The sequence below is a fragment of the Chryseobacterium sp. 22458 genome (genome assembly GCF_052044975.1).
Classification (GTDB): Bacteria; Bacteroidota; Bacteroidia; order Flavobacteriales; family Weeksellaceae; genus Chryseobacterium.
The window spans coordinates 384,525-499,867 of record NZ_JBQEOA010000001.1 but is presented as its reverse complement, the minus strand read 5'-3'; the positions used below and the strand labels follow the sequence as shown (position 1 = coordinate 499,867).

Below are 115,343 nucleotides of genomic sequence, written 5' to 3'. Positions count from 1 at the left end.
CTGATATTCTGTCTTGAACCATAAGCACATGCACTATTGTTCAAAGCTTTTGGAACATATACTTTTTGGTTGAATGTTGTTACAGAATTTGGATCTCCCATTGCTATAAGATCTCCTTCCGGAGTTGTTTCGCCATTTCTAAGAATTGTAAGCTCTTTTCTGATATCCCCCGACTCAAATGCATTTTCCAATGCCTGAGAAGGAGTAAAGAATCCCCAACCAAACTGATTTCTTACTCCCTGTACTTCAGCATACTGACTTCCTCCGAATTGAGTAGAACACTCACAGTTCACTTCGAATACAGATTCCTTTCCAAATTCTCCTGCAATTCTGAATAAATGATTGAAATCGGGATCCAGATCATACCCCATACTCATTACCTGATTAGAGGTTTCATATGCTTTCTGCCAATCTTTTTTATATAAATACACTTTTGAAAGCAATCCTAAAGCGGCTCCTTTGGTAACTCGTCCAAGATCAGCCGCTGCATAGGTTTGAGGCAAGATTTGCGACGCATTGGTAAGATCCGAAATAATAAAGTTATACACTTCTTCGGCTGAGTTTCTAGGAACTGTATAAGTAGAAGGAATTCCATCAAAGATAGGAACCCCACCGTAGATTCTCAATAAGTTAAAATAAAAATAAGCCCTCAGCATTTTTGCTTCAGCAATCAATCTTTCTTTTAAAGTGGCATCCATATCAATTTTTGGAACATTTGTAATTACTTGGTTACATCTGTTTACCGCTTGCCATTGTCCAATCCAGTACCCTCTAACTCCATCATCACTTACGGTATAAGTAAATTTGTCGTAAGCATTAATAAAGGAAGCATCACCGGGGTTAGACCCTTTCACAACGTCATCTGCCGGCACTCCAAAAACAAACTGATAAGGGAATGCAGAATTTTCCCAACTTCTTAAAAACACATAAATAGCATTGGTTGCCTGCATAGCATCTTCCTGAGTTTTGAAAAAGGACTCTGCTTCTGTTACTCCTTCCTGTTTTATATCCAGATAATCGTCTTTACAACTTATCACAAGTGAAAATAAGGCGATGGATAAAAATATTTTTTTCATGTTTTTCTAATTAAAATGTTAAGTTCATACCGATTGTATAAATGGCTGAAATTGGATAAATATTATTATCAACCCCCATTTGCACTCTGTCTGTATTCATGATCTCTGGAGAGAATCCATTATATTTAAAACTTGTCCAAGGGTTCTGAGCACTTAGATACAGTCTGAATTTGGTAAGCAATAAAGATTTTGCGAAGTCTTTAGGTAAATTATATCCTACTGTAATATTTCTGATTCTGAAATAGCTTCCATCTTCTACAAAGAAACTACTTGGAAGAATAATAGACTGGTTGTTGGTGGTCATTGGATATGCGTTGGATGTTCCTGCACCTCTCCATCTATTATTGTAGAAATCAAGATCCCAGTTTTCATTTCCGTAACGTTGTTCACGATTGTAATTATAGATCTTATTTCCAAATACTCCCTGAAAGTCTACAGCAATGTCAAAATCATAAACATTTAAATTAACTCCGAAACCATACGTTCCTTTCGGAATTGGACTTCCTAAGAACGTTTTATCTCTGGTATCAATAATTCCGTTCCCATCCATATCAGCAAATTTAAGCCATCCTGCTTTAGCTCCAGTCTGACCTGATGCTGCAGCTTCTGCGTCAGTTTGAAATACTCCTGTTACCTCATATCCATAATAAGCTCCTACAGGCTGTCCGTTTTGTAATCTTACAATAGAGTTTCCAAATAAACTTGCTCCTGTTTCAAGATAGGAACCTTGATATACGGATGTAATTTTATTTTTAAGAGTGGTAAAGTTACCATATACCCCTAGTTTTACTTTATCAGAAATTTTCGTATCATAATTTACAGAAACTTCAAAACCTCTGTTATTGAATGAATAGGCATTTGTAATATAGTTTTTCCAGTTGCTTGCGCCTGAAACTGTTCCTTGTGTAACACCATATACTACATCCTTGGTATCTTTATCAAAATAGGTTGCATCAATTTTCAATTTATTATTGAATAAGCCCATTTCTAAGCCGATATCTCTACCCGTTGTAGTTTCCCAACCGATATTTGGATCAATTACTCTATCAATAGTCTGTGCAGGGGCTCCTGAATTACCATAATATGCTCCCTCTTTAAGGATTGTAGTTCTTAACGTATATGCCCTTGTCACATCAGGATTACCCAATTTCCCCCAACTGGCTCTTAACTTCAAAAGACTAAATACATTCTGATTGCTCATAAAGTTTTCTTTGGAAATTACCCATCCAGCGCTTACTGCTGGGAATATCCTGTGTCTGTCTCCTGATGAATATTTCGAAGTTCCATCTCTACGAACAGAACCATTTACTAAATATTTTCCTTTATAATCATAGTTCACTCTGGCGAACATAGATTCAATTCTGTCCTGATAAGGTACTACATCATAACCTTCTACATCCTTGTCGATCATAATAATATTAGTCCCATTGAAAATATTCATGGAAGCATTAGTTCCGTCATAATTAACGTTAAGTGCTTCTAAATAAGTTTGAGAATAAGAATTTCTTGTTCTTGAAAAACCGGCAAGAATTTCAAGGTTATGATCCCCTAATGATTTTTTCCAGCTTAATGTATTGTCCCAAATATAATTTCTATTTCTTGAATCTCTTGTAATCAACTTATTAGGTTTCTGATCAGAAACTGGAACATAATTAAATGTAGGAGTATATTCGTAAAGATTTGTATTATAATTATCTGTTGTATAGCTTACTCTTAAAGTAAAGTCCTTCAAGAATTTATATTCTGCCCAAACATTATTCAATAATCTTTCCTGTCTGTTCTGAGAACGATATAGATCTAATACCGCTCGTGAGTTAGGAATAGAATACCCATTAAAGAACTGATAATCTCCTGTACCTGGATTCATAACAGGAAAAATAGGAGGAGCATTATAAGCATTCAATAAAGGATTTTTTGCCTGATCGGTACGCATTTTAGAGAATGTAAAATTATTCCCAACAGTAAGGTTATCAGTAATCTTATAACTAAGATTTAATTTTGTATTAAGCCTGTTAAATCCTGATCCAGAATTAATACCTTGCCCTGCAGCAATATTACCTTCATCCTGTAAGTTTCCTATGCTTGCATAATAATTAAGCTTTCCTAAACTTCCGGAAGCTGAGAAGTCATTAGAATTAATAATACTTGTTCTGAAAATTTCCTTAAACCAATCTGTATCAGCAGGAAAATTAGCTCTGGAAATTGCTCCGTTAAGATTTCCGTTATCATTCATCAGCTTTTCATTATAAAGCTCAATATACTGATCAGAATTAGTCATTTTAGGAACATTGGTAACTTTCTTAATTCCTAAATAAGAATTGAAATTGAATATCGGCTTCCCTCTTCCTGTTTTTGTTTTAATAATAACGGCTCCGTTAGCCGCTCTTGCTCCGAAGATTGCTAAACTGGAAGGATCTTTCAATACACTCATAGATTCAATATCCTGAGGACCAAGGAAAGAAATATCATCCGTGATCATCCCATCAACAATAAATACTGTTTTACCCGTAAGGGAACCAATTCCTCTGATGTCTACTCTTGGAGAGCTTCCCGGAGTTCCGGAATTTAAAACCTGTACACCTGATAATCTACCTTGTATTGAACTTATCGGATTGGCATTTGGCTTATCAGCAAGGTCTTTTGCTGAAACCATACCGATACTTCCGGTCACGTTCTCTTTCTTCTGAGATCCATATCCTATCAGAACCACCTCCTCGATCTTCTGCTCTTTTGCAACAGTATCTTTGGGAGCTGTCTGCGCATTGACGTTCATCCCGAAGTACAGAACAGCAATGAGACATGAATACTTTAAATTACTTTGTTTCATATAGTTTCAATTTTATTCAATCAATCAAATTTCCGTATATCTTTATTGGAGTTATCTTAAAATCTCAAAAAAAGACATTAGTCAAAAATAGGAAAAATATTGAATCATGTTAAAATATCTTAAAAATTTAAAAACAAACAACATTTAATAAACATAAAACAAAAAATAATCGCCATTTATGAATTTATAAATAAAATAATTGCAAATAGACAATCACATTACTAATGAGAAAACAGCATTTTTTCTCTAAAAAATCACCCAATAATGGCTATGAATTTAATATTTTGTTAAATAGAGAATAGTATTTACCTTTGGTGCGGTTTTTGACAAAAAGCTTTAATAAAAAGTAATAAAAAATATCAATGAAAAAATATATCATTGCAACGGCTCTGATCATCGGAACCGGAGCAGCCATCACCACTACCGTACAGTCTTGCACAAGTATTGCCACAAGCGATATGGGGCTTTCTATTATCAAAAGAATGCTTCTCAATGGGATTGATAAAGGAGTGGGAATCTATGGAAACAAAGAAGCCTTCCTGCAGAATAATATGGTTGATAAAGCACTTCCGAAAGAGCTCAGAGACATCAACTCCATGCTGGAAAAAATTTCTCCGTCTTTGGTTGCCAAAGAAAGGGATTATATTGCACAGGCAGCTGTCTACACGGTCAATATTTCAAAACCTATCTTACAGGGCGCCGTCAACAGTCTTAATGCACAGGACGTAACAAGGATCATCCAGGGAACAACTGCTACACAAATTCTGAAAGAAAAAACATCACAACAGCTTATCGCAGCCATTTCTCCTAAAGTGGACGAGAAGCTTAATGAATACGGAATTGTGAAAACGATCAATACCGCATTAGCCGGAAATAATTTCCTTGGAAATCTTTTGGGAGGAAATAAAAGCACGGTTAATTCCGGCGGACTGAGCCAGCTTGCTTCCGAACAGCTCGTAAACGGACTATTTAATATTATTGAAGATTATGAACATCAGAACTCCAAATCCCTGCTGGGACCATTTGGAAAATAGGAAAATTTTCGCTATATTTATATTATATTAACAATTGCAGATGGATATATTACAAGGAAATCAACACGCAAGTCCTGAGGATTTTTACAAGTCTCTGAAGGAAAAACTGGAGGATCATCATGATTTTCCGGAAGATTATTTATTTAAATTTATCATTCCCACAGACCAGGCAAAACTTACTGAAATTTACAAAGTTTTTGACGGTATTAAATTTACTCTGGGAAACCGCGAAAGCAAAAATGGAAAATACACAGCCTGCAACATCAACGCATTTGTACTGGATGCCAATCAGGTGGTGAATATCTATAAAGAAGTAGCCAAGATAGAAGGCGTTATTCTATTGTAAAAACAGAAACCGGATCATAACTACCATGATCCGGTTTTTTATTTCTTACCGTTACAAATCTTCAGCCTTCTCTTTCTTCCAGCCTTAACTTATTTATTCCTCAATATTACATCTCTTTTACAAACAACAAACCACCCCTGTTAAGAGGTGGTTTTATCAATCTGATATTTGTTGTTGTATTATTTCTTAACGAACTTGATGCTTTCTGAAGCTTTAGCATTGTTAAGGGTAATTACATAAACACCTTTTGCAAGTTCAGATACATGAATCTGGTTATTGCTGGTTTTACCATTTTTAACAAGCTGTCCTACAGCATTATGAATTTCAAACTGAGTTTCTCCTGAAAGACCGGTAATATTAAGAATATCATTAACCGGGTTAGGATATACTCCGAAAGTATTTTTCTTATTCACTTCTGAAGTTGATAAAGATTCTCTTGTAGTAAATGCTTTCGTTTCATAAGAGAATTCACCATCTAAATGGAATATAGTCTGCCCTGAACTTGTAAGTAAATCTACATATCCTTGTGGAGCTCCAGTACTCACCCCTGTTAAACCATCTCCAAAATCATCAGAGATTGTGAATACATAACAGTCTTCAGGCAAGTTCCAAGTCTGAGTGATAAGAGCCGGATCAGCCTGTCCTTGCTGAGAATTATTATATCTTCCCTCTTTTACGATCTGACCGGCACTGTTCTTCAAATTCCATCTTGTTTCCTGTCCCCATCTGTCTCTCTTTAATTTAAAGGTAACCGTAGTTGTTCCAAAGTATGCAGGTGCTACAGGTTTTACATAGTTACCACTTGTTGTATTATTGGTACTTCTCTGGTCTGCTCCTCCATTTACGGATGTAATAGAGAAAGTAACAGGTGAAGATGCTACAGATCCATCTACAGGGATGTTGATAACGTCTGATTTATCCTGAGTCAGATTACCTGTCCAGCTATACGTTTGAGCAGCACCGCCGTTGATTGAATATGAAACAACAGCTGAAGTTAAATTACTGGTTCCTCTGTTTGTAATAAGAAGACGTAATACTCCTGCTCCACAGTTAAGAATACCTAATGAACATCCACCATCATACTTTATTTCAGCATCATTAGGGAATAAAGCAATAGGCTGATCAGCAGTAGATGCCTTAAGCTCCAATCTTCTCGGAGAGTTATCCATTACTGTTCTGATTCTTGTTTTCTGATCATTGGTATAAATGTTCATACAAGTATCATTGGTATAGTCCATATAGTTTTGAACCATTTCAAAAACATTCGGATCGTTACAGCTTACTATAGAAGCATTACATACATAATTTGCAGTATGTGCTGTCGGTGTATCTGCACAATAGTCATTTCCACATGATGCATCTCCCCAGATATGTCTTAACCCCAAAAAGTGACCTACCTCGTGAGTCATTGTTCTTCCTCTGTCATAACCAGGCTGCATCAGGAATGTACCATCATTATAATCCATACTTCCAAAAGTAGCATATCCTGCAACTACCCCATCTGTAGTGGCCAGACCTCCATTTGCACCAAGTCCCGGAAGACCTGAAGCAGAAGGAAACTGGGCATACCCTAATAAACCGTTATCTGCAAAGTCTACACTCCACATATTCATATATTTGGTAGGATCCCAGATCGTCTTAGGCTTCACAGTTCCATTAATATAATCTGTATATCCCTGGCTTTCATCTCCTCTTCCCCAATAATCTCTGCAAAGGTTTACTCTGTCAATTCCGTTGGTAGGATTTCCGTTAGGATCTACTTTTGCAAGTACAAATTCTATTTCAGTATCAGCACCTACGGCATTGGTATTATAGCCCGGAGTATTAATTTTTTTTCTGAAGTCATTGGTCATCACAGTAAGCTGAGACATTACCTGAGTATCTGAAATATTAGGAGCAACTCCTACATTCTGACCACTGTGAATAACGTGCACTACTACCGGAATTGTAATTACCGTTCCGTTCTGAGATTTGTTTGCCTGAGCTTTTTCAATCAAAGGTGCAAGCCATTTTTCAAACTGCTCATCAGACAATCTTTCAGGAAACTTCTTCTGTAAGTTTGCTTCATATTCAACAGTTGCACATTTTTCTACTCCGTTAGGATCCAGCTTTCTGTTTTCCCATACTTTCTTTGTAGGTTTTGCACCGTCTCTGACCTGTGCGTTTGAAAATCCTACGCCCATAAAAAACAATGCGGCTAAAGAGGATTTTAAAATAATAGATTTTGTCATTACCATATTTTTTATAATTTAGCAAATATAAAAAATTAACCCATCATACAAGAATACAATTCATCAAATTTTAAAATAAAGTAAAAATATTACAATGAGACTTCTTTTTATAATAACTAATACAATTCTGATATCATTAAATATCAGCTGTTTTCATCAAAACAAAACAGAAAATAATGAAAAAATATCAACCAAAGTGAACCAACAAAATAAAATTGAAAAAATACAGCTAACAGAAATAACAAGAGGTATTAACCGTAATTCTATTTTAACGCCAACATCAAAAATATCGATTTACAATGGGGATTCCACAAAAATAGCAATGATTCCTTCCGAATGGAGCAATATCGCAAGACAGGCAGAAGCTCTTGATCTCTCTAAGATATCAGATCTTCAGTCTCCAACTACCGGCAGATTTTCAGACCAGGCTTTGTCATCCACTTTTATGATTACTTCCGGCGGTACTACCTATACTTCTGCGACTTTTGATGCGGGCCGTCCTCCAAAGGAACTTGAAGCATTATACAATGCTATTGTTGGATCTAAAGGTAATCGAAAAAAGACACCTTAATATTATCTGAATTCATCCTATACGGATTGTTTTATAATAAAAGAGCCTGTTTTAATTGATAAAACAGGCTCTTTTATTTATATTTATTATATTATTTCTCAATAAAGAATTTTACGTTTTCAATAGGTCTTCCCAACATTGCCACCGATCCTTTTACCAGAATAGGCCTTTGAATCAGGGAAGGGTTTTCAGCCAGGATTTTAATCCATTCTTCTTCGGTGTAATTCTTATCTGCATAGTTTTCAATATACAGTTTATCCATTTTACGGATGATATGGAAGACACTCTGATTAAGTTTCTTCAAAACTGTTCTGATCTCAAGAATGCTCAACGGATCTTCTATGATATTGATGATCTCAAAAGGAACACCGTTTTCATCCAGATATTCAAGAACGGCGTTTGACTTTGAACAGTTTCCGTTATGTAAAACTTTTACTAACATCTTTAATCATTTTAAAAAATTAAACTTGCCTATCACAAATTTAACAAGAATTGGATGGAGGCAGTCTTAATATTATGATAAATATTTGTTAAAACAACCCATGCAGTTCTGCTTCGATCTTCTCAAGAATCAATCCGAAATCTTCCGGTTTTTCTACAAAGTCAAGATCATCAACTTCAATCACTAAAAGTTTTCCTTCTGTGTAATTGGAAATCCATTTTTCATATTTCTGATTCAGCTTTGAAAGGTATTCAATACTGATGGAAGCTTCATACTCACGCCCTCTTTTGTAGATTTTCTTTACCAGATTGGGAACGTCAGATTTTAAATAAATCAACAGATCCGGAGCAGAGACAAAAGACTTCATCAGGTCAAAAAGTGACGAATAATTATTGAAATCCCTGTCAGAAAGAAGATTCATATCATTTAAGTTTTCGGCAAAAATGTGTGCATCTTCGTAGATGGTACGGTCCTGAATAATATTTTTCCCGCTTTCTCTGATCTCTTTCACCTGTCGGAATCTGCTTCCCAGGAAATACACCTGCAGTGCAAAACTCCACTTGCTCATATCAGAATAAAAATCCTCGAGATAAGGATTATGATCTACATCCTCAAATTGTGCATCCCATCCGTAATGCTTGGAAAGCATGGTAGTCAAAGTTGTTTTTCCTGCTCCAATGTTTCCTGTAACTGCAATGTGCATATTCTTTTTCCTTGTATTTACTGATTAGTTGATAAGCTTTTCTACACCGGCAGCCTCCACTTCTGAAATATCTCCGATCAATTTTTCTAATGTATTGTCTGAAGATTTTTCTTCAACACTTTCTCCTCCTGCCCTTTCTTCAGGTTTTTCCGAAGATGGCTTTGCAGATTCAGGCTGAATTTCCAGCTGTTTTTGCTGTCTGGCTTTTTTCACTTTTTCAAGGCTGTAAAGATAGAGTTTGTTCCCCTTGATTTCAAAATAAGAGAGGATGTTTTTATCCACAATTTGTGCATCCTGATCATCAAAAATGATCACTAATCCTTTTTCTGGAATATATTGGGAAATGGTATTATTGCCAACTACAAGAATATTGTCGTTTTCTCTTCTGAATCTTTTCCCGTTATCGACAGGAGCTTCAAACAGTTTTTCAAACTTAAGGCTGTAGATTCTGATATGCTTTTTCGTTAGAATATAGACCTTACCTTCGTACACAAGCAAATCCATCAGGTCTTCAAAACTGATATCAAAAGGGTAAGAATTGATGGTTGTATCGTTTCTGAAGTTGTACTGTATCAGACGTTTTGTACTGTCATCCAACAGCCACAGCTGCTGAAGGTCTTCAGCATAAGCCATTCTGATAAACCCGAATTTCTGCTTAAAATCAATCCGTTGGATCTCATTCATATTCTGGTCTACGAATTTCATTTCCTGTGCATTTTCTGAAAACAAAGGAACATTCAAAGGATTTTGTACGGTCTGAACTTTAAAGGGAACCGTAAGCATCATTTTCCCGATCTGTTTTCCCAGAGAATCATATTTGGTCAGACTGAAATCTTTATTTTTATAGATATACAGATTCCCGTAATCATCAGCCAGCATATCTTTAGCTTCCTTGAGTTTCAAAGTATCCAAAGGGAGCATATTCTGTCCGAAAGCGGTACAGAAAAGGAAAATAAATATTATGTTTAAAAACTTCACTCTGCTTTTTTAATGTGGTCAATATACTGAAAAATAATTTCATCCAAAAGACTGTCAAAGTTAATGGAATTATCTATACTATCAATCAGTACAAAAATTACCGACGTTCTTCAGCCAACAGTACTTCTTAGAAATACAATCATTTTCCAAAAGACTTCATTTAATTTTATAAAAATAGCGCTCCTAAGGAACGCTATCATTTATCTGTAAGTCATTTTTTATTTTTATTTGATCTGAACTTCATAGATCTTAGGCCAGTTTTTACCGGTTACCAGCATATTTTCTCCTTTGAAGGCGATTCCGTTCAGTACATCATCACTTCCTTTGGTATTTTGCTTGGCAATTTCTGTGAAATCAAATGTTCCTACGACTTCTCCGTTAGCAGGATTGATCTTTAAAATGATTGGTTTCTGCCATACGTTGGCATAGATAAAACCGTTGTGATATTCCAGCTCGTTCAGCTGATCATAAGCCTGTGTACTTCCGGCAACGGCAATGTACTTGATTACTTTTGAAGGTTCGTTAGGATCTAGGAAATATAAAAGTTTACTTCCATCAGAAGCGATCAGGTTCTTTCCGTCATATGTAAGTCCCCATCCTTCACCTAATACATTAGGGTAAGCAAATTCCGAAAGGAGTTTTAAAGAATTTTTATCATAGATATATCCTTTTTTGCTCTGCCATGTCAGCTGATATACTTTATCTCCAATAATCGTACTTCCTTCAGAGAAATCTTCCGGAGCCTGTTTGGTAGAAGCTAACGGCGTTGTAGTCCCCAATGTATATTTAAGAATCTGGGAAGAACCGTTCTGGCCATCGCTTTCGTAAATGGTATTTCCTTCAATCTGGAATCCCTGTACAAAGTTTTTAGGATCATGAGGGTATTCTGCCACGATCTGATAAGCTATATTTTTTTCTGGATTTTTAGCAAATACGTTGATGGTTGCATCCTGATTCAGTACTTCTCCACCTTTTGTTTTGATATTAAAAGTAACGGCATTATCTCCTAATGTAAAAAACTTTGGATCAACCGTTAAATCTGTTGTTTCTTTATCTCCGAAGCTAATGGTTACGCTTTCTGCATTTTCGGTCACTTCTTTCGGAAGTTCCAGTTTATCACCGAAATGATATCCTTTTGCTTCCATTGTTGTATTATACGTATTTAATGTATCAAGAATCTCTTTATCCTTGTTACAAGATGCCAGTAATAAAATCGCTGCGAAACCCGCTATTATATTTTTTTTCATTGATTTTCTAAATATTTCCCCAAAAATAGCAAATTTTATTCCGTATTGCCAATATTATCGGTTGGTTCACCAAATTGAAGGATATAACCGTTGTTATCATAGATTGCAAACTCCCTCATTCCCCATTCAAAAGTTTCAATTTCATAGCATATTCCGGCCTTTGTTTTAAGGTCTTCCCAAAGTTCATCCACTTTATTGACATTAAAATAAAATGAGCCACTGAATCCAATACCTTCCGTTTTTTCGTGTTCGTTTGGCTGGGAAAGCATGATATAGATTTCATCTTTGCGAAGTGAAGCCCACTGCCAGTCATCGTTTCTGCCCATCAGGGTAAAACCGAGAACCCGCATGTAAAAGCCTATTGTATCATCAAGGTTTTCTGTCCAGAGAATCGGCCGGAGTCCTGTAAACTGTGTCATGATTCCTGTAATTCAAAAGTTTCTTTATTAATTTTCATATTAAGGGAAACCCATGTTTCCTGATCAATGACGGCTTCTTTCCTTATGTCCGGATCAATGGTAAAACCTACTTTTTTATAGCATTCAATAGCTCCGGTATTCCAGTCGTATACATTCAGCTCCGCTGTTTTCTTATCAAAATGGCTGAAGCCGTATTTCAGAAGTTCTTTCATTACTTTCTTTCCATATCCTTTTCCTCTGTTGTTTTCATCCCAGATCAGAATTCTTCCCAAAAGGAATGCCTCTTCTTTCAAAAAGATCTGAGCATGTCCTATTATAGTATGATCCGTCTGATCCACTATTTTGAACAATGTTCTTTTTGGATCATGCAAATCTTCTTTCAGCTGGTCAGCGGTAAGAGGAAAATGATACATGGGGCCGGCAAACTGAAGCAGCATTCTTTCATCTTTTATTTTTGAGATCAATACCTGAGCATCATCAAGGGTAAAAGGCTGTAATTCGATCATAAGCTATTTTTTTTCTGAGTATTCTTTTAAATTTTGCCCAATAATGGCATTCCATCCTTCTGTAAAGCTTTCCCTGGAGAAGCTGTCACCCAGATCACTGAAGTTTTCAATTCCTTCATGAGTCAGTTTTACCATTGTGCCGTCATCTTCCGGTAAGAGTTCCCAAGTTACGATTGTTTTCTGATCTGAAAATTCAGGATAAGCCCAGGTATGCTTCAATTTCTGAAAAGAAATAATTTCTATGATTTCACACTGATGATGGAATTTATTTTCTCCGCCCGGCTCATAGAAATTAAACTGTTTTCCTACTTCAGGCTCAAAATCCTGAATATCAAAATACCAGGATTTCATTTCATCTTTATCAGTCAATGCTTTCCATATTTTTTCAGGTGAAGCCTGTATTTTATACTGAACAGTGATTGGTGTATTCATATTGTTAAAATTTTACAGAATATCGGTTTATTTTAAATGAAAAAGCCATAAAAGTTTTTAAGCATTTTCATTATTCAAGTCTAAATCCTGCTGTATGCAAGTTAGCTTTAATCTTAATCTTAGCCTAAATTCTTTTATGACTTTTTGTCGATGACTTTTACTTTACGCCAAATTTCTCATTATGAATGGGAGAATCCTGTGATTTTTGCTTCATCAAAATCCAGCTGCATTTCAATGGTTCGCATCACATGATCATCAAATATTTTTTCCCGTTTCATTCTGTGCAATTCGTTTCTCTGGGCCTGGATGATCTGGCGCAACACATCTTTATTTTCATTGACCGCCGTCACATAATCTCCTGTGGAAGCCATACATTGGGCTTTATCTGCCATCAGCATCATTTCATTTTCCAGCTTATGTTTCTGATGACGTACCAGACTGTTGCTTACAGCCAGCTCAGAAAAATCATTTTCCAGCTTGTGTAAGGCTGTTTCTTTCAACTTACGCATCAGGATCACTTCCTGTTTCTCTTCCGGTAATTCACTTCCTGCATCCTGTATTTTTAACAGCTTAAGAATTGGACTTAGCAGTAATCCCTGCCCTACCAATGTGATCAAAATAATAACGAAAGTTACAAATAAGATGATATTCCTGTGCGGAAAGGCTTCGCCATTGGGAAGAAAGGCTGGTATAGACAAAGCTGCCGCCAGTGATACAACACCTCTCATCGCAGCAAAACTGATGATGAACGGTTCCCGCCAATCCGGTTTCGGAACTTTTAACCTCAGTTCTTTAGAGCAAATCCTTGGAAAATACATCAGGGCATAGCTGTACAAAATTCTTGTAGCAATGATAGCTCCTCCAATCACTACACTATAAAATATCCCGTCGGAAATGGTGTATTCCTGCATTCCCTCAACAACGATAGGAAGTTCCAAGCCGATAAGGATAAAGATAATGGTATTCATCAGGAATATTAATACGCTCCAGACATTCCCTGACTGAATTCTCGAAGTATGGCTCAGATAGCAGTGTGAATTATAAGACATCAGCAATCCGCCCGATACTACTGCCAGTACTCCTGAAAAATGGAAGTGCTCTGCTCCCACATACATGATGTAGGGAACAATAAGTGTAATAATGGTATCGATATTGGAGTTGGTAGGAATGATTTTCAGCAATGCTCCAAACAGGAAACCTACGGCTACACCTACAGCAATTCCACCAATCGCCATGGTGAAGAAGTCCTGAACAGCGTCTCGCCAGATAAACTGTCCGGAAATCACTGCTGCCAGAGCAAATTTAAAGACAATCAAACTGGATGCATCATTAATAAGACTCTCTCCTTCCAGAATATTGGTAATTTTTTTAGGAATTTTCATATGCTTCAATACCGAAGTGGCTGCTACTGCATCAGGCGGAGAATTGACACCTCCCAACAGGAATCCCATCGCCAGAGTAAGCCCCGGAATAATGGAAGATGAAAGATAGGCCACTACTATTGAGGTCAGAAATACCAGTCCGAAAGCCATAGAAAAAATCTGCTTTCTCCATTTATGAAAATCCTGCCAGGAAGTAAACCATGCCGCTTCAAACAAAATAGGCGGCAGAAAGATAAGAAACACCAGATCAGGCTCTATTTCTACCCGTGGCATTCCCGGAATAAAACTGATCAGCAATCCGGCAATCACAAGAAAGATCGGGTAAGCCACCTTCAGCTTCTGCCCGATCATTACTAATATCATTACAGACAGTAATACCACAATGGATATTATAACATAGCTGTGAATCATTTTGATTAAGTTTTTTTAAGTATTATTTTTTATATTATTGAGATTGAAGGATCGTTTAAAACTTTACCGATTTTGGGATTCATAAAGTTTGTTTTATCTCTCAATTCATTAAAGCACAATATTATTCTTCGGGCTTATGGCAGGCGGAAGATCAGATTCATTCAGCATATCCCGCATATCGATTTCAATGGTACGGCTGATCTGGGTGATAGGAACATCATTGGGACTTCCTTCAAACGGATTTACTGAAGCTTCTCCTACACTATCCAGCGTATGAAAGCACCATGTCACCAACAGGGAAAACGGAATATTGAACCATAATGTCCAGCCTTCTACCATGGTGCCGTCTCCCAACTTATCAAATTCTTTTAATAATCCAAAAGGAACAAAAACAATGAATAAAAGCAAAAGATAAGTAGTGATCGACGAAAAGTTTCTCGGATAGGGAAAATTTTTAATTCTTTCTGCTTTTCCCTGGTTATCGGTAAATTTTACCAGCTGCTGATTGATCTGCGTCCACTGGAAATCATTAATTTCTCCTTTTTCATAAGCTTCAGACAATTCTTTACTCTGACTTGCCATCAGCTGTGTTGCCCGGTTCTTTTTGCTTAAAATATACTGAAGTTCTCTGTCTGAAAGATATTTTTTCAGCTCATCATCCAGTTTGGAAAGTCTCTCCGGAATGTCATATTTCTTGGCATACTCATCAAACTGGGTAGTCCCCATATTTTCCCATACTCTCGGTTCTCTGAGTTGAAATCTAAGAGCGGTAAGCCATGCATAATGACGGAGAAACATTTCTTTTACTTTAGCTGGATCTTTTGAAACCAGGGCATCCCTCAGAATATATCCGAAACTCCGGCTGTCATTGATGATAGCCCCATAGATTTGTCTTGCTTCCCATAATCTGCTGTAGCTTGCATTGTTTTTAAATCCTACGATGAAGGCTACTGCGGTTCCCATAATAGCAATGGGCTGCCACGGCACGGATAGAAACGTCCATCCTAAGAAATACAAAACTGTAGGAATAGCAGACAAAACGATTAAGGCATAAATGCTTCGTCTTGTCCATGTAGCAAATTCAAGTGCTCCGAATCTTTTTCCTGAATGCATATGTGTTTGTTTTATTAGTTAATGATCATTTATTTTTCAGATATTTTTTCATCAGCATTCAGCATCATTTTCATTAGTTTTTGGTAAACGGGATATTGTTATAAAACCCGATCTGAATCTGCCCCCGGTTTCTGTTTTCCTGGAGCTGGTTCATATATCCTGCCTCTATCCTCATATTCTTATTGATGACATATCCTAAGGCTCCATACACCCTGTTTCTGTCGAAAACCGGACTGTTGAAGTGTAAAAAGATTTCGTTGTAAACGGATGCATAAAGTGTTTTAGGCAGCATTTCTTTCTGAGTGATGGGAATGTTTACCCCCAGCATATAACGGAATCTCATTCTGAAATCATCTTCCAGGAAACGTTCTTCCAGACGGTAACGGTGCTGAAGATTGAAACGTCCGAATTTCTGTTTGGTAATAAACTGCTGGAAAATTCTGTGCTCAATATTTTCTTTTTTCTCTCCGTTTACATAAGGCTGGCTCAGAATGAAACCATATCCAAGCAAAACATTATTATTGTTTTCGGTCAGGTCATATCCTATCCCGGTACGGATTAAAAGCTGCTCCAGATCTCCGACTGCATCAAAGTTCCGGTACTGGATTTCATTATGCCAGTTCAGCTTCTTACTGATCTTATTGTTTCCAAAGTACATATACCAGGCTCCCAGATCATTTTTTTGTGCAAACGTCAGTACGGACCCAAGCCCTAATACCGTAACAGCCATCTTCGTAAAAATCTTTCTCATGTTTGTAATTACTATTGTCTATCGTTTTAAACAAAATTAATACTTTAAATCAATAATAGCAAACAAATATTCAATATGGTCTGTATGTGGCATTGGAAGTGAATCCTGGAGTTTTCCACTGCCCTTTATGCATTATGCAGGCACCTGCTCAACGAGAACTTCTTTTCCGTTTTTGTCAAAATAAGAACAGGTCATGGCATTCAGATCCATCTTCCAGCCTTCAATTCCGTTTACGGCACAATCATTACAGAATGTCATATAATCTGTACCGCCCTGCTGATGCAGCTTTAGTCTTGTTTTAAAATTTTCCAGATTTAAATGCTGGGAAACGGTAAGGGGATCGTATTTACTTCCTGTTTGTGCAGAATTGTTATCTGTACTGAAGTATTCTGTATTTCCATCAGCAACATAGGCTGTGTAATGGTAAACTCCAAGATTTTTTATAGCCCGGATGTATTGTGGGAAATCTGCTCCGCTTTTTACTTTTTGATGTTCTGCTTTGATATTTTCAATTGTAAATTTCATTTTTTCAGTATTTTCAGTCAGTTGATTGTTTGGTCTTTGTCTTCAGATACAGCTTTTCACAGGCAGGCAGTATCTTCTCTGTTTATTTTAAAAACAAAGACTAATTTAATCAGAAAATATTAATAAAATTTAGTTGAAGCGATCTTTCAGATAATTTGTATCTACAATTTTACTTTCTATGGCGTATACCACTAAGCCGGCTGTATTTTTGGCTCCGGTTTTCAGAAGAAGGCTGTTACGGTGCCCTTCTACAGTTCTGGAACTTATAAAAAGGCGGTCTGCAATTTCAGGGGTACTGTATTGCTTACAGATGAGTTCCAGCACTTCTTTTTCTCTTTTTGAAATGTGATTGGCATCGAAAATACTGGAGACTTTCTTTTTAGGTTCCGTAAGATTCTCATGCAAAGCTTCCATTACTTCAGGATTATAAAAGAACCCTTTCTGATGCACTTCCCGGATGGCGTTGAGTAATTCTGAAGGGCTGGAATTCTTTTTGAGAAAAGAACACGCTCCCGACTGAATCATATTAACAATGAATGCTTTCGTATTGTAGCTGGTAAGGGCTATAATTTTGATCTGGGGGTATCTGATGTGAACCTGTTTGGTGGCTTCTACTCCATTTATTTCCGGCATATTGAGATCCATAAGGATGATATGCGGCAGCTCTTCGAGGGTGGTAAGGGTATCGAGCAGTTCTTTTCCGTTGCTGAAGTCTCGAACGAGCACGATATCTGTCTCTCTCTGGACCAATAATGAAATTCCCTGACGAAATAGTGCTTCATCATCTACGATCATCAGGCGAATGCTATCTTTTTCCATCTTTAATAAGATTTAAAATGTAAATTCTACAGTAATTCCTTTCCCGTTTTCGCTTTCTATCCTTAGTGTTCCGTTGATCAGCTCTACCCGGCTTCTTATATTCCGCAGCCCCAATCCTTCTTTAAGAGTATTTTTTTCAGGATCAAACCCTTTCCCGTTATCTTTATAAATACATGTATTTTTTCCTTCTTTTCCTTTAAATTCAATTTGAATACGGGTACTTTCCCCGTGTTTTACGGAATTATTGATCAGTTCCTGAAGTATCCTAAAGATATGCAAATTTTTCTCATCTTCCGCTTTGGCAAAATACAGGCTGTTGGAATAAGAAACCTGTACAGTCTTAGACATATTAATTTCTGAGCACAAGGCATCAATTGCTGCATGGAGACCAAATTTTTCCAGGACAGGCGGAAGCAGGTCGTGAGAAATTTGTCTGGCACTCTCAGCTGTTGTATTGACCAGATTGATAATTTTATTTTTCAGTTCAATATATTCTTCCTGTGTTAAATTTTCTGTATCCAGCAGATGAATATTCAGGGATACAACACTCAGCTTTGAGCTGATGTCATCGTGCAGATCCTGGGCAATCCGCAACCGTTCTTTCTCCTGGGAACTTATGATAGCATGGGTAAGGTCTTTCTCATATCTGATTTCCAGTTCTTTTTTCTGAAGAAGGTTCTTCGTTATTTTTTTATTTGAAAAATAATAAAAGATGACCAGGGTAACCGCCAGTAATGTAAATGCTAAAAAAGTATAGATTATGGTGGAGATAATTGTATTTTCATTCATTTTATAAGATCATAACAGTAATTACACATTTTTTCTTCGGGAAAAGAAATACTCAGCGAAAATAAAAACCTGATAAACAATAAACATGACGACATTCAATACCCAGATTTCTTTATGCAGTTGCCGGTTCATCACCGTATACAAGTTTCCGGAGAGGAATATCACCGTACTGCTTATGAGATACAGTAAGAGCCCCAGGCATATGTAGTTGTATTTCTTTCTGGCATCCAGCGTATTATACAAATGAAATAATGCCAGAATAATAATTGAATAGGAAGTGACAAATATTTCAAATAAGTTAAATACCTGATATTTCTCCGGATATATGATATACTGAACAATCAGTACCGAAGGAATACTTATTAAAAGGAATCGTGCCGTATTTTTTTGATACTTTTCCGTTAAAATCTCATGAAAAAAAAGTCCCAGCAACAAAAACTGACCAATCAGATAATAATGGGAAAAAAACAGATTATTGATCTTCTGATAATTCAATACATAAAAGACAATTTCACATATCAGTATCCAGGCCAGATAACCTATAAAAAATGTATAAGCTCTTCCAGATCCGGAAAAGCCTATACAATATACTGCCAGATTAATCAGCAGAATGCCTTTTCCTATTAATGACAATATTTCAATCCAATGATCCAATGATCTTCAGTTTAAATTACAAATCCAGCCACTGCACCCTTGAACATACGCTTGGGCAAGGTGTTGTCATATCATAGATATAATACCCTTTCTCATAATCTACCATATCATCGCCAAGAATATCAACGCCCACCATCAGAAATTTAAATTCTTTATCATCATTGATTGCATTGTAACCACGAAGATTCATAACGTTCGGATCGTTGGTGAATATATCAGATACATCTTTTGGCGGAATCATGTGTGCTTTGATCTCGGTACCTGTAATGTCTGTTCTTGTCTGCCAGTTTTGAATCCATCTTTGGGCATCTTTTAATGCTACTGCGTGTTTAGGTAATTCCATAGTTTACTTGTTTTTAAATGTTATATAATAGTAAGTCTAAATCCGGTAAGAGTATTTCTCCAAGTTATGAAAAAACCAATTATTTTGCTAAATAAGTTTATTTTATTTTCATTTACTTCCTTTTCTCTCTTTTCTTTTCAAAAATAAAGCAATATGAAAAGTTAGGAATACGTATTTCTACGTGTTTTCCAATTTGGAATTTTGTACGCTGTTTTCACCCGTTATTTCACTGTTACTTTGGAGTATAATACCGAACAGGCGAAATATAGTCCTGATATCCTGATGTATTCTTTAATTATTAAAAACACTAACTATAAAAAATCAATATCATGAAAGCAATTATCTTTTTTATATTCTTTATTTTCCTGAGCAATGGTACATCTGTGCATGCCCAGACGAGCACGGTCACTTTTGAAACTTCCCCCGGAGGCGGCACTTCCTTTACTAATAATGGATATGTTTTCAATATTATTTCATATGCCGGAACTTTCAGAATTCAGTCCAATTATCCCAATACCGGATGGAACGGGACAGCCAATGATAATGTTTATATCGACAATACAGGAACCACCAATATCAATTCACCTTCTTTCAGCATTAAAAGTAATTCTACCTTTACCGTATCAAAATTCTGGGTCTTTTTAAGCAATACAGCATTAAATCAATCTACCTCATCCGGAACGCTCATCATTACCGGAAAGCTGGGCGGAGTGACCAAATTTACCATCACCAAAACATCGGGGTTTAATACAACATTCAATGCTACAGCAGGAACAACGGGCATCAATAACGGGTTTACTCTGATCGATCTTGCCACCCTGAATAATCAGAATAACAGCAGTATTGCGATTGATGAGATCCAGCTGCAATCAACAGGAGGCTATGTGTATATGTGCCTGGATGCTTTTACTTGGTCAAAATTTTCAACACTGGGAACTACAGAATTCCTTCCGCAAAACAAGGCAAATGTATACCCCAATCCCACTTCAGGAGTTTTTCATCTGAATATGGATAAAAACAGTAAGGTTCGTTTATATGACCAATCCGGAAAACTTGTGAAATCAGCTGAAGCTGTAAAAGGCGAAAATAAGATGGATATTACAAGCCTTCCCGACGGAATCTACCTTATGAGCACAGAATCTCAAAGCTATAAAATCATTAAAAAGAATTAATTCTGTCTGCTGTTTCATCCCTTCAAACTTATATAAAAAACCCGACAGAAAGGTCTGTCGGGTTTTATAATACTTTTAAATCAGAATAATCTTACGGATGTTGCTGCATTTTCGCCGGATCATCATAGTTAACCATCCAGTTGATCCCGAATTGATCGGTAAACATTCCGAAATAGGCTCCCCAGAAAGTATCAGCCAGTGGCATTGTTACCTGTCCGCCTGCAGAAAGTCCGTCGAATAATTTCCCAGCTTCCTCTTTAGATTCTGCATTGATAGAGATGGAGAAATTATTTCCTGCTTTAAAGCCGGAAGACCATTCACCTCCTGTATCACTTCCCATCAATACGGTTTCTTTAGAGATCGGGAGGGTAACGTGCATGATTTTATTTTTGTCTTCTTCAGGCATTTCTTTTCCTTCCATTGGAGGCATTTCTCCAAAAGTTCCGATATAAGGATATTCTCCTCCGAAAACTGATTTATAGAAATCGAATGCCTCTCTGCAGTTTCCATTAAATGTTAAATAAACGTTTACTGTTGCCATGATTGTTTTTTATAAGTTAAGTTTTTTTTAAATTTATTACCTGTGCTGATCGATAAGGATCATATTTCCATCCGGGTCTTTCAGGTAGATATGTTCAGGTCCCGAAGTAGTTTCATCGGCTGCTCTGTCAATTTCCACTCCGTTTTCCTTAAGATGCTTCTGAATGGTCCGCACATCATCGAAAGATTCAAGATTCTGTGCATTCTCATCCCATCCGGGATTGAAAGTAAGCATATTTCCATCGAACATGGCCTGAAACAGACCTATGAGCGTAGATCCGTTTTTCATGATCAGGTAATTCTGTTCTGTAGCCCCTCCCATTGTTGTAAAGCCCAGTTTTTCGTAAAAATCTTTGGATTTCTGAAGATCTTTTACACTCAGGCTGATTGAAAATGCTCCTAATTTCATATTTTTTTAGTTTTTAAAGCGAGTTGATGACCTACAAAAACCAATCCCCACACCAGAATCCCCAAAACCCAGAACCAGATGGGCGTAGGCAAAGAAGCCATCATATAAATGGTGATCAGTAAAAAAAGAATACCACAGGCAAATGCTGCCGTAGGTTTCCCGTCATTGGAAATTTTTGAGGCGGTAAATCCGGAAACCAGTGCAGCCACAGCATAAGCCAGAATAATGAATAGCAGAGCCATAAAAGGTGCTTCTGCCACATAAACTTTCAAAGATTCCATATCTCCGTCTTTTGCCCCCACAGGAGGCGGATAGAGGAAATGTCCTATTTTTTCAACGCCTGTAATGCAGACAGAACCTATAATCAGCCCTATCAGTACAGCTGCTATTCGTCTCAACATCATTACTGGTTTTTCAGATGGGTTTTGAATTCCAGTGTTCCGTCATAGCTTTTCCAGTCACCCGTAAGTTCTATGTATTGCTCTTCCACCTTTTCGGTTTTTCTGTTCCATTTGAAGTTGTACACAAATTTTCCTTTGAAAAGCCCGGAATGTTTCCCTTTATTCTCTTCAGCCAGCTCATATTCCCCAAATATGGTTCCCTGTTTCTTGGCATCTTTATATTTTGAAATGGTAATCTTCCCTTCAAATTTAGCATAGTTGGTATCCACAAGAGAATATCCCGACACAAAATACTCCTGGTCGTTCTTTTTATTCTGCTCGGCAATATTGATCTTCAGCTTAAGCTCCTGACCTTTATTTCCGATTGTTCCGATATAAGGTTTGCTGTTATTAAGCCAGGCAACTGAAATATCCGGCATCTGTCCCCACACAAAATGGGCAGCAAAAAGAAAAAGTAATAAAATTTTTTTCATATGATCATTGTTCTAAACGCCAAATTGTGACAGGTGGTGATTGAGATGTTTCGCAAACATATTGTTCCATTCCTGAGCATTCAGTTTCCCGAAAGAAAATGATTCTTTACCATCAAAAGCTTCCGCTCCCAATTGCTGTGTTTTTTGAATAAAGCCGATCAGCCTTGTTTTTTCTTCATGGAAGTTTTTTCTGCCGGTTACCAAAAACTGAGGAGCCGTAGGCGAATCTCTCGGATAAGCTTTTTCACCCACTACTTTAGATTTTACGAAAGTTTTTAAAATAAATTTGGCAATAGATCCCGGTTTTTTATGTTTTTCCGGCTCATATACCATTTCATAAGTAATACAGCAATGTGCCAACATCTGATCCACTGTCATTTTCCCCCATAAACCGTGGGTATCTTCTACAAGCCTGTTGATTCTATCAATATAGTTTTGAGCATCTTTTGCGTCAAATACATTTTCCATATTTTTTCTAATTTACTACAGACAAATATATCAGTTTTTTTGTTTGATTGTAACACTGGAATAAAAATTACGGTGATTTGGGAAAGGATGTCGAGATGCAGATTATCAGTTACAAGCTGAAGCCCGAAGATTTCAGTATTCCAGTCGTTCAGAGGCCGTATTTATATTGCTAAAAATGTTCTGGAAGACAATATCCAGTTTCCAGCCATCATTGAATGCACGGGCATTCCCCGCCTCCGGAGGGGTGGCAAAAATTCAAAGAATTTTTGACGGGGTGGTTTAAATAATTATCCTTTTTCCTCTTCCGTAGTTCTTTCCACAGATATTTCCTGTGGTGCCGCTTTTTTGAAGATCAGCCAAAGTTTGATCTTTAAAGCAATCCAGCCCACAATGGCATACACCACAACAAGAATACTCAGGTGTTCCAGGTAAGGAAAAGTAAGTTCTACTGAACCTTTTTGGATCAATAAGATTTTAAAGGCCTGTAAAAACGGGGTTAACGGAATAATATTGGCAATGAACTGAACAAAAGCAGGCATTGCGTTCAAAGGCCATGTAAAGCCACTGATGATGAATGCAGGAGAAGCAATAACCATAAGAATCTGAGTCGCTTTTAAGGCATCCGGGATCAATATACTGATAAATACCCCAAGGAAAGATGCAGATCCTACAAAAACCGAAGTAAGGAGAATAAAATTAAATATTCCTTCCGGCATCGGAACCCTGAAGATCATGTGCATGAAGTAATACACACTTACTATAAGAATGGAAAATACCCAGATCGGAATGACCTTGATCAGCATTGTAGGAAAAGCCCATTTCTTCATTTTAGCATATTCTTTTACAAAAGTTCCTCTTTCAAATTCGGCGGCAAAACTTACAGCCATTGCCAACAGGATCACCTGCTGCAAAACAACCGCCAGCATCGCCGGCCACATAAAGATAAGGTAATTCCCGGTGGTATTGAAAAGGGTAATATAATTGGCTTTGAAAGGCTCATATTGGGTGGCAGCCTTGGCAGCAGGCATACCCGCTTTCTGGAGGGCTTTAATGGAAGCTCCGGCGGAGAAAGTACCTATCGTAAGCTGAAGTGCCTTGGAGGCAAAATTAGCCGTTAAAACATTTCCGGTATTGATATAAACATTCAGTTCGGGATATTTCTTCTGCAGCATATCGCCTTCAAATCTTGAAGGGATGATCACAACTGCCGCCGCTTCATGCCTGATCACCTCATCTTTGATGCTGAGAGGTTCCTGCAGGTATCTGATGATCCTGATGCTTTTATTATCATCCAGCATTTCCGTCAGCTGATTAGACAAAGGAGTATTGTCTCTGTCGATAACCAATACGGGAGTATTTTCAACTTTTCCGCTTTTGTAGACAAACCCCAGCAAGGTTGCATAAAAGACCGGTGCCAAAAAGAACACCGTCCTTAAGGTAGAATTGCCGATAAAAAGTTTGAACTCACGTTTTAAAAGACGGAAAAATTCTTTCATCTGTATATTTTTATATTTTTTTAAATGGCTATCAAAACTTCACTTCTGTTGTTTGAAGGTCCATTCGTTCCATTTATACTATTTCAGAATAACATTTGCATTGACCAGAATACTTTTGGCCTTATTCATATCTTTCGGTTTCACTTTGATCTCATAGATCGCATCCTGTAACTGATAATCAGGGTAAGCAGTGGTAATATCCGCATACTTGGTAAGCTGCTTGATGTACACAATATTTCCTGTAAGGCTTTCTTTATTGTAAACTACCTGCATATTGACTTCCTGCCCTTTTTTGTATTTGGAAATGGCACTTTCAGGAATGGTAAATCTGAAATAGGTGCTTTCCGGGATATAGCCGTTGAATAAAGCAAAGCCGGCTGTGGCCAATTCTCCCGTATTCAGGCTGATGGTTTCTATTTCCATGTCGTTGGTAGCGATGATATATCTTTCAGAATAGGCTACGTTGGCCTCCTGCAATGCACCCTTAGCCTGGGAAGCCTGTCCGGTTGCCATCTCTACTTTTTCGAAGCGGGTTCCTCTCTGCACATCGTCCAGTTCAGCCACCACAGCATCATATTGCGCTTTTGCTCCCTGAAGCTTTGCATAAACCTCATCGTGGGCCTGTGGAGACATTAGGCTGTCACGGAACATATTGTTAGCTCTCCTGTAAGATTTCTGAGCGAACTCATACTGTTCTTTCAATCCTTTATATTTTGCCTGCAGCTGTCTCATCTGATCTGCGGTTGCTCCGTTCTTTGCCATCTGCTCCTGAGCCGTAGCGGCATTTACAGCTCCCTGGGCCTGGGCAATTTTGGCAGAAACTTCCGGTACATCAAGCTGTGCCAGGGTATCTCCTTTTTTCACAGTTTGACCTTCGGAGACATATATTTTTAAGATTCTTCCGGTAACCTTCGGGGCAAAGGAAATCACATCTTTTTTAGTTTTTCCTTCCGGTTCCCTGATCTTTTCATCTTTTTTGTCACAGCTCCCCAGCATCAACAGAGCAGCAAAGAGTATAGATATATTTTTATGCATCATTTTAATTTTTAAGGGATTAAATAAAGTTTGGTGATATCCAGTTCCTGGGTAGATCTCATCAGTTCTATTCCCGCTCTTCTCTGGTTAAAAATTGCATTTTGATATTCCAGTTCGGCTGCTTCAAGATCATTTTCGGCATCAATAAGCTGTGAAGATTTGCTCATTCCGTATCTGAATTCTTTTTCTGCCTGTACCAATGCATTCTTTGCCAGTTCTTTTTCTTTAGCTTTCAGGGTGATCTGTGCAGAGGCAATATTATAGTTGGTCTGGTTGTTGGCCTGGTTCAGTGTCAGCTTTTTTAAAGCATCATCTTTCTGGTTCTGCAACATTTCTTTCCCAACTTTGGCAGTTTCCTCCGCATGTTTTCCTTCTTTACCATCAAAAATTTCCCATTTGAACCCTACTCCAGCTGTAATCAGAGGGAATACATTGATATTATTAGGTCTCCAGTCCAGTTTCTTACCTTCATAGCCCAGTATTGGTACAGCCGGAATTATATTTTCAGAACTTTTGATATGATTACCGTAAAGTCCGATATAGTATGCTGAAGCCATTAACTGTACTTTTGGAATCATCCATGTTTTTTCGGCTTTTATTTTGTAATCTGCTGCTGCAATGCCATGCTCAAGGGCACGGATTTCCGCTCTCTGTTCTATTCCTTTTTCAGGTGAAAGCAGTTCTACAGGTGAAAGAACAGGATCAATCATTCTGAGACGGTCTTTGTCAATTCCTGTTAAAACATAAAGCTGGGTAAGAAGCAGTTCTTTTTTCCCTTCATATTCTATGACCTTCGCATTTAAAGTGGCCTGGGCAAGTTCAATTTTCTTATGATCGTAAGGAGTGATCAATCCGTAACCTAATGCTTTATCTGCTGTTTTTTTGTTGATATCGAGCCTTTTTGTACTTTCATCCAGTACTTTTCGGGACTGGTGAATCAATGCCAGCTGATCATATGCTTTGGAAATAGTAGCTACCACCTCATCCTTTGTTTTCTCCAGCAGAATATCTTCGGACTTCCTTTTTTCTTCAACAGCTTTCTTCATGTATTTCACCTTCCCTCCTGAATACAGAAGCATTTTGGCATCAGCTTTAGCTACGCCTGAAAATCCTGATACATTGAAATTGTTGTTGAATGCGCCTTCAGAGATATTTATAAAAGGAGCGAGATTAATTTCCGGTGAGGTAAGTCTGGCGGTACCGTTAAGATATCCGGCTTTTCCGCTCAGTTCCAAAGTAGGAAGGAAAACATCTTTCAGCTTATGCTCGTCGAGATCGGTAAGTTTGTTTTGGGTAATCTGCATTTTGAGGTTCGAATCCCGAACCATGGCACTGTCTAAAAGTTCCTTAAAATCGGGAGCAGACTGTGCCCATCCCAAAGCAGGGAAAGCCAAAAAACTAAACGTAAAAATCAATAAATTGTTTTTCATGGTTTATGTTTATAACAAATATAATGCAAAAAATGGTTAAATCCTCAATCATAATCCCACAAAACAGTGAATTTAAATCAAGTTTAAAATATGTTTAAATATAACGCTCTTTAAAATAAAGTTTTGCCCGATCCGTTTAAATCTTAATTAAAAACTAAAAAATTTTGAAAAAATTAATAACTCTACTTTTACACTTACCTTTTTGTCTGCTTTTTTCTCAGCAAACAGACGGCTGTAAGTGTATTCAGTTCGAAAAGCTGAAGGACAGCCTTTTCAGTTCCCACTTACCTTTTCTGTCTGTCACGGAGCAAGAGGCACTCACTCCACCCTTTCAATATATATCGGTAAAGTATATCAAACAAAATGCTCATTCAGAAAACATCATTGATCCGGTGAAGCAAAGAACGAAAGATCTGCCTTATGATAATTTTGATGCAATATATGCCATCAGACAAGAGGAATTTGATAAAAAAGTAAGTGATATTCCTATTCCGCTTATTGTGAAAACCGGACAGCTTAACGGAACAGTCGCTATACTCTATACCACAGATTCATTTTTATCCAATGACTATTATCTGAGGATTTCGAAAGACAACGGAAAAACGTGGAAAAATTATTTTACCGGACTTGTTGCCAATCAGCACTATTTTTTAAAAAGCAATTCCGGATATCCGTTGTGGAAGGATGAAAATCTTCTTCAGATTGAAGCAGATATCACCCGAATGACCCAACATCATGTTTATGGAGCTTCCCCTGAATATGCCATTGTAAAAGACAATGCTTTACTGACTTTTGACCTTTCTGAAATTTTAAAAGATTCTGACGGAGACGGCATCAATGATATTGAAGAAACCAGAAAGCTTTTTACCAATCCTTATTCAAAAGATACAGACGGTGACGGCATCAGTGATGCAGAAGATAACAACCCCAAATATAAAACACCTGAAAATGATTTCACAAAACTCCTCCAGGGTATTATGTATGGTAACTATAACATTACCGTTCATCAGAATCCTTTCTATGAAGAATTCTTCATTCCACTAGCAACATTTAAAGAGGATCTGAAGAAGCAGAGGGATGAACTTCCGGAAAGAAAAAGGGATTTCGTATATTCATTGGATTACAAAATCATCGTTACTGATGATGAAAATCTTAAAGGTATAGATCCAGTTGATGAAAAAATTATTTTTTTGACCTCAAAAGAATATGCAGAATACAGTAAGTTTAGCTATATGAACCGCTTCAAACCGTATTACAGCAAAGTTTTCCATTGTGATGATATGAAAGACACCTATATTTTTATGATTGAAGGCACTACAACAGGCCTGACCTATCTTATCAAAAGAACTGCTGAGGGATGGAAAGTTGATATTATCAAGCATTGGATGTCTTAATTCTGTCTGAATGTTTCAAAAATAAATGTTCTTATTTTTATAATAAACGCAACGCTCGCAAAGTTTAAACTTTACTCCATCTTGATAGTTCGCAAAGGCACTTCGTTCAGCAACGGCAATGAAAACAATAAGGTAAACAAAGGCTCAATTAGAATGAGTTCGTTATCCTTTCAAATATGTTCTCATTTTATTATAAACGCAACGTTCGCAATGTTTAAACTTTACTCCATCTTGATAGTTCGCAAAGGCACTTCGTTCAGCAACGGCAATGAAAACAATAAGATTAACAAAGTCTCAATTAGAATAAGTTCATTATTTGTATTCAACAGGTACTATGAAAATCAAAAAAGACTCCCCACATCACTGTGAGGAGCCTTCGTTATGTAGTTATAATAAGCTGATCTTATCTTTGAACTGCTTTTTTCATCGTGTTGTCAGGGCGTAAAACTCTGTAACGGACTTCAATATCTTTCGGTACATAAAACACCAATGGAAGCTTACTGTTGTAGTTTACGATTTCCGGCTTAAGAGTTACAAACTTTTTCGTCAGTTTCTGTCCCGGACAAGCCATGAGTGTACCTCCTGTTTCTCCTTTAGATTCTACTTCATAATAGTTATATCCCCATCCCTGAAGATCCTGGCTTTTCATTTCTCCCATCAGGAAGTATCTGTTACAGTCTAACATTTTTTCAGCTCCAACGAAAACCTCTACTTTAAGGTCGCCTTCATTTTTTGCAACGGGAAGCTGAATATATACCTGCTTATATCCTTCTTTAGCTTTTGGGAACATTTCAATCTGCAGCTTTTCAAACTTTTCAGCTTTCTTTTGTGCGAAAGCGTTTACCCCTGCCATCAATACCAATCCTGTGATTAAAGTTTTAGAAAATTTCATCTTTTAATAATTTTTTTAATTTATACTACCCAAATTCCAAAAACTATTCCAAAATTAAACAATTGTTTGATTTATCGATTTAATTCTATTTTATTCGAAATCTTTAACAAAAAACTGCAGTAAAAATTACTGCAGTCATTTATAAATTATTCTGAAATGGTCACATTAGTTCCTTTTGTGTGGGCATTCATCTGTGGTGCGTAATAATTTTGCATCGTTGTAATTCCGTTGGAGAATTTTCCGGATGCATTAGATACCACATCATATTCAAAAACATATTTTCCTTTCGGCATATACTGAATATAGAAATTGGTAGAGGCATCTTTTGTTGACTGATAATAGCCTAAATTATTTTTCCACTGGTATCCTGAAAGGGCATCTAAAGGTTCAAATCCTGCAGCACGCATATCTTTAATATGAATAAACTCCATCGCTCTGTCTGTGTTCAGGATCATTCTTACAGTTACTTTATCTCCTACTTTCAACGGGGTTTCTGATGAAATTTTCTGAAGTTCTTCTCCGTTTACGGTTTTTACTTTTTTGTAAAGTTCTTTGGTTACGGAAATATAATTCTCGGAAGATTTTATCTTATCCAGATCCTCATAATACTGCCAGAATAAACCACCCTGAACAATTCCCGGACCTGGTTTGGTAACGGTAACCGTTGCCAGGTTTTTGTCTATAGTTTCTGTTTTCACTGAAGATTTCACGTAACCTGTAGCCTGAGTCTGGGGAGCCAGTTCTTTTCCGCCCCATACAATTGTTGCTTTATCGCTCTCAGCACCTGTCCATGACTTTCCTGAATTCAGAATGGTAAAGATCACTTCAGCTGTACCTCTTGAACTTCCCCACGAATTCACTTCTTTCTGTGTAACCAGCCAGATCTTCATGTCTTCTATAAAATTCTGATCGGCAGGTCTCAGTGTATTGAATGCTTCCAATGCTCCTGCGTGGTTCACTACTTTGGAGCCAAACCATCCCCAGTCATTTAAATTCTGCTTCCAGTAAACTCCCTGTGTTTGGGTATCTGTAGAAGTTTCCTTAAGGTAGGTCATCAGTTTACCGGAAACGTCTTTCAATCCGTAATCATTCATAAGAAGTGCCGCACGGTGCAGTCCGAAGAAAGTAAAGTCTGTGATTTTAGCTGTTTTTGCCTTCTGTTTTACCGAGGTTTTCAGCGCAGCACCTTTTCCTTTCAAAGGATATTGTTTTTCCCAGTAATTTCGGGTATACAGATAATCAAGCGTCCAGTTGGTCCAGATGTTTTTACTTTTTACATCAGCATATTTGTTGATTTCGTTATCTAGGTACTGAATCAGTTTTGTAACCAGTTGTTTCTGGTCTTCGCTCTGATAGTCTTTCACGTTATCTTTTAACCATGCATTGATCTTTCCTAAGTTTTTAAGAATATATAATGATGTGCCGTAAGAGCTTGGATAGCCTGCATACCATGAGAAGCCTCCGTCCGGATTCTGCAGTTTTTTGAAATCGTCCCAATCCTGGCTGATAGAATTTCTCATAGTGTTGACATCAAACAATAATGCCAGTTTCTGCATCTGTTCACCTTCATTTTTACTTTCAAGTACCCAAGGGGTTTCTTCCAACAACAGCTGTTTCAGCTCCTGATTTTTCTCAAGGTTGGAATTCAGTAATCCTTTGTTCTGATATTCTTCGAAAACGGTTTTCATCTTCGGATTGGCTTTAAAGATTTCGGAAGCCAGCACATCGGCAAACCATTTATTGAAAATGACATCGGCAGAATTATTCTGATCATTTTTCAGGGCTGGAAGGGCAAACATGATTTCCCAGATCGGATTGGTTGTCAGTTCCAGGGTATTTGAAACGTTGGAAGCCGTTGCAGAGGTGTTATTTTTAAGGTTATCCAGAACAAATGTTTTGGTTTCTCCTTCTTTTACAAAAACCGGAACGGCGTCTGTTACAAGCATTCTGTTGGGTAGTACCGCTACAGCCTGCTGTTCTCCGTCGGAATATGCTCCTGCTTTTGCCACTACTTTTAAAATTATAGAAGAAACATTGTCCGGAACTTTCAGCTTCCATGTAAGCTCCCCGTTTCCGTTTTCATTTAAACTGAAGTTTTGTACACCTGAATTCACACCAAATTTTGAAGAAATGTTTTCATTGGTAAAGGCATCCAGGATTTGTAATTCTGCTGAACCGCTTAACTTCTTATCGGTAAGGTTTGATAGTTTGGATTGCAGGTTCAGTTCGTCACCTTCTCTTAAAAATCTAGGATAGTTTGGCGTTACAGAGAATTCTTTCTGTGTTACCACTTCTTTTTCAAGGGTAGCTGCTCTGGCATCTTTGGTGTGAGCCAGGAACATCAGTTTCCATTTGGTCAGGGCTTCCGGAGAAGTAAATTCAAAGTTGACATTCCCTTCGGCATCGGTTTTCAGATCCGGATAGAAGAAGGCGGTCTCGTTCAGGTTCATACGAACGGCCACTTTTTCCAGACTTTCCTGGTTTTGCTGCTCTGGTGGTGCCGCATCTACTTTAGGAGCATTTACAGGGGCAGGAACAACATTTTGTATTACTTCCATTTTATCTGCTGATGCTCTTTTCATCATCACACTAGCTTTTGTACCTGTTGAAGGAGGTGGCGGTGGTGGTGAATACCCTGCATTTTTAACACTTTCCGCTACTGCTCCTGCTGCATATCCCTGTAAAGCTATAAAATTGTCTACACCATCAAACCAGTTAAAGTCAGGCGCCATGATATAATTCTCATTGAAATATCTCATTTTCTTCTGATAGGTCCTTTCCTCCAGGTAGTTTCTGACAGCATAGGATGCAACTCTTTTGTATGGAGCATAAAGTCTGTTCCATTTATAGTTGTTTACTGCAAACTGATCCAGAGACATATCATACATATTTGCCAGTACTTCGGCATTGATCTTCTCTTTGTCATTTCCGGTTACCTTTACCCTCCATTTTTCTTTTGAATTGGGTTCCAGCTTATCTCTGAAAGTAACGGTTTCTATTTTTAAAGGACTCTCCGTATCTTTTATTTTCAACGTGGCTGATTCTGTATTTACATCATTGAATGCCACCATCTGAAACTGAAGATTGAGGTCGGAAACACTTTTATCTTTAGGAATGTCAACCATATACTCCAGAATTCCTTTTTTCAGAGGAAGCGTTTCTGAAATGGTCTTTCCTGATCCGTCCTGCACAAAAACATTGATCAGAGCATCAGGAATGGCTGAAAATACATATACTTTGGCTTTTTCTCCTCTTGACACCTCATCTTTGGGAGCAATTACCGTCAGGAATGTTTTCTGAGCAGGCTTCAAAGCTCCTTTATCCCAAATACTGAAGTATTGCTCAGATTTTATGGTGTCTTTTCCTTCGATATTGAACAGTTCAAGCTGATAATCTCCTGCATCTAACTTCCCAAGATCAAGAGATTCTTCGTTTCGGGTTGTTCCATTCAGAATGACAGAAGATGTTTTCCAGTTTTTAATCTCATCATTCTTATCAAAAAGGTCATGCGGGAATTTACTGATAAATTCTTCTTTTGAATATTTCGGCAAATCCTGAACCTCAGCCTTAAAGTTTTCTCTGAAAATCCTGTCCGGAGCTGACAGTTTTGACAGTTTTACCTGATAGGATTTTTTAAGGTTCTGTTCATTATAATTTTTGGTTTCTACCTTTAATTTTACATTTTCATCGCTGAATGCATTTTTGATTTCGTCTGCTTTGATGTAATGGGAAACAGAAGACACCTTCAGCTGAGTATCAGCAGACTGCGTTTCACCGTTAATGTCTGTAACGGAAGCATTGATCTCATAATTGTCAATCTGTATTCCTTCCAGGTTTTCATCTTTTTTAAGATCGAGAGGAATCACAAATTCTCCTTTTTCATTGGTTTTTGCTTCGCCCAGAATTGAATTTTCATTGTCATTATCCTGTGGATACCACCAGAAATATTTCCATCTGATATTTCGTTTTTTGATCTCGTAGTTTACTGTAGTATTGCTTAAGGCCACTCCTGAGAACATTTTCGCTTTTCCTTTCAGCTCTATGGTCTGTCCGTATTTGTATTCCTCTTTTACAGGCTCAAAACTTACTTCAAACTTAGGTCTTTTGTATTCTTCAACTCTGATATCCTTATATCCCCTTGGCTCCCCAACTGTTCTCAGATAGAATACCCCGTTCAGTTTTCCTTTGGGAAGAATGAAGCTGCCATGGTAAGACCCAAACTCGTTGGTCGTGAAATCCTGTGAAGACACCTCCTGCCCGTTAGCATCCTGTAGGTCGATTTTCTGCTTCAACCCGGAAACTACAGCTTCCACTTCATTTTCTATTTTGGTATTTACGACTTTAAAATAAACGGTCTGCCCCGGACGGTAGATGGCTCTGTCTGTAAAAATCTGTGCAGTGGAACGGGTCTGCTTATTTGGGTTATAATTGGCATCATAAACTGTATTTCCGTAGACCTGCATGATCTGGAAATCATTGGTTTTAGGCTGTTGGACCAGATAGGTTCTGTAGTATTCTTTACTGGCAGTGGCAGGAAATTTAAAGGTTCCTTTTTCATTCGTTTTGCCTTCCAGTTTGTTTAAAGCTTTACCCGAAACAAATTCATAGAAAGTAATATTTTCATTGATGATGGTTTTTCCGTTTTCACTGCTCACCAATTTCATTTCATCCGAGAGCGGATTTCTATCTGTTTTAGACTGGTAAATAATTCTGTTTCCGGAAACCAGGAAGTAAAGATTCTGTCTGGAGTCCCTGTCTTTTGTATCTGCCCCTGCAACGGTATATTCTGCCAAATATACTCCTGACGGAAGCGGTTTGATCTCCAGTGATGTCTTATGAAGCTGATAATCTTTGGGGTCGGTCAGCTGATAGGTTTCTTTTCTTACCAGATTTTTTTTAACTTTTGCAAATGTATTGGAATAAGGATTCTGAACATACTGCATCAATGAGGTAAAGTCTTCTTTTACTTCATAAATGTTCAAAGAAAATTCCGTCACATTTTTGTGTTGTGCCACCAGATGAATGGGCAGGTTGCTCTGTGTCTGGGCTTCATATTTAATCGTCAGTAGAGGATTGATAGTCTGCTCTTCTCTTGTTTTAATGTTTTCAAGATAGGGAGATTTCGGATACATGCTTTTTGCCTGAGCAGCTATTTCGAGTGCTTCTTTGGCTTTCTTTTTAGCAAGAAGCTCATCCATAATATCTGCCATAATGATGACTTTATAGTCTCCGTCTTCATTTGATTTCAACAGATTCTGAAGTTGCTCCAGCTTTTCTTTACAGGAATTTTCTTCACAGTTCCTGATCAGCTTTTCCTTCATAAAATACAGTTTCGGATTTCCTGAATTCTGAGCGATCAGGTCATCATATATTGTATTGATCCTGATACGGTTTTCTGCAAGTTCATTTTTTGTCCAAAGAAAACCTGATGACAGGAAATCGATTCTTTTCAGCGAATACCAATCGGCCAATGTAGGGAAAAAAGCAATATCTTTATTTTCTGAGAACAGGCTGCTGTATTTTTTCAAAGCAATTTTTCTCATTTCCTGCTTTTGCGGATCAAGCTCCTGATAAGTTTTTTGCAGGTAGTTTTTAAAGTCAAGCTTACTCCATGTTTCAATTTGAGAGATATCCTGGGAATTGATGTTGGTTCTACCGTTGATTCTCCACATATTCTGCTCATAGTAATTCATGAAGAAAGTACTCAGGAGCACCTGGTATACCAGTTTATCCTCTCCTTTCAGTTTTCCTTCCGTTTCCTGAAGTTTTTTAAAAAATTTCGAAGCCGAATCATTCTGGTCATCATCCACAGTCTGATTGACCACATTGAATTCCGCTTTCAGGGAGCGGATCAGCTGAAGTGCATTATTTTCTTTCATAGCCTGCTTTTGTATGTCTAAAATAATGGGAAGATTAGATTTATAGGCTCCTTTGCTGCTATTTTCCATAATCTTTTTCCATTGCCCGTCGTAATACTGCTGTGCATGCATTTTAGAACATAAGCTAAAACACAGCAACATCATCAATAATCTGACATTTCTCATCTGGTATCTGTTTATTTTTTAATTTCTAATTGATCTCCTTTCGTTCTCGCATTCATCTGAGGTGCATAATAATTCTGCAGGGTGGCAAAACCACTGGAGAAGTTTCCTGAAGCGTTGCATACCAGGTCATATTCAAATACATATTTTCCTTTCGGCATGTAATAAATATAAAAGTTGGTAGATGCGTCTTTGGTGGCCTGATAATACCCCAGATTATTTTTATACTGATAACCTGAAAGCACATCTACAGGCTCCAGCCCGGCTGCTCTCATATCTTTCAGGTGAACATACTGCATCGGACGGTCCGTATTAAGGATCATCCTTACGGTAATCTGATCTCCTACGGTGAGCGGACTGTTTTCTGTAATTTTAACCAGCTCCTCACCATTGGTTGTTTTTATCTTTTTATAATATTCTCTTGTCATCGAAAGATAAGTTTCCGTAGATTTTACATTTTCAAGGCTCTCATAATATTGCCAGAACAATCCACCTTGTGCAATTCCCGGGCCGGATTTTGTTATGGTAACCTCACTCAGCTTTTTATTAACCTTATCCGAGTAGACAGTCTGTTTCAGATAACCTGTTGTTTTTGTTTGCGGAGCGACTTCCTGACCGCCCCAGATGACGTTAACTTTATCTGCTTCAGGTGTTGTCCATGATTTTCCTGAATTCATCAGAATATAAATAATTTCAGCCGTTGTTCTGGAATTCCCCCATGAATTGGTTTCTTTCTGGGTAGCCAGCCATACTTTTGATTCTTCAATAAAATTTGCATCTTCCGGTGTCACTTTATTAATTGCTTCTATAGCTCCGGCATGATTGACGGCCTTGGATTCATACCAGCCCCAATCATTAAGGTTCTGCTTCCAGTAAGCGCCCTGTGTTTCTGAAGATACGGAAGTTTCTTTAAGATATCTGATCAGTTTTTCAGATGGGGCTTTCAGTCCGTAACTGTTATAAATAAGTGCTGCCCTGTGAAGCCCGAAGAAGGTAAAATCTGTAATTTTAAATTTATCTGCACGGGTAATAATTGCTTTTTTAAGATTGGCCCCTGCTCCTTGCAGCGGATATTCTTTTTCCCAATAACGTCTTGCATCCAGGTAGTCCAGTGCAAAGTTGCTCCACGGAGTATCTTCATTTTCTTTCCAGTGGGTATTGAGTTCATTGTCTATATACTGGATCAGGGCAGATACCATATTGTTTTGCCCGGACTGGTATTCAGCTATTCCTCCTTTCAGCCAGTCATTCATTTTCCCAAGGTTTCTGAGGATGTATAATGAGGAAACATAGGAGCTTCTGAATCCCGGCAGCCATGGGAAACCTCCGTCCCCGTTCTGATACTGTAAAAGAACCTTCCAGTCACTGTTGATGGATGCCTTCATTGCATTGACTTCAAAAAGCCTTGAAATCCTGTTCATTGTTTCAGTCTCAGATTTTGCATTCAGTACCCAAGGGGTCTCTTCCAGCAATACCTGCTTCAGTTCCTGGTTTTTCTCAAGGTTGCTTTTCAGGAGGTCTGCACTTTTATATTCATCAAACACAGCTTTCATTCTTGGATTGGCTTTAAAGATCTCAGTTCCCACGACATCTGCAAACCATGTATTGAATATCGCATCAGAAGTTATATTGAGATGCCTGCTCAGATCCGGAAGAGCAAAAAGGATCTCCCAAACCGGATTGGTTTTTAATTCTAAGGTATTGCTGATATTTTCTACGGTTTCTGAAGTATTATTTTTAAGGTTCTGAAGGGTAAATGTTTTGGTCTGTCCTTCTTTCACAAAGACAGGAACAGCATCAGTCAGCATCATTCTGTTTGACAATACGGCAACAGGAATCTGTTCCCCGTCAGAATATCCCCCGGCCTTTGCCACTACTTTGATAATGATGGAGGAAGCTTTATTGAATGGTGTTTTGATCTTCCAGCTGACCACAGAGTTGCCTGTATCTTTGACGTCAAAATTCTGCACAGCCGGGCTAATTCCGAACAGCTGGGAAATATCTTCATTGGTTTCGGCATTGAGGATCTGAAGGGAAGCAGCTCCGGACATAGCTTTATCCGTAAGGTTGGATATTTTTGTCTGGAAGTTCAGTTCATCCCCTTCTCTCAGGAATCTCGGATAATTCGGATTTACAGAGAGTTTTTTCTGGGTAATGATATCTTTCTCCAATACGACTGTTCTCAAATCTGCGGTATGAGCCAGGAACATCAGTTTCCATTTTGTAAGAGCTTCCGGTGTTGTAAATCCGAAGCTTATGTTACCATGGGCATCTGTTTTCAGATCCGGGTAGAAAAATGCTGTTTCATTAAGATTCTGACGGGCTTTCACATCCTTCAGATCTTCTTTCTGTTTTTCAGGCACTGCGCCTTTTTTATCTTCTTTATCTTTTTTTCCAGCATTGTCAAAGCGTCCTCTTTCAATTCTTTCACTGCTTACTTCAGCCGCAACTGTGTTCAAAGGTCTCGGACAGCCACTATATGAATCGATGCCCGGAACGGTAGGACATGCGTCATTCATATCATCTACTCCATCACCGTCTGTATCCACAGTCAGTCCATATTTTAACATCAGCTGGTAAAATACATTTTTGTTAAACCAGTCAAACTTCGGAATATAAACTCCTTTAGTTTCTTCATATTTCACCTTCTGACCATATCGCAATGTCTGCGTCTGGTTTCTGATATTGTAATCCTCAAACACATTTTCCGGTATGTCGGATTTTTCAAAGCTATAGGTATTGGGTGCGAATTTATCTAACGATTTATCATACATATTGGCCAGCACCTCAGCTACCACTTTTTCTTTGTTTCTTCCTGAGATCCTGATGCTCCATTTTTCTTTTGAGCCCGGTTGCACTTTATCTCTGAAAGTCGTCAGTTCAATCTTCAAAGGATCTTTTTCATTTCTGACAATGATGCTGGCATACTGATTCTGAACATCATTATAAGAAGCCAGCACAAACTGAACATTATACGTTGTGATGTTCTTTTCTCCCGATACAGGAAAGCTGTATGCCAGGATCCCGTTTGTAAATTTCCTTCTTTCCATGGTCTTTTTCCCCTGCCCGTCCTGTAAATAGATATTCACAAAGGCATCAGGAATCGCAGAATATGCATACACAACAGCCTGGGAACCTCTCACTACTTCTCCTTTCGGGCCTACCACTTTTAGAAACGGATACTGATTTTTCCCAAGTCCTTTTTTGCTCCAGACATTAAATTCCTGCTCCACTTTTATGGTGTCTTTTCCTTCTACATTGTATACCAGAAGTCTGTAATTTCCGGGATCAAGTTTTCCCAGATTCAGTTCTTTACCTTCCTTTGTATCCTCTATTATGGTTTTAAGAATCTCCCTGTTTTTAAGGGTTTCAGACTGATCATAACGGTCATGTGGGAATTTTTTCAGGAAGTCATTTCTGGACATTACTGGAAGATTCTGTACCTTCTGTTCAAAATTATTTCTCAGAACCCGGTCTGTTTCCTTAAGCTGTACAAGTTTTACTTTGTAATTTTTGTTTACGGAAACATCATTGTAATTGAAAGCTGTGACTTTAATTTTCAACTCATCTTCTGCGGAAGCCTCTTTTATTTCATCTGATTTTAAATAATGGGAAACTGAAGCCACCTTCACATCGGTTTCGGCTGACTGGGTTTCCCCATTGATATCGGTAGCTGAAGTTTTTATTTTATAGTTGTGAACCTGTATTCCCTCTGTATTTTCATCTTTTTTAAGATCGATTTTAATAATAAATTCTCCTTTTTCATTGGTTTCAGCCTTTCCAAGGATTGAGTTTTCATTATTATTATCATAAGAATACCACCAGAAATATCTTTGGCGGATATTTTCCCTTTTAATCTCATAATTAACATTGGTATTACTCAGCGGAATTCCTGAGAAAGTTACCACCTTTCCTTTCAGTTCAATGGTCTCTCCATATTTATAGTCTTTTTTGATGGTATCAAAAGTGATCTCAAATTTAGGACGTTTATATTCTTCTACAGAGAAGTATTTACTGCCATAGATATTCTCTCCTTTATAGTACCCGGAGACTTCAATTCTGAACTGGCCGTTCAACTTGTCTTTTGGCAAAACAAAGCTTCCGTTATAAGCTCCGAATGCATTGGTAGTGAATTTCCGGGAACTGATCACCTGGCTGTTGGCGTCATACAGGGTTATCGTCTGCTCATTATTGACGATAATTATTTCCTTTTTTTTCTCTTTATCCGGATAGGTAGAAATGCCTTTAAAATAAACGGTTTGTCCGGGTCTGAAGATCTGCCTGTCCAGAAAGAACTGGGTATGTGGGTAATAATATTCATAAGACCTGGCAAAATAAGGACTTATTACGATATTATAATCATTGGCTGCCGGATCATAGAACAGGTGACGATATGTTTCATATTCTATTTTTTCTGAGGTAAATCTGGCCAGATTATCTGTGGCAATCATTAGTTTTGTTTCATCTATACCTGAATAATCTCTGAAGTCATATTTGAAAAGTTTCGTATTAGGCTTTAATTTCCCGGTGTCCCTATCCACCAGAATATAATCTTTCTTTTCATCATAAATCACTCTGGAAGAAGTGACGATGAACATGAATTTTGAAACGTCTTCTCCGTTGATATATTCCCCAAGATAAATTCCTTTCGGGAGTCCTTCTACCTCAAGTGCTGTGCTGTATTCAAAGTAATCTTTTTTGTTGGGAAGCCTGAAGGTATCTGTTCTCACCAGGGTTTTATCTATTTTGTCATATTCTTCATTGTTGAGGTATTGCCGGCCATAACCCAAATACCCAAGATATTTCAGTTGCTTTACAACATCATTGATCTGATATATCTTAAGAACAAAATCGTCTGCATTTTTATGATCAGCAACCATCTGAATGGGCTTCCCGGGCTCATTATGAGTTTCAAAGAAAAGGGAAACCGAAGTTGCTTTGATCTGTTTTTCCTGCTGGGTGATATTGGTAAGAAATTTGGAACCGGGATATTCTTTTTTCACCTTATCAATCAGCTCTACAGCCTGAATAAATTTTGATTGGCCAATGAGCTCCTGAACGATATCTCTTACAATGAGAATCTTGTAATCTCCTTTTATGGAAGCATTCACCAGTGCAGTCTGTTTCTCCCGAAATTTCCCATCTTTTTTGATCTTATTTTCATAAATCAGTTTCTGATGCTGGAAGTAGAGTTTTGAATTACCTGTATTGAAATCAATAAGATTTTGGTATAAAGCTAAAATAGCGGTCTGGTTTTCCTTTAATTCATCTTTGGTAAAAATATCGCTGTTATTCAGAAAGTCAATATTTTTTTTGACCTTCCAGTCGTAGAGTGTAGGAAAAAACTGAAAATCCCTTTCATTTTCAAAAGCATCTTTATATTTCTGCATGCTGATTTTTCTGAGCTTATCTTCAGATGTGGTGAGCTCTTCAAATCTCTTGAAGTAGAAATTTTTAAAATCGAGCTTTGTCCATGTCTCTATTTCTGAAAGATCGCCTTTAGCAACATTCGTGCGGCTTTGGATCTCCCATTTTTTAAGCTCATAATAGTTCTCAAAAAATTCAACCTCCAGAACTTTGAAAAAAAGCAGATCATCATTTTTCAGCCGTTTATTCATATTGCTGATCTTGGAAAAGAAAACGGAAGCGTAATCATTTTTCGGATCATCCTGAGTGGCTTTATAAATGGCAAACTCAGCTTTCAGCGATTTGATGATTTCCGTAGTATTGCTTTCCGCTACAGCTTTATTCTGAATTTCAAGAATAAGCGGCAGGTTAGATTTGAAAGTCCCGTTCTGATAACTCTCTGCAATTTTCTTCCACTGTTCTTCATAAAACGTCTGTGCATGGGAAAATATGCACAAAAACGCAAAAAAGAGAAGAACAGATTTGGAGATGATTTTCATAGGTATTAATTTTGATAAATGAATGTTTTAAAAATACTCAAAAAATACATTATAGACAGCCAGCTTTATGTCTCTTTAATGGGAACTCTTTTTGCAGTATTTTTTATGAAGGAGCAAAACACATTCCGTTTTCCCACTGTGCTTCTGATATTTATCACTTATTTCAGCGGTTATCTGTACACAAAATATCAGTATACGAAGCATTTTCTTAAAATTGTTGTTTTAAATGCCATAGCCGGAATCATCTGTGCTTTTCTGATTATTCATAATCATAATGAAATACGGCTTCTGAAATGGTTTATCATTGTAGTGCTCGGATTGCTGTACAATAGCTTTTTTCTTGAGGTTTACATCCGGAAAATCCCTTTACTGAAAGTTTTTTATGTAGGCCTGGTCTGGGCACTGGTCAATTGCTGGCTTACCCTTCCTGAGTTCAGCATTCCTATTTTTCTGATCAGCTTTTTCTTTATAACAGCGCTTGTTCTCCCGTTTGATATCCGGGATATGAATAGTGATACGGTAAAGACTTTTCCCATGCTGATCGGTGTGCAGAACACAAAGTATATTGCCTATGCACTGGTTTTTATAAGCAGTATCATCAGTATTTTTTATCTTCAGACACTGTATGCCATTGCTTTTTTTATGGCCAGTATCGCTACCTATATTCTTATTTATTTCGCTGAAAACAAAAGAGATGACGCTTACTTTTCATTCGGGGTAGAAACTTGTTCGGCACTTCCTTTTTTATTTTTACTAATAATGGAGTATTTTTGACGAATGATTATCAAGAAGCTTTCCGTTTACAATTTCAAGAACCATTCAGAAAAGAAATTTGAATTTTCCCCGCAGATCAACTGTTTTGTAGGGAATAATGGAGTGGGAAAAACCAATATTCTGGATGCGCTGCATTATTTATCCGTTGGCAAAAGCTTTTTGGGAAATACGGATCTCAACAATATCAAGAGTGAGGAAGATTTTTTCACCATTGATGCTGAGATCAGCAACGATGACAGTGATGACATCATCAGAATCACCCAACCCAGGGAAGCTAAAAAAGTGATCAAAAAGAATGATAAAAGCTATGACAGGCTTGCCGACCACATCGGATACCTGCCAAGTGTCATGATTTCGCCTTATGATTCCAATCTTATTTCAGATTCCGGAGAAAGCAGGCGTAAATTTTTGGATGCAATGATCTCTCAGACTGATTCTGAGTATCTTTTCGACCTCATCCAGTATCAGAAAACAATTCAGCAAAGAAATGCCTTACTGAAATATTTTGCCAAAAACAGAACATGGGACAAAGATTCGCTGGAGATCTATGATGATCCGATCATCCGTTTCGGAACTAAGATCTTTACTAAAAGAAAAGATTTTGTACAGCAGCTGAATCCTATCGTTCAGAATTTTTATCAGATCATTTCAGGAGGAAAAGAAGCCGTATCTGTAATCTATGAATCTCATCTGCTTGAAAATTCTTTTGAACAGCTTTTAAAAGAAAGCCTTGAGAGAGACCGTATGCTGACGTATACCTCCAAAGGGATTCATAAAGATGATCTTCTTTTTGAAATGGATCATGTCCTGATCAAGAAAATCGGCTCACAGGGGCAGCAGAAATCTTTTCTTATTTCCTTAAAACTGGCGCAGATGAGCCTTGTAAAGGAACTGACAAAAAAGACTCCTATTCTCCTTCTTGACGATATTTTTGATAAGCTTGACGATATCAGGGTTTCACAGCTGATCGAATTGGTCAACAAGGAAAGCTTCGGGCAGATTTTTATTACGGATACGCATAGAGAACGTACAGAAAGTGTAGTTAAAAAAATCAATGAAGAAAGTATAATCTTTGAGATATGAGACAAAAAATATTCCTTATTCTGCTTTCATTCTGCTTCGTTTTTTCTTTCAGCCAGAAGAAAAAGAAAAAACCTGTAGATCTGTTGGCAGAATATCATAATTATAAGGTAGGTTCTCTCAACAAGAATTTCAAGCCCATCCCTCTTCATAAAAGAATAGATAAATTTCCATTCAGTAAGGCGACCCGGGTAAAAATTGTTTCTTATAATCTGAATCTAAAGAAAAGTGCTGCAATGTCTTATACCCCTCCGCCACCACCTCCCAAAACAAAGGAAGATTCTATCAGGCTTACAAGATATTATGACAGCATTAAAAGAAATAAAGATTTTGAATTAAGAGAAGCTGTTGATCATTCAGATTTTACAGGAATTCAGGAATCCAGAACGCTAACTTTATCAGAAATTTCCGAGCTTACGGATGTTATCTACAATACCTGTAAAAAATATAATATAGGATTTGTATCTACCAGTGGATGTTTTTTTCCACGAAATGCCATCCTTCTCTATGATGAAACTGATCATATTTTCGCTTATTTTGAAATTTGTTTTGAATGTTCAGCTATAGAATCTTCTCCGAGAAAAATACTAGAGCCTTTAGAAATCTGTGAATACGTTTATCCGGAGTTGGAAAAGTTTTTTAAAAATAAAGGGGTAAGCACTCAATTTATTGAGAGAAAATAATATGAAGAAGAAAAAACGCGAATATCAATCGTCCGAACTGGTAAAGTCTTTTGCCAGAATTTATGGATTTGAAGGTAAACTTGTAGCATTTGAGATCAAAGATTTTCTTGAAGATTATCTTGATGAGAGCCTTTTTAAAGAGATCCGCAGTGTGAATCTTGAGAACGGATGTATCATCATTAAAATTGATTCTCCATTATTGAAGCATGATTTCAAAATGCGTAAAGGTTTCTATCTGAAGAAGTTTCAGGATAAATTTGGGACGGATCAGTTTCATGATCTTCAGATTTTGTAAAGTTCCCCCTATCCATCAGCATTACAGGAAATTTATTTTTAATAAAAACGATCTTATTTCGAAATAAAGTGATATATTTAAGGTACATAAATTAAATCATATTTACCATGAAAAAAGTACTTAAGTCGAAGAAATTATCAAGAGAATCATTAAAAAAAGTTAAAGGATCAGGACAGATGGTGTGTTGTGCAGTAAGCTGTATAGATATGACGGGATGTGGTTTTTGGGAGGAATTGCCAGCAGAATGTCCGGAACTTCCTTATTGTGTATAATCAATACTTATTTTATAGAAAAAAGCTACCGAAAATGGTAGCTTTCTTATTTTATTAATGCTCCTCTGATTTATTGGAAATTGTGCTGCTCATCAGGTCATCGGCTTTTTTATCCAGTCCTGATCGTAACGGAAAGAAAAATTTCAGCGGATGTTTCATAAAATACCTGAAGATTTCCTTATAGATCTCACTTACCTGTCCGAAGTTCATTTTTCTTGATCTGAATGCCAGGAACATAGACAAACTGAAACTTACCAGGAAGTTGAAGAACCCAATTAAGAAAACCGTTACAAAGGAAATCCAAAATGTATAGGAGTCTACAGAGAAATCCTTTCCATACAGCCCTAATGCAAAGTTTCCTGCGGCAAAGGTAATGTGTCTGATATCAAGGTCGAGTCCAAAAAATAGTCCCACAGGCGCAGTAGCACCAAGGAAAACCCCGAACCAGAAATTGGAAACGATTCCCGGCCAGTTTTTAGCATAATATTTTGAGAGGCCTTTGGCAAATTTCTTTCCGAAAAAGCTTCTGATTGAAAGATTTTTGGCAATCCTTTCTGGAATCTGATAAAATACGGAGTTATTTCCGATATTCCCTGAAATGATCCCTGAAATAAAGAGATAGAAACCGGCAATACAGGCATGCAGAATCGCCTTGGATTTAAAAGGATCAAGGTCTTTCAGTAATTTATCTGATCTGTCAACTGCCAGGTTTTGTGAGAAAAATACATCCAGCCCATAGATAATGGCCAATGCTACCGGAAATGCCAGCAGTACATTCCCTACAAAGGCAATAAACTGGCTTCGGAATAATTTTGATACAAGATGGGCAAATTCCGTATTGTTTCTCTGGACGTTTCCTTCTTCTGAAAGTACTTTGGTCATGGTAGCAGCAGTCATGGCCGGCTGTTTGGTAGCGAGAGTGAATCCCATCAGATAGATCATCACAAATCCCATCGCATAGTTCATTGAATACAAGAATGCATGGGAGAAATCACTTCCGGGAATATATCCGTACAGCATTTTCAGAACGCAGAGTGCTCCTACGATAATTCCCCCTCCGCTCGCTTTATAGAACATAGTCATATATTCTTTGCGGGTAGATGTGATATAATGGGCCCCTGCTTCTGCCGTATGATTGGTAATAAGGTGCGAGATGAGTCTTGTACTATCGTTGATCAGGTCTGCAATATTGTTTTTATGAGACTTGTAATTCAAGATATTAAAGATCAGCTGTTTTGATCTGATCAGTACATCTTCTTCGGAATCAATGATCAACAGCTGAACGATCTCATAGATTCTTTCCGTCTGCTGGCGGATCTTCAGCAATGATTGGTTGATCTTTCCTGAAATACCATATTTTGCCGAGTTCTTGAAAGCAATATTCACAAACTCAAGGCACTGCTCTGAATAGATTTTGATCTGCTTATAACGGCTGTCTTTAGAATGCAGCTGTAATCCCGGATCTTTAACAAGGTCATCTGCCAATGCTTCCAGTTCATTCTGAAGAGCAAGAAAGGGATTAGACAGGTTTCTGTATTGAGGTGCCATTCTCACTACTTCAACTTCCATTGCCATCCCCGTCACCCTCCATGACAAGATATTCATAGAGAAGATCAGCTCTTTTTTTACGTTAGGCTTAATAATGAAATCTGAAGCTCCCAGCAAGGTCAGGAATTCATCAACTTCATTTTCAGGAAGATTCTGTAAGTATTTCAAATCCGTTTTAGGTCTCAGACTGACGTTATCAATCATATACCACACGGTTTTTTCGTTCTCTACAGGAGGCAGCACCTTATTCAGGATTCTTTTTTTCAGTTCCGGAAAGAAGGCGTTTTCAGAGAGAATATTGGCTTCAGTAAGGGAGAGGTTGAAAGGTCTTCCCTTGAAAATATTGTGAATATAATGCTTAAAATTTTCAGCAAAAGCGGGATTGCTTCTGAGAAAATTGAGCACATCTGTGAAGTCCGCCCTTTTTACACTCTCCAAAAACTCGGCAAACGGTTCTAAAGAAAGGGTTTCGTTCTTAAAAGAAAAATACTTTTTAAGAACTGACTCAAAATTTGTGCTTGAATTAAAGAATTTCATTAGTACAAAGATACTATTTCAAACTTACATTCCTCATCTGTCTCATAATCCAATTATGTTTCTTTCTCAGATAGGGAGAAGGATTTTTCGGATCATACTTCTTCGGATTCGGCAGTACGGCTGCAATCCAGGCTGCATCTGAAGCACTTAGGTCTTTAGATGATTTCCCGAAATAATATTGTGCTGCGGCCTCTACTCCAAATACTCCCTGCCCCATTTCAATGGAATTCAGGTATCTTTCAAGGATAATATCCTTACTCCATACTTTTTCAATAATAAAAGTGTAGACTGCTTCCAGCCCTTTTCTCACCCAGCTTCTTCCCTGCCAGAGAAAGACATTTTTGGCAGTCTGCTGAGAGATGGTGCTTCCGCCTCTTATTTTCTTTCCTTTTTCGTTGTACTTCATCGCTTTTTCAATCGCTGTATAATCGAAACCATTGTGATCAAAGAATTTCTGATCTTCGGATGCTATTACTGCCTTTTTCACATTATTTCCCATTTCATCATAAGAAATATAGTCTCTATGCAGTTTTCCGTATTCAAAAAGACCTCCTATCTGGGTAATGGTGATCGGCGGATTAAAGAATCTGCCCCAGATAATAAAAACTACATTCAGCACAAGAACGATAAAGATAAACTGTTTAATTTTTTTCCACATAACGTTATTAAAAGGAAAGGCAAAAATAAACAAATAGTCCGATTTACTGCAATTCTTTCATGTAGGTAAGCTGATAATCCGGTAAAAGTTCAGGATGGAAGATTTTAATATAGTCTTTAAGGATAAGATCGGCTCTCACTACTCCACTTTCAAAGAAATCATTGGCTTTCATTTTCTCTTTTCCTGCAATGGTATAGATTTTTCCTTTATTGAATACGTCAAGTTTTCCGTAAAAAGGATTCATGCCCAGCATTTCTTTTTTAGAGGTATGGCTTCCTGCGTTTACCCAGTACTGAACGCCGCCGGCTTTTGCATATACTTCCTCAAAGCTCATCGTCATTGCTTTTTCTTCTCTGTTGTCCTTCATGATATAATGGGCATTGGCATCCGCTATATAATGTGCCACGGAAGTATTTCCTCCCGGCAGATACCATACATCTCCATACATTTCATTGGCCAGCACAACGGGACTTTCTTTTGCTTTTAAGGCAAGCTGCTTCAGCTCATTGTAGTTTTTCTCTACTTCCAGGTATTTGGCTTCCGCTTCTTTTTCTTTTCCGAAAAATTCTCCAAAAAGCTTGATATACGCTGTTTTCTGTAATGGCTGCTGTTCCATATATTCATCCAGAAACACCACCTGAATTCCATTGTTTTTCAATAGCTGATAGGCATTGTCGAAACTTGCAATATAATTGGTAAAAACAGCATCCGGCTTCATGGAAATAATTTTCTCCACATCATATTTCTGCTCGCTTCCTACATTTTGAATTTTCCCTTCCTTCAAAAGATTTTGAATCTTTTCTGAATAAATATACTCAGGACTTGACACTCCAATGATTAAATTTTCTGCTCCAAGCTCTGAAATATAACCGGCCATACTGGCATTAAGAAGGATAATTTTTTTGAAAGGAGTCTGATTTTTTTTGAAATTATAGGTGAAATTTCCCGATTTCAGCTCCAGATTTCCATCCTGTTCCTTGTATTGGGTGCGATTTGAGATATTTGTCCAATCTGAGGACGAAATTTTTTGTTCTCTTTTACAAGCAATTAGCGAAAATACCGTGAATAAAAGTAAAATTTTCTGTTTCATGTTTCAAAGAACGGAAAAAAGTGGTATATTTGCAACCGTTAAACAACAAGATAACAAACGGCCTCGTGGCGCAACTGAATAGCGCATCTGATTACGGCTCAGAAGGTTACAGGTTTGAATCCTGTCGAGGTCACAAACAGCTAAATGGCGCCAACTAAAGACAGTTAGCGCCATTTTTATTTTGCATAAGAATGAATAAATTTGTAAATGTTGGATATAAATTATTCAAAAAATTTAGAATCTAATAATTTTTAAGCATAAAATCAAATAAAGGGTTGACAAAGAATTTTACAGAGTTGGAAACTCGTAGAGATTTACATAAATAAAAGCGAAAAATTAAAAATCTATACTTTTAAACTGATGATAAATGGTAAGTTAAATTAATATTTGATTCAATGCACTTTTATAACACCCTAAAATAAATTCGGTATAATACAACTGTGCATCCAGTGCCTGGGTCTTATCATGAAGCTCTATGCGTTTTGAAAGTACAATCTCTCCTTTGTAACTGAATGAACAGAATGAATACACTTTAAATCCCGAATTTCTTACAGATGCAGCATATCCAGTAGAAGCAATTCCCCAATCTGTTCCAAATGATTCAGCGACCTTTACAGCCATTGTATCAGCCATTTTTTGGGTTTCAAAACTATTTTCCTTAACTTCGATTTGATTTATATCTAAAAATTGAACTTTTTCAGGTAATGTAAAAGTCGTTATTCCTCCTTTGTAAAACAGTTTTGCATTAGCCATTTGGGAAAAAGCCAGCTGTATTAATCCCGAGGTTACGCTTTCTGCTATAGAAACCGTTTCATTCATTGTAATGAGTGAAGTACTGATATAATCAAGTAAACTTTGCTGAAATTTCATGGGCTATTATTTATGTTGATCAAAAAAACTTTTATGCTGCTGAAATCGATATTCAGATAACGTCATAATCATTCATGGTTGTAACAAAATAATGCTCAATCATTTCTCTGGCATTTCTACACATTGACAAAAGATCTTCTCTGGTCATATCTTCAAAAATAAAATCATCATGAACTTCAATAATGAACTCAGTCACTTTTTCGGTGTTCATCAGATCATAGGCCATTAAATCATTTAAATTATCTAATCTACATTCTTCCTTAAAAAAAGGAAGTTTCCGGGTAATGGAATTCTTAAACTGAAAAAGGTGTATTGTTTTCATGACTTCTGATGTTAAAGTGATAATAAGAAAGTCTGTTTTGTATTTAAACATGTTGTTTACTCATAAATGTTCAAACAGTTTTATGGACTCAGTTGATGAAAATTTTTATATATCTATCAATTCCTATAATATGGACGAAAACGACAGAAACCATGGGTCTCCGTCCTTGATTAATTAAACCCTTTCGAAAACATATCTACTATTTTATCGGGATTTAATATGCTCATTGTCAAAATTGAGAATCCTTAAGCCTACTAATTTTATATGTCGTATATTCGCTTTTTCACATCTTTCTTGACTACTACAATGGTTTCAAATACGGGAGAACAGCCTGTTGTTTGATAAATATTTTCAACTGTTCACTCTATTTCCTATCTAAAATTGCACTATTTATAGTGATATAAGCTTTATGGATTTTGTGAATTTCTGATTATTATACTACAAAGATGGCCGTTTAAGTGTTATACTAAGCTATATATATCCGGTATAATTTTACATATATCACACATTATAAGTCTTCCAGATTTCCAAGACGTCTTTGTTTCAGCTGTTTATAAAATGAAGGGGAAAGTCCTGTGATTTTTTTAAACTGATTGGAGAGGTGGGCTACGCTGCTGTAATTGAGTTTATAAGAGATTTCTGTAAGATTAAGTTCATCATATAACAGTAGTTCTTTTACCTTTTCTACTTTATTAATAATGATAAAATGTTGAAGTGTCATTCCTTTTACCTCAGAAAAGGTATTGGCAAGATAAGTATAATCATATCCTAATTTTTCACTTACATAGTCTGAGAAATTTTCTTTTGGGAATTCATCTGAATAATGAATCATTTCTATCACTACATTCTTTATTTTCTCTATCAGGATACTTTTTTTATCATCTAATACTTCAAGTCCTGTTTTAAGCAAATTTTCTTTAAGTATCTGTCTTTGTTCTGAGCTAATATCATCCAATAATTCTACTGTCCCTAAATCAACGACAGCATTTTTAATGCCCAATCTTTCCAGTTCCTGATGGACAACCATTTTGCAGCGCAAACTTACCATATATTTTACATACAACTTCATCTCCCTTACTGTTTACATCCGTCAATTATTTCATTAACAGTCATTTATCCAAAGTTAGTCTATTAAATCGGAAATATCTATGATTTATACAACAAATTAAAAGACAATTGCAAAGCTTTCCTTTTTTAATGATTGAAATTTACAGGTAACAAAAAAATATTTTACAATGTCAAAAGAAAAAGACGGAAAAAAGAAATCAGATAAAACTCCACCCGCAAAATCTGCAAAAGAGAAACGGGAGGATAAAATGAGTAAACGAAGAGAAAGGGAACAAGAAGCCCGAAATACCGGCAACTAAATGGTATCCTTGAAAAAAGATGGAATTATACTCAGAAAAACAACATTAGACTTTGAGAGTGAAGGAGTTCTAAATCCTGCAGTCATTCAGGATAACGGAAAAATACATTTATTATACAGGGCTCTTGCCAGGAATAACTTCTCAAGTATCGGATACTGTATATTATCGGATTATAAGACTCCTGAAATACGGCTCAGCAATCCGGTTATTATCCCTGAATTTGAATACGAAAAACATGGTGTTGAAGATCCAAGAATTGTCAAAATCGATCACTTATTTTACCTTACTTATACCAGTTATGACGGGGTTAATGCATTGGGTGCACTTGCCGTATCTAAGGATCTAATATCATGGCAAAAGCTAGGAATCATTGTGCCAAAAATTCCATACAAAAAGTTTAAGCTTTTAGCAGAATCTCAAGGTGAAATAGGAGAAAAGTACAGACGTTTCAACAAACTCCCGCATACTCATATAAAGGATAAAGAGGTCTTCCTTTGGGATAAAAATGTGATATTTTTTCCAAGAAGAATTAATGGTAAGCTTTATTTTCTACATCGCATAAGGCCTGATATCCAAATTGTAAGGATAGAAAAGATTGAAGATCTGAATCCTGATTTCTGGAAAGACTACTTCCTTCATTTTAAAGAACATATTGTATTATCTCCCAAATATGAGCATGAAGTAAGCTATATTGGCGGTGGATGCCCCCCTATAGAAACTGAACATGGATGGCTTTTAATCTACCATGGTGTACATGATACCATTGAAGGATATGTTTACAGCGCATGTGCTGCTTTACTAGACCTTGATACTCCTGAAAAAGAAATTTCAAGACTTCCTTATCCTCTTTTCAAGCCCGATGAAGAATGGGAACAGAAGGGAGAAGTGAACAATGTCTGCTTCCCTACCGGAGCCATCGTAGAAGGACATACACTCCATATTTACTATGGCGCTGCAGACAAAAGAATAGCTATTGCTTCTTTAAGCATCCCTGAATTACTGAAGGAATTACTACAGTACACATCATAATTGACTATTCTATACAGAATGTCAGATTTAAAATAAATATCAATATGAATAAAAATATAAAATCAGAAGTGGAGGAAAAGACAAAAAGACAATCTTTACAAAGTAATAAAAACACAATTTATCATATACCTGAAATTATCTTTATAAGCACTTTTCCTCCCAAGGTATGCGGTATTGCAACATACTGTCAGGACTTGGTACAATCCCTTAAATTAAAATTCAGAGACTCATTTAGCATCAGCATCTGCCCAATGGAAACTGAGGATGAGCATTATCAATATGAAGATGATCCAGAATATCGCTTAAATACATCCGATGCCGTATCTTATCTGGAGCTGGCTGTTAAAATCAATAAGAATAACAATATTCAACTGGTTATGCTTCAGCATGAATTTGGATTTTTCAACGAAACCCCCAACGGATTACTGCTTTTTCTTCAAAATACAGAAAAAGATATCATCATTACTTTTCACACCGTTCTACCAAAACCGGATCGGGAATTAAAAGAAAAGGTAAAAGAAATCAGCAGTTTTGTAAAATCTATTATTGTAATGACCAGTATTTCTGCGGATATACTGAACAATGATTATGATATACCACCTGATAAAATTAAAATGATACCCCACGGCACCCATTTACTGCCATTTATCGATAAAATTTCACTGAAAGCGAAATACGGATTTAATGATAAAAAAATTCTTTCAACATTTGGTTTATTGGGTTCTGGGAAAAATATTGAAACCACTTTAGAAGCTTTGCCTGAAATTATTACAAAAAACCCCGATGTAATGTTTCTGATTATTGGAAAAACGCATCCCGGCATCATTAAGTACGAAGGTGAAAAATATCGTGATTTTTTGCAGCATACGATTAAGAGGCTCCATCTCGAAAAACATACTTACTTTATCAACCAGTACCTGCCTTTAGATGAGTTGTTGGATTATCTTCAGCTTACAAATATCTATCTTTTCACTTCAAAAGACAGAAATCAGGCAGTAAGTGGTACCTTTTCCTATGCCATCAGTTGTGGCTGCCCTGTGGTTTCCACTCCTATTCCCCATGCTTTGGAAGTACTGAATGAAGACCTTGGAATCATTATTGATTTCGAAGATCCGAAACAGCTTGCTGTTGCCGTGAATACATTACTAAAAAATGAAACTGCACAGGAAAAATTACGGTCAAATAGTTTGGAAAAAATGGCTCCCACAGCCTGGGAAAATTCTTCTATTTCGCACGCCCTATTATTTCAACAATACATCAAAAATAAAATGACATTACATTATACATTCCCCAACATTAATCTAAGCCATGTCAAAAATATGACAACGGATTTTGGGATGATCCAGTTTTCTAAAATCAACAAACCTGATATCAATTCCGGGTATACTTTGGACGATAATGCCCGGGCTATGATTGTAGCCTGCAGACATTATGAGCTGAGCAGAGATGAATCTGATCTTGATTTAATCTCAACTTATCTGAAACTTATTAAGTTTTGTCAACAACCGGATGGAAGTTTTCTCAATTATATAAATCAGAACAAGGAATTTGTGCAACAGAATTATGAAACCAATCTTGAAGATTCCAATGGAAGAGCTATCTGGGCACTGGGATATCTTCTTTCAATAAAAGCAATCTTACCGCAGCAGTTTTCTGATGAAGCAGAATCAGTAATTGAAAAAAGCCTTCCATTGATTGAGAATATCCATTCTACCCGGGCAATGGGCTTTATCATCAAAGGACTGCATTATCAAAATTCAGAAATCAATATTCCATTATTGAAAAAGCTGGCCAATCGTCTGGTGAAAATGTACCAGCACGAAAAACACAAAGACTGGCATTGGTTTGAAAGCTATCTCACTTACGGAAACGGTGTACTTCCTGAAGCTTTATTGTGTGCGTGGATTACCACCAAGGATGAAATGTATAAACAGGTTGCCGATGAATCATTCAAGTTTTTGCTTTCTAAAATATTTAGTAAGGGCAGCATCAAAGTAATCTCCAATAAAGGATGGCTACAGAAAGAAACGTTTAAAAGTCCTGAATCAATTGGCGGGGAACAGCCCATAGATGTTGCTTACACCATACTGACATTATCTACATTCTATCAAGTTTTTAAGGATGAAAAATACTTGCAGATGATGAGGAGTGCTTTTAATTGGTTTTTAGGAAAAAATCATTTGCATCAGATTATTTATAACCCTGCAACAGGAGGGTGTTATGATGGTCTTGAAGAGAAAAATGTGAATCTCAATCAGGGAGCGGAATCCACAGTAAGTTACCTCATGGCAAGGCTCTGTTTTACTAAATAATTAGTTTACTTGTTTTTCAACCAGCAGCCAACCCTATGATAAAAACGCTGATATCAGTCATTTATCTGCAACTCTGTAATAAGACCTTAGGTTTATGATCTTTAAGATTTCTTCTTTTTCCAGCTCCAAATTTATACAATTATGGGCATAATCACAGATTTTTCCCTTTTATAAAACATCACTCTCTCAGTAAGAAAAAGACTCCGGATACGAACAATGTGTGATAACTGCAATATAAAAAACAAGCTGTAATACATAGGTTCCTGAAAACTGGAATTTACAGTCAAAATAAATTTATAACTTTCTTGCAAAGAAAATTAAATATTACCACAGAATTGACGCATTAAAAAGTTATGCATAAAAAATACCCTAAGAGCGTTAAAAATAAATGTATTATTTCTACTCCATATACGACAATAATAAATAGAATCACATGACTTGTAGCATATTAATGTAATTTATTTAGATATACATTTACTGCTCATAATAGTTGTACATTCTCATTAGTACAATTGACTCTCCCCTAAAAAGGAGGGTTTTGTTATATAATGCATTAGAAAGGTTAAAGTGAAAATTCTAATTTTCATCATCATGCTACCGTTGACCACTCCTTTAAAGATGTTATCGTTTTAGTAAGAGTAACAAATACTATAGCTTTCAGAAACCATCAAAACGAAATAAGACAAAGCAGCGATATTCCAAACAAATTTGAATTCTAACATTATGCTATGATCGGAGGAATAAAGTATAGTAATGTTATGTTTTCTGAATAGCGTAATTATATATTGTATCTTCACTAAGATATAAATACAATCTTGTCTTAAAAATTCCTAAAAATGTTTTTTTCAAGATATAGACACGCTCTATTGTATGTAGCTTTTGTAACTGATAATCAGTCAGAAAACATTCTATATCAACTATATTTTCTCCAATTAATTGATCTTCTGATATAATATTCTGACTTTTATCGTGGAAGTAATATTTTTTACTAGTCATATCGATAAATAATTTTTATTTGCAAAATCTTTTTTCTGTTCAGAGTACTTCTTCAAACTTTTAAAGTATTGGCTTAACCCCCAAGTTGTGAACCAGTTTCTATGTTATCTAATTAGTTTTTATTTGATATTTCAATATTTGGGCAATACCTTTATAATCATGAGCCTTCAAACGTTTTTTGTGGCTTCATTTGATGAAATATATTCTATATCAACCATCATATCATATAAACTAAAGATGGCCGTTTCACTATATATCAAGCTATATAATGCATAACTTAAATAGGTTTATGGTACAATTGTAATAAAAAGATAAATTAAAAAAATAGCGATCAATACAATTCCCTGCATGATATTAGTTCTGCCTGTTGCCAGTGAAACAGTAATAATAAAAAGAGACAGCCCTAAAAGTATTGTTGATTTGATATCTATCCCCAATGTCATTCTTATACCAGTCATTACAGATATAATGGCGATCGCAGGAATACTTAGTCCGATACTCGCTAAAGCTGAACCAAAAGCCAGATTTAATGAAGTTTGAATCTGATCACTTTTTGCAGCTCTGAATGCAGCCAGACCTTCCGGAAGCAGAACAATACCAGCAATAATGATACCTACAAGAGATTTGGGGGCACCCACAGAAACAACTATATGTTCAACATCCTTTGAAAGAAGTTTTGCCAGCAAAACGACTATTCCCAGGGATAAAATTAACAATATACAATTGATATACAATTGTTTTGTGGAAATTATTTTATTATTGCTTTCTACAGGCAGATTCTCGGATAATTTGTTTTGTGGAGAAATGAAAAAGCTTCGATGTCTAAAAGTTTGGATCATGGTAAATCCAAGATAAAGCCCTAAAGAAATCAAGGCGATAAAAAGCAGTTGGAGGGATGTGTATTCGCCTCCGAGGTGACTTACCGTATAATTGGGCAGAATAAGCACAAAAATAATAACAGAGGTCAGTGTAATCAGTGCCGTACTTACTCCCTGTAAGGTAAAGCTCTGTTCTCTATATCGCAAGGATCCTATCACAATACAGCTTCCAATGATTCCCGTAAGGATTATCATCACTGCAGCAAAAACCGTATCTCTGGCAAGAGTAATGGTTTCCAACCCTTTTGCTCCCATCATAATGGAAATAATAAGCCCTACTTCTATGATCGTAATGGCAAATGCCAAAAGCAAAGTTCCAAATGGTTCCCCCAAACGATGCGCAATAACTTCGGAATGGTACACCGCAGCTAAAACACTTCCTATTAAAAATAAAGTAAGAATCACAGAGTAATACCCTGAAGAAAAAACAGAATTTCCAACATAAGAGAACCATGCCAGGATAGGAATCAAAAATGTCCACATCCTTAAATATTTTTTTATATACATAAAAACATTAATAATTTTTTACCATTGAATTCTCTTTTGGAAAGAATCAGCAGATTTATACTCTCCTTTTCAAAAACAGTTTTATAAATGATTTGAAGCGGAACAGGGAGGTATGCCGGAAGTATTATAATGAAAGAAAAGAAGTGAATACGCTGGTTCTTTAGAATCCAGATTTTCAGCTCAATGCAATTATTCAGCAAGATACAAATAATCAATCACTTATTAGGAATTATTGAGCAGTATTTTAAGTTTATAATCATTTCCTAGACTTAACCACCTCCTTTACTTTATAAGGAGCATCAAACACTGCTTTTATGATCAACCACATTTCAGATGTTCAAAATAAGCTGGAATTTTGTAAAAGTGTGATATGTGCAACATAAAAGAAACAATCTGTAATACAATAGATTAATAAACACCCAACTTTGTATTGTAGCAATGAAGTTACACTAAAACCTACTTTATGGACACAAACCACAACAAAGGCAACCAATCTTTCAAAATTCCAGGAGACTGGGATGTGCAATCAAAACAACTGAAAGAAAAATTTTCAACATTAACGGACCACGACCTGAAGCTTGAAGAAGGTAAAGAAAAGGAAATGCTGGAAAGAATCGGAAACAGATTAAGAAAAAACCGTGAAGAAGTTCTCAATATTATCAAAGAAATCAATCTTTCATAAATTGTTTTCAAGAACAGTTAAAGCCAATGAAAAGATATATTTATCAAACGCTTTCACTGGAAAAAGGGATAGAATATTAGACAGTTCTGTCCCTTTTATTTACAATACCATCTGCTATTTTTATGTTTAAACCCACAGTGATGAATCATAGAGAACTTGAAAAATCGAAAGTATATATTACAACCCAGATTGTAGATTACATTCCAAATTCTGTAGTCAGTAAAAATATACTTGAAAAACTGACCGGCAATATCAGTGTTTTATCTTTTGATGACAAAGAAGGATTATCTGAAAAGATATCTCCTTTCGATACTGTTGCACAGATCATTGAAGGTAAAGCTGAAATCATTATAGACGGAGCTTCTTACTTTATGGAAGAAGGTGAATGCATTATCATTCCTGCCCATAAATCTCATTCAATAAAAGGGAATAAGCGCTTTAAGATGATAGTAACAATAATAAAAAGCGGCTATGAATAATCTAAACACTATATCTATTTTAACGAAAAAGATATTAAAAAAAACAGTTGAAATCCAAAAAGAATTTCCTGAACTGTATGAACTTCTAGATGAAACTCCATTATTTTTTTCTGAGAAAGAAAAAAATATTACGATAAAAGATTTAAGACAATATCTTGTTTCCCTTATCATACAACAAAAATCCTTTGAAAAAGGAACTATGAAGAAAAATGATCTACAATAAAATTCTAATGAAAAAGTTAATCAAGCATCCAAAGAGCAAATCGGGACTCAGAAATAAAAAAAATATTTCAAGAAGAGCCTATTATTCCCAGTTTACCTCTCTGTTCTATCTGCGAAATACCAACATCACCTTAGAAAGAGACGCTAAAGAAATTCTTAGAATGTTAAAAGAATTACAGCAGCTTATTAACAAATCAAGATTGATATTTAGCACATATTGCAGTTTAAGCCAGCATAACCTGTGGCAGTCTGTTTTAGAAGACCTGAGTGAGAACATAAAGAATATTAGAATCCAGTTTGAATATATACTGGGAAATATTATTAAAAAAAATAAAATCAATTCACTCATATTCTGGCAGCAAAACAAACTCTACACAGATGAAATGGAAGTAATCCATAAAAAACTTATTCTGTTGACTATTCAGGTTTTACCGGAAGAAGAAAGATTATCTTGGAAGGTAAATATTTATAATTTTTATGATGAAATTTTTTCTTTACTTACTCCACTTATCGTGATGTGCAGGCTTGAATTAGACTTTATAGAAAAATATTCACCTAAAACCTTTAACCAAAATGTTATGGATATTATTAAAGATATTCCGAAAAACTATACATTACAGGAAGCAAAGGAATACAAACATGAGTACTTAAAAGTATTAACAAACTACAGTCATGAATTCTACAGAAAAAATAATTTTTGGAACAGCTTATTATACTTTCTTTCAGGCGGTATGTACCCATTACCATCAAAACGTACTTTATCCAAAAAATGGATCAATAGGAAAATGAGAGATAAGCTTCCAAAATAAACCTCAAACTTAATTTTCATCTTATTAAATATTTTTGCAGTGAAAACAATTCATCTTTTTCGGTTTAACGATACTATTTTCCGTAAAATTCCTTTTTTTAAAGAAGAACACAGGCTGAAAACCGAGGTAACAGAACTCGATGTAATGAATATTGAAATCGTAACCGAGTATATTGTGAAAACCCATGATGATTTCAATTTTGAGAACACATCCAGGAATGACCTTTTATCAATGTGCAAAGAAGCACAAAAAACAATTGAACATTATTTTGTGGTAAGCTTAAATCATTATGATTCTATATGAAATGATAAAGAAAAATAACATCTCCTACATAAGCAGGTCTGGCCTGATCTCTTATAAGAAGCTTCGCTTCTACCATTACCTTTACCGTTCCTCTGAGATCTGTTACCGATTTTACAGAGGCCTGTAGCATCACCTCACTATCCACCAGAACAGCCTGCCCAAATTTAAGATTCTCAATCCCGTAATTGATTTCCATTTTTACATTTCTCACCTCTGCAATTTGTTTCCAGAGATAAGGAATCAGTGATAATGTTAAGTAACCGTGAGCTATAGTGGACTTAAAAGGGCCTTCCTTTTCCGCTTTTTCTTTATCAGTATGAATCCACTGATAATCCAGAGTTGCTTCTGCAAATCTGTCAATCTGAGCCTGATGTATTGTATGCCAGGCAGAAGTTCCTATCATTTTACCTTCCAGAGCTTTATATTCAATAAAATTGTTGATGACAGTCATTCTCTTTTGTTTTTATATTAAAGTTGATTGTTTTCTTTCCTTAAAAACCTCTCACATAAAGCGAGAGGCTAATGAACATCGTGAAAATAAAAAGTAATGTATTTATAGTAATGTCCGTTCAAATACCACATCCAAACAAATAGCCTGGATTCTGAATTTGTAAAAAAAATATAAAATTATGAAACTGAAATTGCAAAAAATTATCTTTTGAAATATCTACAATCAAGTTTAAATTATGCCAATTTTACGTTGACAGCATTTAAGCCCTTGTCGCTTTTTTGTACATCAAAAACGACTTTATCATTTTCACGAATTGCACTTACGCTCAATCCTGAAGAATGTACAAATATGTCCTTACTTCCATCTGCTGGAGTAATAAATCCGAAGCCTTTTGCTTCATTGAAAAATTTTACGGTGCCTTGTTGCATTGTAATTATTATTAAAAATTGAATAGTATGTTCTGTAAACGCTACAGACTTTATTTATAAAATGATCTGACCGGTACTGTAAATCCGAGCAGTTTTTGAATATTTTTAAGATCTAACCGCTCATCGGTATCGCAAAATGAAATAGCAGTACCCTCCATTCCTGCTCTTCCGGTTCTACCGATCCGGTGGACATAAGTTTCCGGGATATTGGGAAGTTCGTAGTTCACTACATGAGGAAGATCATCAATATCAATTCCTCTAGCTGCTATATCTGTAGCTATCAACACTTTAATCTTACTGTTTTTGAAATCATCAAGAGCATTCTGTCTTGCCATCTGAGATTTGTTTCCATGAATTGCTGCAGCAAAAATCCCTACTCCTTCCAATTGCTGTACAAGCTTATTGGCAACATGTTTAGTACGGGTAAAAACCAGTGAACGCATTATATGTTCATTTTGCAATAAATCAATTAGTAAACCTGTTTTATCTTTTTTTTCCACAAAATAGACAGATTGTTTCACCGTTTGTGCCGTTGAAGATACTGGAGTTACAGTAACCTCTACAGGATTATTCAGAATTGTTTCCGCAAATTTCTTTATCCCTGCGGGCATTGTAGCTGAAAAAAACAAGGTCTGTCTCTTCTGAGGAATTAGTCTCAAAATTTTTTTGACATCATTGACAAATCCCATATCCAGCATTCTGTCTGCTTCATCCAAAACTAATATTTCTATTTTAGAAAGGTCAATATGTCTTTGATTGGCCAAATCCAGTAATCTGCCGGGTGTAGCCACCAGAATATCTACTCTTTTTCTAAGGGCGGCAAGCTGATTTCCTGATGCAACTCCTCCATAAATAGAAAGCTGTGATAAAGGTAAATATTTGCTGTAAACAGCAAAATTCTCTTCAATCTGTATTGCCAGCTCACGAGTCGGTGTAAGTATTAATGTCCTTATTTCTTTATGTTCAGGAGTATATTTTTTTAACAGCTGCAGGATAGGCATTGCAAAGGCTGCTGTTTTCCCCGTTCCTGTCTGGGCACATCCTATAATATCTTTCCCGGCAAGAATATGCGGTATAGCGGAATACTGTATTTCAGTTGGCCTGGAATATCCTGATTCTGTTACAGCACGGATTATTGGATTAATTAAATTTAAACTTTTAAAACTCATCATAATTTTCGGATTTCCCGATATTTTGTAAGCAAATTCACTTTCAGAATTTGAATTGGTGTACGATAGGATGAGTAAAGAACCTCTTTTCTCATTACTTTCACTTGCTTAGCTTAATATAATCAAATAATTATCATTGATAAGCCTGCAATAACGCATCATTCTAAGATGAAAAATTTATATAGCATTTCACATTAGAAACCCGATTGATAATTGGGTGGCTGAAAAAGCAAAGACTGAAAGAAAAAATTGTGAGTTTAAACTATTACAGAATAGCAAAGGCAGAAACCTGTTTTATAAATGCTTTGCAAATGTACAATAAAACAATTAAACTACAGTCAATTTAATTAACTGATTATCAAAAATATATTCGTAAATTACACGCATAAACTGAATTGTTTGCCTGTGCGGATGATTTTAAATTTCACTCCTATGCAAACGTCACTTCCCATAACTCTTCCCCATTCCCAAACTTCCGACCTACATTCTGCTTCGCAGGTGAGGATTGCTTATTTTATTATGATCCATCATAAACCTGATGTATTTAAAGAAATGTTTAAGAAGATTTATACAAGGGATCAGTTTTATCTTATTCATATTGATCGGAAGGCAAAAGCAGAATTTACAGAAGAAATACAATTATATTTAATACACTTTCCCAATGTATATATTTTGGAAAGCATGAATATTGTAGCTGGAGGGTTTAGCATGATTCAGGCTGAACTTAATGCAATGGAATACCTTTTGAATGTTAGTAATGACTGGGATTATTTTATCAATCTAAGCGGTGAAGATTCCCCCCTTAAGTCACAAAATATTATACGTAAATTTCTTACAGTCAATAATGGAAGAAATTATATTTTTTATTATGATCAGAAGTTTTACAGACCAGATACTCTTCAAAGAATACAAAATCACTTTACAGAGCTAACCCACAAAATCTCTTCATTAATATATAAAAGAGATTTTATGAAGGGTGTTATCCCTTATATTGGTGGAAAATGGTTTATTTTTACAAGAGAAACCTGTGTTTTCTTGACCAATAATAAGAGGGTAATGGATTTTGAAGACTACTATCTCCATACTCTTTTACCAGCCGAATCATTTTTTCAGACGGTTCTTCTCAATACCGTATTCAATGATATTATCGTAAATGATGATAAAAGAGTAGTTATTGAAAAAAGTTTTTTTAATAAAGACCAATATGCTGATAATTTCATCGAAACTCTAAAATCTTCCAATTATCTTTTTATCAGAAAAGTAAATAATAAAACAAATAAAAATATTCTAAAATATATAAGTGAAAGTTATCAGCTTCCTTTGTTGGAAATTGATGAGATAGAACGGGAACTTAGGAGAAATAGCAATCAGAATAATTAATTAAAATTATCAGAATTTGTAGACAAATGCATTGATATTCAACCCTGCACCTACAGAAGCAAATAAGACAATATCATTTTCTTTTATTGTATGTTCTTCTAATTCTCGCTTTACAATCATCTTAAGTAAGGATGGAATAGTTGCTACACTGCTGTTACCGAGTTTATGGATAACCATCGGCATGATATTCCGTGGAACAGTTTCATTATATAGCATATAAAATCTTTCAACGATTGCTTCATCCATTTTTTCATTAGCCTGGTGAATGATTATTTTATTTAGCTGACTAATGGAATATCCACTACTATCCAGGCACCTTTTCATAGCATTTGGTACATGGAGCAAAGCAAATTCATAAATTTTTCTGCCATCCATTTTAATATATTTGGTGTCCTGACAGCTTTCATTATTATAAGATTTTCCGAAGAACAGATAATCTTTTTCATTTAAAGTATAAGATGCAGATAAATGGGATTGTATTCCCGAATCATCATTATTATTGATTTCCAATATCACTGCGCCTGCGCCAACAGCATAAATCATACTGTCCCTGTCATGAATATCCACTACACGAGAAAGTGTGTCAGCTCCGATTACCAGACATCGTTTAGCAATACCGGATTTGATGAAAGCATTCGCATGTATTACCCCTTCTATCCATCCCGGACATCCAAATAATAAATCATAGGCCACACAGAAATTATTCCTGATCTTTAATGAATGTTTCACCCTTGCCGCAAGGCTTGGTACCATATCATACTGAACAGTGCCGAAGCGGAAATCTCCAAAATTATGGGCAAAAATGATATAATCCAATGTCTCAGGATCTATCCCCGAATTTTTTATTGCAACCTGAGCAGCAATTAATCCCAAATCTCATGTCACCTGATTATGATCCGCATATCTTCTTTCCTCAATGCCTGTAATCTTCTTTAGCTTTTCACTAATGGAAAAGTTGTCATCTTTTAACACAATGCCTTTTTTATCAAGGAAAATGTGCTTATTAAAAAATACATTAGTTATAGTTTCTGCCGCAATACAATTACCAATACCTATAATCTTACTTGTCATATGAAATGCTTTTATCACTGTCTCTTTATAAACAAAATTAACCATTAATAAAACCTCCTGTAATTATAACAAGAGGTTCATCAACATATAACTTGTTCTGATTTTAATGTTTGTTAAATAAATAATTAAGACATTGGAATGTTGTTTAGTGCCGCTTTTTATTCATGGGTAAAAGTTTAAACTTTGTACCATAAATTTAGGATAAATTTTAATATCTATTAAGTTATGGAACAAAGCAGATATGACCAATGGATACTCATCATTCTAATTTAAATATCATTAATTTTTAAATTAAATTGCATTGGAAGTTACTAAAAGATTTTTTTTGATAAACCCTAGCTTTGCAATTCTTGTTTAATCTGGCTCAAACGAACTAAATCATCGATAAAAGTGTTTGAAGATACGCTCGTCTTGGTCACACACAACAAAAAATCGTTACTTTTCAAGTAGCGATTTTTTATTATTACCCATGATAGGATTAATTCGGATCAGGTGCAAAATTTGGGAACTAGATAAAAAAATGAGCTAATCTGAAGAAAAAATGAATTATCTTTTTACTCCTCTAAGCTTTATACTGAAACTTCATTTAATGCAAAGATAAAATGCAATTCATTATCCGAAATTTTGTGATAGAAATGAGTTTATAACTTGGCTCAATCGGATAAAATTATCTATATAATTATTGAAAATACACTTCTTCCTAAGTTTTTTCACAATTAATCTTAAGATCAGAACTTTAAGATTTACCCATAATTTTTGCTTTTTCTTTCATAATCCCAAAATAGGAATTGGTAAAAGCTGATAAACTTTTATAACCAATCATCAAAGCGATCTGGCTTAAGGTATATTGTCCTGTATTAATGAGTTCAATACTTTTTAAAATACGGATCAGCTGCATATATTTTTGGACAGTAATACCTGTTTCCCGCTTGAATATGCGCTGAAGGCTTCTGACAGACATTAAGGATATATCAGCTAAGGCATCTATACTTAACTGTTCCATATAGTTCTTATTAATATAATTACATACGGGGAGAAGTCTTGGATCAACTGGGATCGGGATTTGTAAACCTTCTTTCTCTGTACAAAAATGAGGAAGACTATTCAATAAAGCTGTCAGGAAATATCCCTGCTCTTCATTTTCTTCCAATAGTTGATTCCACTTTGAAGCATATTGAAGCATTTCTTTCAAAACAGGCGGCGCAGAAAAAACATGTACTTCATTATAAAAATCTTTGTCAAAAACTTCTTTGAATAAGATAACCATAAGATTAACTGTTCTGGCTTCAGATTGAGTAAGATGTCTTTTGCCTGAAGGAATCCAAATTAAATGATTTTGCGGAACAAGATAGATTTTATTCTCAATATGAAAATACTGATACCCTTCTTCCACATACGTCAGCTGATATCTTTGATGAAAATGATCATAGTCATCATGAGCCCAGTCTTTCTCATACCATACATAAGCAGCGATTTTAATTTCATCATCGAACTCCCCTTTTCTTTTTTCTGATAACCCGCATTTCATCTTGGCGTTTTATATAATAATTTTGGCAAATTTAATAAAAACATCAATTGTAAATTTGTATTATCATAATTTAAGTATGATTGAAATGAAAACACGTTCTATTTTCCCATAACTATGATAGCTTCATTATCAAGCACTTACCAAATATATCCATTCTAAAAAGACAAAGAATTTCTCAAGGAGGAGATCATAGGAATGCAAGAAAATATTTCAAAAGATTAAGCTAAAGAAAAGTAGAATAAAACTTTGCTGATTAATAATTATCGGCTATAAATGATCAAATATGAAGACTATCAATACTATTATGTCATTTTTATTATTACTTCTAATTAATAATTTTACCATGGCACAGCAAAAACAGGCAAACATTTTAGTCCTTATCCATTCTGATGAAGGAGGAACCTATGAAATGGCTAAAGAGATAGCCCAAGGAATTGAAAGTGACGGCATCGCAAAAGCTACCATCAAAAAAGTCAAGGCAAATGACAATCCGAAATTAAAAAATATTCCTGTTGCCTCTGTAGAGGAGCTTACGTCTTATGACGGCATTGCATTTGGTTCTCCGGTATATTTTGGAAATATCAGTACGGCAATGAATGAGTTTATTGCTAAAACCACCGCTATTTGGTCACAACATGGCCTTGAAGGAATGCCTGCAACAGTATTTATGTCATCCGGCAGTGGTTCAGGAAGGGAACTGGCCATCCAGTCATTCTGGAATGTCCTGGCCGTTCATGGAATGGTTTTGGTTTCCAATGGAATAAGGGGAAATGAAAACATAGATAAAACAGTTCCTCAGGGAAATACGGTTTTGGGAACCACCAGTCTCGCTTCATTAAAAAATGTTGAAAGACCGACTAAAAGTGAAAGATACTTAGCAGAGTTACAAGGTAAAAATTTTGCAAAAATAGCGCACGCACTTCAGGGCACTTTTACCAAAAATAAAATACAGCAAACAGCTATTACGAAAAAAGAAACTGATATTAACCTACTCCTTAAAGAGAAAAATATAATATTGCCTCAAGTTCCCCAACCGGCAGGAAATTATAAGCCGTTTGTACGTTCAGGAAACCTAGTGTTTATCAATCAGTATGCCCTTAAAGACGGTAAGATTCTTAATCCTGGCAAAGTAGGAAAAGATATTACCGAAGAGCAGATAAAAGAGGCGACCAGAACCACGATGTTGAACGTTATTGCCGTACTTAATCAGGCAGTTGGAGGTGATTTGAACAGAGTAAAACAATGTGTGCAATTAACTGGTATATTTAATACCGTAGAAAATTATTCAAAACACGCAGAATTAATGAATACCGCTTCTGATCTTACTGGAGAAATCTTCGGTGAAAAAGGAAAACATGCCAGAGCAACCTTGGGTGCATATTCAATACCAGGAAACTCATCTGTTGAAATTCAAGCTATTTTTGAGATAGAATAACATTAAAAATAAGATTATGAAAAAAGTTTTTGTTGCAGGAGCCACCGGATGGGCGGGTTCTGAAATTAGCAGATCAATTTTAAATAATGACGAAATGATATTAACAGGCGGACTTTCTTTATCTCAAGACGGGAAAAATCTGTCAGAAATTCTGTCATTAAAATCGGACAATAATATTCCATTGTTTAAATCTATAGAAGATGCAATAGAAAATCTAGAATTTGATATTCTTGTAGATTTTACCAAACCGGAAATAGCGAAGCATAATATCCATACTGCTTTGAAAAAAGGCAAAAAAGTCATTGTCGGAACTTCAGGACTAAGTGATAAAGATTATGAGGAAATTGAGCGTATTGCCAATGAAAATAACACGTCTGTTCTTGCTGCAGGGAATTTTGCTTTAACTGTTGTTTTATTGCAAAAGTTTGCTGAAATGGCAGCAAAATATATTCCCCACTATGAGATCATTGACTATGCAGATGCTAAAAAAATTGATGCACCAAGCGGAACAGTGGCAGAATTGGCTTATCGTCTTTCAAAAGTTCAGAAGCCTAAACTATCCGTAGCAATAGATGATACCATAGGAAATAAAGAAACAAGAGGCGCAACGATAAACGGCATACAGGTTCATGCTGTTCGCCTGCCCGGTCATACACTCGCAGTAGAAACCGTCTTTGGACTCAAAGGAGAAAAATTAATATTAAGACATGATTCCGGAGAAAGCGCAGAGCCCTATGTAAAAGGAGTACTACTTGCCATCAAAAACATTGATACGTTCAAAGGTTTACGAAGAGGATTAGACTCAATAATGGAATTTTAACAATATGTCAACGTCTATTATTCAAGTGTTTAAAATTATATTGTAAAAAGCTTAAACAATAAGGTTTTTTTTGATAAAATGAGCTTGTAAGTCTTTTTTAATTTGACTCAAACGAACTAAATCATCGATGAAAGTGTTTGAAAATACGCTCGTCTTGGTCACAAGCAGCCAAATAGCGTCAACTAAAGACAGTTGGCGCTATTTTTATATCAATAGCATTTATTGATTTTTTAGATCCCAAACACCGAATAAAGGCTCTCAGACTCATATATAACAAATTTTATCGTTCAGGAAATTGTCAGAGTATTAGTTGAGCTTTTCAAACAATCTTTCTAATAAACAGGAAAATTTTAGAAAAAGTAGTGTGAAATCTTTATAATGGAATAGTTTAAACTAAAAAATCACAATTATAAATTTTCTATAAAAAATGGAATAACTCTTTTCAAAGCCTGTTGAACGGGTTCTGGTTTATCATAAAGATCATAGTGAGACCAACCTTCCACAACTAGTAATTCTTTCTTTTTAGAAGCTGCACGACCATAAATCTCCTGCCCATCACGATAAGCTCCGAAGCCGCCTGGTTTATCACCAATTACAACCAATAAAGGCTGTGTAAGCAGGGTTTCAGCATTGCTAAAGGCATCCCAGTCTACAGCAGCTGCACGATGTGAAAACATAGCACTCGTAGCACCATGAGGCTTTGAACCACGTGATGTTTTATAGTAGTCTGTTGCTTCCAGCACATCAATGTCTGTAATGCCTGCTTTTTTACCTTCTTCTACCGATGACGGCAACAATCCATCTACACGCAGCTCAACTCCACGAGCCTCGGCAGTTCGTTGTTTAGCAATTGCTTCCAGTGTACCAATCGGATCATATCCGGCAAATCCTTCACGACAAAGGCGACCAAAGTTCACTCCGGTAATACTTACTACTGCTTTTAAGCGGCGTTCCGATTTGGCAGCACTAATGGAGTAACCTCCTCCTCCGCAAATACCCAATACACCAATTCGGTTTTCATCTACAAAAGGTAGTGTTACCAAATAATCACAAGCATACCTGTAATCTTCAACCCGGAAAGACGGATCTTCAATAAAACGAGGTTCGCCACCACTTTCCCCTTGAAATGAAGCATCGGGAACCAATACTACAAACCCTGCATCAGCTAAAGCCTGTCCGTATACATTACCCGAAGTCTGTTCTTTGCAACTTCCTATCGGATGTGAACTGATAATGGCAGGGTATTTTTTATTTTCATCGAAATCAGGTGGGAAAAGCAAATCTGCTGCAATATCCCAATATAACGCTTTGAATTTTACTGACTTTTTCATTTTATGTAATCTTATTTTAATTATAATTTTTCAGAGAAGAAAGACGCTAATTGAGAAATAGCTTCATTCACATAGTTTTCTTTATCATAAAGAGACATATGGTTGGCTCCATCTATCACATATTTTGTTTTGTCGGCAGTTCCTGCAATTTTTAATAGATCGTCGCTCATCCATGCACTGCCTGCAACACTGCCTACAATTGCCAACAAAGGCTGCGTAAAAAATGCTTCAGCTTTGTTGTAAGCGTCATAGGTAATGATTTGTGTCAAACTTCTTAACGTCGCCCATCCTGGTGCCGTTGGATATTGACAATGGTCTGTGTGATAATACTCCCAAGCTTCTCTCAATTCTTCGTTGGGAGCATCTTCTTCTTTCATCGGAGCTAAAGGCATTATTTGTAAACCTTCTTTTGCATCGTTGGTCCTTGCATTTGCACCAGCCAACAAATATGGCATTGCATCTGCGTCTTTTACATTATTTTCCCATCCATTACGGAACATAGACCCGATATTTACGGCACTTACCATTCCTACTGCTTTTATACGATGGTCATTAATCGCTGCATTTGCCGTATAACCAGCACCAGCACAGATGCCCATTGCCCCGATTTTCTCTGTATCCACATAAGAAAGTTTAGTCAGATAATCTACCACTGCACTTATATCTTCTGTTCTGATGTAAGGATTTTCCAGTTGGCGAGGTTCACCAGTGCTTTCTCCCTGATATGAAGCATCATAGGCAATGGTAATAAATCCTTTTTCGGCTAATTTTCTCGCATATAATCCTGCTGCTTGTTCTTTTACACCTCCACCGGGGTGAGAAACCACTAGGGCTGCATATTTTTTGTTTTCTGCAAATCCTTCAGGGAAATTGATAATGGCTGACAAAGTGATACCCTGCCCGTTTCCGTTACTGATGTTAATCTTTTGTTGTGACATAATATTTTCTTTATAAATTAAACTTTTTGTATTTTGATAAAACAAAGTTAGATACAGTCACATCCCCGGAACGTAGACAGATTACTCGAAAAAGGAAACATTTTACTGATTTATAACTATAGCATAAAAAAAAGCAATCTTATTGGATTGCTATCTCGACATTATAAAGTTAGAATATTACATTTCCCTAAATACTTTTGGGGATAAACCTGTTTTCTTTCGGAAAAATCTCGCAAAATAATTAGGATAATCAAAGCCTAAGCTATAAGAGATCTCACTAATGGAAAGCGAGGTATTTTTGAGCTTGTCTTTTGCTTGGTTCAAAACAAAATTATGGATATGCTCAATCGGTGATTCTCCTGTAAAATGCTTGATCAAATCTCCAAAATAATTGGCTGAAAGATTGGCTTTCTGAGCAAAATAAGCAACAGAAGGAAGACCTGCTATTCGGTCATTATCTCCAAAATATTGCTTTAGATTATCATAAAAGTTATCGATTACAGAATTGTATATTTTACTTCTTGAATCAAATTGCCTGTTATAAAATATTTGTGTATAAGATAAAATCAGGGCAATATAGGCCATGATAATATCCTTAGAATACAATTCCTTCTGAAATTCATCATACGCTTTTTTGTACAGATCCCATAAAATAGATTCTTCGTCCGTGGTAAGAAAAAGCGCTTCGTGATTATTGTAATGCACAAAATTGTAATCTTTAGCCAATTTATTTACATATTTTGCACTTACCATAATGTTATAGCCGGCATCGGGAGCATTGATATCCCAATCCAGATTATTTTGCGGGCAATCAACATACATAAAAGATTTTGCCTGATCTTCAATAAATTGTATTTCTTTAAAACTCTTTTCCAACGGAGGTTTTATAGCCAACAAATAAAAATCAATTGTAACGGAATCAGAGTACAACCTTATACTATCCTCATTCTCATAGTTAATAATAAGGAGATCCTCATTCTTAGGTTTGGCAACGTTAAGGTAGGATGCAAAATCTTTTATATTAAATATTTTATTAGTCATTGAACGGTCATATTGTTGATGTGTAAAATTAGATTTTTTATCTATTAAAATAAAGAGACATTTTAAGGAAAAAAAGAGACATTTTACTGATTTGATAATATGCAGATAAGAAAATTATCTGAATAAAAATGAACTTTGGAGTTCTTGTTTAATTGGCTTAAACAAGCCCAAATATAAAATTATAATCCAGGAAAAATTTTTTAAAACCAATGTTACCATTTTAACTTTGTCGCTATATCTTACAATTGCCTGCGGGATTTTAAGTTAATTATATAAAGCCTGACTGACCCCACCCAAAGTACTCAATACTAATAATTTACAATTATCATGTTATAATTTCCAAAAGCAGAAAAATATATTTATCAAAAATCTCCTATTAATATTCTAACTCATGGTTTAGCAGAGATATATAAAAATATCTGTTACTTTTCACCCGTGATTTAGTTTTTATCAAATTAAATTGTACTTTTGTCATTCTATTATGCAAAAATTTCTCAGAGTCTTTTTTGTTTTCTCTTTACTTCTGATATTTGTTTCAAACGTCAGTGGTGTAAGCACGTGTCTCGATCATGCTCAACATGCGAAAAGTAAAGTGATCTATAAAAAAGGTTCCAAAGAAGAGAAAATTCCCACGTTTTCCCAGGATGATGAATGCCAGTGTGCCCTTCATATGAGTATGAATAATATTCTTCTTCCTGAGCCTTTAAACATGGATTTTGCTATTGATACTACAAATGATAACGAAATGCCACAGCCAAAAGCCATTTCGTATCGCTGTCTTCTTGACTTTTTCAGCTCCAGAGCACCCCCGGTAACTTTTTTTGCGGCAGTTTAATCTACACTGCCCTGTTTTCTCTATACAGATTCTATAGTCTGTATTGTTATTCCGTGGTTACCTGTGTCTTCAAGTAATTAAAAAATTCTTTTATTAATGGGCGTTTTCTTGCCCGAACATCCTTGTTTCATGATTACCAGTAATTTTAATTATTCGGGAATAATTCATTGTATTCCCTGTAAACCGGTGAAGCTTTTAAGTGTAAGTTTTATTACCGTTTCCTCATTTTTTCATGCACAATCACATCCTGAAGATTCTCTGTCTACAGTAGTACAAACTGTTGAGATCATCGGAAGAAAGTCTAAAGATTATACTTCCGACTACTCTTTTGCCGCCACCAAGATTGCGATGAAAAACAAAGACCTTCCTTTAACCCTTAATACCGTTACCAAAGAACTGATCACCGACCGTCAGGCCTTTCAGCTTGGTGATGTGATGAAAAATGTGAACGGAGTCTCTCCTTCCAGCTATTATAATCAGTACAACATCCGGGGTATCAGCCAGAATGAAGAAGGCCAGATTATCAACGGAATGCGGACAAGACAGTATTATTTTTTACAGCCGATGACTTCCAACATAGAACGTGTGGAGATTTTCAAAGGCCCGGCAAGCATTACCATGTCCAGTGTAGATCCCGGAGGCACAATTAATATGGTGACCAAAAAACCATTACCCTTTTCCCGACATGAAATCACTTCATCAGGAGGCAGCTTTGATACTTACCGTGTCACAACAGATCTTACAGGTCCGCTGAATAAGAGTAAAACCTTACTCTACCGTTTCAACGGAGCTTATCAGAATGCCCAGTCGTTCAGAGACCACGTCAAAAACAGCGGTATTCTGATCTCACCGTCCCTGACATTTATCCCTAACGAAAAAACGTCTGTGAATGTAGAAATGACCTTCAGTGATCTTTATGGAAACCTGGACCGGGGCCAACCGATTTTCGGAGCAGTTGCCGGAAAAACAGATTTGTACAGCACGCCAAGAACATTGAATCTGGGAGCTCCTGATGATTTTTTTAAAACCAGGGAGCTTATTCTGATGGGAAGTGTTGCCCATCATTTTAACCAGTCAATCAGTTTTAATGCTTCTTATATGAAACAATACTGGCGAGAAAATCTTCAGGAACACAGAACAACGAATTCTTTTGTTCCTGATATGGATAACAAACCTGTTTCCAGTCTCGCAATGATGCAGTTTGTACAGAGAAGACAAAACTGGGTAACGGATAATGTAAATGCCTATTTCAATTTTAAATTTAAAACAGGAGCTGTTCAGCATCAGGTTTTGACAGGCTATGACGGGCAGATCTGGGAAAAACGTAAGGGTGGACAACAAAATGCAGCAAGAGGTTTTCTTTTAAAGAACGGAGCTGTAGTTTCCTCCTACAATCCTGCAAAAGCTTCAGATTATCAAACAGCCGGTTATCATGGAGTCCTCATTCCTAAACCTAATGTCACTCCTTTTGATCTGAATCCGGGAGCCGAAAATTATCAGGGACCTGATTTTAACACACTGAATGTGATCTCACCTCTTCCTTCTGCTCTTACTACAACACACGCAGCTTACATCCAGCATCTTTTTACCTGGAAAAAGTTTAAAATATTATCGGGAATCCGCCAGGAATGGTTTCAGGATATCACGAATTTTAAAGAAGACAATGAATCATCTTTTAAAAACAATAAACTTCTGTACAGATTCGGGATTACGTACAGTTTAACTGATAATATCAATTTCTATGGTACTTACCTTACGGGGTATCAGCCTCAATCCAACACCGTCACTCTGATGCCCAATACCTCGGCTCTAACCGGATCTGCGGCAAGATTCAAACCTCTGACCTCTGATCTCAAAGAATTAGGAATCAAGGCAATGCTTTTTAGCAGAATTTCACTGAATCTGGCAGTGTATGAGATCAACCAGAGAAATATCATCATCAATGCCAATAATCCGTCAGAACCGGATGAGCTTATACAGCGTGGTGCAGACAGAAGCCGTGGTTTTGAAGCTGAGTTTTCGGGACACATCTTTCCTCAATGGCATATTTACGGAGGCTACAGCTATATTGATGCTAAAATACTGGATGATACCAACCCTGATCTTGTGGGGAAAAGGAAAGAAAATACTTCTAAAAATTCTGTCAACATCTGGACCCGTTACAATTTCTCAAACATCGAACTGATCAAAGATTTTGGAATTGGCGCAGGAATGCTTTATCAGAGTTCAAAAGTTCCGTGGTTTACAAGAAGTTTTGAGCTTCCTGCATATACTACCATCGATGCGGCTTTATACTACAGTCCTGCAAAAACGGTTCAACTCTCTTTTAACCTTAATAATATTACTAATAAGGTCTACTGGATCGGAGCTCAGAATTACCTCAGGCTCTTTCCCGGAACTCCAAGAAATTATTTACTAACTGCTACTTATAAATTTTAAATTATGGCTATTTCAAACTTACGGCTGATCGTGGGAAAGACCTGGCGGGATCTGTTTAAAGGAAAACAGAACCTCATCATCACGACCATTGTACTTCTCTTCTGTATGCTGAGCATCGGCATAGGATTTACAAAATACACCGATTCTTTTTCAAAAATAAAGGAATACCGGGAAGAAGTCCGGGAACACTGGGAACATAGACCGGATAAGCATCCGCACCGTATGGCTCATTATGGCTACCTTGTTTTCCGGATTGGCCATCCGCTAAATGTTTTTGACAGCGGGCTGGATGATTATCTGGGAAATGTAATATTCCTGGAAGCCCACAAACAGAATACCGCTAACCTTTCGGAAGCGGGAAGTTCAGGGACTTTGATCAGATTTGGAGCTTTCAGCAGTGCCTTTATTCTGCAGAGCATTGTACCTCTTATTATTCTTTTTCTGGGATTCGGATTAATTGTACAGGAACGGGAGAATGCTACATTAAAAATCATCAGTGTACAGGGAGCTTCGGGAAGGGATATTATCTGGGGAAAAATTCTGGGCCTCTGGCTTTTTTCCTTATGCTTTCTGGTTCCGGTAATTCCTGTTGTTTTTGTGGCGGCATTGATGTCAGAGACAACTGATTCCGGTGATATTTTAATAAGACTGTTATGCATTCTACCCGCTTATATGATCTATTATTTTTTCATCAGCACATTAACCGTTGTAGTTTCTGCAAACAGTAAAAGCACTTCTTCAGCGTTGATCTGTCTTATCGGTTTCTGGCTTCTTTTCATTATTGTTCTGCCTAAGGGAGTTCAGTTTACTGCTCAGAATTTATTTCCGGCTCCTTCACGGATTGCTTTTGAAACCCATCTGGAAAAAGATATTTTGAAATCAGGAGACAGTCACAATCCTGATGATCCGCATTTCAGGAAAATCAAAGATTCTTTACTGGCCCATTATCAAGTGAAAACTACGGATGAACTTCCTTTCAACTATGGTGGATTTGTCATGAAAGAAGGAGAAAAAATAAGTTCACAGATCTATTTCAGGCATCAAAAGGAATTGCAGGACATTTATAACAGACAGCAAAATCTGACTGATATTTCCGGACTGATCAATCCAGCCATTGCCGTCAAAAATTTCTCCATGATTGCCACGGGCACTGATTTTTTTTCCTACACCCAATTTCAAAAGCAGGCTGAAGAATATCGTTATCAGATGGCTCAGCATTTAAATGATCTTCAGATCAGGCATATCAGCAATATTAAACCTGAAAAAGGCGGACCTCCCGCTGTCATTGGGAAAGACAACTGGAAGAAGTTTCCCGATTTTAATTACAAATATACTCCTGTTGCGGACAGTCTGAAAGCACAGCCAATACCTGCAGCAGCATTAATCTTATGGCTGATTATCTGTGTTGCTGCCATTGAAATAAGTGGAAGAAAATTAAAATTAATCTAAATGAATCGTTATTTATATACCCAATTTTACCGTAACAAGGCATACATCATTGCATTGTTGTTTTTATTCATAGCTGGGTTGACGGCTATTTATACGGGAAAAAAATTCCTGGACAGGAACGAAGACATTATCTCCAAAAGCGGAACATTTCAGAAAGAAAGCATCGCAAGAAACACAAAATTTCATAAGGACGATCTGGGACTGGCTCTTTATTATATTAAGTTTAATCTGGTCAATGAAACTCCCAAACTGGCTGCCCTCAATATCGGAATGCGTGATTTAAACCCTTCTATCCAGGGAGTCACCATCCGAAATCTGGAAGAACAGCGCTACAATGCTGATTTTTATAATCCGGCCAATGCGGCGGCTGGAAATTTTGATTTCAGTTTCGTTATTGTTTTTCTTTTTCCACTGGTAATTGTGGCGTTTTGTTACAATCTTATCTCTGAGGAAGAAGAGAAAGGCACCTGGAAGCTTCTATCAGTGCAAAGTGCTCATTTGCAGAAACTTTTAGACCAGAAGATGCTCATCCGGCTTCTGGCCATCACTGTTGTATATCTGGCTTTAATGATCATTGCGTCTGTCTGGATAAAAATACCTTTAAACTCCTATTCTATTGCTTTTTTTGTCAGCGGATGGCTTTATATCCTCTTTTGGTTTGCATTATGCAGATGGATTGTTTCTTTTCGTAAGTTATCTGCCCAGAATGCACTGATTCTTCTTATCATATGGGTGGGTATCAATTTTATTATTCCGATGAGCGGCAATATCCTGATTCAGAAGATCTACCCGGTTCATGAGTCTCTAAAAGCTGTGATGGAACAGAGAGAAGGCTATCACAATAAATGGGATGAGGCTAAACTGCCGACTATGGAAAAATTTTACAAAGCATACCCTCAGTACAGAAATTTTACGGTGGAAGAAAATGATACTTTTACCTGGACCTGGTATTATGCCATGCAGCATATGGGTGATCTGGAATCTGCAAAGTCTTCAGAACAGTATACCGAAAAAATGCAGAAAAGAAATCAGGCTGCAACTTCTCTGGGTTACTTCCTGCCCAATCTTCATACCCAGCTGGTAACAAGTCATCTGGCAAAAACGGATATGAGCAATCATTTGCAATATGCTTCTTCCCTCAGGAAATTCCATGAAAAAAAACGTCTGTTCTTCTACCCTCTTATTTTCTCAGGAAAAAATGCAGAATCTGTTGACTGGGCACAGCAAACTATAGAAGTATTCAGCTTTACTGATTCTATCAGGCTTATGCGGATATTTTTGCCCTACCTTATTTTCATTGCTTTATTCATTATTCTTTCACAAAATAAATACAGGAAATTATGTTAAAAACAATCAATCTACATAAAAAATATAACGATTTCACAGCACTTCATTCCCTTAATCTTGAAGTTAAAAAAGGAGAAATCTTTGCTCTTCTCGGGCAAAACGGAGCAGGTAAAAGTACAACGATCAATATTCTTCTGGGACTTATTAAAGCAACATCCGGAGATGCTTTCATCAACAACATTTCTGTAAAAAATGAACCCCAGAAAATTAAAAAACACCTGGCTTACATCCCTGAAACTGTTCTTTTATATCCCTATCTTACAGGAATTGAAAATCTTGATTTTTTCTCTAAAATCGCAGGCTTTCACTATCAGAAAGATGAATTGTCCGCATTATTGAAACGTACCGGTTTACAGGAAACTGCTCACCATAAAGCATTGGGAGGATATTCCAAAGGGATGCGGCAAAAAGTAGGGATTGCCATTGCCCTTGCGAAAGATGCAAAGGTACTTCTTCTGGATGAGCCCACGAGCGGACTGGATCCGATCGCTACTGCGGAATTTACAGAGATTGTACGTCAGTTGGGCCAGGAAGGCAGAACCGTTCTGATGGCAACGCATGATATTTTCAATGCAGTAAGTGTTGCTACAAACATCGGGATCATGAAGCAGGGAGAGCTTGTACAGAATTTGCCTTCGAAAACATTTACCGCTCAGGAATTACAGGAGCTGTATATGAAAACAATCTGATCTTGTTCATTCAATGACATAAAAGCCAGATGACAGTGTTATCTGGCTTTCATATGATTTGGCAAAAACTTTATGGAGAAAGAGCTTCAACATCACCAGTCTTAATACGAGGATACTGTATCTGTAAAGAATGGGTAAGAATTCTTTTATGAAAACAAGTCATTTAATCTTTTGCCTGTGAAACCCTGAGGACATTATCGATTGTAAGGTCCATAGCTGTGTCTGACTTTACTTTAAAATTATAGCCGCTTCCTATGGATGTAGCGTCAGCAACCGCCACAAAATAAAAAACCAGACTTCCTGTTGTGGTACCATTAGGGGCAATTGATGTCTGGTCCATAGAAAGTGTTCCTGTAGCATTCGTCATATTAACGGTTACAAATCCTACAGAACCGTTATTTTTATTATCAAATTTAGCAATGACCCTCCATGTATGTACCTGGCCGGCAACTGAATTATCAAGAAATCTTCCGGTGGCCTGGTTGTAAATATTGGCTGCTGACGGTGATGTTATATTTTCCGGCCAACTGGTTGTGGGTGCTGCAGCTATATCCGTAGAAATATTAATCGTCTGATAAACAATATTTTGGAAAACATTGAGGGGAATTCCTCCCGAGGTTTTAAATGAAAAGAAAGGTTTTACTCCTGATCCGCTGTTAATCCTTACTACCCCTTCATTGGCGGAGGTAAGCGTTGCAGAAGAAAGAACAGAGCTCCATTGAGTTCCGTTATAATAGCGCAATGTTTTGTTGGTACTATCATAAATCATCATTCCTGCAACAGGGCTACTGATGGTACTCACAGGATTGGTATTTCTTGGCATAATAATCCCTGAATCTGCTGATGATACATCAAGAATCCCTTGTGGTGTGGTAGTGCCTACTCCAAGATTACCGTTCGTATCTATCCTGATTCTTTCAACATTATTGGTTTTAAAGACAAGTGGAGAAAGATTAGTCGTTCCAATTTCATCTTTAGAAGTTAAAAGTTTCGTCCATACCGTACCGTTACTGACATAAGCTCCGGGAGTGACATCTTGTGCCGTTGTAGTATTGTATATAAGCATTCCAGCGTTGAAAATACCGCTAGTGGTATTGGTTAGCGCTATCCGGTTCAGCAAAAGCCCTTTGTTTCCAGAACCGAGCGTTAGGTCAGAATTTGGATCCGGGTCAGGTGTACTGATACCTATCTGTGCGAAGACTAACGTAGATGTTACAGATAAAATTAAAGAAGAAATTGTTTTCATAATAATTAGATTTGGTTATCACAAATTTAATTAAAATACACCAATTAGTGATATATTATTAATCAAACATAATCTAGTAAATAAAAAAGCACAAAAAAGATACAATGAGCTAGTAACATGTCAGGTAGAACCCCATTCTGATATTGATCGCTTATGCATTAAGATTGTAAACCAAGATTTTAAATTTTATATCTTGGATATGTATTTTTTATTTTCGAATCTTTTGTAATCTATCAGGCAAGAATGCTTATTGCACATTTCATAATATTGCCAGAATGATGTTGTGTAACCGTTCATTCATTTCCACAGAATATTTTCAATGACTTTTTTCATGCCATTGCACTGATCTTCATTGGTAAAATACACATACCCAAATTTCTTATCCGGTTCAATCATAAATGAAGAAGTGTATCCCAAATTATTTCCTCCGTGCCAATAATTGAGTTTACCATTTAATTTTATTACAGCCATACCCAATGTCCACGAATCAACACCAAAATATTCCCTTATCGGGCTATTCGGATCCAAAGAAATAACAGGTTCAAACATTTCATTAAAATTAGGTTTCATGTTCATTAAACCGATCAGGAATTTTGAATAATTACCGGTATTTGCAAATAAACCTCCAGCAGGATCAAAAGAACTTCTGTCTCTTTCATCTTTTACATAGTGCTTTTTTTGATAACCATCTGCCAGGTTTTTCTCCACTTTCGGAGTGATGACAAAATGAAAGTCAGTCAATTTTAATCCCTTTGCCACTTTATTTTGAAAGACAGCATCCAAATTTTTAAAAGAAATGTTGCTGAGTTTTGCAATCACTTTGCCAAGATAAACATAAGCTTCACCTGAATAGGAGAATTGCTCTCCGGGTTCAGACTGCAACTGCATTTTTCCGGTTTCACTCCAGTTGGGTAACCCGGTTGTATGACTTAAAACCATTTTAGCGGTAATTTTTTTATATCTCTCATCTTCGATATTGTCTGCCGGTAAATACTCAAATAAGGGTTTGTTTATATCTAACTTTCCTTCTTTAGCTAATTGAAGGGCGAATAATGCGAATACAGGTTTTGATAAAGATGCCGCTTCAAAAAAGGTTGATGGGGTTACCTTTTTCTTTGATTGAATATTTGTTACACCAAATCCTTTGTTAAAAACAATTTTTCCATTATTGATAATAGCAATGGACATTCCCTGAACTTGTAAAGAATCCATTGCATTTTTTATTTTTTCCTGAAATTCAACATCACTGAGTTGTTTTCCGCTGAAGGTTTTAATCTGACCAAAACTCACCTGGTTTATTAAAATAAGCACTAATAATCCATATTTTGTCATGTTCTTTTCGTCTTTTATGAAATTTGTACAATGTTTTACAGCTTGTAAAGGAACTGTAAAAGGAAACAGACGAAAGTTACGATTTAAAACATAAAACCTGCTTACAAATCTATTCTGAAAAAGATAATAATTCCAATTAAGTACTATTTAGAATAAGTAAAAATAATATATCTTTGCACCCGTCATATTTTAATTAATATGTAGTTAGGAACCTTGTACCGTAGTATTCACAGCAATGAAAGTCAACCCGCACAAAATGGCTAAAATTACAGCCGCCCTTTTATATTTTTCTTATTCGTTATCCTCAAAAGTTTCTGCAGAGGTCCCCTTTATTTCCGAAACATCTTTACCTGTGTATTCGGTTCAGGTACAGCAAAAAGGGAATATAAGTGGTCGTATCGTCAATGCAGAGGGGAAACCTTTGGCCCATGTACATGTTCAGTTAACAGGAATAGGAAATACCCGTTCTGATAAAGACGGTTATTTTAAGTTTGAAGGGGTCATGTACGGAAAATATGAACTGGTAATCAGCCTGAAGGGTTTTGAAAGCACAACTCAATCTATTGAAGTGTACGAAGAACATCATCAGTTTGCTGAACCGTTTGTTATGCAAATAAAGACTGCACAGCCTACCCAGCATAATCTGGATGAAGTTGTTGTTACTGCAAGCAGACTGGCAGAACACATTGACGAAGTTCCGTCATCAATAACCTATATTGGCGGTAAGACGCTTGACCAGCAGCGACAGATCAATGATAACCTTCCTTCTATCCTGATGCAAAAGGTACCCAGCATATCCCCCAGCGAAGAGAGCCAGAATAACTTCATTGCCAAAATCCGTGGACGTAATTTTTTGGTCCTTATCGACGGTATTCCACAGTCAACACCTTTGCGTAACGGCGGACGTGATCTGCGTACCATTGACGCCAGTGCGATAGATCACATTGAAGTCATCAATGGTGCTACGGCAATGTATGGTAACGGAGCTGCAGGAGGCGTGATCAACTATATTACCAAAAAGCCGAAAAAAGGTAAAAAGCTGAGCTCATCTACTTATCTCAATAATTCACTGAGTCTGGTAAGGCCTAGCAAAACCTATGGCTATAATATCGCTCAGGTCTTTTCCGGACAGGTTGGAAAGTGGGATTACGTTTTACAGGGAAAGATGGGGCGTACGGGTGTTGTTCGGGGTTCCAATGCAACCATTGTAAGCCCTTTTTACGGACTGGGCGAAACCATGTCTTATAATACATTGGCTAAGATCGGTTACCAGATTGCCCCGGATCATCATATAGAACTGATGGGAAATTATTACCGCAGCTTACAGGACACTAAGTATGCAGGTACTACGGGTAAGTTTGGTGAATCACCGGCAGTTGCTATTCCTTCCGATGTGGTGGCTAATGGTGGTACACCCTATAACAAAGCTTTACATCTGAAGTATGATGGACAATATGGAAAAACAGCGGCCAACCTGAGCCTGTATTACGAAGATATGAATACGGTTTTTGAAACTTACAATCAAAACTATTCAGACCACCAGGGAGCCAGACTGAATTTCAATACTCCTTTTCAACTTAGCGGAACTTCCAAAATATCACTTATTTACGGTATAGACCTGTTGAAAGACCACACGGTGCAGAAAACGCTGAAAGACGAGCTGGTAACACCGGATATGAATATGAATAATCTCGCTCTTTATGTTCAGAGTAAAGTAAACATAGGCACAGACTGGATTTTAAAAGGAGGAATACGTTACGAAAATATCAGGTTCAATGTCGGCGATCTTACCAAAAACGGTAAGCTGACCACCGGTGAAAATAACCGTTCGGATGCTTTTGTATTTAACCTGGCAACACGATATAATAAATACAGCTATTTACAGCCTTTCGCTTCCTTTTCACAAGGATATTCAATTGGTGATGTAGGACTTATTCTACGTAATGGTGTGCCATTGAGCCAGATTGATCCAAAGCCTGTTGTCGTCAATAATTTCGAATTCGGAATAAATGGTAAGATGAACGTATGGGATTATCAATTGACAGGTTATTATAGTACTTCTAAGAAAGGAACTACCTTCGCCGAAACTTCTATTCCGGGTAATTACGAACTGAGCCAGGTGCCCCAGCGTATTTACGGGGTAGAATTTGTCGCCAATGTAAAACCTCTTCAATGGTTGTCAGTCGGTACCGTGCTTGGTTATATGAATGGCCGTCAGGATTTGAAAAATGAGGGGAATTTCAGGGACAAGCTGGACAATTCCATTATTTCACCTTTCAAAATAAACCTGAATGTTGATTTTAAATTAACCGAACAGTGGAATGTTTATCTGCAATACCTGCATTTAGGAGGGAGAGATGTATTTCCTTCTGAAGCCTATAACTATGGGAAATATCCGATTTCAGGGTATAACCTTGTGGATCTGCAAACGAAGTATAAATATCAGAAGTTCACTTTTATGTTTTCTATTAATAACCTGCTCAATGCTGATTATTATCCGGTTCATGCCGAAGTAAGGGGCGCAACCAATGAAGGTCGCTATTATATCAAAGGTTCAGGTACCGTGGCCAACCTGGGGATACAATTTGATCTTTAGACTTCTTAGAAACCAAAAGGACTGATAATTTTATCATCAGTCATCAATTTTTGGCGCAGACAGAATTATTTTAAACCAGAAATTATCATTTTGTTAATCAACTGCTTTAAAAACAATAGGCACCCATTTCTCAACGGGTGCCTATTGTTTATGAAAACAGATCTTTATTGTGCTTCTTCTTTTAACTGATTGATAAAATAAGAAGGGGTAAAACCGGTTAGCTGTTTAAAAGCATTCACAAAAACTCTTGGAGTGGCATATCCGCAATCTTCTGCGAGGGATGCAATCTTATATTCCCTGTACACCGGGTTTTCATAAAGCATGTTGATGATATAATTGATGCGGAGCTCATTGATGTAACTTGTGAAATTATGGTTTTTATAATTTTTTATGACTTCTGAAAGGTATTTTGTATTGGTACCTAAATTACTGGCCATCCAGGTAAGACTCAAATCCTTCCTGAGATATTTTTTTGAAGCTTCAAACTTTTCAAGTTTAAAAAGTAATGTTTTCAGGGTTTCATCTGTAATGGTGATAGACGAAGTTTTCATTTCATTATTTCCGGCACTTGTTTGTAATTTCAATATGTCCCCTGACTGTTGTGCACTTATTTTAGCGATCAAATCTTTATATTTCCCATGAATAATCATGTTCTTTCTTCTCCAACGCAGACTTGCAACGATTGCAGCAAGAAGAAACAAACCTATTATAGCAGTCAGCTGTTTTTTTGAAATTGCCTTATGCTCATTGACCTCATCCGTAACCATCTTTTTCATGGTTAAATTAGCAGTCTTTTTCTCTTCATAATTTAGACTGTCACTAAGAGTTGTAAATTTTTCTCTGTAGAATTCTGCTTTTTCATTATCACCAATCTTCAGATATGCCTGAAGAAGATGCTCATAAGTTTGTTTCCTCTCATGAGGAAAAGAATGTTGCTTCTCAAATTTTAATGCATTTGTAGCATATTCAATTGCTTTTTGATACAGTTTTTTCTTAATATATAATTGGCTTAGCACATTGAAGGTTTCAGCTTTATGTATAGGATCTGTATTATATTTTTTGTTTTCATAGATATTTTGTGCATTTAATAGATATTTTTCAGCTGTTCCAAGATCATTACGTTCTACATAAGAATGGCCAAGAGACATAGATAAGTATGCAATCAATCCATACTTATCATCAATAGGTACTTCCGTATTTTTATCACTTATCGTTTTAGCTATTTCAAAGCTTTTAAGATAGTTAGATAGAATCGTATCACTGATCCCCAGCTCCTTTTCTTTATTTTCGTAATATATATTAACATTCTCATAACTAAAAGCCAATTGATGTTTCCTCCGGTCTTCATTTTCAATTTGTTTTGCGTAACTGATTGCATCCTTGAAATCTTTCAGACTGGCATCATTTAAGCCTAAATATCCTAAAGCTAAAGCATTTCTACGGTATATACCTGAAATATATCCATAAATATCTTTCTTGTTATTGGCTACTTTTTTTAATTCATTTACTAAATCTACCGTCTTTTTATATTCACCTTCTCCAAGATAAACAGATGTAAGAGCATGACCACTTCGGAGTACTCCCCAGTCATATCCTTCTTTCTTTGATTCTGACATTAGTTTAAGTAATAACGTTTCCTGTTTAGGAGCAGTATATGTTTTACTTTCTTTAATAATCTCATCCAGCTGTCTGTCAATAGATTTTTCTTTCGGCGTAGTACCGGATGGCCTATTCTGAGCAAGAGTAATATTAAAATAAGAAAGTAGAATAAAAAGATAAAATGATTTTCTCATACAATAAAAGTGAAAATTATAAAAGTTTTAATTATTACTTACTAAAAAGCCTTTTGATATTTAATTGTAAGAAGTTAAACATTTACAGCAACCTTCAACTGTTCCACAAAATAAGAAGGGGCAACTCCTGTCTGCTGTTTAAAAGCGTTTACGAAGACCCTTGGGGTGGCATATCCGCACTCTTCTGCGAGGGATGCAATCTTATATTCCCTGTACACCGGGTTTTCATAAAGCATCCTGATGATATAATTGATGCGGAGCTCATTGATGTAACTTGTGAAATTATGGTTTTTATTGTTTTTTATAACTTCCGAAAGGTATTTGGTATTGGTTGAAAGGCTATTAGCCATCCATGTAAGGCTTAAATCCTGTCTCAGATATTTCTTTGATGTTTCAAATTTTTCAAGCTTAAAAAGTAGCATCTTTAATGTTTCATCCGTAATGGTAATAGAGGATTTTACTCCATTACTTTCATTATTTTTTTCGGCTTCCGGTTCTACTTTACTGTTTTCATTTTCATGCTGTATTTTGGCAATCAGTTCTTCGTACTTTTTATGAATGATCTTATAGTTTCTTCTCCGGTATATCAGCATTCCACTGATGATAAGGGCAATAATAACAAAAGAAATAACCGCAATTCCCTTTATTTTTTTCTCACCATTGCTTTTTGTTTCTGAAATTATCTTTTTAACAGGAGCTTCCACTGCATCTTTTTCTGCAGAATTGATACTATCATTCAGTTTTGAAAAAAGATCAAGATATTTCTGAGAGGTTGCATGATCACCAATTCCCAGATAAGATTTTGCCAGTACCATATATCCTACTCTCCGATTATAAGGCATACTATTTGACTTCTCCAGAATCAGCATATTTTCTCCATATTCTATGGCTTTCTTATAATCTTTTTTCATCTGATAAAACTCCTGGAGTGCCTGGTATAAATCTATTTTGGTATTTGGAAGTACATCTCCTTTCACTAAATCAAACTGTTTTAAAGCTTCCATAAAATGGAATTCAGAAAGCTTCACATTTCTTCCTTTATTGTTGCGGTCTCTATAATGTATCCCCAGGTTCATATTTATTGATACCAGCATATCAATTTTTTTCTCTAAAGGAATATCTTTACTATTATTATTTATTTTTAAAACCTCTTCTCTGCTTTTTTTCAGATAATACAGCACTTTCTCATTTGATCGGTCCTGGTAGTATGGTGTCATATTATAATAAACCAAAGAAGCCTGATAATGTCTCTTATCCGGCTCTGCAATAAGTTTCATATATTCTGCAGCAGCTTCGTGCTCCTTTAAACTCTCATCATACAAGCCCAGCTCATCATAAGACGCTCCTCTTCTACTGCATAAGGAAGATAAGGTTTCATAATCTTTTTGGCTCATCGCCAACTCTCTTGCTCTGTTTGATATTTCCAATGCTTTTTTATAGTCATACGTATTGAAATAAAACATCATTATACTTCTTGTTGCATTCAGTTCTCCTTTTTCACATCCTATAGCCTTGGCAAGATCATTAGCTTTTTGAAACAATTTGAGCGCTTCTTTATTTCCCCCTTCATTATTAAGAGCAGTTCCTTTATCAATCAGTTGATCAATTTGTTTATTTCCGGGACATGAAATTGTTTCCGCACTTACTGTGGAAAAAAAAAGATAAAACACAAAAAATAAATATATTTTCTTCATCAGAAATTAGTTTATAGAGTAAATATTTAATATAAAAAAACATAATCATTGGTTAAAAAATCTATATAAGTCTTGAAAAATTAAAGTTTAACTGATCTTTAAAGTGTATTAATATTTAAAAACTATTTCTTCAGTTCAATGCTTCATGATCACTGTACTGATTGATTTTTCACATTACAAACACGGTCAAACATTTACCATTTGTGCAAATTTAACGAAATATATATACCAAAAATACAAATACCTATTTGGTATTTTTTAGATTTAAAACAAAAACATGAATATTTTTTAACCAGCTGATTTTCAATATAGAAAATTTGTAAAATCGTTTAAACAGTACATGAAACTTTCCGAATTGTTCCTGTATCAAGCTTGTGTAAATCTTGTGGTAGCTATAATATTGCATCAAAATGAAAACCGATTCTGAAAATAACATGATGAACCAACTCTTCTCTCTGCATTCCATTGGAGGGGGAAGATTTTTATTATTGTTATTACTGTTGGTTCACCTCCAAATGGCTCAGGCTGTCTGCAGATATGATGACATTAGCTCATCAGATGCAGCTACACCTTCAGCAGCTCTGTTTATATCAGAGGGTACTGTTGTTTCAGGAATAGAAAAAATATCTGTTATACCAACCGCAAAGGAGAAAGTGAAGAAAAAGCACAGACGAAAAGAGACTTCCCTATCCGGCAAAGCAAAACAAAAGAAGAAAGAAAACCTTTCTCAGTCTGTCAAACATAGCAATAGAAATGTATTGACCTTCAACAATGACAATCAATCAGACCAATCCCTACTTTCTATTTCCGATAGTGATAAGCAGATTGTCATACCCAATCAGCATACAATGAAATTTCTTATGCCGGACGCTGAAAATAAAATCCCGGCCTTAGTTCATCTACTGGATATTTTTCTGAAAAAAGTTTATCCTGATCAATGGTTTTCAGACTTAAACTTATTCCGACATTTCAACCGTCCGCCACCATTCATTCCAAAAGCTTCCTTTCAGTTCTTAAGGTAGCTTCCATTCTTTTATTTCAACGAAAATTCAACAGGGTTCATGCTCATTCGACCGGTTTATCCGATGCGGACAGGAATCATCATTTCCTGACTGAAACGAAACATCATTACAGACAATTTTATGTTTCACACGTAAACCCTGGATTGAAATCAGAAAAATAATTAGACAATGAACCGGACTGTTCTTACTCTTCAAAGACAAGGTCATTTTGAAAGAAAACAGTTCACTAAAGAAAACATTCATTCATATAAACCTATTAAAAATCATGAAAAAACAACTTCTGCCCATGGCAATTCTACTTGCCGTAACGGGTACCGTGAAGTCTCAGATTGCCATAGGAAAACCGACCGTCACCAACACATCGGTTTCCCTGGAATTTGCAGACACGGAAAACCGGGGATTGATACTTCCCTACGTAGAAACGAAAACAGGAATTACGGACAATGGTACCATTATCTACGACACCACTGACCACAAAGTAAAATACCTGAAGGATTCCGGAACATGGACTGATTTAAGTGTTGACAACACAGGAACTGCCAACATTGCAATCCAGACCGGCAAAACTGAATCCACAACCGCAAAATCCGTCATCGGGTCGGCAGCTGCTACAGATACCACACCGGGTATATTGATTCTGTCTGATACCAACAAAGCGATGATATTACCCAAAGTAGCCAGCCCCCACCTCAACATCATTGATCCCGCCCCCGGAATGATGGCCTATGATACCGTTAAACGGCAACTTGCTGTCTACAATGGCAAAGTCTGGACTTTCTGGAAACCTTAAAATGAAAAAGAATGAAAGAAATGCAATTTTATTAGTCCCGTCCTTTATAGCTATGACTAATCACTATCAAGTAGGTATAAGTATTAAGCCATCAAAGGCCATATTAACCGCCAGCAGTACTATCAATATTTATCGACTGTATGAAACTGAACCCATAGTCATATTTATAAAACACATTACAAAACGTATATGCCGGAAATCCGGCTAAAAACTATTAAATCATGAAAAAACAAACCGTCTTTTTCTTCATATTCCTCATTATGGGTAATATGATGATTCTGGCCCAGAACTGCAGCATCAATGCAGGAGCCAATGCCGTCATTTGCGGCACTTCGACCAACCTATCGGGAAGTCCGGGTGGCAGTACATCAGGAAATCCTTTATGGACCCTGATATCGAAGCCATCCGGTGCACCAGATCCGGTGATTGTAACGCCCTCAGGTTACAATACCAATGTCACAGGGATGACCTATCCCGGAAATTATGTATTCCAGATTGCACAGCCCTGTACCACAGGAACTGCAACTTCACAGGTAACCATTACGGCACCGGGAGAGGTTTCATCCTTTACGGCAGGTCCGGACATCACGAATGTTTCCGCCGTTACCGGTGTAGCCACCTTAAATGCAGTAATACCGACAGGGTATACGGCTTCGTGGACCTATTACAACATTTATAATAAGGAATATTATAACCAGACCACCACCACGAATGCCACCATGTCTAATACGACAACGGCCAGCCCTACCCTGACCCTTTCAAAGAAAGCAAATCACGATATTGATCCGGCCTATCGTGCGGTATTAAGGATCACATCTATCAACAACCCCAACTGTTGGTACGAAGATGATGCGATTGTAAGATTCATTCCCAATCCGCAAATCACCCTTTCTGCCACCCAAAACAGATGCTATTCATCAACAGAAACCAATCGGTATTTTAGTTTGAGTAGTACCTCCCCGATGTTTGCCACTAATACGGCAAATTCATCAGGAAACCCTGCATTTGGGACGACAGTTACTGTAAATGTCATCAGTCAGCCGGCAGGGGGAAATATTTCATTTTCCAGCCTAAGGAATAGTTCAATCTACTTCAATGGGGTAAATGTAACAGGAACCTATGTATTCACCATAACCGTTACAAATGCCAATGGAACCTATACGACTCCCCAGATTACCTACAACTATAATGGAACGGATCCTCAGAAAGTGAGTTTTCTTGATTCCTCATATCCTGATCAAATGCAGCTTTATAGTGCCGGAGGCAGTGGAGGTGCCGTGTATTGCAACATGGTGGGAAAAACAACACCCATTACTTTTTATTTTAAAATTGACCCTTCCAATCCGGCATCTATAACAACTGCAGTCAGTAATTCAGGAATTACTCCCCCGGGAGGAGCTCCTACTTTTGTATTGAACGGAGCAGGCACAATGAATAGAAATGTAGTGGTAACCCCACCTTCCGGAGGATGGAGAACAGGAACTTATGTCATTGGGTTATCTACAGGAGATGGTATATGTAAGACCACTCAGTCCTTTTATATTCATATTTCAGATGGAAATCGTCCCAATGTAACCGTACCTAATACCACAGTGTGTTATCCGGGGTCAGGGTTAGTAACGGCTACCATCCCTTTACCCGCTGTATATCAAGAGGCAATCAACAGCAGTTACCTACAGGGGTTCGATGGAAAATATGATTTCACACTCATTTCCAAACCAGCAGGAGCTGCCACACCGGTTTATGAAAGTTCCAACCTCAGAACGATTACAAGTACTTCTACTACCATAAGTAATCTGGATAAGCAGGGTGAATATATTTTTAAAATAAAAGCCGTTCCCAATGCAGGAGGAGTAGATCCCGGATTTCTTGATAAGGAATATGCCTGCTCGGGAACTTCCCTGGAAGGAACATTCTCCATATTTGTCAGTACACAGGTTGGTGCCAATGCAGGATCCAATCAAACCTTAGAAATAGGAGCATCACAAGCTACACTCAACGGGAACAATCCGGGAGTATCATCTACAGGTTTATGGACATTGATTTCAAAGCCGGCCGGAGCCCAGGATCCTGTGATAGTCAATCCATCTCTGTATAATACCAATGTGACGGGACTTACGAATTCTGGAGCCTATACTTTCAGATGGACTATCACCACAGGCACCTGCAGCAGCTTCAGTGATCTGACGGTTAATGTTTCGGCCCCATCGCCGGGAGGCGTTGCAGCAGCGGTTTGGTACAAGGCAGATGCCATCACCTCATCGGACAATACTCCGTTGAACCAATGGACTGACCAGATGGGAACAGGATATAATCTTGTACAGGCTACCACTACCCTACAGCCTAACTTTTCAAATCAAAATACCTTGGCGAACTTCAACCCAACGGTAACCTTCAATTCAACAGGACATGGAACAACGCAAGGAGGCTTCATGGCAGCCGATCCGGGAAGCGGAAATGAAATCATAGACCGTGCAAAAGGAAGTATTTATATTGCCGGTAAAATGAGTACATTGGGTGCTGCCGGACTGGCTGGGTTTGATCAGAGTATGGATTATCCGGGATTACACATTTCCAATAATGCTACTACGGACAAATTATTGTTTTATACGGCAGGAAGTGGTTATACCACCCTATCCACCAATCTGTTTGCAGACAAAAAGCCTTTTGTGGCAGGTTCTTCATGGCTGAATGCAGCCGGAGCCACCACATCAAATCCGTTGGCTAAAGTTTGGTTGGATGGTAATGAATCTGTTTATACCAATACTCTTAATAATGTCAATACAGGAAATACAGCCCGTATTTTTAGAATAGGACGTGATACCAACTGGGGAAGCCATGACGGCCAAATGAATGAAGCTATTGTATTTGCCACGCCACTTACAGCACCGGAAAAAAAACGTGTAGATTCTTATCTGGCCGTAAAATGGGGCACAACCCTTACGGGTGATTATGTAAATTCTGCCAATAGTATTGTATGGAATTCTAATCCTGCTTACCAAAACAATATTTTAGGTATTGCAAGGGATAATCTTTCTGCTTTATACCAGAAACAGTCACGCAGTGAAAATCCTGATCAAAAGCTGATCATCGGAGTTGGAAATTCATTGGCAAACACTAATACAGCCAATGCCAATACTCTGACAGACGGGCAATTCCTGATTGCAGGAGACAATGGCCTGAAACAAGCGCTGAAAAAATTATTGAACTACACAAACGGAACCAACGGTGAAGTAAACGCCCATTTTGAATCTATCTGGAAAGTACAGAATACCGGAAATGTGGGAACCGTAACAGTTGCATGGCCTAAAGGAGTAAAAAACATGTATCTGGTTCAATCTTCAGATGCTACAATTGATGCTACTGACAGCTTTACTCCAATGACCACCGAAGTTACCGTAAACGGAGTGGTATATAATACAGCCAATGTTACATTAGCAGACGGACAGTATTTTACCTTTGCCGGTTATGCTTACGCTCCGGGTGGTGTATTTTCTGCAGCCTGGTACCGTGCTGATGCCGTTGCTAACCTATTCTCAGATGCTGGAACCACTGTAGTTACAGACAATGCTACCGTTCAGCAATGGAATGAGTTCAACAACAAACCATTCTCTCTTCTACAAGCAACGGCTGCTTATCGTCCGAAGTTTTCCAATGTCACAACATTAGCGAACTTCAACCCAACAATTATTTATGACGGAACTCAGAAATGGTTGCAATATGCCCCGGCAGATGCTCAGGGATACATAATAGACAGAAGCAAAGGGGCATTATTTTCTGCAGGAAATACTACTAGTGCCGCATCTTCATTATTCGGATTTGGAGTAGCAGGATCCGGAAATGCAATGGACGATCCTGGATTGTACAGTTTCACAGGAAACAAATTTTTATTCTATCCTGTAATAGGTGAATACGACCCTCAAAGTACCTATACCATCAACGGGTCTTATATTGGTGGAGGTACCTGGGAAAATGGTACCGGAACAGGAGGAAATAATGCCGTAAATATCACATTAAATGGTTTCCATCAAACGTACAACACCAATATTTCGAATGTAAATACAGCTGCAACACGTAATGCCATGATGGTAGGAAAAGCAGATGCAGGGGCACAATTAGTGGGACAGCAAAATGAAATGATCATTTTTGCAGATAAGCTAACAGATGAAGAAGTAAATAAAGTAGAATCTTATCTTGCTATAAAATACGGGCAAACCCTAAGCAAAGAACAAAACAGAAATTATTTGAGTTCTATGGGTACAGTGGTTTGGGATGGATCAGCCAGCAGCTATTATAACAATATCCTGGGTATTGCAAGAGATAATACTTCTGCTTTACATCAAAAGCAATCACAAAGTATAAATGACGGTCAAAAACTGATCATTGGTGCAGGGAATTCATTGGCGAATACCAATATCGACAATACCAATTCTCTTGCGGAAGGGCAATTCCTGATAACAGGAGACAATGGCCTTAAACAAATCCTGAATACTCCGCTTGTATACTCCGCAGGAGCGAACGGAGAAACCAATCATCGTTTTGAAGCCATATGGAAGGTTCAGAATACCAATAATGTAGGAACCGTTACGGTGGCGTGGCCTAAAGGTGTAAAAAACCTGTACCTGGTACAGTCTTCCAATCCTGTCTTTGATGCTACGTCCACTTTCACCCCAATGACAGCGGAAACCACCGTAAATGGTGTGGTTTACAACACAGCTAATGTGACATTGGCCAATGGACAGTATTTTACTTTTGCAGGATATCTATATGCTCCCGGAGGAGTTGCCGGATCGGATTTCTGGATCAGGTCTGATGACGCCGGAGATATTGCAACCGCATGGAAAGATAATTCCATCAATGCTAATGACATTCCTGCAGTAGGAACATGGACTCTTTCTTCAGCGGACAAAGATCATAACTTCCATCCTTATACTACAGGATACAGTGCTTCAAAATTATTCTATAATAATGCATCCATGTTGAATCCAACAAATGGAGAACTGCCTAATGTATCTCACTCCATCTTCTCTGCGGTGCGTCCTATCACTTTGGGAACCGGACGTATTACAGGAATTGATGATGATGCAACCTATGCTGCTGAACCGGCTGCATCAATTGCGAATGGCAAACCAAGACATTATGAATATTATAATACCATAACCTCCACTGATTTTTCTTCAAACTTCAATATCGGTGAATCCAATGTATTCTCAACAATAGCGGATAATTCCGTTGCAAATGGAGGTACATCCACTTTTTCAGGAGGAGAAAAAAGGTTAGGACTGAATGGTTCTTATGAAACAACGACCTTTAATAATAGTAATAAATTCCAGCTTTATGGCCGTAATCTAAGAGTAGGTCATGCCGGATGGGACGCTTCCGGACCTTTCCCGGGAGACATCATGGAAGTTATCTGGTACAAACGTACATTAACAGCCAATGAACAATCAAGAATCAACTCTTACCTTGCCGTAAAGAACGGGGTTACCCTGAATGAAAATTATCTTTCTACCAACAGTAATGTGGTATGGGATAGAACCAACAATACCGGATACAACAACAACATCTTCGGTATTGCAAGAGACGAGGTTACCGTATTGAACCAGAAACAATCAGGAAGTATCAACAGTGGTCAAAAGCTCATCGTTTCCACAACAGGACTGGCTGACAACAATGTTGCCAATACCACCGGGCTCCCTGTCAACCAGCAATACCTAATGATTGGGGACAACAATCTGAAGCAAGGACTGAAAACTCCAATGGCTTATACCGGCGGCACCAATGGGGAAACGAATTTCCGTTTCGAAGCGATCTGGAAAACACAGAACACAGGAAATGTGGGACAGGTAACTGTTGCATGGCCAAAAGGAATTAAAAACCTGTATCTGGTACAGTCTTCGGATGAAACATTTGATGCAACGGATAATTTCACGCCAATGACTACGGAAGTTACTATAAATGGGGTGACTTACCAGACGGCCAATGTAACATTAGCCAACGGACAGTTCTTTACTTTTGCAGGATTTGGATTGGCCCCAGGTGGAGTCGTGAATAATCTTTCCTATTGGTACAGAGCTGATAAAGATGCAACCAACACAGGAGACGGAACGGATGTTACCGCATGGACAGACCAGTTCTCAGGAACCACTTCTGCACAATTAGGAACCAATGCGTTGCCAAAATTCAAGTTGGGTGGTGCCAGTTATTTCAACTTTAATCCTGGAATTAATTTTACAGCAAACAGCCAGACACTTGGTAATACATCGGTAAGAACCTTTACCAATACTATGTATGATGTCTTTGTCCTGACCAAAGAGGGCCTTTCAACTCCAGGTAATAATGCCAGAATTTTTAGCTCGTTGCTTGATAATTCAAAATTAACCGGGAATATTGATTACTGGGATGGTTTTGGAGACATGTATGATAACCGTACAGAAAGGGTTAATGCTACCCAAACCTACAGATACCTCGCTAATCCAGGTGTAACAAGATCAACTTTAATACCGAGCATCATATACCATAATCTTTTCAATACAACAACTGGTAAAGCTATTAATGGTAATACGGTCTCTATGAGCGCAGCCCATCCGGCCATCGGTTTGTTGAACGGGGGGCATGCTTTCGGTTCTACACAAATTGGAACTAATAATAGTGATAACGGAGGTTTTGTAGGAAATCTGGGTGAAACCATTGTTTATGGAGACGGAAATCTTAGTGTTACAGAAAGAAGAAAAGTAGATTCTTATCTGGCCATCAAGTATGGTATTACACTGGGACAGGTCAATACGGATCATTATCTCGCTACGGATGGATCAATTGTCTGGAACGGAGCTGCCAATACCACATTCAACAATAATATCTTCGGGGTATCCCGTGATGATATAGAAGCGTTTGAACAGAAGGTATCAAAAAGTGTGAACAGCGGAACAATCCTTACAGTGGCAACCATCAATGATTTTGTTAATCCAAACCAAAATTCATCAAGAACCGGATTTGTGAATGACAAAACCTATTTCTTAATGGGAGACAACAATGTTACAACAACACCGCTTGTCAATATTACGCTTGCCGGGAATACGTTGCAGAGAATCCAGAGAGCATGGCTTTCCCAACGTTCAAATATTCCGGGAGGTTTATACTTCGAGGCAGATCTCTCAGCTTATGGAGCTGCTTTCTCAGCAGGAAACAGCATCCAGATGGTCGTAGCAGATGATGCCTCTTTTACTACAAACATAAAAACAATTCCGGGGATATTCACAGGTGGAAGATGGGTATTTATGAATGACTTCAATGCAGATAATGCTTTAAGGTACATCACATTTGCTGTAGGAAGCACCTATTGCTATAAGCCTGGAGCTATTGCGACCACCGGTTCTCCTGCATTATCTACCAAAGCAGGTATTACAGCACTAGGCAGAGCCGGAGCCGGTACCGATAACTGGCCAATGGTAAGAAAAGGTGGCTGGCTTGCCCTGGAGGCCAAAACCAAAGGTTTTGTGCCGAACAGGGTGAAATTCAATGCATCCAATCAACCGGTTGCAGCTGATGGAGTAACTCCTGTCATTACAGCTCCTGTAGAGGGTATGATGGTGTATGATACCACCAATAAGTGTATGAAAATTTATACTCTTAAAGAAGGTGATGCATCCATGAACTGGCACTGTATCTCTACACAGACTTGCCCTGATTAATAAGGCAAGCTGAATAATTGATAGTTCCTTAGCTCCGGGAAGTGGTGTACGGGGCTAAGGCTATCAATTTTAAATGAATTTTAAATGCAGATCCAATGATGAATTGAATGAAAAAAAACGTTAATCAATACTATGATTCAATGTATATAATGAATAATACAGCATTGCATATACTTAAGACTCAGGTATTGAAAATGAGATCTGAAAAAAAGGTAATGAATACCGAATCAATACTATTTTAACTGAAGGTATTTGTAAAATCAATATCATCTGACTATTGATTGATAGCACAGATAATCCTTCTCCCCTTTTAAAGAAGCACTGTTTATGGAGTCAAATTTTAGAAATATTCATATTGGGCAACTCATACAGTTACGGGTCAAAGAAAACAACATTGACTCACCCCGTATCTGTAATTTTATGAAATGTACAGAAATTGAAATTAACGAAATGTATCTTCAGGAAAGCCTGCCAACTGATATTCTACTGAGATGGAGCAAGCTGCTTGAATATGATTTCTTCAGAATATATTCCCAACATCTGATCTTATATGCTCCACCTTCCGCATCAATCCGGGAATCTAACGCATCAAAGCTTCCCCGTTTCAGGAAGAATATTTATACTCAGGAGATGATAGATTTTATTCTGGAACTGATAGAAAAACAAGAAAAGACCAGACGTCAGATCACAGATGATTATGGAATTCCTTATACTACATTATGCAAGTGGATAGCAAAAAATAATAAATGACAGCATCAAATCAGAAATAAAAAAACAAAATAATCTACCGGATTACTTCATCCAGAATTTATAATAAAAATGAAAAAAAAGAACCAACCTAACTATAAACGGATCTATTCAGACATCATCGACCTGAAATTCCCCCATAAGAAGGCGGAATGCGAAAAATTATTGGGAAAGAAAATGCTTTCTGCCATGGATATTCTGGAACTGAACAACAGGATCTTTGGCACCAGAGATAAAGACATCAGAAAGATGAATCAAAAACTTCGATCCTATAACGAAGCGGATATTCAGCGCATCCTTACGTATCAAAAAAATCACAAAATGAATAACCTTGAGATCGCTGAACACTTTGGACTAAGCAGAAATACCATGACCAAATGGCGGAGGATGTTTCAATAGTACACAAGCATCAACCGGTTCACAAAAGTGAAAATCAATAAGGGAGTTCTTTTCAGAGCTCCTTTACTGATTGATATGATATTCTTTAGAAATTTAATCTTTATTTTGCCTGCGGAAGCTTCCCGGGGTCTGACCTGTCTGCCTTTTGAAAAACTTTGAAAAGTTAGAAGGGTCATAGGAGAATTTTCTCGCAACTTCAGCAATGGACACCTCTTCTTTTAATAATATTTCCTTTATTACCCTGATAATTCTAAAATCGTAGAAATAGCTGGGATGACGGCCAAATTCATGCTGGATAACATCTATAAGATGCTTATGGGAAATAGCCAATTCTGAAGCAATCTGCTTCAGGCTCATAAAATCTGCCGTTCTCGCAGAAAGAACATCTTCTATATGGCGATCTAAAAATTCGAGATATTGTTCTGAAATTTCTTTACTTCTGTTGTTCTTTTTTCTTTCGCTCATGTTGTGTATTTTACTAATCATTGAATTTTCGGAAAACCCGTATTGAATAATTGTCAATACATGATATCATGACAATATTAACAGGAGCATACCATCCCGGCAAACATTGTATATGATAATTTCCGAATTATTACCGTCAACCTTCTGCTCCTTTTCTCATATTTTACAAATAACAGATGTTGATTTTCAATAATTTATTACTTTAAGGATCTGAAAAAAATGATTGAATGTACCAATCAGAAGGTTCACAAACAGCCGGGCACACATATGTTTTATTTTACCCTCCGGATTTTTCATCTGGTGCTGTATTTTTTTACAAAAACAGGATCTTTTAAAAGAAAATTCGGATTTTTCCGTTTAATTCTTAAATTTGGCTAATGCAAAAGTATCTTTACCTCATCATCATATCATTTTCTTTTACCGGTTGTTATACTTACCAGGTAAAAAAACAGACCGCTACAGCTACTGATAATAAACAGGAGCCAACAAAAGCTGCTGTATTGGCCGATAATAATTCTATGCAGGCGAAAAACATACCTGCTGCCCAATCCCCTGCCCCGATTAATATCCAGGAGAAACTGGCCCCCAATAAAAATGTTAAAATTGACGTTGATGGCAAATCCTATAAAATAATCGTTGACCGATGGGAAAGCGACAGCCTGGTTGCCCACCCGGTTCGCAGTCCTAAAAAGGTTTTGAAATTTCACAAGAATCAGATCAACAGTGAGAAAATTGCAGAAAAACGTTTTTCACAACCCATAGCTGATATCATTACCGTTACTGCTTATGCCGGAATCGGTGCCTTAATCTGGTTCCTTGTCCGATAGTTCCATCACGGCTACAACATCATAAAAAACCCACAATCAGAAGATTTTCATCCTGTGATTGCGGGTTTTTATCCTATTAAATCATTGGGAAAGTTTATTGATTTCATTCTTCCCCGGAATATTTATAAAACTTTTTACCAGATCATCTCAATAGGTTGTTCCCTTTCTGCAATTACTCTTAGTGATCTTGTTACATACAATCTAAGCAAGCAGCCTGAATTGACTTTATAAATGGTTTGGTCATATAATCGGATTGCCATCGGATTACCGTCCTCGCTAAAATTATAAATAACGATCTGTTGCTTTGGAAAAATTTCCTTGAAATTGACAGTCATCTTAACATAGTTTCCTATAACATGGATAAGTCTGTTTCTATCACCGATATCAAGATAGCTGGAAGAACCGAATTCATATTCATGCGGATCTAATCTAATGGTATAATCCGCTTCGTCATTAATGATTTCATCTGTGAGATTGGCTACTTTACCATTAGGAATGAATACCGTATTAGGGTTTTCATCATCTGATTTAAAGTTTCCACCTGCTTTTACAGATCCTTCTACGGTTAGCTTATCATTCTCATTGGCCTTTCTTCCCATTCCGAAACGTTTCCATTTCCAATGGTAGTTCAAACCTTCAAAATCATTATTTGTACCAAAATCAGAACCATAAAAATAGTACTCTTTTCTTTTTGTTGCTACAAATTTTTTCAGATTAGCATCTATAATACCTGATTCACCATTACCGGTATGATTGTCTGCAATTACTAAGCCTTCGCCTGTATTGGTCGTAAACTCAAGGTTGAGCTGAATACCATTAGAAACAGCATAGTTCCAGCTATTGATGTTACTCTCGGAAAAGTGTTTATCTGTCCATATTTTCCTTTCTTTCAACCACTTTCCGGTATCAGATACTGTCTGGCTTAAGAAGAAATCTCCTTCCTGGCTGCTTACGTCTGCCGGGCCTGTTATTCTCCATGCTCTGTATGCATCTGTCCACCCTTTAAGGATTAATGAAGACTGAAACCCTCTGCCTGAGACTTCATGAAATAGCGGTAATAATTTATGATTTAAAGCTTTATTTCCCGAATTAGGCAAGAAAGTACTTGAACCGTCTGACCCAAGTCCATTCCCCATCACTCTTGTATCTACGATACCTGTTCCTATCCTCAGTTTGTCAAAAGACGAACCGTCTAATTTATAGTATCTTGTGAAGTCGCCCTGGTTATTATTAAAGTTTAATATATCTGATAAAATATTGTTGTAGGCTGCATTCCAGTTATTGATACTTCCCTGGGTTAGATTTTGCTTGTCCCACACTTCTATCCATCCACTGTCTACTCCATTTTCGAATCTTTTATACCGAAGAGAATTACCGCCTCCCGTCATTTTCACCCCTATCTCACCATAATACCCATTGGCATTACTGTGAAGCATTTTAAGCCTGAACCACCAATCATCCGTAGGGTTTCCCGCACCGGTTCCCGGGCTGTTCAAAAACCCCATTGCACTCCCATAAGTAGCTTCCTGCAAATAACAGGCACCGGAAGCATTAAATGTTTTACCGGGAATGTATGGATTTGTAGTAAGACCATAAGAGGTATTAACCCAGGTATCTGTTGCGTTAGACCCTGCTCTTAAAGCATAATTCTGAGCTAAAAATGAAGGTGTTGTAAAATTGTTGGACACCCAGTTTTGTGTAGCAAGATTAATCACACCTGATGCAGAATGCTGCATAAAAGGAGAATCTGCATTCCCGGAATTAAATCCTACACCGGTAGCACTGTTCACATTATTTACTTTATCAGTCAGTTGACTTGTAACCCAGTCTCTGTTTGCTACAATCTTCCAATCACCCCATGTAGTTCCATTATGGCGATCTCTTACATAGGTTAATCCTGTACCTCCTTCTATTAAATCAAATTCCTGCCTGATCCAGTCATTGGAATATTTTTTTACAGTTACCGTTGCAATACCGGTAGGTGATACTAATGGTGAATTTACCCACTGATAACCGTAATAAATCCCTTCTAAGGTTAAATCATTTAAGTTAACAGTTATTCCTACAGTATTTTTTTTAGGAAAATAATTATTTAAATTATTATTTAACTGACCAACATTTACAGCATGACCATTTAATGTACCCGCAGGTATAACCGGACTCTGTGAAAAAGTATTGACATTAGTAAATGTCTGAACACCATTAAGAGCAGCATAAGAAGTATTATCTAAAGAACCATCAGCCTTTAAAAACTGGGCGGCTGTACCGCCCGTTACTCTATAGCCTTTAGAGGTGTTATAATATGAGTATTTAACATCCATTTTAAATATCTTTACGGGTTACTGTTACAGATACAGGATTAGGCAGGGCAGAATCAAATTCAATATCTATCTTATTCGGATCGGTTAGTTTTATCCTGCCATCTATTTTATAAAATGTTACTGTATCATACATGATAACATCTACATTTCTTGAACCTAAATTGTGGGTCACTGCTGCAGTTCCGGAAATAGAAGTGGTGTATGAACTTGAAACATTACTTCCTGCTATCACTCTACCTTTAGCATCCACTGTAACCTGACCGTAAGTACCTGCAGCTACTCCTGTTGCAGCTAATGTTAATGCCCCGGTTACGTTTGCCGAACCGTCAAAGGTTGTTGTCCATGCAGCATCACCTGTAGCAGAGATTGTTCTCGGTGTAGTCAGTTTTGCAGCTGACCCTGTTGTATTGACTGCTGCAGTTCCTGTAAGTAATGTAGCAGGAACAGCCGTTACGGGTACTGTTACGTTTCCTGAACCGTCAATATTCTGTGCCGTTGCAGTGACTCCGGAAAGCGTAATGGTTCTCACTGTCGCCCATTTCGTAGCGGAAAGAACACTTTTCGCAGCATCTGCCGTATTATCAACATTTCCTAAACCGACATGGGATTTGTTTAAGACTACAACCCCTGTTAATCCATTTACAGAATCTACAGCCCCGGAAGTGATATAAACGAATGTAGTTCCTGTCCATCGGTAAGTCTTGTTATTATCAAGAGATACATAAATTTTACCTGTTTCTCCTGCGATCAGATTGGTATAAGCCGCTTCTTTATAAAACTTTCCGTCAGCCACTTTATAATACCCTTCCAAAACATCATCCACATAAGATGGCAACTGAGATGCCGGAACCTGCCCTGATGCATCCAGTGAAGCTACCCCGTTTGCTGTACCTTTTTGTGATAACGGGATATAATTAGCCAGATCCGCTGAGGTAGGCATAGAGCCCAGAGACACTGTTATTCCGTTGGTCGTCTGGGTAATTCCTGTAACCACATTCCCTGTACCGGAAGTAGTGACCGGTAAAGAAAACGTAGTTCCTGCCAATGTAAGACCGTTACCTGCACTATAAGTTGTATCCGTAGAAGCTAATGTGATGGTAGTTCCGGATTGAGTAACTGCCATATTAGCACCTGCCGCAAGGGTAACATCTCCGGCAACCAAAGAACCGGATGCGCCACCTTTTAATCGGGTAATGGTGTCCGGTGTTGTAAATGATCTGTTGGCTGACAAATCATAAGAAGTCCCGTTAATGGTTAAGGTTCGTGTTTTCGGCACATAATCCAACGGATTCAAATTTCCGTCATGCCAGAAAGAACTGATTGGTCTCGTGCTGCCTCCGGCAGTTAAAATATCATTGTCTGTTTTTCCTTCAATTTTGTATCCAACAGAGCTTCGATAATAAGCGTATTTAATGTCCATAATTATATTTTTTTGATTGTTAACTGAATTATATTTGGGGGTAATGAATCGAATAGCACTTCAATGGTATTGGGGTCTATCCGTCTTACTTTAATGGGGACTGTAAACATTGTAACAGTGTCATAGGCATCAATCACAAAACTGAATGTGTCCAGATTGTGCTGTATCCTGGAGTCTCCCCTCACTCTCTCTTCGTGTTTGATTTTTTCAGCAGCGGCTGCGTCCTCTATTTTTTTAATTTTATCATATATCAAGTCATTAAGCTGATTCTGATACGTGACTGCACCCCAGTTTGAATAGCTTCCTATCAGTTTGATCTTATCATCAAAGCTGCCGTTCATAACAGTTTCTTTAAGCCATTCTATCTGGGTTCTGTTTTCTTTGATGTAGTCTACGATTTTCTGGATTTCATCAAGATTTACATCATCAGAAGCAAGCAATGCGTTGATTTTTGTAATATGTTCAAGCATTTCATTGTCCTTTGCCTGAAGCATATTCACAAATTCACTCACCTGCTCTTTTGTATAGACATTTCCGGTCTCTCCGTCCCCATCTACAGTCGCAGCAAATTTGATTTTTAGTTTTTCTTTCCACTCAGCTACATTGGCAGCGGTGAGGTTGGATGCATTGAGCTTTGCCAGGAAAAGATGATGTGCATTTTCATCTTCGAGATGATTTACAGACAGTGTTTTTTGGAAAGCTTCTTGCAAGCCCGCCACCTCGTCCATCTTGATCTTTTCGTCTAAATGGCGGAATGAAGAAAAGGTCTCCTTAAACTGATGTTCTGTAGGAATATCGCCTTTTTCAAACCAGCTGAAAATTATATTTAAAGGTGTACTCATGTGATTATTGAAATTAGTTTTGATAAAAATTGATGATTCGGGAAATACCCGCATGATGACAGGCAACCGCCTTGAATGAAATTCTGTATTTTCCGGGCGATTTTTGGTCTCATCCTTATGAACGACTGTGGTTCTCATCAGAAAGACCACGTACTTGTCAATGTGTTGCCGTTTTATTTGAGACCAGCAACCACTACATTTTTTATACTGCTTCTGTGTGCTCCGTATACTATTTTTGAACTCAATGACGACTCACATTCTTCAGCGTTCAAATTTCATTTTTCTTTTGCTCTTATAAAAGTTTTCCGGCCTCTCTATTCTGTAGTTGCAGTAGTCTTTACTTTTCTGAAACGGAATGATATTTTTGTAATTACAGGGCTCAAAATTCTTTTTTTTCTATTTCATATCCAAGTTTTTTGGCCTCACCATTCTGTAGCTGCAGTAAACTTTATTTTTTTTTAATGGAATGATACTTATTGAATTACAGGGCTCAAAATTCTTTTTTTTCCACTTCATATCCAAGTTTTCCGGCCTCTCTGTTCTGTAGTTGCAATAGTTTGAACCAACAGCTGATTTTTATGCAGACCATTCCTCAGAAGCTACATCTGGTTTCAAGCAGATTGATGAGAAATATCAGATGAAATATTATGACAAACTTTCGTATTTTTATAGAACATAATACATTTTTTGCCATCTGAACGTAATGGTAAGGAAGGCCAACACTGTTATTCATGAAAAAATTAAATCCGGGTTATTTCAAATTCTTCTTTTTCAGATATGGAATCATTGTTATGATTGTTCTTTTGGTATCAATACTGATTTACTGTATCAGCAAAGAGGAAGAAGATCTTGTGAAACTGGCTTTTCCCAATATACTGGCCCTTCTGTTTTTTATATTGGTATGTTTATCAGAATACCGGATGCTGGAAAAAAATCTTCCGCCGGCGGATGTTTTTCTGACTGATGACGGCCTTATCATTAACGGAATATCTTACTCTTCAGAGCAAATAGAAGAACTTACCTATATGCCTGTAAGAAACACACTGAATAAGTTTCCGTCATATTTTTTTGAAATAAAAACCAGTGATGATGCTGTTTTTTATTTTCTGGACAGAGACCCGACCTGGAAAGGCGAATCGGCTGCTATGAAATTATTGAGCAATCATCCCCTTTTCGCTTTAAAAACAAAAAGAAGAGAAGAATCATCAGAAGGTTTTTCCGTGTTTAAAAAGCAGAAACAGTTATAAAAAATCAACACCAAACAAAATATTATTTTCATCTTTGAATTATTACAGACTTAAATTTTCTCCATTATGAAATTAGAATTATATCAGATAGATGCGTTTACAGAAGAGATTTTCCATGGAAATCCGGCCTGTGTTGTTCCATTGAAAAACTGGCTGCCTGATGAGACCCTTTTAAAAATAGCCCGTGAAAATGCCGTGGCAGAAACAGCCTTTTTTATTGATAACGGCAATACCATCCATCTGAGATGGTTTACCCCTGAGATTGAAATGGATTTATGCGGACATGCCACCCTGGCCACCGCTCATTGCCTGGCTTCCATCTTAAATTATCAGCACAGCAGAATCATTTTTGAAACCAAAAGCGGCGAACTGACCGTTGATGTAAAAGACGGATTTTATTATATGGATTTCCCGTCAAGAATGCCTGAACCTTCTACTCTTCCGGACACTATTGCTCAGTCTCTCAATATACAGCCGAAAGAAGTCTTCCGGTCAAGAGATTACGTTCTGGTATATGAGTCTGAAGACGACATCAGAAAAATCAGTATTGAAAGATCCGTTTTTGACCTCATCAACCTCGATCCGGGAGGCGTTGTAGTGACAGCAGCAGGCACTGACAGTGATTTTGTTTCAAGATATTTTACCCCGCAGTCCTCAATTCTTGAAGATCCTGTAACCGGTTCTGCCCACTGCTCACTTATCCCGTTCTGGTCATCAAGATTAGGAAAAGATAAACTTTTTGCCCGCCAGCTTTCTGAAAGAGGTGGTGAGCTTTATTGTGAAAACAAAAATGAAAGAGTGATTGTAGCAGGTAAAGCCAGAACCTATTCTACAGGACATTTCTGGATAGAATAATGTACTCTGATCAGGTGGAAGGGTTGCATGAAGAACCGTTTTTTTGACGCAAAGAAATTATTCAATCCATTTATTAATAAGGGAGCAAAAATGGCGACAAAGTCGCAAATGAAGCTGTATGGCTTTGCATCCGCTTAGAAAAATCAATGAAATTGATTCCCTCTTTGCTCCCTGTAATAGAAGAATAATATTATAAACCTTTGCTTTAAAATCCTTAGCTTAACACTGTCATTATGACGAAGGAAGAATCTCTCTGAAATATTTGAGATTCTTCATTACATTCCATTTCATTCAGAATGACAGCGTTGAAATAAGATGTTGCCATACCAACCATACGTCACTACAACTCAAACTACCTTCCTTCTTCCATCTTCCCGCTCCCAGCTCCTACTTCCATCTCCTTTCCAGCAAAAGATGTCCCGCATCCAGCATTTTTATCAGATGAATGTACGGATTGATGATATTTCTTTCCGGCAGATTTTCATACATACCCATTGAGAAATAGACGATCCCGGACATAAAATAATCAAACTCTTTGACGCTGTATTCTTTAAACGCTTTTTTAAAAACCAACACTGGATTTTGGTATTCTTTCTCCGAAAGCAAGCCGAGAACCCATGGAGAAAGATTTTCTACCGGAGGATCTGCAACCCGTTTCTTCCCTTCTAAATGGATAAGGTAGCATGCACGCACAAACGACCGCACCGCCTGATAAAACTGAAAAACTACCGCTGGATCTTCATTGATCCAGCTATTTCGCTTTACAGCGTAACTCATAATGCTGTTTAACTTCTCTTTAGAGGCTACCAGATCATTGAACTGGAAAAAGTTCTCCATCAGCTGTAACCCGGAACGCTTCTTACCACCTTTCCAAAACTGAGGCTCAAAATGTGTGCTTGTCTTTTTCATGTTTGTATTTTTTTATAAATGTACAAAAAAAATAAAAAGGATACTTATAAGTATCCTAAATTTTAAAACTAATCTTAGAATTTTACAGTTAATGAATGATATCGAGCTTAATAACTGTAAAAAAGCTCTTGGTTATAGAATTTCTGAATTAAGAAAGAAAGTTATAAACCCTGAGACTAATAAACCTATTTCACAAGAAGAACTGGGCTTAAGAACCGGACATGCAAAAAAAACAATAGGAGAATTGGAAAGAGGGAATACTAATCCACGATATGATACCCTACTCATAATAAGCAAAGAACTCAATGTTACAATACAAGAACTCTTTGATTTTGATATGAAAAAATATATTAAACTATCAAATAAATCCTGACGAGAGTTGGGATTTACTCATTATAAACTAAGACACTTGCTAATTTGAATGTTTGATTATAGCTAAAAAAATAATTCCAAAGAAAGACAAACACGACAATTAATTATAATTCAATTAATCTATTCATTTTACTGTCCACAGATATGCGCAGAAATGCAGGTGTAAAATTGCCAATCTCTTCCAAATTAAATAAAACAATCTCCATCGCTTTATTTTTATCTATCGCTTTCCCTTCTCCTGAATAACTGATGAAATTATTGCGAATATCTAACAAGCAAAAATGTTCCGGACTAAAAATATATGTGACATTGGAATTATTTTGAATATTTAGCACTAATAAATTATCATTAACTAAAACATTAAATACAACATTTTTAATATTAAAGGTATGAGATTGAATCCATTGATAATCATATTCAATGTTTATTAATTTAAAAACGAGTCTATCAAAATCAGTAAACGGATCAAGTTTATCTAAAGATTTAGATTCTTTTGAACCTACTATCTTCCGAAGTCTTAAAGCATGTTCCATAGCCACAAATACATTATCTCTAAAAATCCCTTTAAAACTAACGTTTTTTATATCAATATCTTTGGGAATAAAATTATTTTCCTTCATGTAGCCAGTAATACATATCTCACCTTTACAATCTTTTGGATGACTTTTACCTTCACCACATAAATGATACTCATCATGTTTCTTTTTCTTTTTCCCCTTTCCTAAGTATGTTCTTGTTCTACATAATGTTTTTACAAAATTTTTAGTATTTAATTCGAAATGAAGTAATAGCCACATTTCAAAAGATCTGGAAGAAAATGCTATATTTACAAATTTCGAATCAACCGATTTTTTTGCTAACTCAAAAGCATCACTGAGAGCAGGATGTTCATCTCTATCAAATACTGCCCATACTTCTCCATATACATTTAGTGCTTCTCTCGCTCTCCAAACATATTCCAAAGGCTGTGCTCGATACACTTCTGGAATAAATAAATGATTTGGTTCATCTTCTACTTCCTTAACAATTCTTCTTTTTCTAGGTTTTCTTTTGTAGCTTTGTTTATTCTCTTCTTCCAATTCTTCCTTTGGAGGAACTGGTGAAATAATTATTTTATAATTTGGAGCTTTCTGTTGAATTTCCGAAACAAGATCATTAAGATATTTGGGTTCAGTAACTGTACCCTCACAAATGATCATCATTGTTTTATTCATTAGTAGTTTCATTCAGAAAATATTTTTTCTAAATTTGGAATATTTGGTAATCCCCCAAATTTTCCAGCCATATACCACTTTTCAAAAGGTGTATCTTCACGAAGACCTTCAAAATCACTAACACAAAACAACTCGCTAACTCCCTTTTCACTTTTCTCAGTTATCCATATTTGATCTTTTCTAAAGAGCTCTTCATCTAATAAAGTAACATCATGGGTATTAAAAATGAGTTGAGCACCATATTTATTGATTTCTTCAGAAAGAAATAATTGTACGAGCATCTTTGTAATATAAGGGTGAAGACTCGAATCTAATTCATCAACTATTAAAACTTGACCTTTACTTAATGTATTGAATATATTGGTTCCTATAGTAAACAATGTCTGAGTTCCTTTAGATTCACTATTGTGTGGCATTTGAACCCTAGCACGTTTAATTATATTGCTATTTTTATAGATAGCATGAGTAAAGTGAACATGTACCTTTTTTTTACTTTTTCCTTTTATTAAACTCTCTATACCAAAATAATTAATTGAATCTTTATCTTCAATTTCCTCTATTTTAAAGTCAATAATTTTTGTGTCGGCTACTTTAAAAAGTTTTTTAACATTCTCTGTCAACTTATTGTTATTCAAAAGCATCTTTGCAGCAGTTTCTCTTAGTGATTCTGAATAATTTGTATGACAAACTTCTAGATTAAACCTATCTCTAAAATAAAGATAGACCTTATTTAATATATCATGAGGCTCCTCAGCAAATTTCGAAAGCAATAATTGGTTACTAAATATAGAATACTTTTTTTTATCAACAACATGCTCTTCAATTCCATATTTGATTTCATTATCTGTTTCTTCTGTCTTTTTTCCATTAGATTTACGCTTAAAAATATTACGAGGTCTCTTTTCAGGAAAATAATTCAACTTCTCTTCTATAATTCTAGAATAATCAACAGTCACAGAATATTCATATCGAATGTTCTGTGGTCCTAAAAAAGTAAGTTGATATTTAGTTGGCTTGTCCATACTATCTAAATCAAAGGAAAACGGCTTATGGATTTTTACCTGCATTCCAAGCCTAGGCTGATTAATGATATATGAAATAAAATCTGTCAATGCTGAAAGAAGATTTGATTTTCCCGAAGCATTTGCTCCGTATATAACTGAAACTTTTGATGCTCTATAAAATTCTCCTATATCATTCTTAATTTGATGAATATTAGAAGATTTTAATTTACTTGTTTCAGCAACCATACTAAATGTAGTCTCTTCCTGAAACGATTTATAATTTGTTATTTTAAAGTCTAAAATCATATCTTGATAATTTTATTCAAAAATAACAATTTAATCTTCCAATATTACGTATTAAATCTAATTTCTTGCATCTTTTTTACATATTAATCTCTGAATAAGGCAAATATCCCCGTTTTCACATAAATACTTTATGTGGAATAATACTATAAGTGAAAACATTCAGCCAACCTATAAAATATAATCTCTCAGGATTGTAGAATTTATCGTTATTACTCATTGATTAAGTTTTTATAAAAATATAAACGTTGAAAAAATTATTTTAATAAAAATCACATAATACAATTGTACAGCAACGAGGTTTTTCCCAAGTTTCTTATCATTTAGAGAATAATCTACAATACCCACTTAATACCTAGAATCCAAAGCCTCCCGACTTTGGAGATTCTATTTCAAACAAAAGCCAATTCCATTTTTCAATATTGAAGAGAGTTACCTATATTTGAGACTTATCGAAATTCTAGAACACCTCAACGTTTACCACATGAAAACAAAACTTAGCTATCTCTTTATTCTGTTATATGCTCTTGTAAGTGGTCAGGAAAAATCTATCATTAATGACCTGCAGTTTTCTAGCTATTTCGGGCATCCCAAAACCATCACAGAGATCATCACTTATTCAACGGAAAACAGCTATAAAAATATTTCCTATTATGACAAAGAGGGTTTTCTGACAAAAGTAGAATATTACAATGCTATCGGAAGCGGACCTTCTCATGAAAGGTCTATCAATAAGATCATCACTTATAATTCAAAGGACAAGGCCAAACGTTATTTTGAATCTTTTAATCCTGGAAATAAGAAGATAGAAACTACAGGCTGGTTTGAAAAAGTTTCGGATTCTCTGTACAAAAGAGTTTCAAATGATTCCGCTCACAATATATCCCTTAGCAAGCTGTTTTATTTTGACAAAAATAACCGTCTTATAAAAACAGAAGAAACCGGAAATTTCTTTGAAACCCCGGTTAACAGCACTATTTTTTACACCTACATCAATGAAATGCGAAGTGAAACTCTTCTTGAAGATGCCACTAAGCAAAAAAAATCTAAGCTCATTTATAAAAATGTAAAACTTGATCCACAAGCCAACTCCATTTATGAAGAATTAGCAGATGATCAGGGAGTAATACAACAAAAAATAGAAAGATTATTTGAATATTATTAACCACGCTGGTTTAGCACTTTCATAAAAAACATAGAATTCAATACAAAGGCTGAAGGCACTTTCAAAGAGCCTCCGGATATTTCTATAAGTATCCGGAAGTATTTTCCAAACTGTCTGCACCCCCTTCAAAAATAATCTGCAACACTTACCCAGGTGTCCGGAACCCCTTACAGAAATACCTTTAGCTTCTTCCTTAGTCACTCTTACCACTTAAAGAACGGTCTGCAGACACTTAGATAAGTGTATATCGACAATGATACAAGTGTGTCCTGAAACTTCTAAACTACCTCCAGACCGTTATCTAAGGGGCTCTACCCACTTATCATACCGTCTCCAGGGACTTCCGAACAGCGTCTACCCCCTTGAGCAAGTGTCTCCAGCCTCTTAAGTAAGGAGATCTACCCCCTTGGGTAAGGGGGTATAGGGGTTGTATAAGGGGGTAAAGGGTGTTACATAAGGGGCTCGAGAGGCTTATCAAAGAGGGTCCAGACTCTTTTCCTAGTGGTTAGAGGGACTTCTGAAGGGGGTAAAGATTATAAAACTACAAACATCTGTGAAATATGCAGGTAAATAAACCGCAAAAGTCACAAAAGTTTTAAAACACTTAAGTAAACTTTAGAGGATATTCTTGCGTAAAGTAAGAACACATAAGTTATAAAAATCTTCGATTTTTTATAGGTATGCTACATAAGACACAAACATCTGTGAAAATCTGTGAAATCTGTGGTTAAAAAAACACAAAAATCACAAAAGTTTTAAAACACTTAAGTAAACTTTAGAGGATATTCTTGCATAAAGTAAGGACACATAAGTTTTTAAAAATCTTTGATTTTTTCTCAGATTTAAAGATTAGGTTACTGTGTAGAAATCTTAAATAAGTTTTATATTTGAAGATCAACCAACACCTCCATTACAATGAAAAACAGTAGTTATGAAATACATCTCAGACCAACCACAGTAGCGGATCTGAATATTCTATTTGAATTTCAGCTTGATCCTGAAGGCAGACATCTTGCAGCCTTTATGTCTCAGGATTCTACAAATAAAGAAGCTTACCTTGCTAAATATACCAGATTGCTGGATGATCCAACGGTCAACAACCAGACCATTATGGCTGATTCTGTGATTGCGGGAAGTATTGCGAAATTTATCATGGAAGGTGATGCAGAAATTACGTATTGGATTGACAGGGAGTTTTGGGGAAAAGGGGTTGCCACAACAGCACTGAAGGATTTTCTGAAGGCTGAAACAACCAGACCTATTTTTGGACGTGTTGCTTTTGACAATTTTGGTTCACAAAAAGTCCTGGAAAAAAACGGCTTTGTAAAAATAGGTACTGACAGTGGTTTCGCCAATGCCAGACAAACTGAGATAAAGGAATTGATTTATAGACTTGACCTTTGATTTTCATACTGTACTCAGATTCCTGTAAAAAATAAAATTCTATGCAAGTTTATATTAATGATCACGAAATGAATGCCTATCATATCACTTATGATGAGCATTATTACGGAAAATATTCTGAAAATAAAGAAATTCATCCAATGATGATCCGTATTGAATTCAATGATTTTAATGAAAAAATGCGTCCAAAATATGAAGAATTACTTCATGAATTGATAGAAGACGATCTGCTTACAGGTGAAAATTTTGCCTTAGAATTATTTGAAAACCTTCCTACATATCCTTCCTACGAAGATATTTTGAAAGATACTGCAATGAATATGAAAGAAAAAACAGGTTTTCTTACGACCTTCTTTATCTCACAGATCTTCAATGAATATTTAAAACAGGAAAATACAGTTGAAAACAGACATTGGATTATAAGAGAAGTGTTGTATTTTAATAAAAATGGTGATCATATTATCATCAAAGGTAATATCCAGAAAATACATTGACTATAATCCGTTCTACGATGTCCCCGGGCTTTGTGCAACAGATTTTCTAAAAAAGTATAATAGAAGCCACACGAAAGGATTCGTGCAGTAGCGAAGAATCTGATCAACATAGAAATAACAAATTTAATTTTTTATTACCAATTTCTACTATCAATTAATGGTGCAGATCATATGATTTCCTGATCGATGATCTTCATGATTTCCTTTGCTCTGGCTTCATCTATAAACTCTCCCGGTGTTGGATCCGGATAGTAGCTATATGCACCCTTATAAGAATGCCATTCTCCGTTATAGTATTCTTCTCCTTGCTGTCCCTTATTTTTATAGGTTACCACTCTTATCAAGGAATAATCTTCCTTATTGTCTATAACGTCTATTTCAAAGTGATAAAATAATACCGATTCTATAGGATCTTTCTCGTTCATTTTTTAAGTAAATTTATGTTTTTAAAGGTTCAATTTATAAGCAGATTTTAACCTTTTTCTCTAATTTTTCCGGCTTCCTCAATATTGTATGTAATCCTCTTATCCAGATGTATTAAAGGAGATCATTCTTCTCATTATACCTCCTGATATAATTGAAAACAAAGATATAATCATTGATCCGGGAGTGAGGTATTGTAATTTCATCCCCAATTTCATCTTCGTCATGATGAACAATCACAACCTCTTTGCCTTTCGCAGTGAATATCAATTTTCCCACCTCAAGTTGAGCATGAGCACCTGTTTTTATTTTTTCAAAAAAATCACCCAGTTCTCCTACCTGCCCAATGCTAATCCTGATCTCCAATATGGAATAGCAATCCCTGATATGGTAAGTGTCTTCCTGTTTTTTATAATCAATTATAAAATACCTGTCATATAAAATAACCTTCTCATAATTTCCTCTTTGTATCATTCTTTCTTCCTGCTCAAATGAACTTTGAATAAAGTCATCATGATCCTCCCAACTATTAAAGCAGTTGCGGTGAACATAGTTTCTCACAAAAAAAGCAAGTGGTGAATCCGGATCTGCAATGTAAGGTAATAGCAGAGATTCTTTGAAACTGCCGATCAGCTCTCCACAAAGTGAACATCGGGTTATATTTTTAATATAGAAAGACATATTGTATTGTTCATCGGTTAAATAGTTTTTTACAGCCCCGCCGGTCGCAGACTTTTATGATTTTAAAAAATTAAATATACAATTTATACCCATGCCATCCCCTATAAAAGACAGCGCCACTTAATAAGATAAGTGGCGCTGCTTTTACATCCGGATTGATTCAGGAAACCGGGATTAAACCGATTTCAAATCATCTCAGTTTTGCATTAATAGTTTCATATTTATCGCTTGATCACTTTTACTGTTTTCACGAGATCATTAACTGAATTTACTTTAATCAGATAAACTCCTGATACCAATCCGGAAACATCAATGGTTCCTTTAGTATCATTGATTGTCTTTGTAAGCACCTGCTGTCCTGATGCATTATAAACCGCTACCGAAAGAATCTTCTGATCAAATGAAATGGTCAGGATATCCTGTACCGGATTTGGATAGACTCTCAGATGATCTGCCTTCGCTGAAACCTCATCAATGGCTAAACTCTCTTTGAGGGAAGATGAAACTTTATTAGTAGTCCCACTACCTGTACCACAGGCAACAGGTATAAAAATTTTCTTTTGAATATAAGTACCATCTCCCAACTGCCCTTTAAGGTTATAACCACTGATTGCTAAAAACCCTTTAGTGTTGATCGCTAATATATTATTAGCTCCTACTGCAATACTCTGCCAATCTGTTGCGGCTCCGATGAGCATAGGTGCTGAGATGTTCGTCTCTGTTCCATCTCCTAATTGTCCCCAGCCATTATATCCCCAGGTCCATAATGTTCCATTTGTTTTGAGGGCTACGGTAGAACCGTATGCACCGGTCTGAACACTTCGCCAGGCAGCTTCTGTTCCTACCTGTGTCGGAGTACTCTTTGAAACCGTTGTTCCATCTCCTAACTGCCCTCTGTTATTATTGCCCCAGGCCCATAGCGTTCCATCTGTTCTGACTGCTATGGAATGACTGGTTCCTGTATCAACAGATTTCCAGTTCGCTGCAGTTCCGATTTGTATTGGGGTATTATTTCCAATGGCAGTTCCATTACCTATTTGTCCATAATTATTATCTCCCCAGGCCCATAGTGTTCCATCTGTCTTTACAGCAAGAGTATGATTTCCTCCGGAGGTGATGCTTTGCCAGTCTGTTGCAGTTCCAATTTGTACAGGCATGCTTTTGTTAGTATTTGTGCCGTCTCCTAACTGTCCAAACCTGTTATTGCCCCAGCCCCAAAGTGTTCTGTCTGATTTAATAGCAAATGTCTGGTTTTCCCCGGCTGCAATATCCACCCAGTCTATTGCGGTTCCTACCTGCATTGGGGTATTTCTCTTGGTTGTAGTTCCGTCACCCAGCTGCCCGTTAAAATTATCTCCCCATGTCCATAGCGTTCCATCTGCTTTCAACGCTACTGAAAAATAAGACCCGGCCGCTATTTTCGTCCAGTTATTTCCGGTCCCTATTTGTGTTGGGATATTTCTATTGATCATAGTTCCGTCTCCCAGCTCTCCGTCATAATTATCTCCCCAGGCCCATAATGTTCCGTCTGTTTTGATTGCCAGCGAAAAATTAATTCCACCGCTTACACTTTGCCAACAGCCTGTTGCAGTAGTAGGAAGTGTGGTAAAGGAACCTCCCGGCATCCATGTAAACGGACTGAATCCGCAGTTGGATGCTACCCACCAATGGTAAGTGGTATCAGGGAGTAAGTTCGTCAGATTTGCTGTTGTAGAAGTGGAAGGAACAGCTCCTTCAATTCCTCCAACCGTTGAACTTGTACTGTAAAGATACGCATAGCCCTGACCGGGAGTCACAGTTGCTGCAGTCCAGTTAAGAGTTGCCGTAGTTGAAGTAACATTGGCAGATGAAACGGGTGTAGGAGGAATACAATATCCGGGACACGCCATAGGAGTAAATGTATTTTTACTGATTTTAGTCCCGTCACCTAGCTGCCAGTTATCATTTCGCCCACAAGATTTCACAAAACCGTCAAACTTTTGTACAAGAATATGGTTTTCTCCGGCAAAAACCCTCATATTGTCTGAAGAGGAATCTACCTGTGCAGGTGATGTAACACTTCCTCCGGTTGTGCCATTACCTAACTGTCCAAAGTTATTGCTTCCCCACGCCCAAAGTGTTCCGTCTGTCTTTGTTGCATAAGTGAAACCATTTCCGGCTGATATAGTCTGCCAGTTGGTTGCAGTTCCTATCTGTACCTGGGTACTTTTTGGAATTGTGGTTCCATCTCCAAGTTGGCCCCAGTTATTATAACCCCAGGCCCATAAAGTACCGTCCGTTCTGAGCCCTACCGAATGCTGGGCTCCGGTATCAATACTTTTCCAATTAGCAGCAGTTCCAATTTGGGTTGGGATATTTTTTGAGGTTGTGGTTCCGTCTCCCAGTTGCCCCCAGTTATTATATCCCCAGCCCCATAATGTTCCATCTGTTTTTATGGCTAATGTCTGATGGTTTGCAGCACGAATACTTTTCCAGTTAGTGGCCGTTCCGATTTGTGTAGGGATAGCGGTGGCATTTGTAGTCCCGTCTCCCAGCTGTCCATATCCGTTACGTCCCCATGTCCAAAGTGTTCCATCAGTTTTGAGTCCTACTGAATGCTCAATTCCACCGGCAAGACTTTGCCAGTCTGTTGCGGTTCCTATCTGAGTAGGAACTGTTTTATCAACTAAAGTGCCGTCACCTAACTGACCAAATGCATTATCTCCCCAGGCCCACAATGTTCCGTCTGTCTTAATAGCGAGCGTATGCTTATAGCCAACATAAATGC

The 115,343-nt window shown here is 36.9% G+C and carries 96 protein-coding genes, 1 tRNA gene and 1 pseudogene (2 of these 98 cut by a window edge); 40 read left to right on the top strand and 58 right to left on the bottom strand.

All coding sequences use genetic code 11. The features are described from left to right. Nucleotides 1-1,076: the 5' portion of a RagB/SusD family nutrient uptake outer membrane protein gene (locus ACTJJF_RS02105; RefSeq protein WP_440698516.1), read on the bottom strand. Its footprint begins 343 nt before the window's first position; only the first 1,076 of its 1,419 coding nucleotides appear in the window; it begins with the start codon at nt 1,074-1,076; its stop codon lies off the left edge, out of view. A gap of 10 nt (nt 1,077-1,086) precedes the next feature. Beyond that, complete coding sequence (locus ACTJJF_RS02100) at nt 1,087-3,903, bottom strand: SusC/RagA family TonB-linked outer membrane protein (RefSeq protein ID WP_440698515.1); 2,817 nt, start codon at nt 3,901-3,903, stop codon at nt 1,087-1,089. Nucleotides 3,904-4,265: 362 nt separating this feature from the next. Here ACTJJF_RS02100 and ACTJJF_RS02095 point away from each other — a divergent pair, with 362 nt between their 5' ends. Both ACTJJF_RS02095 and ACTJJF_RS02090 read left to right on the top strand, forming a co-directional pair. Beyond that, nucleotides 4,266-4,937 carry a DUF4197 family protein gene (locus ACTJJF_RS02095; protein WP_440698514.1) on the top strand — a complete coding sequence of 224 codons (672 nt, stop codon included), beginning with the start codon at nt 4,266-4,268 and terminating at the stop codon, nt 4,935-4,937. Nucleotides 4,938-4,977: 40 nt separating this feature from the next. Beyond that, the gene (locus ACTJJF_RS02090; protein WP_065398376.1) at nt 4,978-5,283 is read left to right on the top strand and encodes a DUF493 family protein; all 306 of its coding nucleotides are present in this window, start codon (nt 4,978-4,980) and stop codon (nt 5,281-5,283) included. Nucleotides 5,284-5,462: 179 nt separating this feature from the next. Here ACTJJF_RS02090 and ACTJJF_RS02085 read toward each other — a convergent pair whose 3' ends face one another. Continuing rightward, nucleotides 5,463-7,514 carry a M43 family zinc metalloprotease gene (locus tag ACTJJF_RS02085; RefSeq protein WP_312301122.1) on the bottom strand — a complete coding sequence of 684 codons (2,052 nt, stop codon included), beginning with the start codon at nt 7,512-7,514 and terminating at the stop codon, nt 5,463-5,465. 196 nt (nt 7,515-7,710) lie between these two features. On the opposite strand from ACTJJF_RS02085, the gene ACTJJF_RS02080 reads away from it, so the two are divergent. Further along, complete coding sequence (locus ACTJJF_RS02080; protein ID WP_440698513.1) at nt 7,711-8,085, top strand: hypothetical protein; 375 nt, start codon at nt 7,711-7,713, stop codon at nt 8,083-8,085. 91 nt (nt 8,086-8,176) lie between these two features. Here ACTJJF_RS02080 and ACTJJF_RS02075 read toward each other — a convergent pair whose 3' ends face one another. The 15 genes from ACTJJF_RS02075 to ACTJJF_RS02005 all read right to left on the bottom strand — a co-directional run bounded on the left by ACTJJF_RS02075 (nt 8,177) and on the right by ACTJJF_RS02005 (nt 19,599). Further along, on the bottom strand, nt 8,177-8,527 hold the full coding sequence (locus ACTJJF_RS02075; protein WP_440698512.1) for an ArsC/Spx/MgsR family protein: 351 nt from the start codon (nt 8,525-8,527) through the stop codon (nt 8,177-8,179). Nucleotides 8,528-8,615: 88 nt separating this feature from the next. Further along, nucleotides 8,616-9,230 carry a deoxynucleoside kinase gene (locus ACTJJF_RS02070; protein ID WP_065398380.1) on the bottom strand — a complete coding sequence of 205 codons (615 nt, stop codon included), beginning with the start codon at nt 9,228-9,230 and terminating at the stop codon, nt 8,616-8,618. Nucleotides 9,231-9,254: 24 nt separating this feature from the next. Continuing rightward, nucleotides 9,255-10,208, bottom strand: a complete 954-nt coding sequence (locus tag ACTJJF_RS02065; RefSeq protein WP_440698511.1) for a hypothetical protein — start codon at nt 10,206-10,208, stop codon at nt 9,255-9,257. Between the two features lie 224 nt (nt 10,209-10,432). Continuing rightward, nucleotides 10,433-11,455 carry a glutaminyl-peptide cyclotransferase gene (locus ACTJJF_RS02060; RefSeq protein WP_276162603.1) on the bottom strand — a complete coding sequence of 341 codons (1,023 nt, stop codon included), beginning with the start codon at nt 11,453-11,455 and terminating at the stop codon, nt 10,433-10,435. Between the two features lie 35 nt (nt 11,456-11,490). Beyond that, nucleotides 11,491-11,874: a VOC family protein gene (locus ACTJJF_RS02055; RefSeq protein WP_440698510.1), complete on the bottom strand. Its 384-nt coding sequence runs from the start codon at nt 11,872-11,874 to the stop codon at nt 11,491-11,493. Further along, entirely contained in the window at nt 11,871-12,380 is a 510-nt protein-coding gene (locus ACTJJF_RS02050) for a GNAT family N-acetyltransferase (RefSeq protein WP_440698509.1), read from the bottom strand. Before ACTJJF_RS02050 ends, ACTJJF_RS02055 begins: the two co-directional genes overlap by 4 nt. Nucleotides 12,381-12,383: 3 nt before the next feature. Continuing rightward, on the bottom strand, nt 12,384-12,812 hold the full coding sequence (locus ACTJJF_RS02045; protein ID WP_440698508.1) for an SRPBCC family protein: 429 nt from the start codon (nt 12,810-12,812) through the stop codon (nt 12,384-12,386). A 179-nt stretch (nt 12,813-12,991) separates the two neighbouring features. Next, nucleotides 12,992-14,605: a Na+/H+ antiporter gene (locus ACTJJF_RS02040; RefSeq protein WP_312301145.1), complete on the bottom strand. Its 1,614-nt coding sequence runs from the start codon at nt 14,603-14,605 to the stop codon at nt 12,992-12,994. A 108-nt stretch (nt 14,606-14,713) separates the two neighbouring features. Continuing rightward, nucleotides 14,714-15,718, bottom strand: a complete 1,005-nt coding sequence (locus tag ACTJJF_RS02035; protein WP_440698507.1) for a bestrophin family protein — start codon at nt 15,716-15,718, stop codon at nt 14,714-14,716. 73 nt (nt 15,719-15,791) lie between these two features. Then, entirely contained in the window at nt 15,792-16,469 is a 678-nt protein-coding gene (locus ACTJJF_RS02030) for a DUF2490 domain-containing protein (protein WP_312301150.1), read from the bottom strand. 132 nt (nt 16,470-16,601) lie between these two features. Next, nucleotides 16,602-16,994 carry a DUF1398 domain-containing protein gene (locus tag ACTJJF_RS02025; protein WP_440698506.1) on the bottom strand — a complete coding sequence of 131 codons (393 nt, stop codon included), beginning with the start codon at nt 16,992-16,994 and terminating at the stop codon, nt 16,602-16,604. A gap of 129 nt (nt 16,995-17,123) precedes the next feature. Continuing rightward, nucleotides 17,124-17,813 (bottom strand): response regulator transcription factor, encoded by a 690-nt coding sequence (locus ACTJJF_RS02020; protein ID WP_065398389.1) that lies wholly within the window; start codon nt 17,811-17,813, stop codon nt 17,124-17,126. A 12-nt stretch (nt 17,814-17,825) separates the two neighbouring features. Next, nucleotides 17,826-18,602 (bottom strand): sensor histidine kinase, encoded by a 777-nt coding sequence (locus tag ACTJJF_RS02015; RefSeq protein WP_440698505.1) that lies wholly within the window; start codon nt 18,600-18,602, stop codon nt 17,826-17,828. Between the two features lie 21 nt (nt 18,603-18,623). Then, nucleotides 18,624-19,256 (bottom strand): hypothetical protein, encoded by a 633-nt coding sequence (locus ACTJJF_RS02010; protein ID WP_312301158.1) that lies wholly within the window; start codon nt 19,254-19,256, stop codon nt 18,624-18,626. 16 nt (nt 19,257-19,272) lie between these two features. Then, entirely contained in the window at nt 19,273-19,599 is a 327-nt protein-coding gene (locus ACTJJF_RS02005) for a hypothetical protein (protein WP_440698504.1), read from the bottom strand. Nucleotides 19,600-19,928: 329 nt separating this feature from the next. Between ACTJJF_RS02005 and ACTJJF_RS02000 the strand changes: the two genes are divergently transcribed. Continuing rightward, nucleotides 19,929-20,771 (top strand): T9SS type A sorting domain-containing protein, encoded by an 843-nt coding sequence (locus tag ACTJJF_RS02000; protein WP_440698503.1) that lies wholly within the window; start codon nt 19,929-19,931, stop codon nt 20,769-20,771. A 91-nt stretch (nt 20,772-20,862) separates the two neighbouring features. On the opposite strand, the gene ACTJJF_RS01995 is transcribed toward ACTJJF_RS02000, so the two are convergent. From ACTJJF_RS01995 to ACTJJF_RS01960, 8 genes are all read right to left on the bottom strand, one after another. After that, a complete protein-coding gene (locus ACTJJF_RS01995) occupies nt 20,863-21,312 on the bottom strand; it encodes a VOC family protein (protein ID WP_312301165.1) in 450 nt (149 codons plus the stop codon). Between the two features lie 36 nt (nt 21,313-21,348). Further along, nucleotides 21,349-21,720, bottom strand: a complete 372-nt coding sequence (locus ACTJJF_RS01990) for a VOC family protein (RefSeq protein WP_312301167.1) — start codon at nt 21,718-21,720, stop codon at nt 21,349-21,351. Next, nucleotides 21,717-22,121 (bottom strand): hypothetical protein, encoded by a 405-nt coding sequence (locus ACTJJF_RS01985; protein WP_440698502.1) that lies wholly within the window; start codon nt 22,119-22,121, stop codon nt 21,717-21,719. The genes ACTJJF_RS01990 and ACTJJF_RS01985 overlap by 4 nt, the downstream gene beginning before the upstream one ends. Before the next feature lie 2 nt (nt 22,122-22,123). Continuing rightward, complete coding sequence (locus ACTJJF_RS01980; RefSeq protein WP_312301172.1) at nt 22,124-22,594, bottom strand: hypothetical protein; 471 nt, start codon at nt 22,592-22,594, stop codon at nt 22,124-22,126. A gap of 12 nt (nt 22,595-22,606) precedes the next feature. Then, complete coding sequence (locus ACTJJF_RS01975; protein ID WP_312301175.1) at nt 22,607-23,062, bottom strand: DUF1569 domain-containing protein; 456 nt, start codon at nt 23,060-23,062, stop codon at nt 22,607-22,609. Between the two features lie 287 nt (nt 23,063-23,349). Further along, nucleotides 23,350-24,558, bottom strand: a complete 1,209-nt coding sequence (locus tag ACTJJF_RS01970) for an ABC transporter permease (RefSeq protein ID WP_440698501.1) — start codon at nt 24,556-24,558, stop codon at nt 23,350-23,352. Between the two features lie 78 nt (nt 24,559-24,636). Then, nucleotides 24,637-25,593 carry an HlyD family secretion protein gene (locus tag ACTJJF_RS01965; RefSeq protein WP_440698500.1) on the bottom strand — a complete coding sequence of 319 codons (957 nt, stop codon included), beginning with the start codon at nt 25,591-25,593 and terminating at the stop codon, nt 24,637-24,639. 11 nt (nt 25,594-25,604) lie between these two features. Next, the gene (locus tag ACTJJF_RS01960) at nt 25,605-27,023 is read right to left on the bottom strand and encodes a TolC family protein (protein ID WP_440698499.1); all 1,419 of its coding nucleotides are present in this window, start codon (nt 27,021-27,023) and stop codon (nt 25,605-25,607) included. 164 nt (nt 27,024-27,187) lie between these two features. Between ACTJJF_RS01960 and ACTJJF_RS01955 the strand changes: the two genes are divergently transcribed. Next, nucleotides 27,188-28,417: a hypothetical protein gene (locus tag ACTJJF_RS01955; protein WP_440698498.1), complete on the top strand. Its 1,230-nt coding sequence runs from the start codon at nt 27,188-27,190 to the stop codon at nt 28,415-28,417. 403 nt (nt 28,418-28,820) lie between these two features. On the opposite strand, the gene eco is transcribed toward ACTJJF_RS01955, so the two are convergent. The 3 genes from eco to ACTJJF_RS01940 form a co-directional block, all read right to left on the bottom strand. Beyond that, on the bottom strand, nt 28,821-29,309 hold the full coding sequence (gene eco / locus ACTJJF_RS01950; RefSeq protein WP_440698497.1) for a serine protease inhibitor ecotin: 489 nt from the start codon (nt 29,307-29,309) through the stop codon (nt 28,821-28,823). A gap of 146 nt (nt 29,310-29,455) precedes the next feature. Beyond that, on the bottom strand, nt 29,456-35,353 hold the full coding sequence (locus ACTJJF_RS01945; protein WP_440698496.1) for an alpha-2-macroglobulin family protein: 5,898 nt from the start codon (nt 35,351-35,353) through the stop codon (nt 29,456-29,458). An 11-nt stretch (nt 35,354-35,364) separates the two neighbouring features. Next, nucleotides 35,365-41,256, bottom strand: coding sequence for an alpha-2-macroglobulin family protein (locus ACTJJF_RS01940; RefSeq protein WP_440698495.1), 5,892 nt, complete (start codon nt 41,254-41,256; stop codon nt 35,365-35,367). Between the two features lie 18 nt (nt 41,257-41,274). On the opposite strand from ACTJJF_RS01940, the gene ACTJJF_RS01935 reads away from it, so the two are divergent. The 5 genes from ACTJJF_RS01935 to ACTJJF_RS01915 all read left to right on the top strand — a co-directional run bounded on the left by ACTJJF_RS01935 (nt 41,275) and on the right by ACTJJF_RS01915 (nt 44,360). Beyond that, nucleotides 41,275-42,030 (top strand): hypothetical protein, encoded by a 756-nt coding sequence (locus ACTJJF_RS01935; RefSeq protein WP_312301194.1) that lies wholly within the window; start codon nt 41,275-41,277, stop codon nt 42,028-42,030. A gap of 3 nt (nt 42,031-42,033) precedes the next feature. Beyond that, nucleotides 42,034-43,113 (top strand): DNA replication/repair protein RecF, encoded by a 1,080-nt coding sequence (recF, locus tag ACTJJF_RS01930; RefSeq protein WP_440698494.1) that lies wholly within the window; start codon nt 42,034-42,036, stop codon nt 43,111-43,113. Continuing rightward, entirely contained in the window at nt 43,110-43,793 is a 684-nt protein-coding gene (locus tag ACTJJF_RS01925; protein WP_440698493.1) for a hypothetical protein, read from the top strand. Before recF ends, ACTJJF_RS01925 begins: the two co-directional genes overlap by 4 nt. 1 nt (nt 43,794) lies before the next feature. After that, nucleotides 43,795-44,088 carry a hypothetical protein gene (locus ACTJJF_RS01920; RefSeq protein WP_312301201.1) on the top strand — a complete coding sequence of 98 codons (294 nt, stop codon included), beginning with the start codon at nt 43,795-43,797 and terminating at the stop codon, nt 44,086-44,088. Nucleotides 44,089-44,195: 107 nt separating this feature from the next. Continuing rightward, nucleotides 44,196-44,360: a hypothetical protein gene (locus ACTJJF_RS01915; protein WP_165602208.1), complete on the top strand. Its 165-nt coding sequence runs from the start codon at nt 44,196-44,198 to the stop codon at nt 44,358-44,360. A 54-nt stretch (nt 44,361-44,414) separates the two neighbouring features. Here ACTJJF_RS01915 and ACTJJF_RS01910 read toward each other — a convergent pair whose 3' ends face one another. From ACTJJF_RS01910 to ACTJJF_RS01900, 3 genes are read right to left on the bottom strand one after another with little or no spacing between them, the layout of a single operon-like run. Further along, the gene (locus ACTJJF_RS01910; protein ID WP_312306534.1) at nt 44,415-46,445 is read right to left on the bottom strand and encodes a recombinase; all 2,031 of its coding nucleotides are present in this window, start codon (nt 46,443-46,445) and stop codon (nt 44,415-44,417) included. A gap of 13 nt (nt 46,446-46,458) precedes the next feature. Next, nucleotides 46,459-47,103, bottom strand: coding sequence for a monofunctional biosynthetic peptidoglycan transglycosylase (mtgA, locus tag ACTJJF_RS01905; protein WP_312306536.1), 645 nt, complete (start codon nt 47,101-47,103; stop codon nt 46,459-46,461). A gap of 43 nt (nt 47,104-47,146) precedes the next feature. Then, a complete protein-coding gene (locus ACTJJF_RS01900; protein WP_440698492.1) occupies nt 47,147-48,193 on the bottom strand; it encodes an ABC transporter substrate-binding protein in 1,047 nt (348 codons plus the stop codon). Between the two features lie 59 nt (nt 48,194-48,252). Here ACTJJF_RS01900 and ACTJJF_RS01895 point away from each other — a divergent pair. Beyond that, nucleotides 48,253-48,326 (top strand) — tRNA-Arg (locus ACTJJF_RS01895). 242 nt (nt 48,327-48,568) lie between these two features. On the opposite strand, the gene ACTJJF_RS01890 is transcribed toward ACTJJF_RS01895, so the two are convergent. The 3 genes from ACTJJF_RS01890 to ACTJJF_RS01880 form a co-directional block, all read right to left on the bottom strand. Next, entirely contained in the window at nt 48,569-49,063 is a 495-nt protein-coding gene (locus ACTJJF_RS01890) for a CinA family protein (RefSeq protein WP_312296841.1), read from the bottom strand. Between the two features lie 52 nt (nt 49,064-49,115). Continuing rightward, nucleotides 49,116-49,385, bottom strand: coding sequence for a hypothetical protein (locus ACTJJF_RS01885; RefSeq protein ID WP_052187039.1), 270 nt, complete (start codon nt 49,383-49,385; stop codon nt 49,116-49,118). Between the two features lie 508 nt (nt 49,386-49,893). Continuing rightward, on the bottom strand, nt 49,894-50,454 hold the full coding sequence (locus ACTJJF_RS01880; RefSeq protein ID WP_225718514.1) for a helix-turn-helix domain-containing protein: 561 nt from the start codon (nt 50,452-50,454) through the stop codon (nt 49,894-49,896). Between the two features lie 166 nt (nt 50,455-50,620). Between ACTJJF_RS01880 and ACTJJF_RS01875 the strand changes: the two genes are divergently transcribed. From ACTJJF_RS01875 to ACTJJF_RS01865, 3 genes are read left to right on the top strand one after another with little or no spacing between them, the layout of a single operon-like run. Continuing rightward, nucleotides 50,621-50,752: a hypothetical protein gene (locus ACTJJF_RS01875; protein WP_262484585.1), complete on the top strand. Its 132-nt coding sequence runs from the start codon at nt 50,621-50,623 to the stop codon at nt 50,750-50,752. Beyond that, nucleotides 50,753-51,781, top strand: coding sequence for a pesticidal protein Cry7Aa (locus ACTJJF_RS01870; RefSeq protein ID WP_047430094.1), 1,029 nt, complete (start codon nt 50,753-50,755; stop codon nt 51,779-51,781). A gap of 44 nt (nt 51,782-51,825) precedes the next feature. Continuing rightward, entirely contained in the window at nt 51,826-54,093 is a 2,268-nt protein-coding gene (locus ACTJJF_RS01865) for a glycosyltransferase (RefSeq protein ID WP_312296832.1), read from the top strand. 1,283 nt (nt 54,094-55,376) lie between these two features. On the opposite strand, the gene ACTJJF_RS01860 is transcribed toward ACTJJF_RS01865, so the two are convergent. Next, nucleotides 55,377-56,474 carry a calcium:proton antiporter gene (locus ACTJJF_RS01860; protein ID WP_440698491.1) on the bottom strand — a complete coding sequence of 366 codons (1,098 nt, stop codon included), beginning with the start codon at nt 56,472-56,474 and terminating at the stop codon, nt 55,377-55,379. Nucleotides 56,475-56,937: 463 nt separating this feature from the next. Here ACTJJF_RS01860 and ACTJJF_RS01855 point away from each other — a divergent pair, with 463 nt between their 5' ends. The 5 genes from ACTJJF_RS01855 (at nt 56,938) to ACTJJF_RS01835 (ending at nt 58,969) form a co-directional block, all read left to right on the top strand. Further along, nucleotides 56,938-57,156: a hypothetical protein gene (locus ACTJJF_RS01855; RefSeq protein ID WP_047430084.1), complete on the top strand. Its 219-nt coding sequence runs from the start codon at nt 56,938-56,940 to the stop codon at nt 57,154-57,156. Nucleotides 57,157-57,296: 140 nt separating this feature from the next. Continuing rightward, complete coding sequence (locus ACTJJF_RS01850) at nt 57,297-57,635, top strand: cupin domain-containing protein (RefSeq protein ID WP_440698490.1); 339 nt, start codon at nt 57,297-57,299, stop codon at nt 57,633-57,635. Then, nucleotides 57,628-57,858 carry a hypothetical protein gene (locus ACTJJF_RS01845; protein WP_229048612.1) on the top strand — a complete coding sequence of 77 codons (231 nt, stop codon included), beginning with the start codon at nt 57,628-57,630 and terminating at the stop codon, nt 57,856-57,858. Before ACTJJF_RS01850 ends, ACTJJF_RS01845 begins: the two co-directional genes overlap by 8 nt. Nucleotides 57,859-57,865: 7 nt before the next feature. Further along, entirely contained in the window at nt 57,866-58,666 is an 801-nt protein-coding gene (locus ACTJJF_RS01840) for a hypothetical protein (protein WP_312296826.1), read from the top strand. Nucleotides 58,667-58,705: 39 nt separating this feature from the next. Further along, nucleotides 58,706-58,969, top strand: a complete 264-nt coding sequence (locus ACTJJF_RS01835; RefSeq protein WP_278378309.1) for a heme oxygenase — start codon at nt 58,706-58,708, stop codon at nt 58,967-58,969. On the opposite strand, the gene ACTJJF_RS01830 is transcribed toward ACTJJF_RS01835, so the two are convergent. From ACTJJF_RS01830 to ACTJJF_RS01820, 3 genes are all read right to left on the bottom strand, one after another. Next, complete coding sequence (locus tag ACTJJF_RS01830) at nt 58,962-59,420, bottom strand: MaoC family dehydratase (RefSeq protein WP_229048615.1); 459 nt, start codon at nt 59,418-59,420, stop codon at nt 58,962-58,964. The two genes, ACTJJF_RS01835 and ACTJJF_RS01830, sit on opposite strands and share 8 nt — an antisense overlap. Nucleotides 59,421-59,653: 233 nt before the next feature. Continuing rightward, nucleotides 59,654-59,848 (bottom strand): cold-shock protein, encoded by a 195-nt coding sequence (locus ACTJJF_RS01825; protein WP_047430072.1) that lies wholly within the window; start codon nt 59,846-59,848, stop codon nt 59,654-59,656. A 50-nt stretch (nt 59,849-59,898) separates the two neighbouring features. Further along, nucleotides 59,899-61,017: a DEAD/DEAH box helicase gene (locus tag ACTJJF_RS01820; protein WP_440699220.1), complete on the bottom strand. Its 1,119-nt coding sequence runs from the start codon at nt 61,015-61,017 to the stop codon at nt 59,899-59,901. Nucleotides 61,018-61,449: 432 nt separating this feature from the next. Here ACTJJF_RS01820 and ACTJJF_RS01815 point away from each other — a divergent pair, with 432 nt between their 5' ends. Next, a complete protein-coding gene (locus tag ACTJJF_RS01815; protein WP_312296820.1) occupies nt 61,450-62,397 on the top strand; it encodes a beta-1,6-N-acetylglucosaminyltransferase in 948 nt (315 codons plus the stop codon). 9 nt (nt 62,398-62,406) lie between these two features. On the opposite strand, the pseudogene ACTJJF_RS01810 reads toward ACTJJF_RS01815, so the two are convergent. Both ACTJJF_RS01810 and ACTJJF_RS01805 read right to left on the bottom strand, forming a co-directional pair. Continuing rightward, nucleotides 62,407-63,468 (bottom strand): annotated as a pseudogene (locus ACTJJF_RS01810) (3-oxoacyl-ACP synthase III family protein). A gap of 736 nt (nt 63,469-64,204) precedes the next feature. Then, nucleotides 64,205-64,996 carry an AraC family transcriptional regulator gene (locus tag ACTJJF_RS01805; protein WP_312296819.1) on the bottom strand — a complete coding sequence of 264 codons (792 nt, stop codon included), beginning with the start codon at nt 64,994-64,996 and terminating at the stop codon, nt 64,205-64,207. Between the two features lie 283 nt (nt 64,997-65,279). Here ACTJJF_RS01805 and ACTJJF_RS01800 point away from each other — a divergent pair, with 283 nt between their 5' ends. Continuing rightward, a complete protein-coding gene (locus ACTJJF_RS01800; protein WP_440698489.1) occupies nt 65,280-66,431 on the top strand; it encodes an Atu1372/SO_1960 family protein in 1,152 nt (383 codons plus the stop codon). A 16-nt stretch (nt 66,432-66,447) separates the two neighbouring features. Further along, entirely contained in the window at nt 66,448-67,251 is an 804-nt protein-coding gene (gene dapB / locus ACTJJF_RS01795) for a 4-hydroxy-tetrahydrodipicolinate reductase (RefSeq protein ID WP_440698488.1), read from the top strand. Nucleotides 67,252-67,658: 407 nt separating this feature from the next. On the opposite strand, the gene ACTJJF_RS01790 is transcribed toward dapB, so the two are convergent. From ACTJJF_RS01790 to ACTJJF_RS01780, 3 genes are all read right to left on the bottom strand, one after another. Then, entirely contained in the window at nt 67,659-68,531 is an 873-nt protein-coding gene (locus ACTJJF_RS01790) for an alpha/beta hydrolase (RefSeq protein WP_440698487.1), read from the bottom strand. Nucleotides 68,532-68,602: 71 nt separating this feature from the next. Next, entirely contained in the window at nt 68,603-69,520 is a 918-nt protein-coding gene (locus ACTJJF_RS01785) for an alpha/beta hydrolase (protein WP_440698486.1), read from the bottom strand. Between the two features lie 177 nt (nt 69,521-69,697). Then, complete coding sequence (locus ACTJJF_RS01780; protein WP_440698485.1) at nt 69,698-70,561, bottom strand: helix-turn-helix domain-containing protein; 864 nt, start codon at nt 70,559-70,561, stop codon at nt 69,698-69,700. A 481-nt stretch (nt 70,562-71,042) separates the two neighbouring features. On the opposite strand from ACTJJF_RS01780, the gene ACTJJF_RS01775 reads away from it, so the two are divergent. The 5 genes from ACTJJF_RS01775 to ACTJJF_RS01755 all read left to right on the top strand — a co-directional run bounded on the left by ACTJJF_RS01775 (nt 71,043) and on the right by ACTJJF_RS01755 (nt 77,320). Then, the gene (locus ACTJJF_RS01775) at nt 71,043-71,396 is read left to right on the top strand and encodes a hypothetical protein (protein ID WP_440698484.1); all 354 of its coding nucleotides are present in this window, start codon (nt 71,043-71,045) and stop codon (nt 71,394-71,396) included. Nucleotides 71,397-71,525: 129 nt separating this feature from the next. Continuing rightward, nucleotides 71,526-73,835 carry a TonB-dependent siderophore receptor gene (locus ACTJJF_RS01770; protein ID WP_440698483.1) on the top strand — a complete coding sequence of 770 codons (2,310 nt, stop codon included), beginning with the start codon at nt 71,526-71,528 and terminating at the stop codon, nt 73,833-73,835. Nucleotides 73,836-73,838: 3 nt separating this feature from the next. Further along, nucleotides 73,839-75,284 (top strand): ABC transporter permease, encoded by a 1,446-nt coding sequence (locus ACTJJF_RS01765; protein WP_440698482.1) that lies wholly within the window; start codon nt 73,839-73,841, stop codon nt 75,282-75,284. Continuing rightward, the gene (locus ACTJJF_RS01760) at nt 75,285-76,631 is read left to right on the top strand and encodes a DUF3526 domain-containing protein (protein WP_312296807.1); all 1,347 of its coding nucleotides are present in this window, start codon (nt 75,285-75,287) and stop codon (nt 76,629-76,631) included. It begins immediately after the preceding gene. Further along, on the top strand, nt 76,625-77,320 hold the full coding sequence (locus ACTJJF_RS01755) for an ABC transporter ATP-binding protein (protein WP_312296806.1): 696 nt from the start codon (nt 76,625-76,627) through the stop codon (nt 77,318-77,320). The genes ACTJJF_RS01760 and ACTJJF_RS01755 overlap by 7 nt, the downstream gene beginning before the upstream one ends. A 163-nt stretch (nt 77,321-77,483) precedes the next feature. On the opposite strand, the gene ACTJJF_RS01750 is transcribed toward ACTJJF_RS01755, so the two are convergent. Both ACTJJF_RS01750 and ACTJJF_RS01745 read right to left on the bottom strand, forming a co-directional pair. Further along, entirely contained in the window at nt 77,484-78,566 is a 1,083-nt protein-coding gene (locus ACTJJF_RS01750; RefSeq protein WP_440698481.1) for a hypothetical protein, read from the bottom strand. Between the two features lie 297 nt (nt 78,567-78,863). Continuing rightward, nucleotides 78,864-79,898 (bottom strand): serine hydrolase domain-containing protein, encoded by a 1,035-nt coding sequence (locus ACTJJF_RS01745; RefSeq protein ID WP_440698480.1) that lies wholly within the window; start codon nt 79,896-79,898, stop codon nt 78,864-78,866. Between the two features lie 256 nt (nt 79,899-80,154). Between ACTJJF_RS01745 and ACTJJF_RS01740 the strand changes: the two genes are divergently transcribed. Then, on the top strand, nt 80,155-82,494 hold the full coding sequence (locus ACTJJF_RS01740) for a TonB-dependent receptor (protein WP_440698479.1): 2,340 nt from the start codon (nt 80,155-80,157) through the stop codon (nt 82,492-82,494). Nucleotides 82,495-82,658: 164 nt separating this feature from the next. On the opposite strand, the gene ACTJJF_RS01735 is transcribed toward ACTJJF_RS01740, so the two are convergent. Further along, nucleotides 82,659-84,287, bottom strand: a complete 1,629-nt coding sequence (locus tag ACTJJF_RS01735) for a helix-turn-helix domain-containing protein (protein WP_440698478.1) — start codon at nt 84,285-84,287, stop codon at nt 82,659-82,661. A 74-nt stretch (nt 84,288-84,361) separates the two neighbouring features. Then, the gene (locus tag ACTJJF_RS01730; RefSeq protein WP_440698477.1) at nt 84,362-85,981 is read right to left on the bottom strand and encodes a helix-turn-helix domain-containing protein; all 1,620 of its coding nucleotides are present in this window, start codon (nt 85,979-85,981) and stop codon (nt 84,362-84,364) included. A gap of 410 nt (nt 85,982-86,391) precedes the next feature. Here ACTJJF_RS01730 and ACTJJF_RS01725 point away from each other — a divergent pair, with 410 nt between their 5' ends. The 5 genes from ACTJJF_RS01725 (at nt 86,392) to ACTJJF_RS01705 (ending at nt 96,630) form a co-directional block, all read left to right on the top strand. Beyond that, nucleotides 86,392-87,003, top strand: a complete 612-nt coding sequence (locus ACTJJF_RS01725) for a hypothetical protein (RefSeq protein WP_440698476.1) — start codon at nt 86,392-86,394, stop codon at nt 87,001-87,003. 265 nt (nt 87,004-87,268) lie between these two features. Beyond that, nucleotides 87,269-87,793: a hypothetical protein gene (locus ACTJJF_RS01720; RefSeq protein WP_229048630.1), complete on the top strand. Its 525-nt coding sequence runs from the start codon at nt 87,269-87,271 to the stop codon at nt 87,791-87,793. Between the two features lie 221 nt (nt 87,794-88,014). Continuing rightward, a complete protein-coding gene (locus ACTJJF_RS01715; protein ID WP_440698475.1) occupies nt 88,015-95,484 on the top strand; it encodes a hypothetical protein in 7,470 nt (2,489 codons plus the stop codon). Between the two features lie 420 nt (nt 95,485-95,904). Next, nucleotides 95,905-96,234 carry a hypothetical protein gene (locus ACTJJF_RS01710; protein WP_440698474.1) on the top strand — a complete coding sequence of 110 codons (330 nt, stop codon included), beginning with the start codon at nt 95,905-95,907 and terminating at the stop codon, nt 96,232-96,234. Between the two features lie 69 nt (nt 96,235-96,303). Next, on the top strand, nt 96,304-96,630 hold the full coding sequence (locus tag ACTJJF_RS01705) for a helix-turn-helix domain-containing protein (protein ID WP_312296790.1): 327 nt from the start codon (nt 96,304-96,306) through the stop codon (nt 96,628-96,630). Between the two features lie 93 nt (nt 96,631-96,723). Here ACTJJF_RS01705 and ACTJJF_RS01700 read toward each other — a convergent pair whose 3' ends face one another. Then, entirely contained in the window at nt 96,724-97,095 is a 372-nt protein-coding gene (locus ACTJJF_RS01700; RefSeq protein WP_312296788.1) for a helix-turn-helix domain-containing protein, read from the bottom strand. A gap of 377 nt (nt 97,096-97,472) precedes the next feature. Here ACTJJF_RS01700 and ACTJJF_RS01695 point away from each other — a divergent pair, with 377 nt between their 5' ends. Further along, complete coding sequence (locus tag ACTJJF_RS01695; protein ID WP_440698473.1) at nt 97,473-97,922, top strand: hypothetical protein; 450 nt, start codon at nt 97,473-97,475, stop codon at nt 97,920-97,922. A gap of 134 nt (nt 97,923-98,056) precedes the next feature. Here the strand turns inward: ACTJJF_RS01695 and ACTJJF_RS01690 are convergent, their stop codons facing one another. From ACTJJF_RS01690 to ACTJJF_RS01680, 3 genes are read right to left on the bottom strand one after another with little or no spacing between them, the layout of a single operon-like run. Then, on the bottom strand, nt 98,057-100,243 hold the full coding sequence (locus tag ACTJJF_RS01690) for a pyocin knob domain-containing protein (protein WP_440698472.1): 2,187 nt from the start codon (nt 100,241-100,243) through the stop codon (nt 98,057-98,059). A 1-nt stretch (nt 100,244) separates the two neighbouring features. Further along, nucleotides 100,245-101,663: a hypothetical protein gene (locus ACTJJF_RS01685; protein ID WP_440698471.1), complete on the bottom strand. Its 1,419-nt coding sequence runs from the start codon at nt 101,661-101,663 to the stop codon at nt 100,245-100,247. Between the two features lie 2 nt (nt 101,664-101,665). Continuing rightward, nucleotides 101,666-102,505, bottom strand: coding sequence for a hypothetical protein (locus tag ACTJJF_RS01680; protein ID WP_312296782.1), 840 nt, complete (start codon nt 102,503-102,505; stop codon nt 101,666-101,668). A 731-nt stretch (nt 102,506-103,236) separates the two neighbouring features. On the opposite strand from ACTJJF_RS01680, the gene ACTJJF_RS01675 reads away from it, so the two are divergent. Together ACTJJF_RS01675 and ACTJJF_RS01670 are read left to right on the top strand one after the other, a co-directional pair. Continuing rightward, a complete protein-coding gene (locus ACTJJF_RS01675) occupies nt 103,237-103,752 on the top strand; it encodes a hypothetical protein (protein ID WP_312296781.1) in 516 nt (171 codons plus the stop codon). A 66-nt stretch (nt 103,753-103,818) separates the two neighbouring features. After that, on the top strand, nt 103,819-104,607 hold the full coding sequence (locus ACTJJF_RS01670; protein ID WP_440698470.1) for a PhzF family phenazine biosynthesis protein: 789 nt from the start codon (nt 103,819-103,821) through the stop codon (nt 104,605-104,607). A 387-nt stretch (nt 104,608-104,994) separates the two neighbouring features. On the opposite strand, the gene ACTJJF_RS01665 is transcribed toward ACTJJF_RS01670, so the two are convergent. Next, nucleotides 104,995-105,516, bottom strand: a complete 522-nt coding sequence (locus ACTJJF_RS01665) for a hypothetical protein (protein WP_440698469.1) — start codon at nt 105,514-105,516, stop codon at nt 104,995-104,997. A 91-nt stretch (nt 105,517-105,607) separates the two neighbouring features. Between ACTJJF_RS01665 and ACTJJF_RS01660 the strand changes: the two genes are divergently transcribed. Beyond that, entirely contained in the window at nt 105,608-105,889 is a 282-nt protein-coding gene (locus tag ACTJJF_RS01660) for a helix-turn-helix domain-containing protein (RefSeq protein ID WP_105700717.1), read from the top strand. 103 nt (nt 105,890-105,992) lie between these two features. Here the strand turns inward: ACTJJF_RS01660 and ACTJJF_RS01655 are convergent, their stop codons facing one another. Further along, on the bottom strand, nt 105,993-107,114 hold the full coding sequence (locus ACTJJF_RS01655; RefSeq protein ID WP_440698468.1) for an RloB family protein: 1,122 nt from the start codon (nt 107,112-107,114) through the stop codon (nt 105,993-105,995). Continuing rightward, nucleotides 107,111-108,412, bottom strand: coding sequence for an AAA family ATPase (locus ACTJJF_RS01650; RefSeq protein ID WP_440698467.1), 1,302 nt, complete (start codon nt 108,410-108,412; stop codon nt 107,111-107,113). Before ACTJJF_RS01650 ends, ACTJJF_RS01655 begins: the two co-directional genes overlap by 4 nt. A gap of 481 nt (nt 108,413-108,893) precedes the next feature. On the opposite strand from ACTJJF_RS01650, the gene ACTJJF_RS01645 reads away from it, so the two are divergent. The 3 genes from ACTJJF_RS01645 (at nt 108,894) to ACTJJF_RS01635 (ending at nt 111,472) form a co-directional block, all read left to right on the top strand. Next, entirely contained in the window at nt 108,894-109,574 is a 681-nt protein-coding gene (locus ACTJJF_RS01645; RefSeq protein WP_440698466.1) for a hypothetical protein, read from the top strand. A gap of 915 nt (nt 109,575-110,489) precedes the next feature. Continuing rightward, the gene (locus ACTJJF_RS01640; RefSeq protein ID WP_440698465.1) at nt 110,490-110,978 is read left to right on the top strand and encodes a GNAT family N-acetyltransferase; all 489 of its coding nucleotides are present in this window, start codon (nt 110,490-110,492) and stop codon (nt 110,976-110,978) included. A gap of 41 nt (nt 110,979-111,019) precedes the next feature. Further along, nucleotides 111,020-111,472, top strand: coding sequence for a hypothetical protein (locus tag ACTJJF_RS01635; RefSeq protein ID WP_440698464.1), 453 nt, complete (start codon nt 111,020-111,022; stop codon nt 111,470-111,472). Between the two features lie 167 nt (nt 111,473-111,639). Here ACTJJF_RS01635 and ACTJJF_RS01630 read toward each other — a convergent pair whose 3' ends face one another. From ACTJJF_RS01630 to ACTJJF_RS01620, 3 genes are all read right to left on the bottom strand, one after another. Beyond that, nucleotides 111,640-111,897, bottom strand: coding sequence for a hypothetical protein (locus ACTJJF_RS01630; RefSeq protein WP_312296761.1), 258 nt, complete (start codon nt 111,895-111,897; stop codon nt 111,640-111,642). A gap of 112 nt (nt 111,898-112,009) precedes the next feature. Continuing rightward, nucleotides 112,010-112,576, bottom strand: coding sequence for a hypothetical protein (locus ACTJJF_RS01625; protein WP_440698463.1), 567 nt, complete (start codon nt 112,574-112,576; stop codon nt 112,010-112,012). Nucleotides 112,577-112,797: 221 nt separating this feature from the next. Next, nucleotides 112,798-115,343, bottom strand: the 3' portion of a protein-coding gene (locus ACTJJF_RS01620; RefSeq protein ID WP_440698462.1) for an RCC1 domain-containing protein. Its footprint extends 1,177 nt past the window's final position; the window shows 2,546 of its 3,723 coding nt (coding positions 1,178-3,723); its start codon lies off the right edge, out of view — the gene reads right to left on this strand; it ends in the stop codon at nt 112,798-112,800.

Bases quoted from the DNA above. Each gene is read 5' to 3' on its own strand.
- ACTJJF_RS02100 (WP_440698515.1), bottom strand. From the start codon at position 3,903: ATGAAACAAAGTAATTTAAAGTATTCATGTCTCATTGCTGTTCTGTAC.
- ACTJJF_RS02095 (WP_440698514.1), top strand. From the start codon at position 4,266: ATGAAAAAATATATCATTGCAACGGCTCTGATCATCGGAACCGGAGCA.
- ACTJJF_RS02090 (WP_065398376.1), top strand. From the start codon at position 4,978: ATGGATATATTACAAGGAAATCAACACGCAAGTCCTGAGGATTTTTAC.
- ACTJJF_RS02085 (WP_312301122.1), bottom strand. From the start codon at position 7,514: ATGACAAAATCTATTATTTTAAAATCCTCTTTAGCCGCATTGTTTTTT.
- ACTJJF_RS02075 (WP_440698512.1), bottom strand. From the start codon at position 8,527: ATGTTAGTAAAAGTTTTACATAACGGAAACTGTTCAAAGTCAAACGCC.
- ACTJJF_RS02070 (WP_065398380.1), bottom strand. From the start codon at position 9,230: ATGCACATTGCAGTTACAGGAAACATTGGAGCAGGAAAAACAACTTTG.
- ACTJJF_RS02060 (WP_276162603.1), bottom strand. From the start codon at position 11,455: ATGAAAAAAAATATAATAGCGGGTTTCGCAGCGATTTTATTACTGGCA.
- ACTJJF_RS02055 (WP_440698510.1), bottom strand. From the start codon at position 11,874: ATGACACAGTTTACAGGACTCCGGCCGATTCTCTGGACAGAAAACCTT.
- ACTJJF_RS02050 (WP_440698509.1), bottom strand. From the start codon at position 12,380: ATGATCGAATTACAGCCTTTTACCCTTGATGATGCTCAGGTATTGATC.
- ACTJJF_RS02045 (WP_440698508.1), bottom strand. From the start codon at position 12,812: ATGAATACACCAATCACTGTTCAGTATAAAATACAGGCTTCACCTGAA.
- ACTJJF_RS02040 (WP_312301145.1), bottom strand. From the start codon at position 14,605: ATGATTCACAGCTATGTTATAATATCCATTGTGGTATTACTGTCTGTA.
- ACTJJF_RS02035 (WP_440698507.1), bottom strand. From the start codon at position 15,718: ATGCATTCAGGAAAAAGATTCGGAGCACTTGAATTTGCTACATGGACA.
- ACTJJF_RS02030 (WP_312301150.1), bottom strand. From the start codon at position 16,469: ATGAGAAAGATTTTTACGAAGATGGCTGTTACGGTATTAGGGCTTGGG.
- ACTJJF_RS02025 (WP_440698506.1), bottom strand. From the start codon at position 16,994: ATGAAATTTACAATTGAAAATATCAAAGCAGAACATCAAAAAGTAAAA.
- ACTJJF_RS02020 (WP_065398389.1), bottom strand. From the start codon at position 17,813: ATGGAAAAAGATAGCATTCGCCTGATGATCGTAGATGATGAAGCACTA.
- ACTJJF_RS02015 (WP_440698505.1), bottom strand. From the start codon at position 18,602: ATGAATGAAAATACAATTATCTCCACCATAATCTATACTTTTTTAGCA.
- ACTJJF_RS02005 (WP_440698504.1), bottom strand. From the start codon at position 19,599: ATGGAATTACCTAAACACGCAGTAGCATTAAAAGATGCCCAAAGATGG.
- ACTJJF_RS02000 (WP_440698503.1), top strand. From the start codon at position 19,929: ATGAAAGCAATTATCTTTTTTATATTCTTTATTTTCCTGAGCAATGGT.
- ACTJJF_RS01995 (WP_312301165.1), bottom strand. From the start codon at position 21,312: ATGGCAACAGTAAACGTTTATTTAACATTTAATGGAAACTGCAGAGAG.
- ACTJJF_RS01990 (WP_312301167.1), bottom strand. From the start codon at position 21,720: ATGAAATTAGGAGCATTTTCAATCAGCCTGAGTGTAAAAGATCTTCAG.
- ACTJJF_RS01985 (WP_440698502.1), bottom strand. From the start codon at position 22,121: ATGTTGAGACGAATAGCAGCTGTACTGATAGGGCTGATTATAGGTTCT.
- ACTJJF_RS01980 (WP_312301172.1), bottom strand. From the start codon at position 22,594: ATGAAAAAAATTTTATTACTTTTTCTTTTTGCTGCCCATTTTGTGTGG.
- ACTJJF_RS01975 (WP_312301175.1), bottom strand. From the start codon at position 23,062: ATGGAAAATGTATTTGACGCAAAAGATGCTCAAAACTATATTGATAGA.
- ACTJJF_RS01970 (WP_440698501.1), bottom strand. From the start codon at position 24,558: ATGAAAGAATTTTTCCGTCTTTTAAAACGTGAGTTCAAACTTTTTATC.
- ACTJJF_RS01965 (WP_440698500.1), bottom strand. From the start codon at position 25,593: ATGCATAAAAATATATCTATACTCTTTGCTGCTCTGTTGATGCTGGGG.
- ACTJJF_RS01960 (WP_440698499.1), bottom strand. From the start codon at position 27,023: ATGAAAAACAATTTATTGATTTTTACGTTTAGTTTTTTGGCTTTCCCT.
- eco (WP_440698497.1), bottom strand. From the start codon at position 29,309: ATGAAATTTTCTAAAACTTTAATCACAGGATTGGTATTGATGGCAGGG.
- ACTJJF_RS01945 (WP_440698496.1), bottom strand. From the start codon at position 35,353: ATGAGAAATGTCAGATTATTGATGATGTTGCTGTGTTTTAGCTTATGT.
- ACTJJF_RS01940 (WP_440698495.1), bottom strand. From the start codon at position 41,256: ATGAAAATCATCTCCAAATCTGTTCTTCTCTTTTTTGCGTTTTTGTGC.
- ACTJJF_RS01935 (WP_312301194.1), top strand. From the start codon at position 41,275: ATGAATGTTTTAAAAATACTCAAAAAATACATTATAGACAGCCAGCTT.
- recF (WP_440698494.1), top strand. From the start codon at position 42,034: ATGATTATCAAGAAGCTTTCCGTTTACAATTTCAAGAACCATTCAGAA.
- ACTJJF_RS01925 (WP_440698493.1), top strand. From the start codon at position 43,110: ATGAGACAAAAAATATTCCTTATTCTGCTTTCATTCTGCTTCGTTTTT.
- ACTJJF_RS01920 (WP_312301201.1), top strand. From the start codon at position 43,795: ATGAAGAAGAAAAAACGCGAATATCAATCGTCCGAACTGGTAAAGTCT.
- ACTJJF_RS01915 (WP_165602208.1), top strand. From the start codon at position 44,196: ATGAAAAAAGTACTTAAGTCGAAGAAATTATCAAGAGAATCATTAAAA.
- ACTJJF_RS01910 (WP_312306534.1), bottom strand. From the start codon at position 46,445: ATGAAATTCTTTAATTCAAGCACAAATTTTGAGTCAGTTCTTAAAAAG.
- mtgA (WP_312306536.1), bottom strand. From the start codon at position 47,103: ATGTGGAAAAAAATTAAACAGTTTATCTTTATCGTTCTTGTGCTGAAT.
- ACTJJF_RS01900 (WP_440698492.1), bottom strand. From the start codon at position 48,193: ATGAAACAGAAAATTTTACTTTTATTCACGGTATTTTCGCTAATTGCT.
- ACTJJF_RS01890 (WP_312296841.1), bottom strand. From the start codon at position 49,063: ATGAAATTTCAGCAAAGTTTACTTGATTATATCAGTACTTCACTCATT.
- ACTJJF_RS01885 (WP_052187039.1), bottom strand. From the start codon at position 49,385: ATGAAAACAATACACCTTTTTCAGTTTAAGAATTCCATTACCCGGAAA.
- ACTJJF_RS01880 (WP_225718514.1), bottom strand. From the start codon at position 50,454: ATGAAGTTGTATGTAAAATATATGGTAAGTTTGCGCTGCAAAATGGTT.
- ACTJJF_RS01875 (WP_262484585.1), top strand. From the start codon at position 50,621: ATGTCAAAAGAAAAAGACGGAAAAAAGAAATCAGATAAAACTCCACCC.
- ACTJJF_RS01870 (WP_047430094.1), top strand. From the start codon at position 50,753: ATGGTATCCTTGAAAAAAGATGGAATTATACTCAGAAAAACAACATTA.
- ACTJJF_RS01865 (WP_312296832.1), top strand. From the start codon at position 51,826: ATGAATAAAAATATAAAATCAGAAGTGGAGGAAAAGACAAAAAGACAA.
- ACTJJF_RS01860 (WP_440698491.1), bottom strand. From the start codon at position 56,474: ATGTATATAAAAAAATATTTAAGGATGTGGACATTTTTGATTCCTATC.
- ACTJJF_RS01855 (WP_047430084.1), top strand. From the start codon at position 56,938: ATGGACACAAACCACAACAAAGGCAACCAATCTTTCAAAATTCCAGGA.
- ACTJJF_RS01850 (WP_440698490.1), top strand. From the start codon at position 57,297: ATGAATCATAGAGAACTTGAAAAATCGAAAGTATATATTACAACCCAG.
- ACTJJF_RS01845 (WP_229048612.1), top strand. From the start codon at position 57,628: ATGAATAATCTAAACACTATATCTATTTTAACGAAAAAGATATTAAAA.
- ACTJJF_RS01840 (WP_312296826.1), top strand. From the start codon at position 57,866: ATGAAAAAGTTAATCAAGCATCCAAAGAGCAAATCGGGACTCAGAAAT.
- ACTJJF_RS01830 (WP_229048615.1), bottom strand. From the start codon at position 59,420: ATGACTGTCATCAACAATTTTATTGAATATAAAGCTCTGGAAGGTAAA.
- ACTJJF_RS01825 (WP_047430072.1), bottom strand. From the start codon at position 59,848: ATGCAACAAGGCACCGTAAAATTTTTCAATGAAGCAAAAGGCTTCGGA.
- ACTJJF_RS01820 (WP_440699220.1), bottom strand. From the start codon at position 61,017: ATGAGTTTTAAAAGTTTAAATTTAATTAATCCAATAATCCGTGCTGTA.
- ACTJJF_RS01815 (WP_312296820.1), top strand. From the start codon at position 61,450: ATGCAAACGTCACTTCCCATAACTCTTCCCCATTCCCAAACTTCCGAC.
- ACTJJF_RS01805 (WP_312296819.1), bottom strand. From the start codon at position 64,996: ATGAAATGCGGGTTATCAGAAAAAAGAAAAGGGGAGTTCGATGATGAA.
- ACTJJF_RS01800 (WP_440698489.1), top strand. From the start codon at position 65,280: ATGAAGACTATCAATACTATTATGTCATTTTTATTATTACTTCTAATT.
- dapB (WP_440698488.1), top strand. From the start codon at position 66,448: ATGAAAAAAGTTTTTGTTGCAGGAGCCACCGGATGGGCGGGTTCTGAA.
- ACTJJF_RS01785 (WP_440698486.1), bottom strand. From the start codon at position 69,520: ATGTCACAACAAAAGATTAACATCAGTAACGGAAACGGGCAGGGTATC.
- ACTJJF_RS01780 (WP_440698485.1), bottom strand. From the start codon at position 70,561: ATGACTAATAAAATATTTAATATAAAAGATTTTGCATCCTACCTTAAC.
- ACTJJF_RS01775 (WP_440698484.1), top strand. From the start codon at position 71,043: ATGCAAAAATTTCTCAGAGTCTTTTTTGTTTTCTCTTTACTTCTGATA.
- ACTJJF_RS01770 (WP_440698483.1), top strand. From the start codon at position 71,526: ATGATTACCAGTAATTTTAATTATTCGGGAATAATTCATTGTATTCCC.
- ACTJJF_RS01765 (WP_440698482.1), top strand. From the start codon at position 73,839: ATGGCTATTTCAAACTTACGGCTGATCGTGGGAAAGACCTGGCGGGAT.
- ACTJJF_RS01760 (WP_312296807.1), top strand. From the start codon at position 75,285: ATGAATCGTTATTTATATACCCAATTTTACCGTAACAAGGCATACATC.
- ACTJJF_RS01755 (WP_312296806.1), top strand. From the start codon at position 76,625: ATGTTAAAAACAATCAATCTACATAAAAAATATAACGATTTCACAGCA.
- ACTJJF_RS01750 (WP_440698481.1), bottom strand. From the start codon at position 78,566: ATGAAAACAATTTCTTCTTTAATTTTATCTGTAACATCTACGTTAGTC.
- ACTJJF_RS01745 (WP_440698480.1), bottom strand. From the start codon at position 79,898: ATGACAAAATATGGATTATTAGTGCTTATTTTAATAAACCAGGTGAGT.
- ACTJJF_RS01740 (WP_440698479.1), top strand. From the start codon at position 80,155: ATGGCTAAAATTACAGCCGCCCTTTTATATTTTTCTTATTCGTTATCC.
- ACTJJF_RS01735 (WP_440698478.1), bottom strand. From the start codon at position 84,287: ATGAGAAAATCATTTTATCTTTTTATTCTACTTTCTTATTTTAATATT.
- ACTJJF_RS01730 (WP_440698477.1), bottom strand. From the start codon at position 85,981: ATGAAGAAAATATATTTATTTTTTGTGTTTTATCTTTTTTTTTCCACA.
- ACTJJF_RS01725 (WP_440698476.1), top strand. From the start codon at position 86,392: ATGAAAACCGATTCTGAAAATAACATGATGAACCAACTCTTCTCTCTG.
- ACTJJF_RS01720 (WP_229048630.1), top strand. From the start codon at position 87,269: ATGAAAAAACAACTTCTGCCCATGGCAATTCTACTTGCCGTAACGGGT.
- ACTJJF_RS01715 (WP_440698475.1), top strand. From the start codon at position 88,015: ATGAAAAAACAAACCGTCTTTTTCTTCATATTCCTCATTATGGGTAAT.
- ACTJJF_RS01710 (WP_440698474.1), top strand. From the start codon at position 95,905: ATGAAATGTACAGAAATTGAAATTAACGAAATGTATCTTCAGGAAAGC.
- ACTJJF_RS01705 (WP_312296790.1), top strand. From the start codon at position 96,304: ATGAAAAAAAAGAACCAACCTAACTATAAACGGATCTATTCAGACATC.
- ACTJJF_RS01700 (WP_312296788.1), bottom strand. From the start codon at position 97,095: ATGAGCGAAAGAAAAAAGAACAACAGAAGTAAAGAAATTTCAGAACAA.
- ACTJJF_RS01695 (WP_440698473.1), top strand. From the start codon at position 97,473: ATGCAAAAGTATCTTTACCTCATCATCATATCATTTTCTTTTACCGGT.
- ACTJJF_RS01690 (WP_440698472.1), bottom strand. From the start codon at position 100,243: ATGGATGTTAAATACTCATATTATAACACCTCTAAAGGCTATAGAGTA.
- ACTJJF_RS01685 (WP_440698471.1), bottom strand. From the start codon at position 101,663: ATGGACATTAAATACGCTTATTATCGAAGCTCTGTTGGATACAAAATT.
- ACTJJF_RS01680 (WP_312296782.1), bottom strand. From the start codon at position 102,505: ATGAGTACACCTTTAAATATAATTTTCAGCTGGTTTGAAAAAGGCGAT.
- ACTJJF_RS01675 (WP_312296781.1), top strand. From the start codon at position 103,237: ATGAAAAAATTAAATCCGGGTTATTTCAAATTCTTCTTTTTCAGATAT.
- ACTJJF_RS01670 (WP_440698470.1), top strand. From the start codon at position 103,819: ATGAAATTAGAATTATATCAGATAGATGCGTTTACAGAAGAGATTTTC.
- ACTJJF_RS01665 (WP_440698469.1), bottom strand. From the start codon at position 105,516: ATGAAAAAGACAAGCACACATTTTGAGCCTCAGTTTTGGAAAGGTGGT.
- ACTJJF_RS01660 (WP_105700717.1), top strand. From the start codon at position 105,608: ATGAATGATATCGAGCTTAATAACTGTAAAAAAGCTCTTGGTTATAGA.
- ACTJJF_RS01655 (WP_440698468.1), bottom strand. From the start codon at position 107,114: ATGAAACTACTAATGAATAAAACAATGATGATCATTTGTGAGGGTACA.
- ACTJJF_RS01650 (WP_440698467.1), bottom strand. From the start codon at position 108,412: ATGATTTTAGACTTTAAAATAACAAATTATAAATCGTTTCAGGAAGAG.
- ACTJJF_RS01645 (WP_440698466.1), top strand. From the start codon at position 108,894: ATGAAAACAAAACTTAGCTATCTCTTTATTCTGTTATATGCTCTTGTA.
- ACTJJF_RS01640 (WP_440698465.1), top strand. From the start codon at position 110,490: ATGAAAAACAGTAGTTATGAAATACATCTCAGACCAACCACAGTAGCG.
- ACTJJF_RS01635 (WP_440698464.1), top strand. From the start codon at position 111,020: ATGCAAGTTTATATTAATGATCACGAAATGAATGCCTATCATATCACT.
- ACTJJF_RS01630 (WP_312296761.1), bottom strand. From the start codon at position 111,897: ATGAACGAGAAAGATCCTATAGAATCGGTATTATTTTATCACTTTGAA.
- ACTJJF_RS01625 (WP_440698463.1), bottom strand. From the start codon at position 112,576: ATGTCTTTCTATATTAAAAATATAACCCGATGTTCACTTTGTGGAGAG.